Origin of the sequence: Enterococcus sp. 9E7_DIV0242 (assembly GCF_002140975.2) — a bacterium.
Taxonomy (GTDB): Bacteria; Bacillota; Bacilli; order Lactobacillales; family Enterococcaceae; genus Enterococcus_L; species Enterococcus_L clewellii.
Genome location: NZ_CP147247.1, coordinates 4,183,357 through 4,298,699 on the forward strand (window position 1 = coordinate 4,183,357; position 115,343 = coordinate 4,298,699).

The following is a 115,343-nucleotide window of genomic DNA, read 5'->3' on the forward strand; positions in this document are numbered from 1 at the left end:
GAAGAACATGCAGCTAAGGCGAAAATTCCGGAGGGTATCAAAATTATTCAAGAAAAGATAAATGATATGGATGCAGAATGGTTGATTCCTGAAAAATCAGCGATGGATCAGGTCATCGTCTATTTTCATGGTGGTGGACTGAATCAGGGGTCTATTATCACCCATAGAAAGCTTGCAGCTTATGTTGCCCTATATACCGGAAGCAGAGTGCTACTTCATGATTATCCACTCGCGCCGGAGCATCCGTATCCAGCAGCACTTAATGCTTCACGTGAGCTCTATTTGACCTTATTAAATAGGGGATTTGCAGCTCATAAAATAGTGTTTGGCAGCGATTCATCTGGCAGCACACTGTCATTAGCTGTGCTACTTCAATTAAGAGATCAGGGAATAGCTTTACCAAGAGCATCCTTTCATTTTTCACCGATGATCGATTTTAGTTTGTCGGGAGAATCGATTGAGTCAAGAAAAGACAGAGATCCACAATTGTTTAAGGAAGATTTGGAAATGACTGTTGATTTCTATTGTGAGCCATCCGTAAGGAAAGATCCCTATGTGTCACCTGTGTTTGGTGACTTCACCGGATTTCCTCCGATGTTTGTTCAAGTAGGGAGTGAGGAGATTCTATGGAGTGATGCCGAGCGCTTGGTAAATAGCGCATGGGTTGATGGTGTTCATGCAGAGCTAAGTGTTTGGGACGATCTTTGGCATGTTTTTCAATCAAAAGTAGACACTGTTCCAGAAGCAAAAGATGCGATAAAAGAAGTGGCTGATTTTCTTGAGAATGTAGAACCGAATTAATTGGTACAGTTCCTTTTCAAACAAAAAACTGCTCGCCTGAAGGGCGGCAGTTTTTTGTTTTACCATTATTGTGTCAATTCAAGAAGCTTGTTTTTCAAATCTTCTTCCATATGACCTAGCTCGATTTCAGCAGCACGACGTTTTTCTTTACCTTCTTGTTGGATACGCAGTGTTTCCTGAATCGTTTCAACCAAATCATTTTGTGTTTTCTGTAATGTTTCAATATCAACGATTCCGCGTTCGTTTTCTTTCGCTGTTTCAATCGCTGAGATTTTCAGCATTTCAGAATTTTTCTTCAACAGGTCGTTCGTTGTTTCAGAAACCTGACGCTGTGCAGTCACTGCATCCTTTTGTCTAAGAAGGGTTAACGCGATGACTACTTGGTTTTTCCATAACGGAATTGCTGTATTGATCGATGCTTGGATTTTTTCAGCCAATGCTTGATTCGTATTTTGAATCAGACGAATTTGTGGCGCTTGTTGAATAGCAATCTGACGAGCCAGACGTAAGTCATGGGTCCGTTTATCCAAACGATCTAAAAATTGTGTATAGTCATTGGCGATTTGAACATCCATTTGATCGCCCGTTTCTTCGGCTTTTTTCATTGCTTCGGGAATCGTTTTTGTATTTAACTCTTCGATCTTCAATTCGCCGGCAGCAATATAGATATTCAAGGCATCAAAATAATCTTTGTTCTTATTATAGAGTTGTTCCAACATTAGATTATCTTTTAAAAGACCGTCTTTTTCTCTATCTAACTTCACAGCAATTTTATCGATTTGCGCACCGATTTTTTGATATTTAGCAGTAATCTCAAAAATTGATTGTTTGACTTTACCAAACATTTTCTGGAAGATATTGCCTTCACCGGCACGTAATTCATCTGGATTTGCTTCATTCAGGCGATACATCAAATCTGTCAGAGAATCTCCAATAGGTCCGATATCCTGAGCCTGTACATGATTCAGCATTGACTGGGAGAATTCTCCTAGTTTTGTCTGTGCATTTGATCCATAAGAAATAACCGCCTGAGTATCTTGAAGATCGATTTTTGAAGCTAGTTCAGCGGCTTGGCGCTGACGATCCTCAGGTAATCTATCAATCAAACGTGGAGCCGTTTGCTGATCACGTAATGCAGAAATTTCACTTTGTTGTGTTGTTGTCAATGTATCGATAGGTGTAGAGAAGGGGTTGCTTAATAAATCATCCAACGCACTATCTACAGATACAGTTTCTTTTTTTTCAATATCCATCCATATAACCTCCTAAAATAGCAGCAATTTCATTTACTCACTACCACTATTATCTCTTTTCAAACTGTTTTTAGCAATTGAAATCTCAACATCCAGATCCTCTAAATCATCTGCAACAAATTGCTCATAATCTTTTTTGATCAATTTAGAGACTTGATCGATGATTTGAGCGCTTTCTTCCAACTTTTCATAGGCTTGTTTGCTCTTGATTTCATGACTGTCGATTTCCAAATATTTCTGTGTTAAATCCACTAAGTTCGGTAAATGTGTGTATAAAAAGTGATTTGCCGAGTGTAGCTTTGTAGGATTTTTAACTAGTTCCTTGAACATAGCTTTGGAAACACGAACTGTGTCGTTGCGCAAATCGATTGCTTTCAATTTTGTTGATTGGTTCACATTATCCTGAAGCTGAACAACTAATTTTTTTGTTGTGTTCATTGTATCACGGAAAAAGTTGATTTCCGTACTGCTCATACCTAATTGTTCATAATGTTCTTCTTTGGACTTGGTCATATTTGGCAAACTTTCTTCAGAAGCTTTTGTTTTTCTTCGACCAGTAAACAAAGTAATCAGAATCGCTATGATAAGAACGCCGACAATCAAATCAGTGTTGATAAATGTGTAACTGTCAATTATCGCTGCTAGAATTATATAAGCTACTATCTGGATAATTTTTCTTGTTTTCATGTGAATACCCTCCATTTTCTAATCAAAAGATTTCTCCCTTGCTACATAAATCATTTTAACACACTCCCGATTAGAAAAAATATCCGTCCTAGGGTTGATTTTGATATTTACAAAAAATATAAGAAACGTAGAAAAAAGTTTATTTTTACCGAGAGTATGGTATTTTTAAACAAGTGAAATTGGTAAATAGAGTAAAGATTTGGTTGAGAATTATAAGGATATTTAAATGATTTAGATTGAAAATCATTATAAAAATGCGAAAACTCAAAAAGTAAGGTATGATATTATTGGAAAGCATGGTGATGATAGTTGAAATATGAAGATTTTGAAGAAAAAACTCTTTCAAGAAAAGAGATATTTAAAGGGAAAATCATTGATGTTGTGGTAGATGATGTGCGTTTGCCAGATGGAGCTATCGCCAAGCGTGAATTGGTTTTTCATCCAGGGGCCGTAGCTATTATTCCAATTACCGAAGACAATAGATTGGTAATGGTCAAGCAATTTCGTAAGCCTTTAGAGAAAGTGACTCTTGAGATTCCAGCTGGAAAAATCGATCCGGGAGAACAGGATGTTCCAATCGAGACTGCACGTCGTGAGTTGGAGGAAGAGACTGGTTATCAAGCACAAACACTTGAGCCTGTGACGAGTATGTATGTATCGCCTGGTTTTGCCAATGAGCTGCTGCACGTGTTTTATGGAGAGAAGTTGACGAAGGTTGAAAATCCGCTCCCTCAGGATGAGGACGAAGTGCTGGAATTATATGAATTGACATTGGAAGAGGCAAAGCAGGAGATCAAGAACGGCCTTATCTGTGATGCGAAGACAGTCTTTGCTGTCCAATACTGGGAGCTTATGCAGCTCAAAAGAAAGCAAGAGGAGGTACAGAGATGAGCAAAGGTCCGTTAGTTACTCGGACAGAATTGCGTAAGCGTAAAGAAGCTGCTGATATGGAACGCGAGCAGCAGGAGATTGCAGCGCAGGAATACGATGAGAAAGAAAGAGAAATTTCTGATTTCTATAGAAAGAAACGAGAGAGTGGACAGGAATCATCAAAAACGCGATCAGGCGAGCAAAACAAAATTAGAGAGCGTAGCAGCAAGTTGACAAAAGCGATTATTATTGTGGCAATCCTTTTGATTATTGTTATGCTGATCGTATTTAATATATAGAAAAGAGGAACAGAAATGAAAATAGGAATTATTGGTGCCATGGACCAAGAAATCGAAGTGTTGAAAGAAACGATGACCGATAAAAAATCATGGGAGCGTGCAGGGGCAGTCTTTATCTCCGGCTCATTAGGAAACCATGAAGTGATCGTTGTTCGTTCCGGCATCGGTAAAGTGCTGTCCGCTGTAACTACGGTACTTTTGATTCATCAATATGGGGTCAACATGGTCATCAACACGGGTTCTGCTGGAGGTATTGGTACAGGATTGGCAGTTGGAGATATCGTGATTGCGGACAAGCTGGCCTATTTCGATGTAGATGTTACCGGTTTTGGGTATGAAAAGGGACAACTACCAGGAATGCCGCTTTATTATGAGTGTAGCACGTATTTGAAAGCAGAAATGAAGAAAGCTGTGGAGAAAATTGGGCTACCTGTTCAGCATGGATTGATTGTTACAGGAGATTCATTTATCGATGGGAAAGAAAAAACGGCAAGTATTTTGGCCGATTTTCCAGAGGCTCTGGCGTGTGAGATGGAGGGCGCTTCTATTGCACAAGCTGCAGCGCAATTCAATATTCCATTCCTTGTTGTTCGAGCTATCAGCGATACTGCTGACCATGCGGCTACTCAGTCATTTGACGAGTTTATTGAAGAGGCCGGAAAGAAATCTGCAGAAATGGTCATTCAATTTGTAAAACACTTAGTTTAAGTCAGAGTAAAATGAAGGCGACTGGTAGGCTGTGATTGCCTCGGTCGCTTTTACACTACTATTTTAGGAGGAGTATACATGAAAGCATTGATTTCTATCGACTACACGAACGATTTTGTTGCGACAAATGGAACACTGACAACTGGAGAGCCGGGGCAGAGGATCGAAAAGGAATTGGTTCGATTGACAAAAGCGTTTACTGATCAGAATGATTTTGTGGTCTATGCGATCGATCGACATGATGAAAATGATACATATCATCCGGAAAGCAAGCTGTTTCCACCGCATAATATTGCTGGAACGCTTGGAAGAGAATTGTATGGCTCTTTAGCTGAGCTATATGAGGAAACAAAAAATCAGGAAAATGTGTACTGGATCGATAAGCGCCATTATTCTGCATTTAGTGGTACAGATTTAGATATTCGCTTAAGAGAACGTGGCGTTACCGAGGTTCATTTGACAGGTGTCTGTACCGATATTTGCGTCTTGCATACAGCTGTTGATGCGTATAACTTAGGCTATAAAATCGTCATTCATCAGTCAGCGGTTGCCAGCTTTGATGCTGTTGGACATGAATGGGCGCTGCGTCACTTTGTGAATACGTTAGGTGCTGAGGTTACTGAATAGAACAAAAAAGCAGCTAAATTCTGGGGACAATTCAACTCCCTCAGAGATTTAGCTGCTTTAGTTATTTAAAAAAAGAAGATACCTGTGAATAAATCTTGTTAGATAATCTATTACAGGAAGACGAATGTTCTTCTATGTTATAGGCAAAAATAATAGCTTTTCAGTTGTTTAGCAAGATGTACTCAACGAAGCACTACATCTCAGTGGATGAATCTGGTTGTTTTTCTAAGCGAATATATCCTTGCTCATCCTCCGGCTCAGCGATGTTCTTGATAGTAAAGCCGAATTTCTCATAAAATGCTACGGCAGTTCTAGAGGAAGGGACTTCAATTCTTTTGGCTCCAGTATAAAAAGAGTCTTGCTCAAGGGTTCTCATGAGCTGTTGTCCAATCCCTTTTCGTTGATAGTCGGGAAGAACAAAAAAACATAGGATGATATATTCGGTCGAAGAACCATAGTAGGGACAAATCGTGGCTGTTCCGACAATCCTATCGCCGATTTCGGCGGTATACATATGCGCGTGTTTCGATTGTTCGATCAGTATATCGGGGGTATATTGGTCAGCAAGAGCGGTCATCTGTGGCAACGGATAGTCTATACTGTTGATTTCCAAGAAGTTTCGTCTTATTATTTTGGAGATAGCTAGGCTGTCACTTTCCTCAAAGGCTCGAATAGTACAAGCTGTTTTAGCCGTTTCTAAATAACGTTCTTTTCTTTTTCTAGGTAACTTTTTGAATTGATACTCCGCTTTTGTTGCTTCTGGTCTTGTTGAAAAAGCTTCCAGATGGATCATGAGAACCGGACGACGGGAAGCAGGTCGCGTGTATTTTGCGCCAGTACCAGAATTGTGTTCCTTGATCCTACGTGTCGGATCAGTCGTATACCCCCCATAAAAGCTGCCATCATGACAACGCAAAACATAAAAATAATGTTTACTCTCCATATAACATAGCCGCCATTTCTGCTTGATAGTTCCCATCTTTATCTTGAATGAAAAATGGAGGAAGCACGCGGAAGCCATCTTTCTTTCCGCGCAGAATCCCTTCGACTAGGACAATGTTTGCTTCTCTATCTGGTTTAGGGTAAACAAACTGAACGCGTTTTGGCGCAATATTAGCTAGCTGCATCTCAGTAATGATGTCTAGAAAGCGATCGGGACGATGAACCATAGCTAGCCGTCCATTTGTTTTAAGCAGCTTAGCAGATACAGTGATCACCTCTTTTAGCGAGGTATGAATCTCATGTCTAGCGGCTGCAAGATAGGGATTAGGGTTCTTTTTACTACTTGGCAGCTCCTTGAAATAGGGCGGGTTGCACAACAGTAGATCTACGGAGTCAGGTTTGATAACAGAAGCTGATTCCTTCAAGTCAAGGGGGATCATTTCCATTTGCTCTTCTAGCTTGTTTAATTGGATGCTTCTTTTTCCCATATCAGCTAGCCGTGGCTGAAGCTCGATTTGTTTGATTTGGGCAGTCGTTTTTCTGCTGACAAATAGTCCGACAGCACCATTGCCGGCACAAAGATCGACAATCAATCCTCTTTTAGGAATACTGGGGAAATTTGCGAGCAGTACAGCATCCATTGAAAATGAAAAAACTTCGCTACTTTGTATAATCTGAATATCGTCTGCATACAGCTGATCAATACGTTCGTCGCTATGAAGCACAATGAGTCCTCCTTTATGAGTAAAATGAGTGAGCTGGTTATCAATCGTTCAAAAGTCGAAGAATGATAGCCGACATAATTGTTTGTTGGTTTTGAAGAATTTCTTTCTAAGTATACTATCTGGTTTTCGTCTCTTTGAATCAAAGTATATTCATCATACAAGTTGTTTTCTAGTAGTGCAAGATGGAAATTGTTTTATGAAAACAAACAAAGAATATTTTCACAAAAAAATATCTATGGTATGATGATGAAAGACAAAAAATAAAAAAAGATTTGTGACTGTATAAATCCTGTAGAAGTTTTTCTTGTACGAGCTATTTTCTTGTGCTCAAAATTAGAAACAATGGAATAAAGAGATGCGCACTTCGGTAGTAGTATTTATACATATAGATCATGCGAAATAATTCAGAGTTACGATGACCGTAACCATGAGAAGAGGGAGAAAAGCGATGTTTTTTACATTTATGCGGGGTGTTGTCCGTGTGGTGCTATTCATTATTAATGGAAGGATGCGCCTTGTGGGCAAGGATCGATTGCCAACTGACCAAAATTATGTACTGGTCGCACCTCATAGAACTTGGTGGGAGCCGTTGCATCTAGCTGTAGCAGCCTCACCGAAGAAATTTAGCTTTATGGCAAAAAAAGAATTGTTCAAAAACCCAATATTGAGCTTCATTTTGAAACATGCCAATGCCTTTCCGGTAGATAGAGAAAAACCCGGGCCAAGTGCGATAAAGACACCTGTTAAAACGCTGAAAGATACTAAATTAAGCTTAGTTATGTTCCCAAGCGGCACAAGACATTCTTCTGATTTAAAAGGTGGCGTGGCCGTGATTGCCAAGTTGGCAAAGGTTCCAATTGTTCCTTCTGTTTATCAAGGGCCACTAACATTTAAAGATTTATTGAAGCGTAAAAAAGTAACAGTAGCCTTTGGTGAACCAATCGACATCAGCGATATCAAAAAGATGGATAAAGAGGGCATTGCCGAAGTGGAGCGAAGAATGAATGAAGCCTTTGCAGCATTGGATACAGAAGTGGATCCTACATTTGCTTATGAAGCAAAATGATTCGCTGAGAATGAGGTGAGTATATGACTGAAGCAGAGTTTTTACGGTTAAGCATAGCTACGGTTGTAAAAGCAACTCGTGAAGAGGGGTATTGGGTTGTTGAGAATCTTGACCAGTTTGGTGGAGGCTCGAATGTTCACGGTATCCGGCTACTTAATTCTGATCAGCCTAAGTACGGTAGAATAACGCCTACTAATTATCATATTTGGCAAATTGTCGGTAAATTAAACTAACTGATAGTATCAGCTCTATCAGCTGATAAACCTGATTTTTTTCTAATGTTATGAAAAGTGCAGCACCCTAATTTTGAGGGAAGCTGTACTTTTTTGCTGAATAGTCAGATTCTGCATCATTGTCTTTCTCCATTCCTTCGTAAATTTGTTATAATGGAAAGAAGGTCATTTTTTAGAAGAAAAGGTTTAACTAATCAAAGTGGTAAAGAAATGAATGGTTAGAAAAGGAGCTTACTCATTTCAATGCTCAAGTGTTAATGAAAAAGCTATGACTAGGGACAAGGAGTGAAACAATGCGTTTTTTACATACAGCTGACTGGCATATCGGGAAAAAGCTTCATGGCTACAGCTTATTAGAGGATCAATTGCACGTGTTCGATCAAATGATCCAACTGGCAAAGCAGGAAAAGGTAGACGGTATTATCATTGCCGGAGACCTATATGATCGTTCGGTGCCTTCTGTTGATGCAGTTGAGCGATTCAATCAAATGATCATCAAACTTAATCTTGAAGAAAAATTTCCTGTTTTTGCGATTTCCGGGAATCACGACAGCGCCATCCGTCTGGAAACCGGAGGACCATGGTTCAGGCAATCTGAGTTCCATCTACATACCCGATTAGAGCAGGCGTTCCACCCCGTTGAGTTTGGGGAGGTCCAGTTGTTCTTACTGCCCTATTTTGAACCAAGTGATGCGCGAATTTATTTTGATAATAAAGAAGAAATTCGAACGATCGAGCAAGCGATGACAGTCGTGATAGAAGAAATCAAGAAGCAATTCAAACCAGAAATGGCTCATGTTCTAGTCAGCCATTTTTTTGCGGCCGGGAGTGCGAAATCAGATTCAGAAACAAAGTTGACGGTTGGCGGACTGGATACGGTTCCTCTTGACCTTCTGGAAGACTTTGATTATGTTGCTCTTGGACACTTACATAATAAGGATGCGTTGATTTCCGACAGTATTCGTTACAGCGGTTCGCCGCTGAAGTTTTCTCTTTCAGAAAGAAAACAGGAAAAAGGTGTTTGGATTGTTGATGTTGAGGAGAAAAAAGTTGATTTGTCCTTCCATCCACTGCTTCCAAAAAGAGAAATAAAAGAGCTGCAGGGGACCTTTAAAGAATTGACTCAGCAGGAATTTTACGAGTCGCTGGATCGAAAGGATTTCATGTTTATTCAATTGACAGATCGTGCGGTAATTCCAAATATGATGTATCAACTGCGAAAAATTTATCCCAATATTTTAGGGGTGGAGCGTGTTTATGGACGAGAAAATGACCAAAAGATCCTAGCAAAAGAGATCAGTGTGAAGCAACTGTCTCCGTTGGAATTGAGCAAACAGTTTTTTGAAGAGATGACCGAAGAGGAGCTTACAAATCAACAGGAACAATGGTTGAACGAGTCTCTTGATGCCATTCAGCAAAAGGAAAGAGGGAAATAAGTTGAAGCCTTTGACATTGACATTGAAAAATTTTGGACCATATATCAACGAAACGGTCGATTTCACAAATTTTGAAGAGTCTTCACTATTCTTGATCAGTGGAAAAACCGGAGCCGGGAAAACCACAATATTTGATGGTATGAGCTATGCCCTCTTTGGAGAAAGCTCTGGGAAGCTTCGACAAGGAAAAGAACTGCGGTCAACATTCGCTGATCCTTCGGAGCCGACAGAAGTGCAATTACTTTTTTCACATGGAGAATTCCTCTATGAGATCACAAGAAAGCCGGAGCAAGAGCTGTTCAAGAAACGAGGAGATGGCACACGTACACAGCCAGCAAAAATATCATTGATCATTAAAAATCCGGAAGGCAAGGAAATGAAGGAGTACTCAAAACGGCGAGAGGTAGATAGCTTTATTCAAGAACTGCTGCATCTGGATGCAGAGCAGTTTTCTCAAATTGTTTTGTTGCCTCAAGGAGAGTTTCGAACATTTTTGATTGCAAATAGTGGTGAGAAGGAAAAAGTGTTGAGGCGACTATTTAGTACGCAAATGTATCAAGCTTTGGGAGAAGAGTTGAAGCAGCAGTCGAAAAAGAAGAATCAAGAAATCGAGCAAATTCGCCAAAAAATAGAGCTGAAAATGGAGCAAGTCTATTGGGAACAAGAGCCTCAGGATGAACTGACAGAAAAGAGGTTGCAGCTATTAGCTCAACAACAAATAGAATCAGAAGAAGGTCAAAAACAGCTAAAAGAACACATTGAACGGTTGAAAACGGAGCTAAAGGCTTTTGAGAAGAAGAAAGCAACAATCGAAGAACAGCATGTTTTGAGTAAGCAATACCACGCTCTACTTGAAGAGCATGAGACTTTGCTTCTCAAGCAAGATGAAATAAATAGAGCGAAACAGAAAGAACAAGAGCTCACATGGGTAAAGACACAAGAAAATTCACTTGAGTCAATTGGTGAAAACGAACAAGAACTACGTAAGCAGAGGGCTCGACTAAATACTGTCATGGTAGAAAAAGCGGCTGTTCATACAAAAGTGAAAGAATACCAGCAACAGGCAAACGCATTAGTTGACCGCAAAGAGGAAATGAATGAAAAATACGTTCAGCTGACTGAACTGAGAATGAAGCTACCTTTATACGAGGAAAAAGAGCAGCTTGAAAAAGACTTACAGTCAGAGGAACTAGGGCTTGCAAGTGAGCGGCTACGTGTGGAACAACAAAAAAATGATGCATTGATTGAACAACAACAGGTGTTGACACAAGCGCTTGCTGAGCTGCCAAAATTGGAGAAGCAACAGCTGATACTAGAGCAAAGACAAAAGGATTGGCAGAAAATTGCTGAAGATTGGCAAGAGCTTTTAGCGGAGCGTGCGCTTTTTTCTCGTTATCAGAAAGAATTAGCTGCTCTACAACAACAGCGTTTAGTGGTGGATGAAGAAAAGCTTAGCGTTGAGAAATTGCAGAAGCGTGCGCAGTCAGTTTGGGCTAAGCTGCAAATCAGTCGATTGAGCTTGCTACTTGAAGAGGGAGAACCATGTCCGGTTTGTGGCGCTTTAGAGCATCCCAAAAAGCTGGCGCATCAAGAGGTTTCGATTGATGCGATTCAAGAGGCGGAACAGCGCTTGAATGGGATGGATGCCCAACTCAAACTTGTAGAAGAAAAAGCAATCAGCATAGTGAAGGATATTGAAGCCTTGAAAGAGCAGAGCAGACATTTGAGTGACGGACTGGAAACGAAGCAAGCAAAGCTTTTGCAGGTGATTGAGGAGTCAGATCCGGAACAAGCTGTATCTTCTGATATTGTAGAGGAGCAATGGCTCGAAGAAGAAATTCGGCTGTTGCAAACTACCGTGAGAGAAAATGACGAGGCGCTGCAAAAGCTGAATGAGAGAAAGCTAGAGGAACAAAGCTTGAAGGAACAGCTTGAGCAGCAAGCACAACAGCTTTCTGAATGGAAGACCAAGTATGAAGCGCAAGCTGCAAAGCAACAGGCAAGCCAAGTAAAGCTGGAAACGATACAGCAGCAGCTGGATCAAGAAATTACTTATTCAGAAGCATTGGAAAAACTGCAACAGCTTGAATCGGAGCGGGTAGAATGGCAGCAAGAGAAAGAGGCAGTTGAAAATAATTTACTGGAATATAAAGAGCAGGAGCAGAAGCTGACACAAGAAACCCATTATCTCGAGCAAGAAATTCAGCGAATCGAGCAGTTTCTTGAGACAAGCAAAGAGAAGATTCGTCACTCATTGAAAGAACATAACCTTTCTTATAGATTAGACGAAATCGATAGCTTGTTAGAGCAGTTGACGGAGCTAGATAGTCTGCGGATAAAGATTGCGGCGTTTGAAGAACAGATTAAGGAAGTAACTTTTCGAACTCAAGCAACCAAGGAGAAAATGAGTACTACAGTCTTGCCGGATTTGACTGAGATCGAGCAACAGCTAGAAGTGAAGCAGCAGGAAATTTCTGAACAAGAAGACTCTTATTATCATAATAGAGAGAAGTATGCCGCAAATGCCGCTATTTTCAAGGAAATCACAGCTGCGATTCAGGCTGTAGACCAAAAATGGGAAGAGGTCGCTTCCTTGCAACAACTTGCTGAGACGATTAACGGAGACAACTTGAAAAAAACAAGTCTGGAAAGATATGTTCTGCAAACTTATTTACGGGAAGTCTTGAAAACTGCGAATGCACGAATGGCTTCATTGACAAATAGTCGGTACCAATTTGAGTTGAATAGTGAGAAAAACAGTTATAAAAATCAAACAGGATTGGAAATCAACATTTACGATGACAATGCAGGCGCTAGTCGTAGTGCTAGGACATTATCAGGTGGCGAAAGCTTTATCGCAGCGTTAGCATTGGCTCTTTCTTTAGCGGAAGTCATACAGGAACAGGCTGGCGGAGTGTTGATCGAAGCCTTGTTTATTGATGAAGGATTTGGTTCCTTAGATGAGGAAGCGTTGGAAATGGCGATCGAGGCACTAGAAACAATTGAAAATGAAGGAAGAATGATAGGAATTATCAGCCACGTTGCGGAGCTGAAAAGCAGAATTTCCCAACAGCTGCAGATCAAAACAAATGGTGCTGGACAAAGCAGTGTTTCCTATCAAGTGATGTAGGGGGTGAGCGCATGAGATGGAGCATACCGGATCGAATTATTACACGAGGTCGGGAATATCTAAATGAAGGCAGAGTACTTTCTGTTGTACAGGATTGGGAAAAGCAGATTTGGTATGGTGAGGTTTTAGGATCAGAGCTTTACTTAGTTGAGCTGGATGGTAGTCCCAAAGAACAGGATCGCTGTGAGTGCCCTTATTGGCATGAGCAGGGGTACTGTAAGCATACGGTGGCTGTAGAGCTTTACCTTCGAAGTAAAGGGATACCAAGAGTCATGAAGAATAAGCCAGATGCAGTGATTTCAACAAAAAAGACATCGAATGCGGAAATGTTTACAAAAGGATTTGCGAAACTACAGGGACCGCTTGAGCAAAAACAAGTGCCCTCGTTGATTGTTGAATATACAGTTGACACGATTGAAACAAATAGTTATTATCCGGAGCTTGCTCTTTTGGGGGTATCTCTTCGAGTGGGCATTCGTGAAGCGAAGAAAAAGACCTACATCATAAAAAATATTGGGGAGTTTTTTCAAAAAATTCAAAAAGAAGAGCTGCTTTCTTTAAACAAGCAGCAGACGGTGCGATTGACACAAGAAGCTTTTTCAGAAAAGGATAAAGAGATAATAGCGCAGCTGACGTTGATTTACCAAACGAGTCTATTGCTAGGGTCGAAAGGCCTTCAGGTGAACGGCAAGCTTGATAAACGATATATTCTTTTACCTGTGGAGCAGGCGCAACAGCTGATCGAAAAGATGCAAATCAATGGTTCTTTTCATTTAAATGCAGCAGACAGGAAAATCCGAAAGCCTGTATTTTCATCGACGGAATTACCACTGGCATTTTCTATTAATAAAGATGGAACGCAGTATCAGCTAACGATTAAAAATCTATTTCAACCATTTCTGAGTCATTACCATTGGGGGATCTCCGGTGATACGATTTATCTACTGACTAGGGAACAGGAAGAAATTTATAGTATATTAACACAGCTGTTGAAGCGAATGGAACGCCCGGAAGTAGTCTATGAACAGGAGCAGCTATCTGATTTATTCAGCTCGGTTATGCCTTTGCTGGAAAAATTAGGGAAGGTGTCTGTAGCAGAAAATGTCGAGCAAGCCTTGGTCATTGAGCCGTTACGCGTAAAGCTTATTTTTAGAAAAATCAAAAATATGCTAGATGTTCGTGTCGATTACTGTTATGGGACAACTGTTTTTTCTACAGATGCTAAGCATACATCCACACCAGATCAAGAAAGAGAAGTAATTAGAGATACTGGAAAAGAATCGGTTGTTACGAAGTTGCTAGAGAAATACTCTTATACAGAAAAAGAAACCGGTTATGGCAAGCTATTACCAAGTGGTGAGCGGTTGTATTACTTTTTTAAAGTAGAAATTCCGGCATTTCAAAAATTGGGCGAAGTGTTGATGGGCAAAAAGCTTCGGGAGTTATATTTAGATGCTAAAAGTCATCAACCGACGATCGAGGTCTCAGACTCTGATTCATGGTTGGATGTGCGTTTTGATATCGTTGGCGTGGATGAGCAGGAAATCGATGCCGTTTTGGCCAGCCTGCTAAGAAATGATTCGTTTTACACACTTGAATCAGGTGAGATACTTTCCTTTGATTCAGAGGAGTTCTATCAAACCAGTGAAATTCTTGAAAAGCTTCGTCAAAATATGAAAAATCATAGAGGAAAAATCCAGCTGCCAAAAAATCAAGGCTTAATTCTTGAACATATGCTAGAAGGAAATGCGCAAGCGATGTTTTCTGACTCATTTAATCAGCTTGTTAAAGATTTGACAGCACCAGAGGACTTCGAGGCACAGGTGCCAAAAAATCTTCATGCTGAACTAAGAAATTATCAGGTTGAAGGCTTCAAATGGTTAAAAATGCTTGGACATTACGGCTTTGGCGGAGTACTTGCTGATGAGATGGGTTTAGGGAAAACGATTCAAATGATTACCTACTTACTGTCAGAAAAGGAAGAAGGGAAGTTGAAGCATCCAGCTGTGGTTATTGCTCCAGCAAGTTTGATTTATAACTGGTCGGCAGAGCTTAAAAAATTTGCGCCTGATTTGAATGAGCTAGTTATCACAGGTCAAAAGGAAAATCGCCTGACCTTGTTGGAGAAGGCAGAAAAGCAGGATGTGTTGATCACTTCATATAATAGCTTCCGTCAAGATGTAGAAATCTATGAGCAATTGACACTTGATTATTTAGTTCTTGATGAGGCACAGATGGTTAAAAATAGTGGGACAAAGACAGCTCAGGCCTTACGTCAGCTGAATATTCCACAGCGATTTGCTTTGAGTGGGACCCCAATAGAAAATTCCTTGGACGAGCTGTGGTCTGTTTTCCAGTTGGTATTGCCAGGCTTGTTTCCCAAAAAATTGGCATTTAGAGAACTAAGTCCCGAAGAAGTAGCGAAAATGATTCGTCCGTTCATATTGAGACGAGATAAGAAAAATGTATTGGCTGACCTTCCGGATAAAATCGAGAATAATCTATACAGTACTTTGACCGAAGAGCAAAAGGCTGTGTATCTTGCTTATCTCAGAAAGATGCAGGAAGATATCAGTCAAATGGATGGGGAAGAGTTCAAGAAAAATCGTATCAGTATTTTAGCCGGATTGACACGCTTACGCCAAATTTGTTGTGATCCGCGTCTGTTCATGGATGATTACCATGGTAGCTCAGGCAAATTAGAGCAGGTAAAAATATTTTTGCAGACGGCGAAGGAAAATGGCAGAAGGGTACTCTTATTTTCTCAATTTACCAGTATGCTAAGCATTATAGAAGCTGAGTTGAATGAACAGGGACTTGAAACATTCTATTTGCGAGGTAGCACTAGCCCAATCGATCGAATCAACATGGTTAATGCTTTCAATGAAGGAGAAAAGGATGTCTTCTTGATTTCACTAAAAGCAGGTGGTACAGGACTCAACCTTGTAGGGGGCGACACAGTTGTTTTATACGATTTATGGTGGAATCCGGCTGTTGAGGAACAGGCTGCAGGACGCGCCCATCGAATGGGTCAAAAGAAAGTCGTTGAAGTCTATCGGATGATTGCCGAAGGAACCATTGAAGAAAAAATGGATCAGCTACAGCAGGAAAAACGAGAGCTATTCCAAAAAGTCATCCAAGGAAATGAGCAGCAACTCAACAAAATGACCGAAGATGATATCCGGTCAATTCTGAGTATGGGAGATGAGGGCTAGACATCAGCTTCATATTGCGACGAGGAAAAAAGATGAAAATAAAAGAAATTTATGCGCTACAAGAGATTATTGATGTAACTCAAGATTCAGTGAAATATGACCGTTGGTATAACGAGCTTTTGAATAAAACGGAAGACGAGTTAACTGAAAATGATGTCTATATGATGTTTACTCAGCGTGTGCTGGAAGAGTTAGCGGTCAAAAAGGCAATTGCATTTGTTGAAGCTGATCCCTTAGCTGGTACAATGTGGGACGGACAGAGTTTAGAACAATTGGCTGAGGCACCGCTAGAGAAATTGCTTTCTTATAAAATGGAGCTGAAAAAGTTGTCATTGCTTGTTGAAGCATCCATTGATTCCTCTCTGTGGGATTTTGATTTTGAGGAAAAAGAATTTATGGAACGATTCGAGAAGTTCAAAATTAGGATAGCTGATTTGTAATACCTCAACTAAAAAATGACAGTCTACTCAAAATATTGAGCAGGCTGCCATTTTTAATGATTGATATTTTTAAACAAGTTCTTTAATTGAGGCGAATAGTTCATCAAAGCAGGTGACTTCTTTCACATAGGTCAGCTCCGTATTTTTTGGCACAGCCCTTAGTCTATGATTAAACCATAAAGACTGCCAACCACCATTGTGAGCACCGACGACATCGTTCTCAAAACTGTCCCCAACATAAAGGGTTGTTTCAGGATTCATAGCGAACTGTCGAGCTGCTAGATCGAAAATTTCTTTATCAGGTTTTTGGAAGCCAGTACTTTGAGAGATAATAATATTATCAGATAGAACCCAAGATTCTAGGTTTAGTTGTTTTACTTTTTTGTACTGATGGTCAGTCGGACCATTTGTAATGATACCTAAAGGAACTTGTTTCTGGCTAAGATAATCCAATACTTTCGCAACCTCAGGATGCATAACGATTTTTCCTAGCTCATCTTCGTAGGCCTTCTGAAAAGAAGCACTTTCCTCTTCTGTTGTTGCTGGATAACCCAAATCTTTTAATGATTCATCCAGTCTGTAGAAGCGCATATACGCCAATGTCCATTCACCGGTAATCGTTTTTTCAAACGTCACATCACTATGGTAACGGAAACGAATATAAAGCTCGTGCATTTTTTCAACAGGGAAATCAGGATAAATTCTTTTCACTGCAGCTCTGAAAGGTGCTTGCTGATCATAGATGGTATCATCAACATCAAAAACAACTGTGTTAATCAAGAAAGACAACTCCTTTATAATTTTGAGAAAACAGGTCAGGTAACTGCCCAGTTTCTTCATTTTTGAGGTCCGATAGCTATTCCTCTAGAGGCTCCTAAATAAGAGGAATAGTACTCCTTTATAATTTTGAGGAACCAAGGCAAGTAATTGTTTTGTTTTTTCATTTTCTTGCATGTTTGTTCTTTTAGTAGGTTGCGCGCGCTTTCTGCTAAAGAGAATCTCTTCTGTATCAAGTGTTGCTGTGATAGTTTTCTGAAAAGATTCAAACAAGAACATTGTAGCTGATTTCACATGAAAAAAATAGTCGTTTTAGTCATTTTGATTCAGTAAATATTACTGTTTATATAAGGTTTTATTCAACTTCTTTTGCAACTTAAATTTTCTTCTCGTATAATAGGAGGAGTGTTTGGAAAGGAGGAAAAACATGTTAAAACGTTTTTTTAGTTATTATAGACCTTATAAAGGATTGTTCATACTGGATTTCAGCTGTGCGGTTTTGGCGGGGCTTTTGGAGCTGGCATTTCCAGTTGTGGTGAACAAGGTCCTAGATGATTTGATGCCTAAAGGGAATTTCCGCTTGATTGCAATGGCATGTTTAGGCCTGCTTCTTTTTTATATACTGAATACGATTTTACAGTATATTGTTGTATTTTTCGGCCATAAGTTAGGGGTAAATATCGAAACAGATATGCGCAGAGAATTGTATGAGCACCTACAGACTCAGCCATTTGAATATTATGACAATCAGAAAACCGGGAAATTGATGAGTCGATTGACTACAGATCTTTTTGAGATTTCTGAAGTTGCCCACCATGGGCCGGAGGATGTCTTCATCACCGTGATGACGTTAGTTGGAGCATTTATTTTGATGATGAGTTACCATGTGAAGCTTGCACTGGCGACAATTGCATTATTGCCATTTATTGCAATAGCTCTGATTGTTTTCAATAAAAAAATGACCAAGGTAAATACGAAGATATATGATAATTTGGCTGATTTCAATGCTGGAATCGAAGCGTCTGTCAGCGGCATTCGAGTGACACAATCTTTTGCAAATGAGCCATTTGAGCGTGGGCGTTTTGAAGGCTTGAATCAGACCTATAGACAATCTAAGATTTTGTTTTATAAAGTAATGGGGATCAGCTCAGCATACAACTATTTGATGATCCGTCTAATTAATTTGTTTACATTGATTTTTGGCGGCTATTATACAATTAAAGGAGAATTACAAGAGGGAGCATTTGTCGCATTTATTTTGCTGGCAAATATCTTTGTTCGTCCTATTGAAAAGGTCAATAACATGATTGAAAGTTATCCAAAAGGTTTTGCTGGATTTAAACGATTCACTGAGGAAATGGATAAAAAACCGACGATACAGGATCGACCAAATGCTATTGCGGTGAATCATCTGAATGGCGATATCCGTTATGAGGATGTGTCTTTTTCCTATGCGGATTCTACAAAAGTACTGAATCATATCAACCTTCAAATTAAAACCGGAGAAACAGTTGCTTTCGTTGGCCAAAGTGGTTCGGGGAAAACGACATTGTGTAATCTGCTTCCAAGATTTTATGAAGTCTCTGATGGTAGGATCACTGTTGACGGTATGGATATTCGGGAGATGACCCTTGCGTCCTTGAGAAGCCAGATTGGCATTGTTCAACAGGATGTTTTCTTATTTCCAGGTACCATTCGTGAAAATATTATTTACGGAAAGCTTGATGCAACTGAAGCTGAGGTCCAGCAGGCTGTGAAACTAGCTCATTTGGAGAAAGTGATTGATTTGCTTCCTGAGGGGCTAGAAACTGTGATTGGTGAACGTGGTGTGAAATTATCAGGTGGTCAAAAACAACGTGTGGCGATTGCACGGATGTTCTTGAAAAATCCTCCGATTCTTATTTTAGATGAAGCAACCTCTGCTTTGGATACCGAGACAGAGCAGGTTATCCAAGAATCCTTGAATTCACTGTCGAGTGGGCGAACAACATTGATCATTGCCCATCGACTCGCTACGATAAAACATGCAACACGAATTATTGTTGTTAGCGAGAATGGAATTTTAGAAGAAGGATCTCACGAAGAACTAATGTCTCAAGGTGGTCATTACCGTCGTTTGCATGATGCTCAGTTCAGAAATTAAAATAAAAAAGAAACAGTTTTAAAAGCTGTTTCTTTTTCATTTATATCAACAGTTATTTATTTCTTTTAGGTTTTCTTCCTAGACCGACAGCATTTTTCATACGTTGTAATGTCTTGTTTGCTACCAAACGGGCTTTTTCAGCACCGTGATCTAAAATGTCATCAAGCTCCTCTGAAACAAGCAACTCTTTATATCTGTTTTGAATCGGTTCAAGCAGCGCAACAACCGCTTCAGCTAAATCTGTTTTGAATTCTCCATACCCCTTGCCATTATAGGCTTCTGCGAGTTCGTCAATCGAACGATCAGTAGCAGCAGAAAAGATACTTAGCAAGTTAGAGATACCTGGTTTGTTTTCAGGATCATATTCAATCACTCCGGTAGAGTCAGTTACAGCTGATTTGATTTTTTTACGAATAACATTTGGCTCATCTAACATAGAAATGAACCCTTTAGGATTTGCATCTGATTTACTCATCTTGCTCGTTGGATTCTGTAAGCTCATAATTCGGCTGCCTTGTTCAGCAATCTTCACTTCCGGCATTGTTAGGATTTCCTGATTTGGCTGCGCATAACGCTTGTTAAAGCGCTCGACAAAATCTCTTGTTAGCTCTAAATGTTGCTTTTGGTCCTCACCAACAGGAACCAAATCTGCGTTGTATAAAATAATATCTCCAACCATTAATGGCGGATAAGTAAGTAGTCCGGCACTAACACCTGTCCGACCATTCTTTTGCGACTTATCCTTAAATTGTGTCATTCGCTCTAGCTCACCAATTGATGTATTACATTGAATGATCCAAGCTGCCTCAGCATGTGCAGAGACCTCTGACTGAATAAAAATCTTTGCTTTTTCCGGATCAAGTCCAACAGCTAAATAGAGAGCTGCTAAGCTACGTGTCTGTTGTCTCAATTTTTGTGGTTCTTGAGGAACCGTGATCGCATGCTCATCAACAATACAGAAATAGCAATTGTAGCTTTCCTGAAGATTCACAAACTGCTTCATTGCGCCAATATAATTACCGATCGTTGGCGTACCGCTCGGCTGAATACCTGAGAAAATCGTTTCCATAATTACCCACCTTATTCTATTAATTACACTTATAAAATAGTATACAATTAATAAAATGAAATGAACAGAATTTCTTCGTTTTAAGTGATATTTCTCACTTCATTCTCGAAAATCACAAACTAATACAGTTTTTACACCTGTATTAGTTCTGATAACTTTTAATAAAAAGTTTAATTTTGTTATAATGTTATTACTATAGGGTATTAATTCGGTCTGAATGGTAAAATAATTGATGTTGACATTACAAAAATTATTATTTTTCTTAAAAATACCCTAGTAATTCAATTGGAAGTTCGGTATACTATAGATGGATAGGAAAACAGATGCTATTCCTGTTCCAAATATATAAATAACTCATAAAGAGGAGTGATGCGCAATGTTGACACTGTATACTTCCCCAAGTTGTACGTCATGTCGAAAGGCTCGTGCGTGGTTACAAGAACATGAGATTCCATTTAAGGAAAGAAATATTTTTTCAGAACCATTGAACATTTCAGAATTGAAAGCAATTCTACGAATGACTGAAGATGGAACAGAGGAAATTATTTCAACTCGTTCTAAGGTTTTCCAAAAACTGAATATGGATCTTGATGAACTTCCTTTACAGGATCTGTTAGAACTGGTCAAGGAAAATCCAGGACTGTTACGTAGACCAATCATGATTGATGATAAGAGATTGCAGGTTGGCTTCAATGAAGATGAAATCCGTCGTTTTTTACCAAGAGATGTCCGTCAGCTTGAATTACGGCAGGCACAATTAATGGCTGGATTATAAACATACGCAACAGACTTTTTGTTACAGTAAGTCTGTGATGGATTTTAGATAATCTAACAAACAAAATTTAAAAATATGGACAGAGAAAATAATCACATGGTTGTCTTTCTCTGTCAAGTTTTTTTGAGAGCCCTATCGCATTTATGATGAATGTTGTCAGGTCTCTTTTTTATATAAATATGTCAGAGATAATTGGCTGTAAAGTCAGTTGTACAGCAACAAAGGTGAGTCTTTTATTCTAATTTGGGACATAATTTAGCAAATTCTAAATAAATAAACTTTTCTCTTTACTTTTGAGGCGATTGCTATACAATTAACCTAAGAAGTAGTTTCCTGACTTGAGCAAAAAGCGAGGTGGAACCAGATGGAAATGGAACATATTAATGAAAATACGATTCGAGTATTGATTGGCAATGAAGACTTGGCAGATCGAGGCATCACGTTTTTGGATTTGTTGGGAAATCACAAAGAAGTAGAAAACTTTTTCTATAGTATTTTAGAAGAAGTGGATATTGAAGATGAATTTCAGGGTAGTGAAGCTGTGACTTTTCAGGTCCTGCCGAAGAGCGATGGCTTAGAGTTGTTTATCAGCAAAAATGCTTCAGTTGAAGATGTACCTAGTATTGGGAGCTTCAGTGATTTAAGTTCTGATGAAGCAAGTGAGATGATCAGAAAGCAACTGGAAGCGAACTACACTGATGAGACGAAAGACTTGATCGACGACAGTATCAGAAGTTATGTTCTTGAGTTGGATAGTTTTGAGTCAATGGTTCAATTAGCCAATGAAATATATGTTAAGTCTATGCTGGCTAACCTATACAAATACAAAGACAAGTACTTTTTACAAGTAATGTTTTTCTTAGATGAGGTTTCTGTAACTGAAATTGAGAATGAGTGGTCCAGATTGCTTGAATTTGGGCAACAGTCGGCTGTAACGCCGGAAGTTCTGAACGAATACGGAAGTTGCATTATGGAACGAAATGCGATTGAATTAACAAGATACTACTTTCATTAAGATGAATAATAAGACGACTGAGTTTTCAGTCGTCTTATTTTTTTGTCAGCTTTTTTCAAGAATTTTCCAAGGTGTGATAGAGGACAAAGCTGAACATAGCATAAAAAACATATTTTTCATGAGATAAGGTCAAACATGCGTAACTTTATTATGAGGTGAATGACATGTTGATAGCACAAAATAGTGAGGGGAAGTTATTTTCTTTGGCTCAGGTCTCCAGAGAATCTAGTGGTGAATGGAGAAAGTTACGTCTTTTTTGTCCGATATGTGATCAACGTGTTCGGCTTAAAAGAGGTAGGATCAGAATTCCTCATTTTGCGCATGTATCAGATCAAAGTTGTTTATCTACCAATACAGGCGAATCAGAGGAGCATTTGACTTTAAAAAAATTATTGGTTGAATGGTGTTCGCAGCAGGGAATTGCTCACCAACTTGAAGCCTATATCCCAAAAATACAACAACGAGCAGATTTGTTGATTGGTCATTTAGCAATCGAGTTTCAATGTAGCACGCTGACTTTGACTGATATGGAAAAAAGAACAGCTTCGTATATAAAAAATGGGTATCAGCCATTTTGGATTTGCGGAGAGCATATTTGGAATACCGGAAAGAATTCAAAAGCAATCAGGAGATTTTGCAGCTATTCAGAAAAGCTTGGGTTTCATTTATGGACAGCAAATTGGCGTACAAAGAAACTCTATCTACGTTATCATATAGAATTAGCAGCAAACAAGATGCGCTATGGAACAAAGTGCTGGAGTTTCGGTGAGGAGAGATTGAGGGAAATCATGGATAAGGAGTTTGAGAAAAGGCTTTTTCATTTTCGAGAATATTTGCCTGAAGAGGAAATGTCAACGGCTTATCAGGAAATCTATAAAAAATTGAGAGGGAGAAAGCGTGATATAATGGCGGTTCAGTCCCTGTACTATCAAAATGGCTTACACTTGCTCAGCTTACATCCTTGGTTTTATTATCCAATTAATTGTGGATTCCTCTTGAATGGCTCTGATCTACTATTCAAGTATCAGTGTTGGGACTTGCTGAGGGGACGAAAAAAACAGGTGATCAAGAAAGAGGAACTATTAGCTTTTTCACGTGATTATTTAGTGAAGCAGAAGCTGGACCAATTATTTCCATTAATTGAGCTACCGATTTTAGCAAAATGGCAGACGCATTATTTGATAAAAGGGCTAGTATCTTGCGGTGTGCTAAAGAAAACATCAGAGGAAAACGGCTTTCAGATAATTATTGATCCTACTAATACAGTAAAGCCGCATTCAACACTTTTTCTGGATAAGAAATGGGGAACAGAAGTGATTATTACTGGTACACCAGTAAAAATATGATACTATAGACTATATGAATACGACGAAATAGGCAAGAGGGGAAAGACCTGCTAGGACTAACGCCGGTAGGGGAAGAGAAGTCAGTTGATATAAGAGAATGTATTGAATGTTCGTGCGAGTAGTCAGTCTTACTTTTATCCACGACATTCCATTGGAAGTCCTACCTTAGTGGAACTGGTAATTTCTCATGCTGGAAATGATTTATCGTGATTCATATATCCGATGAAAGAGACAAGCAAAGTGCTTATTTCTTTTACTTGTATTAACAGGTGAATAAGGATTTTTGTAGATAGTATGAATGGAGGAATGCAGGTATGAGTGAAGCAAAACAGTTACCAAAACGTGAAGAAATCGAGACAGAGCTGACCTGGGATTTAACGCCTATTTTTAAGGATGATCAAGCCTTTGAAAAAGCGTATGAAGAATTGTCAGAGGAAATAAAAACTGCGAAAAAACTAAAAGGAACCTTAGGGAATGGCAGTGCGGACTTCCTGAAAGGAATCGAGTATTTACTTGATGTTTTCCGTAAAATAGAAGTGATCTATGTCTATGCTCATTTGAAAAATGACCAAGATACAACAAATTCTAAATATCAAGCCTTGAATTCCAGAGCAGGTTCTCTTTATTCTCAAGTAGGTGAGGCTGTAGCGTGGTTTGAGCCGGAAGTACTCTCTTTGACAGATGAGGAGATTTGGGGTTATTTCAAAGAAAATTCTGATCTGGAAGTTTACAGACATTTTATTGAGAATATGTTAGATAGCCGGGCGCATGTATTAAGTGAGGAACAAGAAGCTCTTTTGGCTGGTGCCAGTGAAATCTTTGGTGCTTCCAGCAGCACATTCTCTGTCCTGAATAATGCAGATTTGAAGTTTCCGGTCATTGAAGATGAGAATGGAGAAAAAATTCAACTGAGCCATGGAGTCTATGGTCAGCTGATGGAAAGTACATCAAGAGAAGTGAGAGAAGCGGCTTTTAAAAAGCTTTACAGCGTTTATGAGCAATTTAACAATACATTTGCTTCTACGTTGTCTACTCATGTGAAAATGCACAATTATAAAGCAAAAGTTAGAAACTATAGCTCTGCAAGAGCGGCTGCTTTGGATGGGAATCATATTCCGGAAGCTGTGTATGAAACATTGGTCGATGTTGTTAACCGAAACTTACCGTTACTTCATCGCTATGTTAGTTTGAGAAAACGACTGTTGAAGCTAGATGAACTGCATATGTATGATATGTACACACCGATACTTGGAAATGCTCCTGTTAAGTTCAGCTATGAAGATGCACGAAAGAAAGCAATAGCAGCATTGGCGCCTTTGGGTGAAGAATACTTAGCTGTAGTGGAAGAAGCTTTTGGAAATCGTTGGATCGATGTTGTTGAAAATCAAGGAAAACGAAGCGGTGCATATTCATCTGGTGCGTATGATACATTCCCGTATATTCTGATGAACTGGCATGATAGCTTGGACCAGCTTTATACGCTTGTTCATGAAATGGGTCACAGTGTTCATAGCTATTTCACTAGAGGGAACCAGCCATATGTTTATGGGGATTATTCGATTTTCTTGGCGGAGATTGCATCAACGACCAATGAAAATATTTTAACAGAGTATCTTTTAGAAACTGAGAAGGATCCACATGTTCGGGCGTATGTGTTGAACCATTACTTGGATGGGTTCAAAGGAACGATCTTCCGACAAACACAATTTGCTGAGTTCGAGCATTTTATTCATACTAAGGATGCAGAAGGAATACCGCTGACCAGTGATTTTCTGAATGAAAATTATGCAGAGTTAAACGTGAAATATTATGGACCGGAAGTGACGGTAGATGAAGAAATCGCGTTGGAATGGTCAAGAATTCCTCATTTCTACTATAATTATTATGTTTATCAATATGCGACTGGTTTTTCAGCAGCCTCTGCTTTGGCAGATAAAATTCTGAAAAAAGAACCGGAGGCATTGGATAAATATCTAAGCTATCTGAAATCAGGAAGCAGTGATTATCCGATTGAAGTAATGAAAAAAGCTGGGGTGGATATGACACAGCCTAGCTATATTGAAGATGCAATGCAAGTTTTTGAAACACGTTTGAAAGAACTAGAAACATTGATCGAAAAGCTGGAAAAATAGAGAAGCAAAAAAACGGAAGCAGCAATAACGAGCTGTTTCCGTTTTTTTATAGTAAATGTAAATGTCCTTTAGGGACGGAGTGTTCGAAATCTTCAGCCAACTGAATCGGATCATGGAAATGAACGTAATTCTCTTCAGATGTTTCACAAAGACGCTTGATATGCTCGATTGTTAGGTATTCCTCAATCAGAACACCAAAATCTCTGTCACAGGCATAATTGTAAATAACTGCAGAAGGATGTTTTGAAACACCCATTTCTCGCGCGATTTGCTGATCGATTTGAAAAGAGTCTTTCACGAAACTTGAATGACGATCGGCTTGAAACATTTCCAAATCGCCGCCAGCTTCAACAATCAGCTTTTCGGCTAGAACAGTTGAATATGGGATGTTTTCCTCTGCTATCATCTGTTGAAGATTCAAAAGGATATGTCGGCCCTTTTTCTTACCTTGCAGTTGGGCGGCCTTAAAATCTAATGCAGCAGAATACATATTTTCGAACAGTTCATTTCTTCCTGTGATATCAGTAGATGTAATGGCGTGGACTTTAAGTAGGTTCTTAATCGTTTTCATATTTACCAGTGGAATTAAGCGTAATTGTATCTTCTTGCTTTCTGCTTGTGCAAATTTCAAAATCTCTCTCTCTATGTTCAAACAGATTTTCCCTAGCGGATTAACGAACAAATAGATTTCAATCATTCATACTTCCTCCAATTCGACTCTTTGACATAATGCACAACACGAACCAATTCATGTAATGTACCAAAAAAACAAAGAAAAAAGAAATACTTTGCTCATCTGCATTACAGAGTTGCTAAAAAGAAGACATCATTCTCTGGATTTTATTTGGCGCGTTAATTTCTTTGATAGCCAAAGTAATTAATAGCTGCTCAAACGCCTTTCTTCCAGATACAGCGTCAGTAACCTCTAACTCTAGTTCGTAATCATGATCATTGTTATACCAGCTTTCATCAAGAGCTAATAAACCTTGGGGAAGTTTTTTTTGTGCTCGCTTGGTTTTCAATTGACCGATTTTATGTAAGGGAGTAGTAATATTCAATTGTAATAATTTTTGAAATACCTCACTATTTTCAGGGAATACACCGGATTTTGTGATCTCTTGCACTTGTGTCAGAGAAATTGTATCTGTGATTTCCAATAAGCCAACCTTCTCAGGAAGCTTTAAGGTAATCTCCGCACTATCAGTAAAGGACCGAATCCGTAAACCAGCATTCATTTGCTTCAACTGTGAATCAAGTGTATCGAAATAGGTATTCACTTGAACAAAGAAGTCTTCTTCTTTCAGTTGAAAGTAATCAGTAATTCGGAAAAACGACTCTTCTGAAAGCATCGTTTTATACTCGATTTCCAAATTTTTGCTCAAGGGAGACTCACCTTCTTTATACTTAATTCTTACATAGATTACGTAGTTTCGTCAAGAAAAGTGACTGATATGTTTGATTTTTTTGATAATTCTTACAATAGAATAAAAAATCCATTTTTTCTTCGGTCTATGGTAAAATAGGCAGTGGGCCAAATTCAAGGAAATTGAGGGAGAAATATGGAGAAAGACTGGGAACTTTTTCTTGCGCCATATGAACAAGCTGTTGGAGAAATGAAAGTAAAATTACGGGGAATCCGTAAACAATTCAATGAGCATAACAAGCATACCCCTATCGAGTTTGTAACAGGACGTGTGAAACCGGTGACTAGCATTTTGACGAAAGCTGATTTAAGAAAAATTCCGCTGGATCGTCTGGAAGAAGAGATGCAGGATATAGCGGGGCTACGCATCATGTGTCAGTTTGTTGATGATATTTATCAGGTCGTTGAAATTATTAGAAACCGCAAGGATCTGGAAATTATTCAAGAGCGTGACTACATCACCAACAAGAAGGAGAGCGGCTATCGGTCGTATCATTTGGTGATTACTTACCCTGTTCAATTGATAACGGGAGAAAAAAAGATTTTAGCTGAGATACAGATTCGAACGTTGGCCATGAACTTCTGGGCAACGATCGAACATTCATTAAACTATAAATATCATGGCGATTTTCCGGAAGAGCTGAATGATCGACTTCAAAGAGCAGCGGAAGCAGCCTACCAGCTCGATGAGGAAATGTCGAATATCCGAGAAGAAATTCAGGAAGCGCAGCATCTTTTCTCACATGGAAGAGGAAAATCGGCGAAGAAGTATCATAAGAAGAAAGACGAAGGTCAAACGTAGATTGGAGACAAGGCATGAAGGTAGCAATCGTTCATAACAATGAGCAAAAATCTAGAAGAGTCACACAACAGCTGCTGGCTCTTTTGGAACAGAAACAGATCGAGGTATCAGAAACCGATCCTGAACTGATTATTTCTGTTGGCGGAGATGGAACGCTGCTTTCTGCCTTTCATCGATTCAATCATCGCTTGAATGATGTGAAATTTTTGGGTGTCCATACTGGACATTTAGGGTTCTACACAGATTGGCGAGACTATGAGCTGGAAGAATTAGTTTCCAGCTTTTTAATAGAGCAGGAGAAAAGTATCAGTTATCCTTTGTTGGATGTGACGATTAAATTCTGTGATGATGTGCCGGATAGACATTTTCTTGCATTGAACGAATCCACAATCAAGCGGTCAAACCGAACAATGGCAGCAGATGTCTATATAAAGGATGAATTGTTTGAACGATTTAGAGGGGATGGTTTGTCCGTTTCTACTCCAACAGGTTCAACTGCTTACAACAAGAGTGTGGGTGGTGCAGTGATTCATCCGAGTATTAATGCCTTTCAGCTTGCAGAGATTGCTTCATTGAACAATCGCGTTTTCCGAACATTAGGCTCGCCAATGGTGATTGCAGATTCAGAATGGGTGTCTATTGATTTGCGTGAGGGTAGTGATTATTTGATTACAGTGGATCAGCTGAATATCTATCAGGAAAATGTAGATTCGATTCATTATCGAATCGCAGATGAACGTATCCACTTTGCATCATACAAGCATATGCATTTCTGGCACAGAGTCAAAGATGCATTTATCAGTGAGGATTAGAAGAAATATGGAATTTCAATGGCTTTTTTCAAAGGAGCAGCCGCAACAGATCAAGTCCTTTTTGAAGGAGCAGGGTGTGTCAAAGGGGCTGTTGGCAAAGATAAAATTTCAAGGTGGCCAGATTACGGTCAATAACCAAGTTGAAAATGTGTTGTATAAATTAGCAACAGGAGATCAACTGAAGATCATGATTCCTGATGAAGGACAGCATGAGACGATGCGTCCATCAGATAGTCCGATAACTATATTGTTTGAGGACGAGCACTTTTTAGTTGTAAATAAGCCGACGGGTGTCGCATCGATTCCTTCGCAATACCATACAAGTGAAACGATGGCAAATATGGTCAAAGGCTATTACCAGCGAATGAATTACAAGGATCAGGTGATTCATATCGTTACTCGATTGGATCGCGACACTTCAGGAGCAATGCTGTTCGCCAAGCATGGCTTTGCACATGCGTTGCTTGATCAGCAGCTTCGGCAAAAACAGGTGGTAAAGATTTACCATGCACTTGTTGGGGGGATGGTCGACTCTCTTTTGGATCATGCTGAAATCATCGCACCGATTGGTCGTGATATGTCTTCGTTGCTGAAACGAATGGTTATAGAAACTGGGAAACATGCGGAAACCGAATATTGGCTTGAAAAGAAAAAGAATGATTGGGCATTTGTAAAAATTCGACTTCATACAGGTCGAACACATCAAATACGCGTGCATTTTGAAAGTATTGGCTGTTCACTTTTAGGGGATGAATTATACAATGGATCAATGGAGCAAGGAATAATGCGCCAGGCATTGCACTGCAGCTATTTGAGTTTCGTTCATCCATTTACAGGAGAAAAAATCAGTATCGATTCTGCCTTGGCGGAGGATATGCAGGCAATTATTGGCTAGGCACTTCAGACAGACCCAATGAAGGAGGGGAAAAGGATGAATGAAGGACAAGAAATCGAAGCGCAATTCGAGGAATTGCTGAATTTTTTGAAAACAGAGCAGATGAATGAATTTCGTGAAACCTTTTTAGCTCTTCATATATACGAGCAGGGACAATTCTACCAATCTCTTGAGGCTGAGGACCGTGAACGGGTCTATAATTATCTATCTCCAAAGGAATTGGCTGATATGTTTGATGTCATTGAAGAAGATAATGATGATATGAAGGTTTATATTGCAGAGATGCGTCCAAGCTATGCGGCTGAAATGCTCTCTGAGATGTACACGGATAATGCAGTGGATTTATTGAACATGCTGGATAAGGGGCAAATGGCCAAGTATCTAAGCTTGATGAGTGCAGAGGACGCCAGTGAGATAAAAGAGCTCCTCCACTATGAAGATGATACTGCCGGCTCTATCATGACAACCGAATATGTCTCTCTTGTTGCAAATCAGACAGTACGCTCAGCGATGTATGTATTAAAAAATCAGGCAGATGTTGCCGAAACGATCTACTATGTCTATGTTGTGGATCAGGATAATCGCCTGGTAGGAGTTATTTCGCTTCGTGATTTGATTATCAATGATGATGATACGATGATTAGTGAAATCTTGAGTGAACGGGTGATTTCTGTTCATGTGGGAGACGATCAGGAAGATGTCGCACAGACGATTCGTGATTACGACTTTCTGGCGTTGCCTGTTATTGATTATGATGATCATCTTCTGGGAATCGTTACCGTTGATGATATCATTGATGTCATCGATGATGAAGCAGCCAGTGACTACTCAGGATTAGCCGGGGTCGATGTGGAAGAGGTCAGCGAGAATCCATTCAAAGCAGCATCTAAGCGGCTACCATGGCTCATCACGCTATTGTTTTTAGGGATGTCTACTGCTACACTTATCAGTCACTATGAAACCTTAGTTAGTGAAGCCAGTATCTTGGCAGTCTTTATTTCCTTGATTACCGGAACAGCTGGGAATGCAGGAACACAGTCTTTGGCTGTTGCTGTTCGTCGTTTAGCTGTCAGTGATGAAAAGGACAATAATTTTAAGCGATTGATTGTCAGTGAAGTCCTTACAGGAGTTGTGACAGGTGCGATTACCGGATTAACGATATTCATTGTTGTTGGTATTTGGAAGCAAAATTTCCCACTTGGCTTTGTGATTGGGATGGCGATGCTTTGTGCCATTACAGTAGCGAATTTGGCAGGAAGCTTTATTCCAATGCTTATGGACAAGCTGGGCTTTGATCCAGCCGTGGCAAGCGGTCCGTTTATCACGACCTTGAGTGATTTAACAAGTGTCCTTATTTATTTTAATATTGCCAGTATTTTTATGAGCTATTTTACTTAATCAAAAAGAAGCCGTAAAGTCCAAATGTGTACATTTTGGACTTTACGGCTTCTTTTAGTTTTAGCTATTGATCAAAGGCAACGATTTTCGTTCCGTGGAGCTCTTCGACACCAAGTGCTTCTTTTATTTGTTCTCTATTTTGAGACGAGATTCCCCCTCCGGGAAGAATAATGATTCTTCCGGCTGCATAGCTGATCAATTCTTTCAGATGTGGAAGGTTCTCGTCAATTGCTGATCCGGCAGGTCCGCCATGTGTCAAAATGCGGTGTACATCATGCTCTACCAGCCAGTCGATTGCTTTGAATTGGTCTTCTTTAGTTAATGAGTCAAAAGCCATGTGAAAAGTGATTTGTAGGCCCTCTGATGTTTCGATAAGAAGTTCTAATGCTTCTTCATCTAGCCAGTTTTCTTGTGTCAAGCAACCAAAAACGACCCCATCAGTTCCAATTTTTTTTGCTTCAATCAAATCTGTATGCATGATTTTCAGTTCGATGTCATTATAGACAAAATTGCCTCCGCGAGGTCGAATCATTGTCATTACGGGAACAGAGTGTTCTCCAGCATAGTGTAAAGCTTCCTCAATTACACCTGTACTGGGGGTTGTTCCGCCAACCGCGAGATTATCACATAGCTCGATTCTACCGGCACCATTGCGAATAGCAGTAGGGATATCTGTATAATTTTCTGCACAAAATTCTTTGATCACGTCGATCACTCCTTAAATATCAGTAAGAATATCCTATTTATGAAACGTCCTTTTAGTAATGATAGGAGAAAAGCTTGTTTCTGTGCAAAGCTCAACTTGTTCGATTTCTCCATAGGCATTGTAACACATTTTCCAGTGTTGCCAAAGTAGCTTTCTCATTGTAAGATAGAGCAGAATGAAATTATTGGTATGAAAAGGAGCAGTGCATGCTTAAAAAAATTGATATAGCAAAAAAATTTTTATCTGAAAATGCATCGTCGTTTCGATGCCCTATTTGTCATAGTTCTTTTATACAAACTGACCATGCCTTGATTTGCACAGAAAAACATCGATTTGAGCTGTCGAAAAAAGGAACACTCTATTTTCTTAAGACGCATATACAGACAGAGTATGATCATCAAATGTTTGTGCATCGGCAAGCAATGATCAAAAGTGGCATGTATGAAAGTATGCTGAAAAAGCTTGTTCCTTATTTGAATGATAAAGAGCTTGTTCTTGATGTCGGCTGTGGGGAGGGAAGCTTTCTCAATGCATTATCAGAGGCGAGTACCGCAAAGAAAAAAATTGGTTTTGATATTTCAAAGGAAGGAATTTACCTTGCGACAAATCAACCAGCCAATGAAACCTTCTGGTGTGCAGCAGATTTGACGAATCTACCATTTGCAGATCGTTCAGTTGATTGTATTCTAAATATCTTTTCTCCTTCACATTATAAGGAGTTTGCTCGTGTATTGAAGCCAGGAGGACAGGTGGTAAAAATCATTCCGGAAGCGGGGTATTTGAAGGAACTTCGAGCCGCATTTTTTCCAAATGATCAGAAGAAGCAAACCTATTCGAATCAAAAGGTGATTGATAAGTTTTCTGAGTCCATGAAGGTCATCACTAATGAGCGAGTAGCGACTGTCTTTGAGATACCGGAAGCACGACGCCTTGATTTATTGGAAATGTCACCATTAGAATGGCAGGCTGATCCTAAAATCAAAGCAGAACTGCAAAGAAATCCTTTTGAAAAAATCACAGTTGACTTGCGCATGTTAGTAGGAGAGATTAGATAACGCTTACAAAAAATTAATTTGTGAAAAACTATTGCAAAGCTCTGCTATTGGTGTTATATTACATACAAGTTGTTTTTTCATTGGTTTTTATCAGGTTCCTGTTCTGATAAAAGTTAGTGAAAAGATCTTCACTAACGTAGCGACTCGCAGTGATTTAACACCGAGGCGGTACGTTTTTTTATTGCCTAATTCATCAAATAAAACAACCTTTTTTGTGTAGAAAGGAATCATAAAATGACAAATCATATCGTTCTTTTTGAACCGCAAATACCAGCCAATACTGGGAACATCGCTCGGACATGTGCTGCAACGAATTCACCCTTACATCTCATTGAGCCGTTAGGTTTTTCGACAGATGATAAGCACCTAAAAAGAGCTGGCCTGGATTACTGGCATGATGTGACTATCACGTATCATAAGGATTTGGCCGCTTTTCTGACTTTTATAGGGGATGAGCCCTTACATTTGATTACAAAGTTTGCGAATAAGGTATATAGTGATGAGAACCTTGCAGATGGTAGAAATCATTATTTCATGTTTGGTAAAGAAACGACAGGATTGCCAGAGGATTTCATGCGTGAAAATGAAGAAAAATGCTTAAGAATACCAATGAACGATGAACACGTGCGTTCGTTGAACCTGTCAAACACGGCTGCTTTAGTTGTTTATGAAGCCTTGCGGCAGCAAGCATTTCCAAATTTAGAATTGAAGCATCATTATGAGAATGATAAGTTGGATTAGTTCTTTCAGGTTAAATTCTAGTTCAAGTGATAGATAATAAAAAACCATACTAAGAATGAGTTAGCCATTCTTAGTATGGTTTTTGCTTGTTTTTAAGCGTTTAGTTCAATGCATTTTTCATTGTATCTATATAGTCAGACATGCTATCTCTATATGTTTTTAAGAAGCTGACGAGAGTATCTTTACCAACCAAAGTTTTCGTACCTAATTTTTCGTATTCTTTTTTCTGTTCCTCAAGTGAAGCTTCACTTTCCTTTTTCATGTCGGCAAATGCGGCTTCATCATACAATACAGTATCTTTAAAGACATTCTCATATTCAGTGAGATAGTTAGAAACGATTTTTTGATAGATGTCTAAATAATCTTTATACGTTTTGATTGCTTCAATTTCACCATCAGAGATATCTAATTTAGTGACACCACTTTCGGTTTTTGTTTCTTTTTCACTCGCCTTTGTTTCAGAGCTGGAACTCTTCGTTGTGCTTTCTTTAGAAGAGCTCTCTGCTTCTTTGCTGCCATCGAAATCATGGTCCGTATAACCAACGATGATCGTGTCGCCTTTTTCAGCATAATAACCAGCATCTTTTAGGTCAACATCGTCACTGCCAAAGTATTCTGCACCACAGCCGCTTTCTAACTGGTAGCAGTCGCCTTCATAAATTTTCTTTTTGTTGATCGTTGCAGCATCATCAAAGTTCTTCGTTACGAATTTTACTTTTAAACCAGCCTTTTCGAATTCTGCCTCAACCTGCTCCTGTGTTTTGAAATAAGGATCGGGAACTTTTACTTTTCCTTCAAGTACATCATCTGAGTCTTCTTTTTCGGAATCGTCAGAGGCTTCAACACCTTCTAATTTTTCAATTTTTTTACTCAATGAAGAGATATTTTTTTCCAGTTTATCGATTTTTCCTTCTAATTTAGATGTATCTGTACTGCCACAGCCAGTAAGAAAGAGACCGCATAATAAGATAACACCCAACCCAGTGATTTTTTTCATTTTATTTTCCTCCTAATATAAAAGATTAAGACAAGCCTTTGTATAAAATAGACTTTCTAATCATTTGGAACAATTTTGGCGTTCTTTTTAAAATCTTTTTTAATTGTCTCGTTACTAAAAACCTCTGAAGCGGCACTATCTTCTCCATATAGGTTGAAATACTCTTCTGTACCAATTTTTACGACGATATCTTTACTTTTGTCGGTAATGTAATATTCAAAAGCGCCTTCAGCTTTTCCGCCAACCTTGATTTTTGAGTGACTCTTTTTGTATAATTCTGCAAATGCTTCGTATCTATCAAGGACGCCTCCGCCATTTAGACTCTTTTCAGAGTTTTCATCGTCCTCTGCAACATAAATATATTTTTGAAGATCCCAATAAGAATCGATACTTTCGGTTCCCGTATTTTCTACTAGATAGGTAACAACAACAAGTCCTTCTGCTTCTGTAAATTCAGGTGCTTGCTCAACAAATGTAACATCAGTGATTGTCATGGTCAGAGAATCATCCTTAACCGCAACGTTCTTGACACCATTAGTATCATCTGATGTTTTTTCTTTTGATTTACTGTCTTTCGTTTCAGAGCTTTCCTTGGTTTTTGAGCTGTCTTTTGTTTCTTTGGTCTCTTTTTCTTTAGTAGACTTGTCTGTTTCTTCCTCAGAGGAACTTTCGGAGCTGTTCGCTGCAAGACCATTTTCACTTAGCTCATCGACTTTTTCGTGAAGTCCATCCACATTTTTGGTGATTTTATCCAGTTTTTCTTCTAATTTGGAAGTATCTGTACTACTGCAACCAGAGAGTACGATACCGCAAACGAGTACTAATCCTAAACAACCAATCTTTTTCATTTTCTAACCCCATTTCTTTATTCATACGTAATTGAACGCACTATAATTAAAGATTATCACAAGGCACTTGGTAATGTAAATGCCAGAAATTGTACGATAATAGAAAAAATATGAGAGAAATAAGAAAATTTTTCATTTATTTAAAACTAGCGAAGACATTGCGTGAGAGAAAATTGAAAGATTTTAAGTATATTTATTTTTTAAAGGTGCTTCACATGCCTTTCAAATTCCTTTTATTCGTAACTATTTTTCTCCTTCGATATAATGAAGGAAAGAATGTCAGAGGAGGAAACGAGAAATGAAGAATCAATTTGATGTGATCATTATTGGCAGTGGACCAGGAGGAATGGCAGCTGCCTATGATTTGAAAACCGCTGGAAAGAAAGTGGCTGTTGTTGAGTCAGATAAATGGGGTGGAACGTGCCCGAATCGAGGCTGTGATCCTAAGAAAATCCTCTATCATGCGATAGAAGTTCAGGAAAATATGGATCAGCTGATTGGACATGGCTATCAAGAAAAGCCGGCAATTCGTTGGGAGGATTTGATGGCTTTCAAGGAAAAATTTACTTCAGCTGTTCCCAAAGAACAACGAGATGGGCTGCGGGATTTTGAGATACAAACAATTGAAGGGCGTGCTGTTTTCAGCGATGCACATACAGTAATAGTAGAGGAAGAAAAATATACCGCAGATTCATTCATCCTCGCAACTGGTCAACGTTCAGCCATACTGGATATTCCAGGTAAGGAATACATGAAAACGAGTACTGAGTTTTTATCGATGCCTCATCTTCCAAAAAAGATGGTTTTTATTGGTGGTGGCTATATTACTTTTGAGCTGGCAAATATTGCTGCAAGCTGTGGAAGTGAGGTGCACATCATCCACCACAATGACCAGCCATTAAAGGGATTCGATTCTAAGCAAGTCGATGATGTGATTCAACATATGAAGGAGAATGGAATCATTTTCCATTTTAATGAATCGGTTATTGAAATTAGTGAGGAGGAAGAGCAGTATACTGCGAAGCTTCAATCTGGAGGAGAAATGGCTGTTGATAAGATCATCTGCGCAACAGGTAGAATCCCTAACGTAGAGGATATGGGATTGGATCAGCTCGGTGTTGCCTATGATAAGAAGGGCATCAAGGTCGATGAATATTTGCGAACAACAGTAGCAAATATCTATGGTTTAGGTGATTGTCTGGCAAAGAGCCAACCGAAGCTGACGCCCGTCTCAAGCTTTGAAGGTAGCTATCTGGGAAAATTATTAGGAAAAGGCACAACAGAAAAAATTGCCTATCCTGAAATTCCTACGATCCTTTTTGCTTCCCCTAAACTAGCTCAGGTTGGGAAAATAACTGTTGAGGAACATGAAAAGGATGCCTATGAAATAAAGGAAGTGGATATGTCAAGTTGGTTTACGTATAAGCAGCGAAACGAACCAGTAGCAAAAGCAACGATTATTAGTGACAAAGAAAGCGGGTTGCTGGTTGGGGCTTCGGTGTTAAGCAATGAGGCAGATCAATTGATCAATTTGATGACTGTGATGATCAATGAAAAAATTCCAGCTGAGCGTTTGGCAAATCAAATTATGCTGTATCCGACAGTTGCCAGTGATATCAGTTATCTGTATTAATATAGGAAAAATAAAGGAATAAAAAACGGCTGGGTGCCAAGTGCTGCCCAACCGTTTTTAAATAGTTGTTGTTAATCGTTTCTCTAGGTAATATTTTGTCGTACCTTTGAATGGTGAATCAGCTAGTTGACCAAATACAGTGTATCCATGCTTTTCATAGAAACCCTTCGCTTGGTAGTCTTGTGTGCTGATCGTGATGATTTCAGCCTGTTGTTCTTGAGCAAATTGTTCTGCCTGTATCAATAGCTTTGAGCCTAGACCATGTTTGCGGTAGTTCTTATCAATTGCAAGGAGCGAAACATGTGTGGTATTCATCCAGTTACTTGCAGTGATTCCACCGATGTATGTACCGTCTTCATAAGCAGCGAGCGAGAAATCTATTGGAATGTGTTGCGCGACGCCTGTAGCTTCGATTTGATGCGCATCCAATAGCGAAATTATCTCTTTTTCATTTGCTTCAACGGCTAGTTTTTCAAATTCAATCATTGTATCACCTCCACTTTCCAGTATAGCAAAGATGGCTGTGAATGAAAATATAGAATGCCCCTTTTACGAGTTTCCAAGGCATTAATGATTGGTTCTGCAAATTGGAGAATCACGAGAACCTGCATGGATATTTTTCATTGAAAATGATAAACTGGATAGTATTGAACATGGAAACAATGACAGTGGAGGATTACGGAAAAATGGACTTATACTTTACCAGACATGGCAAGACAGAATGGAACAAAGAGCTGCGCTTTCAAGGGATGACAGGTGATTCACCGCTGCTTCCATCAAGCTATGAAGAAATCAAAAAACTAGGGAACGAAATCAAGCATGTTCCTTTTAAAAAAATATATTCAAGTACTTCTTTACGTGCTCGAACAACTGCGCAAGGACTGAATGATGAATTGCTCCAGCCTGTTGAAATCGTTTATACGGATGATTTGAGAGAGCTGGGGTTGGGTCGATTAGAGGGGCAGCTGATTATGGAGATGCGTGAGCAGTATGAGGAACAGTTAGAGAATATGCGCTATAATCTCGCTCACTATGAGCCACAAGTGTTTGAGGGTGAAAGAATTGAATCAGCGATTGCCCGTATTTCAAGTGTTGTGAAGAAAGCTGTGACAGACGGGGAAGGTCCTTACTTGTTTGTCGGGCATGGTGCATCATTGACGGCTGCTATACAGCATCTATCAGGAAAACACTTGGCAGAGTTGAGAGAAATGGGTGGGCTTAATAATAATAGTCTGACGATTTTAAAAACAAGGGAACCGGAGAATCAATTGCCTTTTGAAATGATTTTGTGGAATGATGATTCTTTCTTGCGCTAATATTTCAAAGTAGGAGTAGGGGGTGACAGTTGAAATGATGGATGCATATGAGGAAGAAAAAAAGTATATTGCAGGTAAGTTGGAAGCAATCTTTTTTCAAAATCCCAGTAATTTTTATAAAGTACTTTTGGTTACGGTGACAGATACAAATACAGATTTTTTAGAGAAAGAAATTGTTGTTACTGGCAGCTTCGGTGATATTCAAGAGGAAGAGCCGTATCGTTTCTTTGGTGAGTTTATCGACCATCCTCGTTATGGGCGGCAATTCCAAGTAGACAGCTACAGACAAGAACGTCCGACCTCGGCCAATGGTGTCGTTGCATACCTCTCAAGTGATAAATTTCCGGGAATCGGGAAAAAAACAGCAGAGAAGATTGTGGAGGTTCTGGGGGAGGAAGCCATCGATCGAATTATTGAAGAGCCCCAGCTTCTTGAGCAAATTCCTCAATTGAATGCGAAAAAGCAAGCGCTGATTCTTGATACGATTCGCTTGAATCACGGAATGGAACAGGTAATTGTTGGTTTGAGCCGCTATGGTTTTGGCAGTCAGCTGGCATTTACTATTTATCAAACCTATAAAGAAGAAGCGCTATCTATTGTTCAGGAGAACCCATACCAGCTCGTCGAAGACATTGAGGGGATTGGTTTCAAGCGTGCAGATGGTCTGGCCGAGCAAATCGGGATACGGGCAGATGCAGATCAACGCGTTCGAGCGGCAATCGCTCATGAGATTTTTCAGCACTCTGCCCGTTCTGGAAATACGTACGTCGAAGCAGAAGTCTTGCTGAATGAAGTTGTTCAGCTTCTCGAAGCCAGCAGACCAGTGGAAATTTCTTTGGATCAGGTGGCGAATCAAATCATTCATTTAGTAGAAGAGGGGAAAATTCAGCAAGAGGAAACCAAGCTGTTTGAAAACAGTCTCTATTTTTCTGAATGGGGGATAGGTACTTCTATTCAACGGTTATTAGCGCGAAAAAAAGAAATATCTTACGACTCAGATGAGGTCAAAAAAAACATCCGGATGATTGAAAAGCAGCTGGGTATTGTTTATGGTGAGTCTCAGCAATCCGCTATTGAAGAAGCAATCAAGTCACCATTATTCATTTTAACTGGTGGGCCAGGGACCGGGAAGACGACTGTTATCAACGGAATTGTTAATCTATTTGCTGAGCTAAATGGGCTTTCATTGGATATCAAGGATTATACGCAGGAGATGTTTCCAATTCATTTGGCCGCTCCGACTGGGCGTGCCGCAAAGCGGATGAATGAAACGACGGGATTGAATGCCAGTACGATTCATCGCTTATTGGGCTTGACTGGGAGAGAAAAAAATCCGAGCATGAGTGCCAAAGAGCTTGAAGGCGGACTATTGATTGTGGACGAGATGTCAATGGTCGATACGTGGTTAGCGAATACCTTATTTAAGGCGATCCCAACGAATATGCAGGTCATTCTTGTTGGAGATAAAGATCAGTTGCCTTCTGTCGGACCGGGACAAGTGCTGCATGATTTGTTGGAAATCGAAGAAATTCCAAGTGTTGAGCTGACAGAAATCTATCGTCAGGGAGACGGATCAAGCATTATTCCGTTAGCGCATGAAATTAGACAAGGCCATCTACCTTCTGATTTTACTAAAAATCAGAAGGATCGTTCGTTTTTTCCTAGTGATATGTACCATATCGAGACCTATGTCCGTCAGATAGTGACAAAAGCGAAGCTCAAAGGGTTTACGGCACAGGATATCCAACTGTTGGCACCGATGTACCGAGGCGCTGCAGGCATCGATGCACTGAATAAGATGATGCAGGAAATTTTTAATCCGAATGATGGAACCAAAAAGGAAGTGGCTTGGAACGATACAGTTTATCGTATTGGGGATAAGGTCCTTCAACTGGTAAATACTCCTGAGTTGAATGTATTTAATGGTGATATGGGTGAAATCGTTGGAATCATTACAGCGAAAGAATCGGAAGATAAGGTAGATGAGCTGGTCCTTCAATTTGATAATAACGAGGTTAGCTATAAAAGAAACGAGTGGAACAAAATAACTCTATCGTATTGCTGCTCAATCCATAAGTCTCAGGGGAGCGAATTCAAGATGGTCATTTTACCGATGGTCAGACAGTATCATCGGATGCTGCAGAGAAATCTGCTCTATACTGCTGTGACTAGAAGCAAGGAGTTACTCATCCTTTTGGGCGAGGTCAATGCGTTTCAAGAATGTGTGAGTAGAGAATCCGCGAGTCGGAGAACTGTGCTGAAAGAGCGAATTGTTGAAGCTGGAAACATGTCTCTAACAATCCGAACACAGCTAGAAGCCTATGAAGAAGGACTGACGAATGATTCGCCATTTTCTGATGCTGATTTAGGCAGCGACAGTTTCACTGAAGCAAAGCCAAAAGTGACTGAGAAGACAATAGTCGAAGAGGAATCAGCAGAATACAATTCTGAGTCAGAACGAAAAATACAACAAGAAAAGCCGGCTGTGCAGGAAATCTCTTTGTTTGATGAAGGGCGTACTGTGACAGAAAAAATAGAGGCTGAGATGGACTGGTTGCTCACTGAGCAGAAGGTTCGTGAGCAATCGATCGATCCGATGATCGGCATGGAAAATGTTACGCCGATGGATTTCATGAGTTGAATTTCATTGGAAGAATGTGATTTTGAGGTTATTGATAGTTAAAGAAAAAGACCATTGGGCAAATAAAACATTGCCAATGGTCTTTTGTAAAAATCAATTATCCGTAAACCAAAATAGTCCTTCATGGATCGTAAAAGTGATATCCAGATTTTGTTCTCCTAAAATTTCTCCATCTGCATGGACGTACTCCGGAATTGTAGAAACAATTCGCAGTTTACTCGTCTGGTAGTGGTGGAAGTTTTTTGATTCCATATGTTTCTTTCGAGAAAGTAAATAAATCAACCAGAAAATTTTGAAGATATTGATTCGTTCGACTAAAACCAGATCGAATATTGGCTTTCTTGGATCAGCTGTAGGAGCGATAGCAACACCGCCGCCAAAGTAGGGATGGTTCGTTACTGTACAAAGAAAGGCACGACTGACCTCCATGCTTTTTCCATTGATATCCACTAGGATAGGAAATCCTTTTTGAGTAAATAAGACTTTTAGGATCGAAAAAAGATAGGAAAGAGAGCCCATGTTAAATTTATTCAATGTTTGCTTAGTCTTCGATGTATTGGCTGCCTGAACGATTGCAGCATCTAATCCGATGCCTACATTGTTTACGGCAAATCCCTTTTCATTTTGGACAGCATCCTCATATCGAATGACTTGAATTATTTGAGGCTCTTCGGCTCTCAGGATTTGTGATAATCCTTTTTCAAGCTGGCGCTCAATACCTGTTCCACGAGCAAAGTCATTGCCAGATCCGCAAGGCAGGTAACCCACAGGAATTGTTGGGTCGATTTCATATAATGCATTAACTGCACTGTGCAATGTACCATCACCACCCATGATGACTAGCAGAGGAAAAAGGTCATGTTCCTGTGCTTCTTGCCATGGAACTAAAGTTTCTACGGCAAGCTGTTGGACGATCAAGCGTTCATGTCCAGCATATTCTGTATAAAAAATGGTATGCTTAACTGAGAGCAATGCCAATTGCTTCTCTAATTTATCAGCAACTTTTTTGCCGTTCCCACTTCCGGCTTCTTTGTTGATGATGAGATATAGATGCTTCTCCATAACTACCTCCTGTACAAATGTTTATTATAACAGACTGCGAGGAGATTGTAAGTAAAAGGTGCTTGCTGTAAGGCTTTAGGATATAAAGGAGGAAAAAATGAGATCAATTGAATTTCATAAGTTTACATCAAAGGATTTTGAGGCGTATTATCGCTTAGTATCAGATGAGCGCGTTATGGCTCAAATCACGGAACGAGCGATTCCAAAATCAGAAGCAGAAGAGAACTACCAGAAGCTGCTTTTAAGAAATCAAGAAACAAGGTTTGGCTCATTCAAGGTATTGGTTAGTCAGACAGATACCTTTATTGGTTATGCACACTTGACTCCGAAAGAAGATGAGGCGGAAATCGGTTATATGTTTTTGCCGGAGTATTGGAATCAAGGGTATGGAAAAGCAACGATGCAAAAGCTGTTGGAGCTAGGTGATAGCTCAGAGTTTTCTCTACTTACAGCTATTATTGACCCTGAGAATGTCGCTTCTAGACGGTTGTTGACATCCAATGGATTTGAAACAGATTTTTTAGGTTTGATGGATGGCTTACAGACGGAAATATTGAAAAAAAGAATAAAGTAGCTGGGAGATGCGGAGATGTTCACTATAGAAAAATATCGAGAAACAGATTGGGATCAGCTACTGGAGCTGATGCTACGTGAAGGGGATGAATGGAGCGATTACACATCTGATGAGACTAGCGAGGCCTATTTTGAAGCAATCAATGCCTCAGAAACATTTGTGGCGTTTGCTGAGGATCAGCTGATTGGTTTTTGCCGCTGTCGTGTAGACGGTATATTCGGTGTCTATATCTATGATCTGTTGGTTGACAAGGCGTTTCGAGGGAAAAAGGCTGCCCAGATGCTGATGGAGCAGGTGTGTATGGCTTTTTCAGATCAAACTATTTATGTCATGTCTGATGTAGATGGTTTTTATGAAAGCAAAGGCTATCGAAAGGAAGGCAGTATTTTCGAAGTGAAAAGTACAAAATAGAATAAAAAGCCCAAAGAAGACATTTTTTGGGGGAAATGGTAGGCTTCTGAGGATGGGCTTACCATTTTTTGTTGCTATTTTATATTATTTGTATTAGTATTGATGATACAAATAATATAAAAGAAGGTGTTTGTAATGGATGAACTTATTCAATATTTGCCATACCTTTTACCTTATCTACTTGTTTCATTCAGCTTGTCGATTATTGCATTGATCCATGTGTTGAAGCATAGGAGTTTTCGGTTCGGCAATGTATGGTTTTGGGCTCTGGCTGTCTTATTGCTCCAGATTATTGGTCCAATTGGTTACTTTTTAGTTGGAAGAGGGGAAGAAGCATGAATATTTTAGAAGTCAAAAATATACGTAAGAGCTTCGGAAAAGACGAAATACTCAAGTCTGTCAGTATTCAGGTTCCGGAACATTCAATTTATGGGTTTGTTGGTGAAAATGGTGCTGGAAAAACAACAACGATGAATATTGTTCTAGGATTATTGGAGGCGACAGCAGGCGAAGTGATCGTAGATGGTAAAAAAGTAGTTTACAATAATCAAGTGACGAATAAAGAGATTGGTTACCTACCAGATGTTCCTTCCTTCTATGCTTATTATTCTGCCAGAGAATACTTGTATTTGGTTGGTCAGCTCACTGGTATTGAAAAAACAGAATTGAAGCAACGGGTAGATGAGTTGTTAGAGCTAGTCAACTTGAAAAGCGGCAAGAGAAGGATCGGCAAGTTTTCAAGGGGAATGAAGCAACGGCTTGGCTTAGCTCAAGCGCTGTTGAACCGCCCTAAATTGATTATTTGTGATGAACCAACTTCTGCCTTAGATCCTGTAGGCAGAAAAGAAGTGTTAGAGCTAATGCAATCTTTGAAGCATGAAACAACGATTCTATTTTCCAGCCATATCTTAGAGGATGTAGAGAAAATCAGCGATCAAGTTGCAATTCTTCATGAAGGAGAAATTCAATGTGCAGGTAGCATGGAGGAGATAAAGCACTTGTATCCGATGGATGGGTTTAGGATCTGTTTTGAAAAAGCAACAGAAAAGGCGGCATTCTTGCATACTTTCAGTAAGGATTGGTCGATTAAGGAAGACAATGGACAGCTCACACTTCATACCACAGATGGACAGCAAACTGGCTTACTATTGATGGCATTTTTGAATGAGCAACAGATTGTTCCAAAGATATTTACTCGATTAGAACCAACCTTGGAATCGATTTTTATGGAGGTGACAGGTGCATGAGACATCTTGTTTTATTAAAAAAAGAAGCAGTTGAAGCGTTTCGAACCTATCGCTTATTCATTATACTTACCGTTTTTGTCCTTTTTGGACTAGCCAGCTCAGTTACAGCGAAACTACTTCCAGAAATCATTCAAGCTTTAGGCGGCACCGATGGAATTGAAATTCGTTTGCCTGATCCAAGTGTTTACGATAGTTGGCTGCAATTTTTTAGCAATCATAGTCAGATGACCTTGATCATTTTTCTGATTACTTTTGGGAATGCATTAGGGAAGGAAGTGACCGGTGGCACGCTTGTCCTGTTAGTAACCAAAGGGATCAATCGAAATTCGGCGATGTTTGCGAAGGTCATTTATCAAGCGCTTCTATGGGTGGGCGGCTTACTTCTTTCCTTTGCTATCACGTATCTATACAATCTCTGGCTGTTTCCTGGGGAGACTCAAAATTTTTCTGGTTTGATTTTTCAATTGCTTCAACTAGGTGTGTTCGGTATCCTGTTTCTCTCAATTGCCAACTTGGGACAGGTGTTACTTCCGAAAGCACAAGGCGGTTTATTACTCAGCTTTGTTTTATTGATTCTTTTATTTATAGTCAATATTTTCCCGTCTCTAGCTAAAACCAATCCATTACAGCTGATCGAAGTCAGTACAGAGGGGTTAAAAAATGGCGGTTTGTTTAATGGTGATCAGTTGCCGCTGTTTCTATCATTGGGATTGAGTGTCATCTTTTTGATAATTGCCGCTTTCCGATTCAAACGTGTTTCTATTTATTAGATCAGTTGGTAAAAATAACTATAGAGAATCATATTTTTTCAGAAGATCATTGGTGACTATCAATGGTCTTTTTTTGTTATAAAGACTGTTATAGAGGGATGCTTGAGATTCGAGCTTGCGTATTTCTGCTTCTGCAAGTATGATTAGCTTGATAATTGGATGTTATTTATTTAAGTTTGAGATGAGAGGGGATCATAGGAATGTCACTAGGAAAACAATTGAAAAATCGAAGAGAACAGTTGGGCTTGACGCAGCAGGAGGTAGCCGATCAGATCCATGTTTCCAGACAAACTATTTCAAATTGGGAGGTAGGAAGGAACTATCCGGATATTCCAACGATTATTCAGTTGAGTGATTACTATGAAATCTCTTTAGATGAACTACTTAAAGGAGATGAACATCTGATGAAAAAAATGAATGAAGATGCGGAATTGCTACGAAGAATAAAGAAACGAAAGGTTTTAGATGGGCTACTGATTGGAATCATCGGGCTGCTTTTTTTACTGGGGGTGATTGATAAAATCAATTTTACGGCAAATTGGTTACCAGTTATCTTGATTGCCGTTTTATACATTTTGACCGTCGTTCGATATTTCATCATCATTCCAAAGGATGCATTGAATAGCGGGTGGCATTCTCCAATAGTTGTCCCTAAGACACTTGGAGTTGGTTGGGCATTTAATCCAAGAAATCCAATCGGGCTGTTTTTGTACGTAGTGATTTTCATTGCTTTTCTGTGGTTGATGGTTACCAGCTGGTCAGATAGAGAGTTATTTACTGGAAATTAATTGTATAGAAGAAAGGTTATTAAAAGCTACCTATTACCTCTATTGGTCTAAATCAACATAAATAAACGGAACGACTCGAAGAGCAACCGCTTCGAGTCGTTCTGCGTATTTATTTTTCTTCTTTTGGACGTGCTTCAATCCAAGCGCGATAATACTCTGTGTATTCTGTGTTCTCATTTGCTGCGCTCATCAAGTATTGTCCGATGATTTTACCGGGAATCAGATTTTTATCAACAATCTCTTTTTTTATTGTTTCGATAGATGCGTGTTCTTCTTGATCGATGACCAATAAAAACTCATAATATAGAACGGCATTGGTATCTTTTTGCCAAAGCAGAGGCTCCTCTTCGTTGCTAGTTTCAGCAGCATAGCCATAGTCGATGCGTTGTCCAGCTTCATTTAAGAGGATGCCAAGTTTTGAAGAGTCCTCCAAGAGTTGATTACTGAGATGAGGATCATCGATATCTACCTTGATGATTTGGGAAATGACAGGTTCCGCTTTAGTTGGCTTCATTTTCTGCATACTCATCAAATGAATGAGTTGTTGTTTTCGTTGCTGCAGATGTACCTGTTTTTGCTGCAAGGCTTGAATTTCTTCAGCAAGCATGGTCTCTGTTTTTTCCAACAGCTGAAATCGTTCATCAATTGTTTTACTTTCAAGGTCCTTGATTTGCTTTATTGGTGCACCCAATTTTCTGTAGAAATCAATGTCATTGATCAGAATGATGTCTTCCAGTGAGAATAAACGGTACCCATTTTCAGGATGTCGTATAGCATGGATCAGTCCTTGGTCGTCCCAATAACGAATCATTGAACTGGGAAGATGCAACAATCCAGCCACTTGATTGACAGTATAAAGTGTTTGTTCTTCCATAATTTTTCTACTCCCTCTTGACCTTCAAGTGACTTGAAGGCTTATACTTTCAATTGAATAGAGAGGTGCGACCTACTCTATTATTTAGATGACGTACGTTTGCTGACAATAGAATAGCATGAACGCACCTGAAAGGAGAGTAGACAATGAAAAATATTCAGGACTACATTCAGCAAAGACTGCAGCAATCAACGAACAAAGAAACGGTAACGGATGTTTTATTAGGTTATCAATCGTCTGTCATCATTCATTTTATCACATGGAAAGAGCTTTTGAGCAATCCGGCTGCGAACATTGAAAAAGTCAAAAGGATAATGTCAAAGCATAAGGTAAAATTGATCATAAATGGGAATCTTAATGACAGACTGATTCAACTGTTTATGGGCGTTGCGGTCAAGCTGAAAAAGGTTTTTTCAATTGTTGTTTTGGATGGTTTTCGATCATTGAAAAGAGAGATGAAAAATAGTGGTCATATTGCGATCCTTTTGATAGATCCAGATGGAGAGCTTCATGATTGAGCTTATCGAAAAACAGGAGCTGTGTCAGAGTGAGGAGCGACTTTTAGTAGAGAAAAAAATAGTAAAGACTCTGGAATGGTTAGTCATTCGAAAGGATTTCTGGCATCTGTCTCAGGCGGAAATATTACTGCACGCTAAAGTTAGCAAACAAGATTTTTTAGGATGGTATAGGAATAAATATGACTTTTTAGATGGAATCAATCAAAGCTATCTGGCTACATTATTGAAAGATATTCCCAATGTTCTTGTGCGAAAGGACTATACTTGTTTCTTTCAGAGTATATCAAAGCTGATAAACATGGAATCAGCAACCGTACTTTCGTTACTTTTTTCAATCAATCGGGGGAAGCCGTTACCAAGCTTTTATACACTGGAAAAGAGAATAACCGATGTGTTTGTCAAAAGGACAGAACATTCACCGCTACTGACTGCCAGCTCAGCTACAAAAACAGTAGGGTATCTTTTGAGCGAAAGCTTAGCTACTGCAGCTGTAACAAAGGATTTTAGCGGCATTCGTTTATTAGTAGAGGCATTGAACGCATTGGTCTAAAATCGGTTGTTTATGCTTAATCAGTAGACTCAGTATCATCAGCCAAACATTCAGCATGAAAATCAATTTTTCTGATGGATTAAAAACAAAAGAAGATAAAATGGAATTTTCTTTAAGAAAGTATTTGACAATCTAAAAGAAGTTCTATAAAATACTAATCAACACTTAATAAAACATCTGTTGACGAGAAGAGTAAGCTTGGTTTATCTTTTTAGAGAGTCTCTGGTTGGTGAAAAGAGATAAGATAGAAAGGCTGAAGATGGTCTCTGAGGAAAAGTTGTTGATAGGTAAGCAACTTCGGGCGGCACCCGTTATCCATGCAGCAAGTTAAAACATGACTTGAGTAGAGAGAAGCAAGTGATTTGCTTCAAAAAAAGGTGGTACCGCGACTATTTCGCCCTTTTACTGATGAATCAGTAGAAGGGCTTTTTGTTTGTCTGAATAGGACAAGCGACGAAAATAAATCAAAGAATAACGCGTAGAGATGGAAAGTACATACGAAAAGCATCAGACAGAGAGCCTGTGAAAGCTGAGAACAGGCGGTGAAGGACGTATGGAAAATGGCCATTGAGCAGCGCTCCGAGTGGAGAAATCCATAAGGCGGCGACGGGGGCACCCGTTATCGTGCTAGAGTATAAACAGCGATTTAGCTGTCGTACTTGATAAGTGTATTTATGTGAATAAATACTGAAGTGAGGTGGTAACACGCAGAAGGCGTCCTCAAGTGTACAAATTTTTGTGCATTTGAGGATGCCTTTTTCTATTGAAAAAGCGCAACAAACAGTCAACAGTGAGCGGTGTATACGAACAGCTCTTGAATAAATCGTGGGGTGAAGAAATATGATCGAGTTAAAACAAGTAAATGTGACGTTTCAGGAAAAGCAAAAAAAGATAGAGGCAGTGAAGGATGTTTCTCTGACTGTCGAGAAAGGTGACGTATTCGGAATCGTTGGCTACTCTGGTGCGGGGAAAAGTACGTTGGTTCGTGTGATCAACTTGCTCCAACGGCCAAGTGGTGGTGAGGTCATTATCAATGGTCGAAATCTGCTAAGTTTTTCAGCAAAGCAATTGCGAGAGCAACGTAAAAAAATTGGCATGATCTTTCAACACTTCAATCTGATGAATGAACGAACAGTCTTTGACAATGTAGATTTTTCCCTGAAATATTCTGGGTTAAAAAAAGAAGAACGAAAGGGGAAAATCGAGAAGTTGCTGCAGCTGGTTGGGTTAGAGGAAAAACAGGAAGCCTATCCTAGCCAGCTGTCCGGTGGGCAGAAGCAGCGGGTAGCAATTGCCAGAGCCTTGGCAAATGATCCGGAAATATTGCTGTGTGATGAAGCGACCAGCGCGCTTGATCCAAAGACGACCAACCAAATCTTGGATCTGTTGAAAAAACTGAATCGAGAGTTGGGTCTGACGATTGTTTTGATTACTCATGAAATGCAGGTAGTCAAAGCAGTTTGTAACCGAGTTGCTGTGATGGAAGATGGAAAAGTCATTGAAGAAAACAATATTGTTGCAGTATTCAGCGATCCACAAAAAGAATTGACCAAAGACTTTATTCGGACGGCCGCTCATATCGATCAAGCGTTGGAAACGATTCTTGAACATCCGACACTAACGAATTTAACCGAGCATGAGGAGCTAGTGGAATTATCCTATGTGGGAGAGCAAACGAGTGAACCGTTGATTGCACAGCTATTCAGCAATTATCAAGTCGTAACAAACATCTTGTATGGGAATGTAGAAATTGTACAGCAAGTGCCTATCGGCCGTTTAATCGTCGTTCTTTCAGGAGAAGAAACACAACGGGAAAAAGCTAGAGCTTACCTCCTAGAACAACAAGTAAAGGTCACTATATTAAAACACGTACAAGAAAATCAAGTAGAACGAGCATTTCGGGTGATTTAAAAACAGGAAGAATAATCCGAAGTACCAAATTATAGAAAATAATAAAGGAGTAGTACACATATGCAAAAATTTTTAGAAACAACCTTTCCTAACGTTCTTCAGTTGAAACAAGAATTTATCGACAGTACATTGGAAACACTCTATATGGTTTTCTGGACAGCGTTGGGCGCAGGAATTTTAGGTATCCTCTTAGGCGTTATTCTAGTGACAACAGCACCTAAAGGAATATTTGCCAATCAAGCACTGTACAGCGTTTTAGAAAAGATCATCAATGTCTGCCGGTCTATTCCATTTATTATAATGCTAGCATTGATTCAACCAATCACACGTTTTCTAGCAGGAACAACGATTGGTACAACTGCTGCATTAGTACCACTAATCGTTGGGGTAACACCATTTTTTGCCAGACAGATAGAAAATGCTTTGTTGGAGGTCGATCAGGGCATCATTGAAGCGGCAGAAGCGATGGGAACGAGTCCTTTGGGGATTGTTTTCAGGGTTTATCTAGTTGAAGGTTTACCTAGTATTATCAGAGTTTCTGCAGTAACAGTAATCAATCTTATTGGTTTGACAGCTATGGCGGGAGCAATTGGGGCTGGCGGCCTCGGAAACTTGGCAATCACAAGAGGCTATAATCGATTTCAGACAGATGTTACGATTGCAGCCACAGCAATTATTTTAATTCTGGTTTTTCTAAGCCAATTTATCAGTAATCAATTAATCAAGCGAACATCTCATTAATTTAAAGAAAAGAGGAAAATAATATGAAAAAGACAGTGAAAATTTTAGCAGCAGTTGCATTAGCAGGATTGGTATTGGCGGGCTGTTCATCTGGAAGTGCAAAAAGTAATAAAACAGAAACAGTCAAATTAGGTGTTGTCGGAGCGAATAATGAGGTCTGGGAATCGGTAAAAGATCGCCTGAAGGATGAGGATATCAATTTAGAAATCATCGAATTCTCTGATTATACGCAACCAAATGCAGCCTTAGCTGAAAAGGAAATCGATTTAAACTCCTTCCAGCATCAGATATTTTTAGATAACTACAATACTGAGCATAAAACTGATCTCGTCTCCATTGGGAATACGGTCAGCGCACCATTAGGAATTTATTCAGACAAAATCAAAGATGTCAAAGAGCTTGAGGATGGAGCTGAAATCGCTATACCAAATGATACAACAAATGGAGGACGGGCATTGTTATTACTCCAAAGTGCTGGACTGATCAAGGTAGACCCTGAGAAACAGCAAATACCAACAGTCAACGATATCACAGAAAACAAACAGAACTTAAAAATCACTGAATTGGATGCAGCTCAAACTGCGCGAGCATTACAAGATGTAGCTGCTTCAGTCATCAATAGTGGAATGGCTGTAGATGCCGGCTTTGTTCCAACTGAGGATGCCATTTACTTGGAGCCAGTCGATGAAAAATCCAAGCCTTATGTTAACATCATTGTTGCAAGAAAAGAAGATGAAGAAAATGAGCTTTATCAAAAAGTCGTTGATGCTTATCAACAGGAGGAAACAAAGAAGGTTATCGAAGAGACATCAAAAGGATCAAGTGTTCCAGCATGGGAAACATTTGGACGTAACTAATCACAAATCAGGAGGAATCAGACAATGAGTATAGCTGTAGAAAAAAGTATCAGAGAAGATGTGTTAGCAGGAAAAGAAGAGGTCATTGCGTTACGCAGACATTTTCATCAATATCCGGAAGCAAGCCTGAAAGAATATGAAACAATCAAGAAAATAAAAGAAGAGCTGACTAAATTGGCTATCCCTTATGTAGCAGTTGGTGAAACAGGTGTGCTGGGCACAATCGAAGGAAATAAACCGGGAAAAACAATTTTGCTTCGTGCGGATATTGATGCATTGGAGCTAGAAGATCGAACAGGTAAAGAATATCAATCTAAAAATCCGGGCTTGAATCATGCCTGCGGACATGATGGGCATGCGGCCGCATTGTTAGGTGCTGCCAAAATTTTGAAGAGTCGTCAAGCGGATTTTTCGGGAAAAATTCTGTTGGCATTTCAACCTGCGGAAGAAATCGGTGCAGGGGCCTGTCAATTTGTGGATGGGGGATTTGTAGAAAATGTCGATCGAGTATTTGGGATTCATTTAGATTCTAGTGTAGAGGTTGGCAAGCTTGTCGCAACGCCGGGACCTACAAATGCGTCATGTGATATTTTCAAGATTGAAGTGGAAGGGTTCAGTAGCCATGTAGCTCAGCCAGATGTGGGACGAGATGCTGCATTAGCAGCAGCAAGTATTGTTGTGGAGTTACAAAAAATTGTGGCGCGTGAGGTTTCTCCGTTGGATACAGTAGTAGTCGGAATCGGTGTGATCAAAGCCGGGACGCGATACAATATTGTTGCAAGCCATGCAGAAATCGAAGGAACGGTGCGAACGTTTAGCCATGAAACACGGGCCTTTGTTTTGAAGCGTGTGGAGGAAATAGCCAATCAAATTGCTGAGGCTCATCGTACAAAGATTTCTAATTTCTCTGTTTATGATGCAGCAGGTCCATTGATTAATGAAGAAGAATCGACAGAGCTCGCGCAACTTGTGGCGGCTGATATCGTTGGAGCAGAAAATGTGATCAAGGCTCATCCGAAAAGTCTTGGAGCAGATGATTTTGCTGATTTCCTGAGTAAAGCACCGGGCGTTTATGGTCGTGTGGGTACGCGTAATTTAAAAAATGAAGACACACAGTTTGGCCATCATCATGAGCAATTTGATATTGATGAGGATGGGTTAGCGTATGCAACAGAGTACCATGTGCAATACGCGCTGCGCTATCTTTCGGAATAGAAAATGAAAAATCAGCCGCTACCCCTTGTTGCTTGGGTAGCGACTGATTTTTTATTCTTTGATGACCAGCACATTACATGGCGCATTTTGGACAACGTAATTGGTTGTGGTACCAATGGCATTTTCTGTAAGACGACCTTTTCCGGTAGCACCAATAACGATCAAATCAACATTTTCTTCCGTTGGGACAGAGGAAGAAATGTATTCTTTGGGATTTCCGATTTCAACGATTGGCTTGACTGCTGTCAGTCCTTGATCAATTGCATAATCGACATGATCCTCCATTTCTTTTCTGACCAGTTCTTTTTCTTCTGCTAGAACCTTTGAAAAGGCGAAAGAGCTATGACTGATGGCATTTTCATCAATAATTGATAGGATATACAGCTCGGCGTCATTTTTTACAGCAAGTGCAACGGCATGTCTCAAAGCTAGCTCGGCATTTTTCGATCCATCAACGGCGACTAAAATTTTTTCATACATATTCATGGTGAGATTCATCTCCTTCTGATCCATTCAAAATTTTCACAAATCAAACGACTGTAAGAAAGCTATTGCTTGAGAACATCAAACGCAAATGTAACCCTTTTCTTCTTTTGTACAAATCAAGTATAGCATGAAAAAAACAGAATGAGGAAATGAAACCTATCAGCCAGTACGAAAAAAAGGTTGATAGATGGGACTTTTTTTGATAATAAAAAAACTTAAAGTAATAGGTAATTTTAGCGGAACCGATAGAAGGATCGGTCTGGGACATAATTAAATTCCCAGATTTTTAGTACTTTTGAAACCGAATAAATGGTGTTCCAGTCTCTTTGTGTTTCGAGAATTTCAATGAAGTAAGAATCGTAAACACAAAAGCAACTTCTCTACGTGTTGCTCTGCATACAGTTTCACTAAAAAAATTGAAAGTGGAACTAGCATTCATAGGACCTAAGCTGTGCCGAGTAATCGCAGGCTACATCTTGAAAATAGACCGAATAATCCCAAAATAGCTCTTCCTATTTTTGAGATTATTCGGTCTATTTCTCGGGAAATGAACACTATTTTCAAAGCTTAGGTGTTATTTTTTAGTATATCCTTGTGCTTCGAAATCTGCTACGGTTTGCTCGAAGCTAATATTAGTTGAGTCAGAGCCTACAATAAGAGAACTGATTGCCGCATTATCTGCTTTTTTCAAGTCTAAAGACATTTCGATACGGAGCGCGTCTTCTGTAAAGGTTGTTTTTAGGGAAGTTCCTTCACCGCCATCGTATTCACCATACTGTGAAGTGATTTGTTCGTTTATTTGTTCTTTCATTTCATCTGTAAGCTCATCTTCAACACCAAAATAAGAGAGTGGATATTCCATTGTTTGATCTACTTTTGTTAGCTTATCTCCTACATGTGTGAATGTGGCTTCATGGTTCATTTCATCTTGATTCATTACATATGTTGCTGTTTCTGACTTACTGTTTGAGCTGCTGCAAGCTGCTAATCCAAAAGTAATAATCAGTGTAACAACCCCCAATAATAGTCCATTCTTTTTCATTTTTTTCTCCTTTGAATTTTTTCTCAAATTGACTATCCAGCTGAACATCTGTAAAATAATCAATTTGGAGGCACTTATGAATAATTTATTATCAAGTAATACAAAAGAAACCATTCAGGCTACGTTGTTGAAGCTTTTAGTTGATCGGCCAATAGAGCAGATTACTGTGACACAAATTGCTGCGCAAACATTTATCAGCCGTGTTCATTTTTATAATTGCTTTACTGATAAATATGATGTTTTAGAAACAATCAAGCAACAGTTTTTGTTGTCATTTAAACTAATTCTTGCTGAGAATACAGATTATTTGAAAAATTATAAATCATATTCAGATGCCAAGACACGTGAGTTGTTGTATCTGAATGCGTTGAAAAATATCAACTATATAAAGAAGCACCATATACATATCCAACTCTTGATAAAAAATGACCCAGTGTTTTTAGAAGAGTTTTATACTAGCTACTATGAACATTTCTTAACAGCTGTTCCTCAAGAGCTGACAGCTGAAGAGCATTTGATAGTGATCCATTATATGACACGGGGGATTTTTCATGCCGTGTTTGAAGTTTGGCTGGCTGATCAGTGTCAAGAAACTCCTGAAAAAGTAGCAGCTGACGTTATTGATTTGCTTATGGTATCCTTCAAAAATATTTGTGAAAAGACAACAAATAATCGGCGTTGAATTGGTCTCATGCATTACCTTCATTAGCATATCATACTGCTATTACCAATACAGTTTACAAATGATGTGAGAGTGTAAAGAGTTCCTGCTTTCTGCTTGATTCTGCATAATTTTCAAGAAGATTTTTCAGTCGTAAATATAGCGGAAATAGTAATACAAGTAGTGTAACCAGAGGAAAAAGGTTGGGACAGAAGCGGTTAGCTTCAAGCACCAAAAGTAGGTACTTTTCATCATCTGTTCTGCTCAAAAGAGCAATCACTGTGATTCTAAGCAATAAGGCGGAATTTACGAAAATGACAAGAGAAACACGGGATGTTCCATTCCGATGTTGATTGATTCCTACTTGGTGCCTCATCACAAATTTTTGTTGACCAAGTAGGTGTTGTTCATCATCTATTTTGCGTACAAACTAGTGATTCTCAACAATTTTGGCTTATTGTCGAAGAGCCTTGAAACACAGTGGTTTACCACTGATGCATTCTCGCTTGTGGCTCGTCGCAGTTTAGGGCCTACGAGTATTGAGCGGACATCGACGCAGTTCGCTGCTAGTAGTTGCTTCTGACCCACCATTTATTCGGATTTAGGCATGCTAAAAGTCCGAGAAATTATTTATGTCCTGGACTCTTTTTCTATTTGATGCAGATAAGGTATCCGAAAAATATCTCCAATAAGAACTGTGTCTATTTTTACTGGTATCTAATCATGCTACAATAATTGTATAAATTTTGTGTTGGTCCCTATACAAAGTATGAAGAAGAAGTGGAGGACGTGTATGATAAAACAAAACAGTCTTCATTCAATTAGTGCTGAAAGAGATGTTATTGATGGAAACGACAAATTTGCGTATGTATTACCAAATGAATCATTGAGGCAATGGATTTCCAACTTTACACTATCCTTTCCAGATAAAGAAAGTATTTCTGATAATTATACGATCCTGCCGCATGGAAGTGTGACTCTGGTTTATTACTATAATGACAGTGGTCTGCATAGCATGCTTTTCGGTGCAACTACGCAATCAAGAATTGTTGGTGAGCTGGCGAATAAGTGTGAGGTTATTTTCATTATTGAATTTCAACCGGCCGGCTTTTTCCCATTTAGCGGTGTGAAGCAAAAGGATTTACTAAATGAGATTCATTCGTTATCCGAGATGAATCCTCTCGTTGATTCAAAAATAAAAGAATTATTTTTAAAAGAAGAGTCAGCAGAGGCTCTATTTTTGAAGGTTGAAAAACTGTTATCTGAAAGTATTCAGACCAACTATCCGTCTGCATTGACTTCTGCCATCCATCTGATTATCCAAAAATCAGGCATGATTTCTTCAAAAGAAATTTCTACGGCTGTTTCATATAGCGACCGACATCTGAATCGATTTTTCAATGAGCATTTAGGCATCAGCATGAAAGCCTTTGCCCGCATTGTTAGGGTCAATCATGCCTTACGTCTGCTGAATGATCCTCAAAAATCACTGTCAGCAATTCTAAACGAGCTCGAGTATTACGACAGTTCTCATTTCATCAAGGATTTCAAAATAGTTTGTGGGATTACCCCGCAGGACTATCGAAAAAAGATGTCCGATTTTTACAGTGAAGTTGCTAAATTTCCGTTCTATACTTAGCTATAGAAGAAAGGAAGATGAACGATGAAATTTGGCGGTATACTACTTATTGTTGAGGATATGGAGAAGGCAAAAGACTTTTATCAAAATCTTTTGCAGCAGAAAATCACGATGGATATGGGCGAGCATGTGTCCTTTGAAAATGGACTTACTCTACAAGCGAATTATGAAAAAATTGTTGGTAAATCATTGAAAAGTTTGCAGGGAGCACACAACTTTCAGCTATATTTTGAAGTGGAAGATATTAGTGAGTGGGAAAAGAGAATGAGAGAAACGGACAGCGTTGTTTTCTTGCATGTGCTCAGAGAGTATCCATGGGGACAGCGTTCAATGAGAATTTATGATTTGGACAAAAATATTATCGAAATAGCAGAAACAATGGATTCTGTCATAAAAAACTACCTGGCACAAGGCATAGCTGTTGAAGAGATAGCGAAACGGACCATGTATCCAAAGGAGTATATTGAAAGCATTATATGAGAAGAGGACCGAAATTTTAAGAGATCGAGGTAGATAAAAATATCTTAAGAAGGCAGGAGAGCTATTCAATAGAAAGGATCGGGAATGAGTCTTTCATTTCGTTTCTTCGAAAATAGAAAGAGTGGAACACTTGTTACGTTTAAGAGATGAGACATGGAAATGTCACGTCTCTTTTTTATGTAGAATTTGAGGATGGCCACTATTGTTCCAACACAGAGGAGATGTTTGACAAAGAATGCGTGCGATGATAGTATTAATGCCGTTGCAAAGGTGGAATAATCAATGTATTTTCTTCTCCAATTTCAAGGAAATACCTTTAGTTCCTCCTCATTCAGCAGCCTGGGTTCATCAACCATCCCCAGTAAAAAAACTTGGAGAAAGAAGGAGATAGAATGCAAACATCTGCAACACCGAACAAAAAACTGAGAACATTGACACTTAATGCAATGATTATGGCTCTTTATTTGGCACTGACACTTTTTGTTGCTCCAGTGGCTTCCGGACCGATCCAATTCAGAATTTCGGAAAGCTTAAATCATTTAGTCGTTTTTAATCGTAAATTGATGTGGGGCGTACTAGGCGGTGTGATTTTTTATAACCTGGTCTTTGGCTATGGTGTAATCGATGCTCTTTATGGAGGCGCTCAGACTCTGGTCTCTTTAGGACTGACGGCGCTGCTCTATAATAAGGTGAAAAATGAAAAACTACGATTGGTATTGAACACCCTGTTCTTTACTGTATCGATGGTATTTATCGCTGTCATGTTGGTAAATACAGGTGGGACGACAGAAGGCTTCTGGCCAACGTATTTCTTTTTGGCTTTTAGTGAGTTTATTATCATGGCTTTATCTGCACCCTTGATGTATTTCTTGAACAAAGCAGTCCATTTTGAATCACGTATTTAATGAAAATCAAGCGCCGACAATGTGAGCAATTTAGCAGCATTGTTGGCGTTTTTGTATCTATTCTGAGTGGATTTCAGCGTGAACAAGTATAAGGAACCGATTTGATTTTCTTTTTCTGTGTTGTAATGTTTACAAATCAGGTAGGAAGGATTAGAATTAATGTTTGTGGAGAATATCAATTGATGAAGAAAACTGCCAGCCAAGATCTTTTTTGCTGTCAGAAAAATATACAGGATAGTTGAAGGGAAGGATATGGGAATGTACGAGTTTAAAATTGGCGTTTCGCCTGCAGAGCATGATGCCTTTGTGGAAAAACACCCGCTTTGTAATTTACTACAATCGTCTTCATGGGCGAAAGTCAAAGATAATTGGGGATCAGAAATCGTAGGTGTCTATCAAGAAGGGAAGCTGGTAGCTTCCAGTCTGGTTCTTATTCGACCATTGCCGGCAGGTTTTGCCTTCCTATACACGCCTCGTGGTCCAATCATGGATTATACGGATAAAGAGTTGGTTGATTTCTTTATGGAGCAACTGAAAAAGTTTGGGAAGAAAAAGCGTGCGGTTTTTGTAAAAATGGACCCAACCGTTATCTATAAGGACATTCTGATCGATCGTGAAGAAAGAAAGAATCCTGAAGCTCAAATGATTATAGACAATATCACGTCCTCTGGTGCTAAATACCAAGGCTTGACGATGGAAATGTCGGCGACGATCCAGCCTCGTTTTCAGGCGAATATCTATAAGGAAGACTTTAGCGAAGAACAGCTGTCGAAAAGCACGAAGAAGATGCTGAAACAAGCTCAGAAAAAGGGTGTTGTGGTACGTCAGGGCGGCAAGGAATTAGTTCCGGCATTTGCTGAAATGATCAAGCTGACAACTGAACGACAACAGATATTGCTTAGGAGTGCTGACTATTTTGAGAAACTGATGGATATTTATCCGGAACAGTCATTTATTATGTTGGCAGAAGTTGACTTAAAAGCCCGTTATGAAGAAACAAAGACTAGACATGAAAAGAACAAACAGGATATGGCGAATTTGAAAGAGAATCAAGTGAAGAAACGTCATAATTTGGAAGAGCTGGAATTTTCATTGACTAGAGAACTTGCAGAGTTAGAAGAAAGCATGAAAAAATCAGGAGACAAGGCAATCGTAGCTGGGGCCTTGGCGGTTACGTTTGGTACCACCAGTGAAATTCTTTATGCCGGAATGGATGAGCACTACAAGCGTTACATGCCAGCCTACCTTACCTGGTTTGAAGCTATCAATGAATGCTTTGAACGAGGCTGCGAGTCCTGTAATATGGGCGGCTTGGAAGGTAGTCTAAATGATGGATTGATTAAGTTCAAATCCAATTTCAATCCAACGATCAATGAGTTTATCGGTGAATTTGATTTGCCGGCTAACATGCTGCTGTTTAAACTAAGTGAGTTTGCATATAAGTTGAAAAAAGGAAAGTAATACGAGGTTGTGACAGAAGTGGTCAGATTCAAGCAATAAGGTGGAAATTCCGAAAATTGTTCCATAAATTTTTGCGGATTTCCACCTTATTGTCGAAGAATCTACTTCGGGAACACCGTTTTATCCGGTTTTAAGAGGCTAAGACATACTAATGTCACAGCCCCTTTTTTATTTTTGTTCGTACTCCTAATGTTCGTTCTGTTTTATAGCTTCTGGGTTGCGTTCGTCTTTGTTAATCGCAACAAGACAGCTGTAACTGCCGCAGTTGCAAAGCCTGCAACGATCGCTTCCACCAATCCACTAGTGAACACAACGCCTAGAATAACAGAGAAGACTGTTTCAAGTCCGATACCCGTTGCTTGGGCGTAAGCATCTTTGAAAAGCAGAAAAATCCCACCCATAACTAAGATTGTGTTTGTTGCTGCACCACTGAATCCGGCAATAAAAAGCCCGATAGATTTGACGCCGGCATTCTTTTCTGCTCGTTTACGAAACAGCTTATAGACAAAATAAGGAATGACACCGATTAGAATTCTTGGAATAACAGCGATCAAAATGGCTTTCCAGCTTCCTTGATCCGTTCCAATCACTGGAATGAACGGAGAGAAAAGGAACGAAGTAGGAGAAATGATCACTGTTGCTCGGATCATACTGATGATACCGAAAACGCCTCCTAGAAATCCTCCTAGCTTAGGACCAAGAATAATTGATGCAATGATAACAGGAATATGCATAGTCGTTGCATTGATTGGCCCAATCGGGATAAATCCTAAGAATGGTACGGAAGCCAGTAAAATAAGAATAGCTAAAAACATAGCTGTTAAAGTGAATTTTTTTGTGTTAGTCATTGATGAACTCCTTATGATATAGACTCGATGAAACAACTGGCTTTTTAAAAGGCTTTGTATAAGGAACGTGTTAATAGAACCTATAGAGATAAAATTTTGTTAGCTTCGTTAACGATTTGCTCTACATCAGCTAAAGCGCCTCGGCCAAAATCGCCACATGCTAACAAGGCTTCTCTAGGCTCAATTTCCTGATAGCCAACGCCTTTTAATGTATTCAGATTTTTTTGCATGATCGGATTTTGATACATGTATGTGTTCATGGCAGGAGCAATCAGCTTAGGAACCTCTTCTTTCAAGGCCATCGCCACAGTTGAAAGCATATCGTCAGCGATCCCATTTGCCAGCTTTCCGATGATATTTGCTGAAGCAGGTGCAACAAGAAAAAGATCAGCTCTTTTGGCCAGCTCAATATGATTGATTTGCTCAGGATAGAGCTCTTCCATAACTTCTGTATGCACGGGTTTCTTTGATAAGGATTGTAACGTAAGCGGCGTGATGAATTTCGTACTGTTGACTGTCATGATGACTTCGACTGCATAACCTAGCTTAACGAAACGACTGGTGATATCCGCTGATTTATATGCGGAGATGCTTCCGGAAACACCAAGTAAAATAGTTTTCATTCGTGATTTTCTCCTTTCGCTTCGACGTTTCTTACAATGAGTTGCGCGATGTCGTTCTTTGTTTCTGCTGATTCTGTTTGACCGTCTGCATGAATAAGGATGCCATGATGTGTTTCACCATGAATGGTCTCAAGATCATTAGCTAGAACAAAGTCACATTGATTTTTTTCCAATGTGGCACGACCGACCTTGATCAATTCTTCTTCAGAAACGCCTACGAGTAGTTTGAATCCAATCAAAACAGCTGTTGGCTGTTTTTCCCGAATCATAGAGATTATTTTAGGATTTTTCTTCAAGAAAAGCAAGAGGCGTTCTGTATTGGATGAAATTTTCTTCTCTTTTTGCAGTTGTCGGCCTAATTGATCAATTTCTGCTTTGATTGTTTTTTCTATACCTGCCGTGCTAAAATCCTGCTGCTGTGCTAGCGAAGCAGCTAATCCTTGAATCAGTGTTTCTTCTGTGATACTGGTTTCGCTGGAAAAATCGCTGACAGCCATACTGTGGACAATACCATCAAAGACTTGAGTGGCTAACAGCTGTGTCATTTTCGCCAGTAATTCTTCAGTAGTCTCAATTCCTTCTATGATTAATTGTTCTGTTGCTATCGGTCTGACTGCATAAGGTGTAGTCAGATAAGTGACATGATGTCCCTGAACTAGAAAAGTTTCGGCAATTGCCTTTCCTAAACGTCCGGTAGAGTGATTGGTAATTGAACGAACATTATCAATTTTTTCTGATGTTCCACCTGCTGTGATGAGGATATTCATAGTTCCAACTCCCTATTTAAAACTTGATGATCGTTCGACCAATGTGTTGACCTTGTTGTAGTGAGTCAAAGACTGCTGGCGCTTGATTCAGAGTGATTTCATGAATGAGCGCATGATCTGTGATGTTCAAATCGGTTGCCAGACGTGCCCAGATTAATTGACGCTTCTCCATTGGTACATTGACAGAATCAACACCGAGCAGAGCAACATTGCGTAGAATAAATGGTAGGACAGTTGTGTTTAGCCCAAGCCCGCCAGCATTCCCACATGCAGCAATAGCTCCACTATAATTAATCAAAGGTAAAACAGCTGCCAAAGTATCACCACCAACGGTATCAACTGCAAAATCAAACAGCTGTTTTCCTAGTGGGCGTATTTTCTCCGGCATAAACTCCTCATGTAAAAGAACATCTGAAGCACCTAACTGTTTCAACTCACTGATTGTCTCTCTTTTTCTGGTCAATGCAGTAATATTCTTATAGCCTAATCCTTTTAGCATAGCAATGCTTAATGATGCGACACCGCCAGATGCACCGGTCACGAGAATTCGAGCTTCTTTATTTTCTGAAAGACCTTGTTTTTCCAGGGCATCAATACATAACGCCGCAGTAAATCCAGCAGTTCCAATGATCATAGCTGATTTTTCTGTTAAGGATTCAGGAAGTGCAACTACCCATTCAGCTGGTACACGAACATATTCTGAAAATCCACCAGTATGAGTGACTCCTAGACCATAACCAGTGACTAATACTTTATCATTTATTGCGAAGCGAGGATCATCAGAAGAAACAACCGTTCCACTTACATCGATCCCGGGAATCATGGGGTAGCTTCTGATCACCCCACCATTTTTCATAACAGCCAGAGAATCTTTGAAGTTGATTGAAGAGTACTCTGTCTTGATTAGGACAGTCCCTTCTGATAGGTCGTCCAGCGAAATTTGTTGAATATCGTACGTGATTTCCCCATTATTTTCTTGAATAAGAAGTGCAGAAAACTTTTCCATAATGAACCTCCAAGTTATTATTGATTTATTGGTACTATCATATCACATTCTTGTTGGATTCTTCCTCATTTCTTCCTTATAGACCCTCTAAAAAAAAATCAGCGGTTTATTACAAAAAATGGTTGCTATTTCTTCAAAAGTCCGTATACTGGAAAAAGGTAAAATTAAACTCCTTGTTTAGTATTAGTAAACTTAGCGAGAGTTTAATGAATTTGAAGCAAGATGAGGTGACTGAATGGAGATTGGTGAGAAGCTAAAGAATCTTCGGATTCAAAAAAATCTGACACAGGAAGAGCTTGGTGAGCGGACGGACCTGACAAAAGGGTATATCTCCCAGCTTGAACGTGATTTAAGCTCCCCATCTATGGAGACCTTTTTCAATATCCTTGAGGTTCTAGGAATTACACCAGAGGACTTCTTTAGTGAAGATAGCGTAGAACAAAAAATTGTTTATGGCGAGCAAGACTGTACCTATTATCTTGATGAGGACAACGGGTACCAATTGAAATGGTTGATTCCGGAGTCGAATGAAAAGGAAATGGAGCCTGTTCTATTAACGTTTGATAAGGATGGCGAGTATAAGAATTTTGAACCGTCGCTTTCAGAAACCTTCGTTTTTGTTTTAGAAGGAACTGTCTCATTGGTTCTTGGAGAAGCCAGCCATACAGCAAAAAAAGGTGAGGCAATATATTACGAGGCAACAGAGCCTCATCAATTGAAAAACAAGTCAAAAGGGAAAAGCCGAGTGCTGATCGTGGCGACTGAATCTTATCTTTGATCAGGAGGAATGAAGAAGTGGGAAAAACGATTATTTCATTTGAAGATGTAGTAAAACAGTATGATGATGATGAGATGGTATTGAAAAACGTCAGCTTTGAGATAGAAGAAGGGAAATTCTATACATTACTTGGACCTTCCGGATGTGGAAAAACAACGATTTTACGAATTTTGGCGGGTTTTACAGATGTCAGCAAGGGAGACGTTTACTTTGACGGCGGTCGCATCAATGATGTGCCGGCCAATAAACGCCCGGTAAATACCGTATTTCAGGATTACGCGTTGTTTCCGCATATGAATGTCTTTGATAATGTGGCTTTCGGACTGAAAATCAAAAAAATGGCGAAAGCTGAAATCGAAAAAAAGGTCATGGATGCGTTGCGAATGGTTCAATTGCCTGGCTATGAAAAAAGAGAAATCAGCGAAATGTCCGGTGGTCAAAGACAACGAGTGGCGATTGCTCGAGCGATTGTTAATGAGCCAAAGGTATTATTACTGGATGAGCCGCTTTCGGCGCTGGATTTGAAACTGCGAACAGCTATGCAATATGAGCTGAGAGAGTTGCAGCAACGTTTGGGGATTACGTTTATTTTCGTGACGCATGATCAGGAAGAGGCCTTGGCGATGAGTGATGAGATTTTTGTTATGAATAAAGGCGAGATCGTTCAAAGCGGGACACCAGTAGATATTTATGATGAGCCGATCAACCATTTTGTCGCGGATTTTGTTGGAGAAAGTAATATCGTTGATGGACGAATGATCGAGGATAACTTGGTTGAATTCGTCGGTAAGCGATTTGAATGTGTGGATGGCGGGATGCGTCCGAATGAAGCGGTAGAGGTCGTTTTGCGTCCGGAGGATCTGACGATTTCAACGGTGGAAAAAGGCAAGCTGATCGTGACCGTAGATACCCAGCTTTTCCGTGGTGTTCATTATGAAATCGTCTGTCATGATGAACACCAAAATGAGTGGGTTGTACATTCCACAAGAAAAGCAGTTGAAGGCTCACAGGTCGGGCTGTTTTTTGAACCGGAGGATATCCACGTGATGCGTTTCAACGAGTCGGAAGAAGACTTTGATGCGCGTCTTGAAAGCTATGAAGAGTAGGAGGTAGGACATGAAAACAGTTCGTCGTATTTATTCCGTTCCTTATGCCCTGTGGTTGATGCTCTTTGTTATCGCACCGGTCTTGATGATTATTTATCAATCCTTTTTTGATATGAATGGGCAATTTACATTAGCAAATTATCAAACGTATTTTACTTCAGGCACGTATCTTGCCATGACCTTTAACTCTGTCTGGTATGCCTTTTTAATTACGTTGGTGACGTTGCTGATCAGCTATCCGACAGCGTATTTCCTGACAAAATTGCAGCATAAGCAGCTCTGGCTAATGCTGGTCATCTTGCCAACATGGGTAAATTTACTATTGAAGGCCTATGCCTTTATTGGGATTTTCAGTATGCACGGAACCATCAATCAGTTTTTGACTTTTATGGGTATCGGTTCACAGCAAATCCTGTTTACAGATTTTAGCTTTCTCTTTGTGGCAGCGTATATCGAATTGCCATTTATGATCATGCCGATTTTTAATGCGTTGGAGGAAATGAATCCATCCTTGATCAGTGCTAGTCGAGATTTGGGGGCAAACAGTGCTGAAACGTTTCGTCGTGTGATTTTTCCTTTGTCATTGAATGGCGTGAAAAGTGGGGTACAGGCAGTGTTTATCCCGTCTCTGTCTCTCTTTATGCTGACTCGTTTGATTGGTGGAAATCGAGTGATTACTTTAGGTACAGCGATCGAACAGCATTTTCTAGTAACGCAGAATTGGGGCATGGGTTCCACGATCGGTGTGGTATTGATCGTCGCTATGGTTGCTGTTATGATTCTGACAGGTGAAAAGAAAAAAGGAGGGAAGATCAAATGATCAGAAAAAAATTCAAATGGTCAAATGTTTATCTTATCCTTGTTTTTCTTCTGCTCTATGCACCGATTTTCTATTTGATCCTATTTTCTTTTAATGACGGAGAAACAATGAATTCATTTACCGGCTTTACATTAGCTAACTATTCTGCCGTATTCGAGGATACAAGGTTGTTGATCATCGTGTTGAATACATTCTTGCTGGCGTTTTTGTCAGCCTTGATTGCAACGATTATTGGAACCTTTGGGGCGATGGCGATTTATTACACAAAAGGTCGGCGAGGTCGAACGGCACTGTTGAGCTTCAACAATATTTTGTTGGTATCGCCAGATGTTATTATTGGTGCAAGCTTTTTGATTTTCTTTACAGCAGTCGGATTCATTAGCCTTGGTTTTACCAGTGTTCTCTTGTCTCATATTGCTTTCAGTATACCAATTGTCGTTCTGATGGTTCTGCCTAAATTGCAGGAAATGAACGATTCGATGGTTGATGCGGCAAGAGACTTGGGTGCAAATAATTTCCAAGTATTGAAAAATATCGTATTGCCGTATCTTTCTCCAGGAATCATTGCCGGGTATTTCATGGCGTTTACTTACTCTCTGGATGATTTTGCTGTGACATTTTTCGTGACAGGTAATGGGTTTACTACTCTTTCTGTTGAAATTTATTCTCGAGCAAGACAGGGGATCAGCTTGGAAATCAATGCGTTAAGCGCCTTGGTTTTTCTGTTCTCCATGATTCTTGTGATTGGCTATTACTTTATCAGTAAAGACAATACGTCGAAACGCATGAAGAAGCTGCGTCGCGAACAAAGAGAGGTGGCAAAACTTTCATGAGAAAGCTAAACTCTTTATTTTTAGGGATTATTTTGATTATTGTGGTCCTGTTTCTTGGCGTTGGCCAGCTAGAACGTGCCAGTGGAATGGCTGGAGCAGATACGCTGACTATTTATAACTGGGGTGATTACATTGACCCTCAGCTGATCAAAGAGTTCGAAAAGGAAACCGGCTATAAGGTGAACTATGAAACCTTTGACTCCAATGAAGCAATGTTCACTAAAATTCAACAGGGCGGAACAGCCTATGACATTACGATTCCATCTGAATATATGATTCAAAAGATGATTAGTGAAAATATGCTTTTACCAATTGATCATAAGAAGTTGACTGGCTTGGAAAATATTGATGAACGCTTCTTGAATCTTGACTTTGATCCCAACAATACTTATTCGATTCCTTATTTCTGGGGAACACTGGGGATTATTTACAATGATAAGTTTGTTGATGGAGAAAAGATTCAAGAGTGGGATGATTTGTGGCGGCCGGAGCTGAAGGATAATCTCATGCTGATCGACGGTGCTCGAGAAGTTATTGGCTTGTCGTTGAACAGTCTGGGATATTCTTTGAATAGCAAGAATGCCGAGGAACTGGCTGAGGCTTCTGACAAATTGAACAAGCTAACTGGGAATGTCAAAGCCATCGTTGCAGACGAAATCAAGATGTACATGATCAATGAAGAAAGTGCTGTGGCAGTTTCCTTTTCAGGTGAAGCAGCTGAAATGTTAGATGGCAATGAGCATCTACACTATGTGATCCCATCTCAAGGATCGAATCTATGGTTTGATAATATCGTGATTCCTAAGACGGCAAAAAATATTGATGGTGCGTATGCCTTCATCAATTTCATGCTACGTCCGGAAATCGCAGCCCAAAATGCCGAATATATTGGTTATTCAACACCAAACCGAAAAGCAGAGGCTTTACTTCCAAAGGAAATTTCAGAGGATGAGCAGTTTTACCCAAATGATGAAACCATCTCTCGCTTGGAGGTTTATGAGGATCTAGGGCATAAGTATCTGGAAATCTATAATGACCTGTTTTTAGAGTTTAAGATGTATCGGAAATAGTAGTGAAACTCAGCTAAAATGGCGTTAAATCAACCAAAAAATAGAGAAATGAGCCACCATTTTAGCTATCAGTTTTCCAATTTTCTACCAAAAGCGACGATTTTGTCGCTTTTTTTGTGTTTTCTACCAGAGATTTCTACCAGAGAAGAAACGGCTGTAATTACTGATAATACTGCGTTACATGGCTGTTAAGAATTTTGGTGAGAGATATGAGTTTTGAAAACCATTTTGATAATAACTGAAATTTGTAGATCAAAAACAAAAGAAAAAAGAAGCTTCAATTTTAGAAAAATCAAAGTTGAAAAATTGATTAGGAAATTCTACAATCAAGCGTTATTGTTCACTAAAAAGGGTCTTACTTTGGATAAAAACAATCTAGGCAGAGATGAAATTTGGTTTACAGATAAAGATAAATATAGAATTTCTGAACTATAATCATTGTGCTCAGATGTGGATGATGACAATAAAAAATAAGAAATGCTGATAGTTACAATGAAGATTGTATTTCAGAAAGATACAAAACGATTCTTTCTTTGAAAAGAAGGAAGGATCGGGTGGAAAAATTGGATTTGATTATAGGAAAATTAAGATAGAGAAGTTGATTAAGAATTTTAAGTAACTGAAAGATTGTTCACTTTAAGAAAAATCGATAAATAATGTTTTTTCTTTAAAAATAGTGTATACTAAATTTGTTGAATTAAAGAAGGGAGATTGAGTATGTCAGAGTTGAAGTTAGATAAAGAGATTAGTAAAATCATTGTTGACGGTACGCTTAAAGGCTATTTACAATATTTAGAAGAAAGAAAAGAGAAGAAGGATACCATGAATGTAAGTGGTGCCTATGCTTGGACCAAAGGAAACCATATAGATGATCAGGTTTCTAAATTGGGTGAAGAAAAAGGAGTTTCTTTTAATATTGATAAAGCAGGCTATACCTGGGAATATCTACAATTCAGTGTTAGTGAAAATTCTGAAGAATACATGGTTATTGTAAAAAACTCTAGAAGAGTGAAAAAAACATTTGAAGACCAGAAGAAAAAAGCGAATGATGATAATTATTTAGTAGAGTTAGCAGAGTATAACACACACTTATTTGATGGGAAACAAAGAAACTACAAAGAACAGCCAGAGCAGATTCAACTTGAATTAAGCGATCCTCATGAAGTTAAGGCAGTTATAGATGGAACTTCTTTGAAAGTTAACCAGAAATACTCTCGCTTCTATATTGTTACTTATGAAATTGATGATGAAACGAAAATCATTACTTCAATTAGACTTACCATGCCAAATCGTGCAACAATGAATTTAGAATTGATTGAAGATTTAAGCTATCTAATTGAAGCAAGTGAATTTGAAATTACAGCTGATGATGTTGAGCCAATACTAAGTGAAAATGCTTCTGATCAAACAATCTTTTCTGGCGACTCAGATTCATTCGGATATGCTATACCAGAAGAGGAAAAAGAAGCTAATAGCTAAATTTTTAAATAAGTCAGGATGTGATTTAAAATGTTTTTCGGAGAGAAATTACAAAGTCTCAGGGAATTAAATGGTCTCTCCAGAAAGGAATTTGCTGATAAAATTGGGGTTACGGAACAGGCGGTTTGGCAATACGAGAACCAATATACTGTGCCAAAGTTTGAAGTAGTTAACGAGGTTAAGAAAATGTTTTCTGTAAGATCTCAATTTTTCTATACCCAACCATTTGTAAAGCAAGTTTCTAAAATAGAAAGTATTGCCTATAGAGCTGAAGATAGGGATTCAAGAAAGAAAGCGAAAATGGAGACAGCATTTGTCGATTTTTCAAGTTATTTCTTAGATAAATTTGAAGAAAAACTAATTCCACCACTTAACACAATTTCTGCATTAAGAGAAGAAGTAATAAAGTTATCTAACGCGAATAGTGATTTTGACAATGATTCTGTCACTCTAGAGCAGATTGCTGAGCATGCTAGACAGAAATTGCATATACATGAAAATAAAGAACTTCTGTATAAGCTTGAAATGTCGGGTGTTTATATTCTAGAGAAGAATATGGGAGCATCTATTGATGCTTATAGCACATGGACAGAAAATGGGAAACCGTTTATTGTTTTGGGAAATAAGAAGAAATCTGCCGTACGTAGAAATTTTGATCTAGCACACGAGTTGGGTCATTTATTATTGCATTACAAGATTGACATGGATTCTTTATCTAAAGATGAACATAAAAAGATAGAAAAGGAAGCTAACGATTTTGCTTCATTTTTCTTGTTACCAAAAGAACAGTTTTTAGAAGATTTTTCAATGATTTCCAAAAAATCAAATCCAAAATCGTATTTAGATTTGAAATCAAAATACATGGTGTCTATAGGAGCTTTAGAATACAGGGCTTACAAATTAGGGTTACTCACATTTGAAGAAAATCGGTATTTCTATGCTTCCTTAAATAGGTATGGATATAGAAAAGAAGAACCTTTAGATGAAGATATTGCGATTGTTCGTCCAGGTAAGATAAGAGCTCTTCTAGATATGGTCTTTAAGAATAAAATGTATGTATTATCAGATATATTAGATGAGTACAAAATTGATCGTGATTTTTTAGAATCATTGTTTTGTTTAGAAAGAGATTTTCTTAGCAAATACGATAATGATATTGAAAGAGAATACTACTCAAATGACAAAATTGTATCTCTATTCCCAAATCTAGGCTAAATCTGAAAGTAAGACCTATAGTATGAAAAATTACTTAGGTCTTTTTTTATTAAGGAGCAAATTACTTGATAAGTACATGAATCACTTATTTCTGAAATGTTGCTTAAAAAGGCGTTTTTTTATAGCCATTTTCTATCATACGAATAGTAGATGAATCATTATTATCGTTGTACCACGTTATGAACTTGTAATAATCGAATATCCATCGTACGTAAAAATTACTTTTAAGAAATTTATTTATTAAGCGATTCCTTTATCCATATTTGTATATGCTGTTTACAAGCTTAATATAATCTATTACTATATAAGTATATACTAATATTTGTGGGAGTGGTGAGAATGCCTAAATATAAAGAAATTGCCATTGCTTTAAAGAAAAAAATTGTTGATGGAGAATATAGTGAAGGAGAGGTATTGCCAGATCAAGAAACCCTCGCAAAAATCTATACGACTAGTCGAGTAACGATTAGAAAAGCGATACAACTGTTGATTGATGAAGGGTTACTCTATACAAGACGGGGGTCCGGTACTTATGTCAGAACGAATATCAAAAAGAATGATAAGAATGTGACACAAATCAATAGTGTTTTTGGTACATCTGTTCAAGAAGGGGCAGAAGTGACAAGTAAAATCATCCGTTTTGATGTTCGTTTTCCTACGGTTGATGAGTGTGAGTCATTGAAAATAAAAAAAAATGACCCTGTTTATGACATCAAGCGTGTTAGATATGTACATGATGAAGCAAGAAGTATTGAAACATCGATCATGCCGTTGAAGTATATCCAGGATTTGGATGAAAATATTTTAAAAGGGTCTATTTATAATTATATAAGAGAGAAATTGGGCTATGTAATCAGCGCTGCCCAACGTGTGATTATTGCTTCCAAAGCAAATGAGTTAGATAGTGAAGAATTTAATGTTGCTATTGGTGCGCCTATATTAGAAACGAACCAAGTTGTTTTTTTTGATGATGGAACTCCTTTTGACTTTTCTAAAACAAGATACCCATTCATATCTGGAAAAGTATTTACGGATATCACTTAGGCTGCTTTTGATAAGTCTATTGCCGAATTTTACTGATTTACTGGAAGAGGTCTATCGAAATAAAACAATAGAAAGTACTACTAACTAAAACAGTAAATAATTTGTCTGCCTCTATGCATTTAACCACGACTGGTGGTAAAGAATAACAAGACTTTTACTTGGAATCATCAAGTAAGTCTTTTTTTTATCCATTTAATTAGTATATACTTATTTAAATAAGTGTTTACAAAAGTAGGATTAGATGATATTATGCTTTTAAAGCGAGCGCGCAGCTATAAAAATTGGGGGGCACAAGCAATGAATGAGGAAAAAAAGCAAAAAAGAGAAGCGTTGATGGGAAAGTTCGTTTTGATGGCTCAGAAAATCGGTCAACAAATTTATTTAAGAACATTACGTGATTCGTTTGCTACGATTATGCCGTTATTCATTTTAGCAGGGATAGCTATTTTAATTAATTCAGTGGTATTAGATTCTACAGGTTGGTTCAAAAATCTCATTAGTGCAGAGACGATGTCGACTTGGCAAAATTGGGGGAATATCATAACGAACGCCACGTTAAATATTACCGGCATTATTCTTGTCATAGCAATCGGCTATTTTTTAGCAAAAAATAGAGAATACGATAATCCAATTGGTGTTGTGATTGCAGTTGTTCCAGCCTTTTTGACTCTGCTTCCAATGATGATTGAAACCACACCAATTGATGCAGAGAACGCGGTGAAAATCAATGGTGTGATCAGCTATGGAAATATTGGTTCAAAAGGAGTCTTTGCCGCAATCATTACCGGATTACTGGCAACAGAATTGTACATTCGTCTGACTCGATCAGAGAAGCTAAAAATTAATTTAGGTGACAGTGTTCCTCCAGCAGTAGGAAAATCATTCAACACGATGGTTCCTTTAATCATTGTGGTTTCACTATTTGCTTTTGCTTCATTTTTGATCCAATTAACTGGAAATGATTTTATGTCGATTATCGAACGGTTTATCCAAGAACCCTTACGTGGTGTAGGAACGTCATATTTTGGCTATTTATTATTAGTTTGTTTTGGAAATTTGCTATTTTCTTTTGGTATTCATCAATCTGTGGTTACAGGACCGATCCTTGATCCGCTATTGATGGTAAACATGAATGAAAACATGGATGCTGCAGCAGCGGGGCAACAGGCTCCGCACATTATCAATTCAGCATTCCATCAAGTATATGGGGCGTTGATGGGTGGAACTGGTTCGACCATTGCGCTAGTTTTAGCAATCCTGATTTTCAGCCGTTATCGTGCGTATAGAGATTTGTCTAAGTTGGCTTTAGGTCCGAATCTTTTCAATATCAATGAACCCGTCATTTTTGGTTTACCAATTGTGTTCAACTTACCGATGATCATCCCGTTTGTTCTATCACCTATCGTAGGGACTAGCATTGGCTACTTGGCAACCACCGCAGGATTCGTAAATCGATGTGTTGTAACGATCCCTTGGACGACTCCGCCATTTTTAAGTGGTTTTCTAGCAACAGCTGGTGATTGGCGGGCAATGATTGTGCAGGCAATTATCATTGTGGCACTAATATTCTTTTATCTGCCATTCTTGAAAATCAGTGAAAGAGTTGCACGTGCAAGTGCTGAAAATGCAACATATTAGACAAACAAAAAGCTAGAAGGAACATAGAAAAAGATGAAGGATGATTGGAATGAGAACATGGTAAAGAAAAAATTTTTTTGGGGCGATTCTTCATCAAGCATGCAAACGGAAGGCGCGTGGAATGAAGATGGAAAAGGGCCTTCTGTTTACGATATTCGTGAAGCAACAGAAACGACATCGGATTGGAAGCACGGAATCGACCGATACAACAGATATGAAGAGGATCTTGATTTAATACAGGAAATGGGGATGAACTTCTATCGCTTTCAAACCTCCTGGTCACGTATTAATCCAATGGGGGATGGAGAATTTAATGAAGCCGGACTGTTGTTTTACGATCGATACATTGATGCTATGCTAGCGAGAGATATAGAGCCGATGCTATGCCTTTATCACTTCGATATGCCTCTCAACTTAGCTCAAAACTACGAGGGATTCATGAGTAAACATGTAGTAGATGCGTTTGTGGAATATGGGAAAAAAGTTGTAGACCGCTACAAAAGCAAAGTGAAATATTGGGTTACATTCAATGAACAAAATCTCTATTCAACACCTCTGGCATTTTTGTATGGAGGAACCCTGAAAACAGAAGATACGGCAGAAAACATCCATCAAATTGCTCATAATATCATGGTAGCCCATGCGAAGATCGCGAATTATATCCATGAAACGACAGATGGAGAAATTGGAGGGATGTTGGCTTATTCCAATATGTATCCTGCCACTAATGATCCTAAAGATATCTTGGTGGCAAGGGAATGGGATGAATTCATCAATCAGAATCTTCTTGATGCTTTTTGTGGACGGGGCTATTCCAAACAAGTTCGAACATTTGAGAATCAACATTTCCAGTTAGAAATATCAGAGGAAGAAATTGCAGAGATCGAGAAAGTAACAAGTGATTATCTTGCATTTAGTTATTATTGCACAGGATCACTAAGCCATAAAAATATTCCACCACATGTGGCTCCAAACTATTACTTGGCTTTTGGTGAGGTTGAAAATCCGTTTGTTTCACAAAATCAATGGAAGCTCGGGATCGATCCTTTGGGGTTTAGAGATATCATCAATAGAATGTATCAAAAATACCATGTTCCTATTTTCCCTGTAGAAAATGGAATTGGTACAAAAGAAGAGTGGGATGGGAAGAATTCAATCAAGGATGAGTATCGAATTTATTATCACGACCAACATATCAAAGCGATGAAGGATGCCATGGCTATCGATGGTTGTGAAGTCCTAGGATATCTTGGCTGGGGCTTGATCGATTTGCCAAGCTCGATGGGGGATATGGAAAAAAGGTACGGTATGGTTTATGTTAATCGCGGAAATCATGAGTTGCGCGATATGAAGCGTGTACCGAAAAAGAGCTTTTATTGGTTCAGAGACTTTCTTAAAAAAGAATGCAGTGAAAAAAGTAATTGAAGAAATGTGCAAATTATTGTGTATCTTTTTTTGAGGATTATTGCTGCATAGTTCATGTGTAAGAGGTTGGGACAGAAGTGTTCAGCTTCAAGCACCAAAAGTAGGTACTTTTCATCATCTGTTCTGCTCAAAAGAGCAATCACAGTGATTCTAAGCAATAAGGGGGAATTCACGAAAATGACAAGAAACACGGAATGTATCATTCCGATGTTGATTGATTCCTACTTGGTGCATCACAAATTTTTGTTGAATTTCCCCTTATTGTCGAAGGAGTTGCTTCTGTCCCACCGTTTATCTGGTTTTAGGTGTATAGAGGTGTGTGGGATTGAGTTATGACCCACACTCTTTTTTTGCGTCCGTTCAATGCGAATGAATACTAAAAGAAAAATTGACGTATGATAGATCGCTGCGATTATAGTTTAAAAAATCAACTACTTAGCGAAACAAAGTAGTTGATTTTTCTAATACTTAGTATTATTATGTAGTGGTACTAAATAATACTAAGTAGATAGGAGCGAAATCAGATGAGCTATGCAATCAAGGTCAATCACTTGAAAAAGTCATTTGTGACTGTTGATGTAATTAGAGATGTTAGTTTTACTGTACCTTACGGGAAGGTTTTCGCCTTGTTGGGAACCAATGGAGCTGGAAAGACGACGATTGTTAGGATGCTGACAACACTATTGAAAGCAGATAGCGGTCAAATCGAAATTGATGGTTATAATAATGAAACAGAAAGTAAACAGATACGCAAGAGCATTAGTTTAACAGGGCAAACTGCTTCTGTCGATGAAGTATTGACAGGAAGGGAAAATTTGACTCTAATTAGGAAATTGCGGCATCAAAATGAAACGCAAAAAATTCAAGAGTTGATAGAACGATTTGGTTTGGTCGATGCAGCAGATCGCTCAGTTCAGACTTATTCCGGTGGGATGAAACGGAAGCTTGACTTAGCTATGAGTTTACTAGGCGATCCGAAAGTTCTTTTTCTAGATGAACCAACTACTGGCTTAGATCCTCAAGCGAGGGCAACCATGTGGCAGGTTATTCAAGAGATTAAGGCAACGGGTGTGACTATCTTTTTGACAACTCAATATCTGGAGGAAGCGGATCAGTTAGCTGATCAAGTGGCGATTTTGAATCAGGGAAAAATTGCCGTGCAGGGAAGTCTTTCAGAGGTAAAGACACATCTACCTCAAGGTCAACTTGAATTGACATTTTTGCATAAAGAAGACATGCAACGTGCAAGAGCTTTGGTTGGTGGGGAAATGGATGAAGCAGGATTAAAGCTGACAGTTGTTACCGATAATCAAGTAGCAGAAACGACTAAGCTGTTAAACAAGTTACAAGAGGAAAAAATTCATATCAATCAGTTTGAACAGAAACAGCCAACGTTGAATGATGTATTTTTTGATGTCATTGAAAGAGAAAGGATGGGAGTCAAATGACAATTTTACAAGATTCATGGCTTTTGACAGGTCGGATGATGAAGCATATGACGCGAAGTATTGATACAATCATTTCAGTCGTTATCATGCCAATCATGGTTATGCTGGCTTTTGTCTATATTTTTGGTGGAGCGATGTCGATTCCTCAAGAATCATATAAAGGTTTTATTTTGCCGGCGATTTTGTTGTTTACAATTGCCAGTGGTGTGGGGTATACGGCTTTTCGCTTAAATGATGACGTGAAAAACGGTGTCTTTGATCGATTTAATTCAATGCCGATTTCTAGATTAGCTGTATTGAACGGTCATGTGTTTACGAGTGTATTCTTCAATTTTATTTCGACACTTGTTGTTTTGCTTGTAGGCATTTTAATTGGCTTTCGCCCTCAAGCAGACTTACTGGATTGGCTGGCCATAGTAGGCCTGATTCTACTGACAAATTATGCGTTGTCTTGGATTGCAGTATTTTTCGGTTTGATAGCTAAAAGTAATGAGTCTGCTAGTGTTTTCTCTTATTTGCTACTAGGTTTATTGTTTATCAGCTCTGGTTTTGTGCCAACAGGAACACTTCCGAAAGCCCTACAAGGCTTTGCGGACCATCAACCGATGACATCGATTATTAACAGCTTACGCATGCTTTTAACAGATGGAAAATTTTCTCAGGAGCTTCTGACAGCAGTGATTTGGTTGATTGGTGTTACCTTGATTTTCCAGTTCTTAGCTATTCGTTTTTATTACAAAAAAATGCTCAAATGATTGATTTGTAAAGAGAATATTGAGAGAATTGATAAAAATGATGAAGAAAGGTGATTGGTTAAGGTGGAAGGAATTACGGAGATGCTCAAAGGTGTTTTAGAGGGCATGATATTAGAAATCATCGAACAAGAGGAAACCTATGGATACGAAATCACAAAAAACTTACAAAGCTATGGCTTTGACGATATCGCAGAAGGAACAGTTTATACAATCTTGCTTAGACTGGAAAAGAAGGGCTTCGTTGATGTGACTAAGAAGAAATCAAGTGTGGGTCCTTTGAGAAAATTTTATACATTGAACGAGACTGGCAGAGCTGAGCTGGCTCTTTTTTGGAAACGTTGGGCATTTATTTCACAGCAGATTGAAAAGTTAAAGGAGACAAAACGAGATGAATCTTAATTTCATGGATTATTTTAAACAAGTCAAAGTAGATAAAAAGAAATACCGAGAAAAAATGGAGGAGATGAAGCAGCTGCCAAAGGATTATCAAGTTGTCTACGATGAAATCCAAAAATTTGTGTGGCAATTCTCGGCAGGAGACGGGATGGACATGCTGAATGCTCTTTATAATCTGATTGAATTCTTTGAAGAAGGTGCAGCAAACCAAGTTCCTGCTTTGGAGCTAGTTGGAAATGATGTTGGGGAGTTTGCAGAAACCATGCTACGGGAAGTGCAGGCCAAAACACAGATGAATGAATTAAAAAGAAAAGTCAATGAACGAGTAAAAAAACGTCTAGCTGAATAGAAAATTGAAACAGTAATTGCCTAGATAAAATTTCTGGGTAATTGCTGTTTTGTTTTTTCATGGTTATTGTCGAAACAAGTTCATGATTTTCCTTGTAGGTATATTTACAATTTTGACATTAGAAAAATTACAGTCTCCCTTCCAAAAATGCACTATTTTATCTTATGTGAATAATGCAAGTGTTATTGATCTTAGCTCTTGTATTTAGACAGGCTAGTCTTTGTTAATCTACGAAAGAGATAGCTAAATAAATTACACAACTTAAAAACTTTGAATGTGTAATCAAATTCTAATTTTCAATTTTGATCTATTGTTGTCATTATTTTGATTAATAGTTTTTCTATTAAAAAATACAATAAACCCGCTCAAACTCAAGATTGTTTTCTAAAAAAAAGAAGTGTTTTTTTCAATAAAAAAAACAAGTATAGCAAGAAATGAAAGCGCTTTTATGGTAAAATGAAGTATGGAGCTTATATATTTTTTATTTTTTTGCATTTATTTTATACTTAGGTGGAAAGAAAATGAAAATTTGATTATAAAAGCTCTGGGAATGGTCCTGAAACTGGGGTAGTTCTAAAAAAATTCAGCAGAGGAGGTTGGAAATGGACGAAACAAGTCAGTCAGGAAATGCGCTGGAAGAAGATCAGCTTCAACGGTTTCTTTCAGGGGAAAATTTCTATAGCCATCACTATTTTGGGTTTCACAACGAGACAAAAAATGGAGTGAAGGGCTATGTTTTTCGAGTCTGGGCTCCAAATGCTGAGCAAGTCTGGCTCGTTGGTGATTTTAATGGGTGGACGGATTCTTTACCTATGAACAAACGGGAATCATATGGAGTCTGGGAACTGTTTACTGAACTGCCGTCGGAAGGGGATTTCTATAAATTTAAGGTGCGACAAGCAGGAGGAAGGGAAATCTACAAAATCGATCCGTTTGCCGTACATTTTGAAAAGCGTCCCAACGATGCAGCTGTGGTCCACACGATTCCGGAGAAAAAATGGAAGGATGGTTTATGGCTGGGAAGAAAGAAACGATCAGATTATTTTAAACGACCCATGAATATTTACGAAGTTCATGCTAGCTCATGGAAACAGGAAGAAGATGGTTCTCCGTACAGCTTTAGTCGACTGACAGAAGAACTGATTCCTTATGTTAAAGAGATGGGGTATACCCATATTGAATTCATGCCATTGATGGAGCATCCGCTAGGCATGTCTTGGGGTTATCAGTTGATTGGCTATTTTGCTTTAAGCTCTTATTATGGAACGCCAGAGGAATTTCAGGACTTCGTGGAGGAATGCCATCTGAATAATATCGGCGTCCTCGTGGATTGGGTACCCGGACATTTTTGTATCAACGATGACACACTGCCCTACTATGATGGGACACCGCAATTTGAATATGAAGATTCAGATCGTGCGAAAAACATTCGCTGGGGTTCACTGAATTTCGATTTAGGAAAGCCTCAGGTGCAGAGCTTTCTAATTTCAAGTGCATTGTTTTGGCTGGAAATGTATCATTTGGATGGAATCAGAGTGGATGCTGTTTCAAATATGTTGTACAGAAACTATGATGAAGGTCCTTGGACGCCAAATCACGAAGGCGGCGTAAGAAATTTAGAAGGGTATTATTTCCTGCAGAAAATGAACGCAGTGATCAAGCTGGCCTATCCTGAAGCGCTGATGATTGCGGAAGAAAGCTCTTCTGAAACACAGATTACCGGACCGATTGAAACCGGAGCATTGGGCTTTGACTACAAATGGAATATGGGCTGGATGAATGACACTTTGCGTTTCTACGAAATGGACCCGGTGAGTAGAAAAGACCATTTCAATTTGCTGACCTTTTCCTTCATGTACATGATGGACGAGAACTTTATCTTGCCGTTGTCTCACGATGAGGTCGTTCATGGGAAGAAGAGCTTGATGCACAAGATGTGGGGGGATCGTTACAAACAGTTTTCCCAGCTTAGAAATCTTTATGTGTACATGATGACACATCCCGGGAAAAAATTGTTGTTCATGGGTAGTGAATGGGGACAATTTCTGGAATGGAAGTATGATGAAGGGCTAGAATGGCGCGATCTTAAGGATGAGATGAATGCCAACATGCAACGATTTACCAAACAGTTGAATCAATTTTACAAAGAGAACCGGGCATTATGGGAACTGGATCATAGCTACGATACTGTCGAAATAATCGATGCTGATAACAGTCAGGAAACGGTTTTGAGCTATATCCGCAAAGGAAAAGCTAAAAAGGATTTTTTGATTATTATATTGAATATGACTCCGGTCGAGCGGCAGGATTTTATGGTTGGTGTTCCTTACGAAGGAAGCTATGAAGAGGTTCTAAATACTGAAATGGACGTGTTTGGTGGTACTTGGACGAAACCTAATGCTCCTTGTGAGACCCTCAATGAGCCCTTTAAACAGTTTAAGTATCAGATTCGAACGATCGTTCCCGCGTTGGGTGCGATTATCTTAAAACCAAAGGATATCAATACACGGAAAAAGGGAGATAGTTGAGTGATTCAGGAGAGAGTGAACCGTTTGTCTATGTCGTAAATTTTTATGATGCATAGAATTTTTGAGGATGAAAGGAGGCAAGGGGATTTGGGACATGGCTGAAAAATGCACATTTAATGACAGGTTTCAGATAAGCCCAATCACCTATAAAAAAGATGAATAATGAAATGTTAGCAATGATCTTAGCCGGAGGGCAAGGAACGAGATTAGGGAAATTAACCAAAAACATCGCCAAGCCTGCTGTACCATTTGGGGGCAGATATCGCATTATTGACTTTACCTTAAGTAATTGTGTCAATTCAGGAATTACTGATGTTGCTGTAGTAACTCAGTATCAACCTTTGGCATTAAACAGCCATATTGGGAATGGTGCTAGCTGGGGATTAGACGGCATCAATTCCGGATTGACGATTTTACAGCCGTACTCAAGCTCGGACGGAGAGAAGTGGTTTCAAGGGACGGCCCATGCGATTTATCAAAATATTGCCTATATCAGCCAAATGAATCCTCAATATGTACTGGTGCTCTCGGGAGACCACATTTATAAAATGAACTATGAGACGATGCTGGAAGAACATAAGAAAAATAATGCGTCTCTTACTGTTGCGGTAATTGAAGTGCCTATTAAAGAAGCTTCCCGTTTTGGGATCATGAATACTGATGAAAATGACCGCATTATTGAATTTGAGGAAAAACCAGAGGAACCAAAGAACAATTTGGCTTCAATGGGTATTTACATTTTTAACTGGGCTCGTTTAAAAGAATTACTGGATAATAGCTATTCTAAAGACAGCCAGATGTTAGACTTTGGGAAAAATGTTATTCCTGCCTATTTGGATGCCGGCGACAATGTTTACGCCTATCGTTTCAGCGGCTACTGGAAAGATGTGGGAACCATCGATTCATTGTGGGAAGCGAATATGGAATTTATTGATCCGGAAAACGAGTTGAATATTCGTGATCGAACCTGGAAAATGTTCTCTAAAAATACTAGTTCGCCACCGCACTTTTTGACAGAGACAGCTTCAGTGAAAAATTCTTTGATCGTCGATGGTTGCTATGTTGCCGGAGAAATCAAAGATAGCATTCTTTCGACAGATGTTCAGGTGAAAGAAGGGACAACAATAGAGAAAAGTGTTGTTATGCCAGGTGCAAAAATAGGTCAGAATGTGACCATTAAAAATGCAATTATCGGCGAAGATGCTGTGATCGGTGACAATGCAGTAGTTTATGAGGAAGATGAAATCGTAGTAGTAGGATATTCTGAAGTAATTGGGGTGAAAAGCGATGAAGACTAACAGAATGTGTGCAATTATTGGAAACGTGGAAAGATTTGATGATTTAATGCCGCTGATTGAAAAACGTCCATTGGCCATGCTGCCGTTTGACTGTAAATATCGACTGATCGATTTCCAGTTATCCAGTGTAGTGAATGCGAATATTGGCAGCCTGTTCATGATTTTTAATGATGGGGAAACGCAATCAGTATTTGATCATATCGGTGGAGGAAAAGAATGGAACTTGGATTCGCTGAAAAATCGCTTCTTCACTTATTTTTATCAGGATTTCATTAAAAGAAAGAATGAAGGGAAACCTTATTTCAGCCCGATGATCGACTATCTTCAAAAATCTGAATCTGAGTATACTGTGATTATGAGCAGTCGGATGCTATGCAATTTGGATCTTCGAGCGATATTAAAAATCCATCAAGCGCAGCAAAATACGATGACCCTTGTTTATAAACGAGTGAATAAGGAAAGTGTATGCTCAGAAGATACATTATTGGATTTGGATGAAAATGGGCAAGTCAGCGGGTGTCATACCCTGCAGGACTACACCTCTGAAACTGGAAAAGAGAATCTTAGTATGGATGCCTTTATCGTTCAGACCGAATGGTTGATTCAGTCATTGGAGGAAGCTCAGACACAAGATGTTTCACCAAATTTAGTAGATTTTCTGAAAAGCCAGCTTGGGGCAGTGAAAAGCTCTATCTACGAATATACCGGCTATCTTAAGAATATTCATAGTCTCGAATCTTATTACAAAGCCAATATGGACATGCTTGAACCAGCTAAATTCAACTCCTTGATGTACACAAATCAAAAAATTTATACCAAATTAAAAAATGAAGTGCCAACCTATTACTCAGAGGACTCAATGGTTAACAGCAGTCAGTTTGCAACGGGCTGTGTGATTCAGGGGACGGTGGAACATTCATTAGTTTCTCGTCGAAGCAGAATCGATAAAGGGGCTTCAGTGAAGCATTCCATTATTAATGCAAGTGCTAAAATCGCATCTGATGCACAAGTTGAGTATGCTATACTGGATAAAAATGTCATTGTTGATCCTGGTGTGCAAATTAAAGGAACACCGGAAAAACCAGTGGTGATTCGAAAAGGAGAACATGTTACCGCAAACGTGTCTGAAGGAGAGGTTTGAATGGAATGAAAGTCTTATTTACTGCAGCTGAATGTGCACCATTTTTCAAAACTGGCGGCTTGGGCGATGTTGCCGGAGCTTTGCCAAAAGAACTGAAGGATAGAGGCGCTGATATTTGTATAGTTCTGCCTTATTACAAACAGATGCCGTTGAAATATCAGGAGCTTTGTGAAGATGTCTTGTACTTTTATGTGGATGTCGGTTGGCGCCACCAGTATTGCGGAGTAAAAAAACTAAAACTGGACGGTCTGACCTATTACTTTATCGACAATCAGTATTATTTTGATCGGGATGGCTTGTATGGCTATTATGATGATGGCGAACGATTTGCCTATTTTCAGCTTGCTGTGATCGAGATGCTGGAAAAAATTGATTTTATTCCGGACATCATCCATGTAAATGATTATCATACTGCGATGATCCCGTTTCTACTCAGAGAAAAATATCATTGGATTCAAGCCTATCAAGCGATTGAAACAGTTTTGACCATTCATAATATTGAATTTCAGGGTATTTTTGGTGAAGAAGTCTTACCTGATCTTTTTGGAATGGGAAAAGAACGGTATTATGATGGTACTGTTCGCTTTGATGATAATGTCAATTTTCTTAAAACAGGCATTTTATATGCTGGACGGGTCAATACAGTCAGTCCTTCCTATGCGGAAGAAATTCAGACACCCGAATTTGGTTCAGGGCTCGACGGGGTATTGCGAATGGCTAAAGATAAGTTAAGTGGTATTCTGAACGGCATAAATTATGAAATCAATGATCCGGAGACAGATCCCTTGATTCCAGCCAATTTTTCAAAGGAAGATTTATCAGGAAAAGCAATAAATAAAGCAGCTCTTCAAAGAAAAATGGGCTTACCGGTCCGAGAGGTTCCATTAATGGCCATTGTCAGTCGTTTGACACATCAAAAAGGTTTTCAACTGATGATGGATGAGATGGAATACCTTATGCAGGAAGATGTGCAGCTCGTTGTTTTAGGAACTGGGGAAGCTGGGTTTGAACAAGGCTTCAAAGACTTTACCCATCGCTTTCCGGAAAAATGCTCGGTCAGTATTTCTTTCGATATTAAGTTAGCGCAGTTGTTTTATGCTGGGGCCGATTTGTTTTTAATGCCTTCTGCGTTTGAGCCTTGCGGACTATCACAGATGATTTCCATGCGCTATGGCACATTGCCTCTCGTACATGAAATAGGAGGCTTGAAAGATAGTGTTATTCCTTATAATCCAATAACAAAAGAGGGAACCGGTTTTGGTTTTTCTGAGTTTCGCTCTATTTATCTAATGGAGACGATCCGAATGGCATCTGGTGTTTATAGAGAGGAACCGGAAGTTTGGCAGCAGTTGATTCAACAAGCTATGGCAAAAGATTTTAGCTGGGATTCCCCGGCACGAGAATATATAGGTCTTTACCAATTACTAACAAAGCCTTAAGAAATCATTCATTTTTCGTACTTGTTTCAAAAACGAGGTATAGTTAAAAGGGATATTTTCATAATCAGCTTTGGTAATAAATGATAAGAGCGTGTGAGATAGCAACTCTCACTCCTCTCAACAAGTATAAAGGATGGGACAGAAGTAACTCTTTCAGAAATAGGTTAGAATATCTTGAAAATATAAGAAATTCCAAATAGATGCTGTTCAACAACTCTTTATTGCGTGCATAGTGTCTCTTGGCAATTTTCAGATGCTCTTTCTTATTGTCATAAATCACTGCGATTGCCTGGTCAAAGCAGCTGATACATGATGCCTAATTGGCTCTCAGAGTGAAGTACTTCTGTCCCAACCTCTTGTTTTACAAATAATTAAGGGAGTCAGTGAACGATGAAGATTACAAAGGAACAGTTTAAAAAGGATTTTAAGCGACGTGTGCGAGAAAAATTTGCCAATGAGGTGGAGGAATCTTCAAGCGATGAACTATTCGCCTCACTGGGATCCGTGATTCAAGCATACTATTCGAATGCTTGGAAGGACACTCGTAAGGATACTCGTGCCTCGCAATGTAAGCAGGCCTATTATTTTTCGATCGAATTTTTACCTGGTAAAATGCTGAAAAGCAATTTACTGAATATGGGGTTGCTGGATACTGTTCGTGACAGCTTAAAGGAAATGAATATCGATCTGGAAGAGCTTTGCAACGTAGAGAAGGATATGGCGTTGGGAAACGGTGGACTTGGTCGTCTGGCTTCCTGTTTCATGGACTCTATTGCTTCTTGCGGATTACCGGGAAACGGGAATGGGATTCGCTACGATTATGGTCTATTTAAGCAGAAATTTGTTGATGGCAATCAAGTAGAACTGCCAGACGAATGGCTTCGTGAAGGGAATGTCTGGGAAGTCCGTAAAGCCAGCAAGGCTGTTAATGTGAATTACGGCGGACATGTCTACCTAAAAGAAAATGAACGTGGGCAACTGAAGCCAGTCTATGAAAACCAGCAGGTTCTGAGAGCTGTTCCATATGATACCGGAATGCTGGGCTACCATAATAATATGGTGAATACCTTGCGACTCTGGTCAGCTGAGATTCCTGAATTTGAAGAGAACAGATATCAGAGTATTGAAGAACGTCGAGATTTTCGTGATTTGACCTCAGTACTTTATCCGGATGATTCCAATTATGAAGGACGTTTGATGCGTTTGGTTCAGGAATACTTTTTTGTTTCAGCAGGAATTCAAAGCATCATTCTATCACAGAAAAAAACAGGTGTTGCCATGCTTGATTTGGCGAATTATGTGGCTATCCATATCAATGATACCCATCCAGCGCTGTGTGTTGCAGAAATGATGCGTATTCTGGTTGATGAAGAAGACTTAAGTTGGGAAAAAGCCTGGAATGTTACTGTTAAAACAATGAGCTATACCAACCATACGATCATGGCAGAAGCTCTGGAGAAATGGCCGGTATCTATGTTGCAGGAAGTTATCCCGAGACTGTATCAGATTATTGAAGAAATCGATCGTCGCTTTGTAGAGGAAATGTCCTTATTGGTTGATTCCGAGCTCGTTGAACGGACAAGAATCATTAAAGACGGCCAAGTACATATGGCACATTTGGCAATTATTGGCAGCCACAGTACAAATGGCGTAGCGAAGCTTCATTCGGATTTGTTGAAAGGTGTTGTCCTTCATGATTTCTATCTGCTTTATCCGGAACGGTTTAACAACAAGACGAATGGTATTGCTCAAAGACGTTGGCTGCAACTAGCGAATGAACCTTTGGCCAATCTCCTGGATCAGACGATTGGCACATCATGGCGGAAAGAAGCCAATGATCTGCATTTATTGATGAACTATAAGGATGATTCAAAAGTATTGCAACAGATAGCAGATACTAAATATACGAATAAAGTACGATTGGCAGAGTATATTCTCAAAACAACGGGAATTGACGTTTCACCGGATGCGATATTTGATGTTCAGATTAAACGACTTCATGCGTATAAGCGGCAGCTGTTAAACCTGCTGCATATTCTAAAACTGTATTTTGAATTGAAGGATAATCCGGAAGCTGACATTTATCCGCGTGTCTTCATTTTTGGTGCAAAAGCCGCACCAAGCTATACGTATGCAAAGCACATTATTAAATGTATCAATGAAGTAGCTAACATGATCAACGCTGATGAAGCGATACAAGGAAAGTTAAAAATAGTCTTTTTGGAAAACTACAATGTTTCCTTGGCAGAACTGATTATTCCGGCAGCAGATGTCAGTGAACAGATATCACTAGCTTCTAAAGAAGCATCTGGAACTAGCAATATGAAATTAATGCTAGATGGGGCAGTGACGATTGCAACACTTGACGGAGCTAATATTGAGATTCGAGATATTGTTGGAGATGACAATATAGCCATTTTTGGTTTGACTGAAGAAGAAGTGTATCGTTATTATGAAACACAAAACTATTCAGCGCTAAAAATTTATGAGAACGATCCGGTTATTCAGCGCATACTGAATGCTTTTATTGATGGAACGATCCCAAATATAAAAGTAGAGGGTCAGGAAATTTTTGATTCTCTGATTCGATACAACGATGAATACTTCGTTTTACGTGATTTTCAGTCCTATGTGGATGCACAAAAGTCGATTGAAACTCTTTATCGAGATAAACCACGCTGGCAGAAAGTCAGTTTGATCAATACAGCGCACGCCGGGCATTTTTCTTCGGATTATACTGTGCAGCGTTACGCAGAGGATATCTGGCAGATTGAACCGATAAGAAAAGTGGGAAACGATTCTGAACAATAGGGGAGACAGTAATGACGGCAATTTATTTTAATTCCTGGCTGGAAGAGTATAAACAGCCTTTCGGAGCAATTGAAAAAGGCGACACAGTAACGTTTTCAATTGCTGTTCAGGAATCAGTAGTTGAACAGGTTTTGTTGGTGATGCGCAAAGAGGATGGAGAACAGGGTGTTGAAAAAATCAATATGTCTCCGCAAGAGGAGCTTCGATATACTTGCGCCTATTCTTTAGAACAGAGAGCAGGACTTTACTTCTACTATTTTGAGATCTTAAAAAAGGAAGCAGGGCAAGAGGCAGAAATCCTGTACTTCGGATCGAATCAAGGAAAAGGTGGAGCAGGTGTTCTCACTCCAGCTTTAGGCGATCTGCATCCTTACCAACTGACTTGCTATGAAAAGACAGATCCTGCACCTGACTGGTATCGAAAGGGAATCGTGTATCAAATTTTTCCAGACCGATTTTATAATGGCAATCCTCATAAAGAAATTTCTCAGCCTAAAAAGAATACGTTTATTTATGGTACTTGGGAAGATGAGCCAATGTATATTAAAGACGAGCAAGGAGAGATTATTCGCTGGGATTTTTATGGCGGTAATTTGCAGGGAATCATAGAAAAAATTCCTTATTTGAAAGAGCTGGGTGTTACTGTACTCTATTTAAATCCTATTTTTGAGGCTGCAAGCAATCATCGGTATGATACTGGTGATTATCTGGCAATCGACGGAATGTTGGGGGATGAGAAAATTTTTCAACAGCTACTTGACTGTCTTCATGAGAATGATATGCAGCTTATTCTGGATGGAGTGTTCAGTCATGTGGGAAGAAACAGCCGCTACTTTAATTATGATGGACGCTATGGTGAATACGAAGGTGCTTACCGCAAGCCAGAAAGCCGCTATCGACAATGGTTCAAATTCTCTGACTATCCACAGGAATATAAGTCTTGGTGGGGTGTGAAGGATCTACCGGAAGCAGATAAGGAGAATCATGATTTTCAACAGTTTATTTATGGTGAAAAGGATAGTGTCATTGAGAAGTGGACAGCTATGGGCGTGGACGGTTGGCGTTTAGACGTGGCGGATGAATTGCCGGACTTCTTTATAGATGGGATTCGACAAACGCTAGATCAACACCCCAAAAAAGTATTGATTGGTGAAGTTTGGGAGGATGCTTCTAACAAGATATCTTACGGACAGCGACGCCAGTATGTCTTCGGTGGTGGTCTTCATGGTGTGATGAACTACCCGTTTCGTGAGAACATTCTTGGTCTCCTTCAAGAAAAGCAATCAGCAAAAGATACAGCAGAAAAGCTGACTGTCCTACAGGAAAATTATCCCGCAGACATTTTTGCCAATAATTTGAATAATATTGGGACCCATGATAGCGAAAGAATTGCGACTTTATTGGAAAATAACTTTTCCAAGCTATCTTTGGCAGTAGGGTTAATGTTCGCCTTGCCAGGCGTCCCTACGATTTATTATGGAGATGAGGCAGGTCTGACTGGAGGGAAAGATCCTGAAAATCGTAAGTTTTTCCCATGGCATTCCATTGATTCTGATACCTATACCTGCTATCAGGAATGGACAATGAAACGTAAAGAAACAGAAGCCTTGGTTCAGGGGGAGCTCTATTCGTTTTATTCAAATGGTCTCTTGGGTTTATTGCGATACAGCAAGCCTGCTCAGCTTGCTCTTTATCTTGTTAATCCACAGAATCAGGACGCTTCTATCAAAGAGCTGAACTTTACCAGAAAACCGCCAATTTCAACAGATATTTTAGAAGAGTTGTTGTCGGGAGTAGTAGTCCTTGCGTGGGACGACTATTTTGTAACGAAGGATTTTGGATGAAAAATTAGTAATAACTGTTAACGAAGCATAGAAAGCATACGACTCATTTTGAATGAGTTGCTTTCTATGCTTTTTGCATACTTTTATAGTTGATTTTAAAAACTATTTTTAGGAGAATAGTTCAACGGAACTTTTAATATATATCTATGTCTATAGAGGAGCAGTTTTAGGAAGAGGATCGAGACAGAAATGATGAGCTACTCAAAGCTACTTGTACAGCTACGGTTCTCGCTACGCTCCGATCCTCGAAGTAGGGAGAGATTTACTTGGTTTTAAAAGGGTAGGAAAGTCTAATAGCCTAGCTTTGCTTACAGTCATGTTTTTATAACTACCACATTAATGTGGCAATTAGATATTATTTACGGGGAACAAACCATCCGTTAAGATAATAAATAAGGAAGCGCTTCCGGAGGTGAGAAGATGGCACTAAATAAAAGAGAGCAAGCTTTGTTGCAACTATTATTGGACCAGACGGATTTTCTGCCAGCTGCATTTTTTAAGAATAAATTGTATGTTTCAGCTAAAACAGTTTATACAGATCTCGCACGTTTAGAAGAAAAATTAACAGACACTGGGTTGCATATTTCACGTTTGCCTAGAAAGGGAGTCCGAGTTGAAGGAACAGAAGCAGCAAGAAAGAAGGCAACAGCTTTATTGATTGAGAAGACAAAAAAGATTGATAAATTTTCACCGGAGTATCGTAAAATTTTTATTTTTGCCAACTATCTTTTTTCAGAAAAGCCTATGCACTATCAAGAATTTGCTGACTATTTTTATGTCAGTTATCAATCCATAAAGAAGGATGTCGATGAGATTCTTGAGTATTGCCGAAAAGAAAACGTTCAGGGCCGAATGACTGATAGAGGGGTAGTGCTTGATACTACAGAATCTGTCCGACAGAGAGTATTTAAATCCATGCTGGATTTCTTTATTGAATCATCTAGTATTGACACGAAAGCAATTCAATCTGTTTTTGATGAGAATAATGTCCGATTAGTCACATGCTTTGTTTCTGACTTAAGTGTTGCTCTAGATCATCAGCTTAACAGTTATTTTGTAGATTCATTGAAGATATCTTTAGAGATACTTCTTGGTAGAGTACAGAAAGGAGCCCATATTGAACCACAAAAGGAACTTGTTTTCGATGAGTTGAAACGTATGCAGCTTTATATGCAAGGCGTCGCTTTTTCAGAAATGGTTGCTAAAGAGCAAAGGTTTCAGTTAACTGATGAGGATATTCACTATGTTTGTTCCTTACTGTTGGCTCATGGCATCGAGCCCTATTTAAAAATGACAGCTAATAGCCAGAAAATGATCACAGTGACTAAAAAAATGATAGTAAATATGTCGGATTTACTGAGTATTGATTTAACAGATGATGAGTTGTTGATGCAGGCCTTATTATCTCATGTTGTTCCAATGATTCATCGACTGAAAAATCATATTGCTATCAAAAACCCTTTGAGGGAAAGTATCAAGAAACAGTATTCGACAATGTTCACACTGACAAAATTTGTTATTGGAGACTTGGAAAAGAAATATGATGTGGCGCTAACAGAAGATGAAGTGACCTTTTTAACGATTCATTTCCAGCTGGCGTTTGAAAAAATTCGAGTAACGAAACATATTCTGATTGTGTGTAATTCAGGAATGGCAACGTCGGAGCTGATTTTTAATCGTATTAAGCAGAATATCGCAGCGGATGTCATTTTAGAAATTACCAGCTTTGATAAATTGAGCCATATCTCACTTGAGACTGTAGATTTGATTATTTCAACAATACAGTTAGAAGAGACAACAACGGAAGTCATGTATGTATCTGCCTTACCGACACCGGAAGAAATAGGGAAGATTTCTGCTTATGTTTCAAACTTAAGTGAGCATAAAAAAAGCTTTCATTCAAAAGAATACAAAAACACTCATTTGTTGAGCAAGTATTTAGATAGAGATTTTCTCTATGTAAAGCAAGAGTTCAAAACGAAAGAAGCTATTTTAACTTATTTAGCAGATGATTATCAGGAAAAAGGACTGGTTACAGGAGATTTTAAAAAGACATTATTCATACGTGAAGAGCTGGGGAGTACCGGGTTGAAAACCGGTGTGGCAATTCCTCACGCCGAGCCGGAAACAGTCAATCAGACAAAACTGTCCTTTATGGCTTTAGCTTCACCAATCAAATGGGGCTCAAGTCAGATTCAACTGGTTGTTTTATTGGCAATTGCTGAAGAGGATATGGCAGAAGCCAAAGAATTGATCGCATCCATTTATGATCTGTTCAACTCACCGAAAGAAATTAAATGGGTAGTAGACAGTCAGAGTAAAGAGGAGTTGTATCAGCGACTTCTAAGAGGAGGAAATGGGCATGTTTTTTAACCATCAAATTGCTTTGTTAAAAAAGAATGTGTCTTCTAAGGAAGTTGCATTTGAATTATTGGCAAATGAATTAATGGAGAAGCAATGCGTTAATCAGGATTTTTTAGCGAATGTTATTAAACGGGAACTTGTTTTTCCAACTGGGTTGGAAATCAACGGAATTGGCGTGGCAATTCCCCATACAGATAGTGAGTATGTAAAGGAGTCGCAAGTGGCATTTATGTCGCTCACAACGCCGATACAATTTAAATCTATGGGGTCAAAGGATAAAGAAGTCAATGTATCTATATTGTTTATGCTGGCACTTAAGGAACCGCATGAACAGCTTGAGATGCTGCAGCGTTTAATTGAAATGTTTCAGCAGGAAGGTGTCTTACAAGCATTGATGACTGCTGAAACGATGGAAGCATATCAGAAAATTATCCGAACGAACGGATTAAGCTAGGAGGAAGAGAGATGTTAAACGCATTACAGTGGTTTGTAGATTTAGGATCGATTGTTGTATTACCCATTTTAATATTTATCTTTGGTCTGATTTTAGGGACTAAACCGGGTAAAGCTTTTACCTCTGCATTAACAGTGGGCGTTGGATTTGTCGGACTGAATTTGGTTATTGATTTGTTGAGTAATAGCCTTGGACCTGCTGCGCAGGAAATGGTCGAGCGTTTTGGACTGAATCTGACAACAATTGATGTCGGGTGGCCGGCAGCTGCTGCGATCTCCTATGGAACAATTTTGGGAAGTCTAGCCATTCCAATCGGGGTGTTACTAAATATTGTTTTGATTATTTTAGGACTGACAAAGACATTGAATGTTGATATCTGGAATATTTGGCATGCAGCATTTATCTCTTCTTTGATTTATGCACTTACAGGAAACTTTGCAATGGGAATTGCTGCAACCGTTATTTATCTGATGATGATTCTACTGATGGGAGATATACTAGGGCCGATCATCAATAAATTTTACGGGTTTCCTAATATTACATTTCCACACGGAACTGCAGCGCCAGGCTTTGTTTTTGCGATTCCAATGAATTGGCTTTTTGATCGTATTCCGGGACTGAAAGATTGGAAGGCTGATCCCGAAACCATTCAAAAGAAATTTGGAGTGTTTGGTGATTCTACAGTAATGGGCTTTATGATTGGTCTGGTCATCGGAGTTCTGGCGGGCTATGATGTAGCCGGAGTGGGTCAGCTTGCAGTTAAAACAGGTGCGGTAATGGTTATCATGCCTAAAATGGTTGCACTTTTGATGGAAGGTCTGACACCTATTTCGGAAGCTGCCAATGAATTTGTAAAACGTCGTTTCCCAGGGCGAGAGCTTTATATTGGGATGGATGCAGCCTTGTCTGTGGGGCATCCGGCAGTTCTTTCTTCATCGCTGTTGCTTGTTCCTATTACCATTTTACTATCAGTTATTTTACCCGGAAATACAACTTTACCCTTCGGGGATTTAGCAACGATTCCATTTCTGGTTTGTTTGATGGCAGCAGTTTTCGGAGGAAATATTATTCGAACTGTAATTGCCGGTTCTGTATATATGGTCGGAATTCTATATATCACCTCATGGGTAGCACCATTAGTGACAACGGCCGCCAAAGCAGCAAATTTTGATTTGCAAGGGAATTCCATGATTACAGCGTTAGCAGAAGGCGGACTCTGGACAACCTGGCTATATATTGGGTTAACGAAGGTCTTGAGTTGGGGTGGTTTGGCAATTATCGGAACGATCGTAGTTGCCGGCCTAATTTATGTAAATAAAATAGCACCAAAAAAACATACAGCTGAGTAAGACATGATCAAATTGAAATCAAAAAGTAAAACCTTGAAGTCAAGCATAAGAGTTGAAAAGAGTCGTCTAGACACTAAAGTACAGGAGACTGAAAGATTTTTTAGCTTGATGTCATTTATCCAGAGAGGAGAACAGATAATGAAAAAATTATTGATTATGTGCGGAACGGGTATAGCAACTTCGACAGTGGTTACAAACAAAGTAAAGGAGTGGCTTGGTAGTAAAGGCTTATCGGATCAGGTAAGGCTATACCAATCCAAAGTGGCAGATGAAATGAATCGCATTGATGATTACGATATTGTAGTCAGTACAACAGTTGTGCCGGACTCAATAAAGGATAAAGTAATCATGGGACTGCCTCTATTGACTGGCATTGGAACAGAGGAAATGTATGCTGAAATTGAAAAGAAAATCAGAGAGTAGGGGATAGGATTATGCTGGTAACGACGAAAGAAATGTTTCAATTTGCAGAAGCGAACAATTTTGCGATTCCCGCAGCTAACTTTTTTGATTTGGATAGCGCTCGAGTATATGTAACGACAGCTGAAAAACTAAAAAAACCATTGATTTTAGCCTTTGCTCAATCTCATATACCACTATTGCGTCTTGATGAGGCTGCATTAATTGGGAAATATTTAGCAGAGAAAAGCAAGGTTCCGGTAGCTCTTCATTTGGATCATGGTCAGGATGAAGAAGTGATCAAAGAAGCGATCAAGCTTGGCTTTACTTCAGTAATGATTGATGCTTCAGAAGATTCCTTTGAGGACAATGTCCGACGTTCCAAGGCCATCGCTACATACGCTCATGCGTATGGTGTGACAGTAGAAGCTGAAATCGGTCATGTTGGTTCAGGAAATAGTTTAGAATCTACAGGCATAAGTGATTCTATCTATACAGATGTTCAGGAAGCCGTAAAATTTGCACAGCAGACACAGGTCGATTCATTGGCCGTTTCGATTGGAACGGCTCATGGCCATTATACAGGGGTGCCCAAAATAGACTTTTCTGTATTGAAAAGCATTTATGAAGCTATTGATATTCCGCTGGTATTGCACGGTGGTTCCTCTTCCGGAGACGCAAATTTGGAGGCCTGTGCTCAGGGAGGGATTCGTAAAATAAACATTTTTACAGATTTTGTTACTGCTGCAATGAACAGTATTGAAAAGAAACAGCCAAAAGATTATTTCGCTTTAAAAGAAGCCGCGAATCAAGGGATAGCTGAAACATTAACTCACTACTTTGATGTATTTCATACAAAAACGTATTAGGGAGGAATTTTCAAAATGAAGCGAAAACTTAGAAGCCCATTCTTTGTTGTAAATCCTAAAGCTTATTTATACGGGAAAGAAGCACTTGAACTGGCAAAAGTAGCAGATGAAGTTTCCGAGCGAACCGGTATTGATGTGCTATTTACAGTACAACATATAGATGCCGCAGCTGTTCGAGAGTCAACAAAGCATTTGTTTATTACCGTACAGCATTTGGATGGAATAGAAGTTGGCAGAGGAATGGGGTACATTTTGCCTGAAGCCTTAGCCGAAGCGGCCGTGGACGCAACCTTTTTAAATCATGCAGAACATCAAATGGAGCTAGGTGAACTGGTTCAAGCAATTCGACGAGCAAACGAGGTAGGGATTTTAACGATCGCCTGTGCAGATTCGATCGAAGAAGCTAAAGCGATTGCGACACTGGGGCCGGATGTGATGGTTTGTGAACCGACTGCTTTGATCGGTACTGGAGAAGCGAGTGATGATACGTATAAAGAAGCAACGAATAAGGCCGTACGTGCTATTGATTCGACAATCCTGTTGCTGCAGGCTGCGGGGATATCCACAGTGAAGGATGTTGAAAATGCATTACTGTCAGGAGCAGACGGAACAGGTGGAACGAGCGGAATTGTCTGTGCTGAAGATCCGGCAGGAATTATGGTAGAGATGATTGAGAAAGTGGCTGAGTTTAAAGGAAAGCAGGGAGAAGAATGAAATTTGTTAAGGAACAGCTGACGTTAAGCTCTAACGGTAATCGGGTGAGCTATCACAATATTACAGACAAAGTAAAACAAGTTGTTGCCGACAGTGGGATTTCAAACGGTCTTTGTGTGATTCAATCTCCTCATACGACTTGTTCGGTAATTTTTGAAGAGTATGTGCATGATACTGATTTTAATGGAGATGAATTTTTACAAGTAGATTTAAATCGTATTTTGGATCGAATCATTCCAAGAGAGCTTTCTGAAAACACAGATTATCGTTATCCAGGACCAAAACATCTTGATTTTTTAATGGGGTTGGACGATCCAAACTATCCAGCTGATCCCGGTACTATTCTTAACGGTGACGCACATATCCGAGCATCCTTCTTTGGTGCAAGTGAGACGTTTATTTTAAACGCTGGAAAGCTTGAAATTGGCTCTGTTGGCTATATCTATTTTATTGATTTTGACCAAAACCGAATCCGAAACCGTACCTGCCATCTTTTAGTAATCGGTGAGTAAGGACCGAAGAGAATGGAGTGAAAAACAATAGTCAACTTATCCTTTCAAATTTTAAAGCTACTTTATAAGTCTTTTGTAACTGTCTTAGCTTGATTGGTAAGGAAACAACCTTGCTTAAATAATGAGGAGGTTTTAGGTGTATAGAGGAGTGTGGATCGAGTTGTGTCCCACACTCCTTGAAACACAGTGGGTTACCACTGATGTATCCGCGTTTGTGGCTCGTCGCAGTTTAGGGCTTACGAGTGTTGAGCGGACATTGACGCAGCTCGCTGTTAGTAGCTACTTCTGGAATACCGGTTATCTGCTTTTAAAGTGCTGAGGCAAATTTAAGTCACAGCTTTTTTTGCGTTACAATACAGAAATCTCAGCAAATCGAGTAGTATCTCTGTTTCAGTTTTTTGATAAGTTTAGAGTTAGTCGAATCGAAACCATCGCTGAGTAAAAGATGGGGAGAAGAGACGCTTAAGAGATTAAGGCCTGCTGAATGGTACTGCTCTTTGTTAATTGTGAACAATTTTAAACTAGTAATAGACAATGGATTGTTAAATCTGTTAACATATATTAGTAAACACTAAACAAAGGGTGGCGCTGGAAATGGCAAGTATTCGTGATATAGCAAAAATGGCAGGTGTATCTGCAGCAAGTGTATCAAGGATTTTGAATAATGATGAGACATTTAGTATCAATGAGAACACGAGAAAGCGTGTGATCGATATTGCCAATAAAATGAACTATTCCAAGTCTAAAAATAAACATGGCAGTCGAAGCTCAGGGGATGAATTGACAATTGCACTGATTGTGCGTCATAGTGCAGAATCTGAATTAGATGATCCCTATTTTCGCTTTATCAGAAGAGGGATTGAAAAAGAAGCAGAAAAATGGCGGTTGCGTGTTTTAAGAGTTTTTCGAATGAGAGATAAAGAAAAAGATTGGGAGCAACTGGGAAAATATGGAGCAGTTGTAATGGTAGGTGAAATGACCGATGATGCGGTAGAAAAGGCCTACAGCTATAATCAGAAATTGATTTTAGTTGACAATTATACGAAGCAGCCAAAATATGATTGTATCCAAACAGATTTTGCTGAAAAAACACATGAGATTTTAGATACGTTGTTTCGTTATGGGCATCGTCGATTTGCCTTTATCGGGGGATTGGCGAGTAAAGTGACATCGGATGGCGAAGCGGTTCATTATAAAGAAGAAATACGAGCTGAAAACTTTCGTGAGTGGATAAAGATAAACAATTTAGAGCATTCTGCTGAGGTCTATCAAGGCGATTGGTCAACGGAATCCGGTGTGGTGTTAGGAAAAAAAATGCTTGAAGCCAAAGAACTGCCAACAGCTGTAGTTGTCGCTAGTGATCCGATGGCTGTCGGGGTCTACCGCGCTATCAATGATGCAGGCCTGAAAATTCCTGATGATTTATCAATTGTTAGTTTTGATGATATTGATATCGCTCAGTACATGACACCGGCCCTATCCACTGTCAGTATGAACGCAGAAGAGATGGGCTGTTTGGCTGTACGGTTAGCGAAAGAACGGATTTTAGAAGATCGGGTGATGCCGATTCGCGTGATTTGTTCCACAGAGTTGAAGCTTAGAGAATCAGTAAGGGATATCACGTAATAAAATAGATAAGCAGAAAAGGCCATTTAATGGGGTTCTTTTCTGCTTTTTTAGTCTTTAAAAATTTTTTTTGAAAAAAATGAGAATAATAGTTGTGTAAACATTAACTAAACATTTATACTGTTTTTAGTAAACGTTTGCAAAAAATACGAATTGAAGGAGAACAAAAATGAAATTTGTTGATAAGCTCGCAGAAAAAATGGTGCCCTTTGCAACCATCGTTGCAAATAATCGGTATCTGTTAAGTTTACGTGACGGTTTTATGATGGCATTTCCAGCAACTATGTTTGCATCCATTATGATTATTATTCAGAATTTGCCTACGACATTTGGTTTTGCTGAAGCTTTACCTGAAGGAATAAACACGTTCTTGAATGACTTTTTTGGCCCTGTAGGAAATGCAACGATGAGCATTTCTGCTGTTTTTATTGTTTTTGGTATTGGTTATCAGCTGGCAGGTCACTATAAACAGCCGCAAATATTTGCTGGTGCAATTTCACTTTCCTCATTTATTATGCTGTTACCATTCGGACAGGATGACGCTGCCGGATCATTTATCCCATTGTCTAAGCTTGGCGCAGAAGGAATGTTCGTGGGGATCCTCTCTGCAATCGTTGCTACAGAGATCTATTGTCGAATCAGTAAAACAGGTTTCACAATCAAAATGCCTGACTCTGTTCCGCCGATGATTGCTGAATCTTTTGTAGCAATTATTCCAGGAGCCGCGCCCTTGTTCCTATTTAATGTGATTCGTTATCTGTTCACCTTTACCCAATGGGGCAATGCAGTGGATTTCGTTTATGAAATTCTACAGCAACCATTAATGGGATTAGGGGGCACCTTGCCGGCTGTCTTGATTGCTGTATTCTTTACACAGCTGTTTTGGTGGTTTGGGATTCATGGCACACTGGTTGTCAATGCGGTAATCGATCCAATCATGAGTGCTTTGGCGATTGAAAATTATGAGGCCTATAAAGCAGGAGCAGAAGAGCTTCCCCATATTATCAACACAACATTTATGGGTGTTTTTGTAACACAAGGAATGCAGTTGGGTGTCTCAATTGCGATGGCATTTTTTATTGCAAAATCTATTCGGATGAAGCAAACAATGAAGACCATCATTGCACCGGCGATTTTCAATGTTTCTGAGCCGATGACATTTGGGTTACCGATTGTATTAAATCCAATTGCTTTTATTCCATGGATAGTAGGGCCTCTGGTTTGTACGACGATTTCCTATTTTGCTATTGCAATCGGACTGGTTCCCCGTCCAATCGGAGCAACCGTGGTTTGGACAACACCGGTCATTCTTTCCGGCTGGCTTGGAACCGGCTCGATCGCTGGCGCGATTCTGCAAGTAGTAACAGTTATTATCATGACTTTAATTTGGATTCCATTTTTACTGGCAATGGACAATGAATATTTAAAAGAAGAACAAGCAGAGCTTGCATCTGAGTAATTCACTATGAGCAATTCTGTGAGGAGGAGTGGGAACGATGAGAGTAGATACGCTAAGTTATAGCTTTTTTATGAAACCAAATATAGCGGCTGTTTATCAAGCTGTATTGAATGAACAATTGAGTTATTTCAAAAGACAAAATTCGGCTGTTTCTTGTTTAAAAGAAGGAACGACTGTCCATTGTCAATTACGAACCAAAACGCAAAAAATCGGTGTGAGCAGTACCATGACTGTAACAAAAATTGAGACCAACCACTATTTTCAAATGCAAACCTCCTCCTCAACAGGAGGAATCACTCAAACGTATCAATTTGATGAAAAAGACGGGCGAGTATTAGTTACTTACTCTGAGAGAAATACCTTTGAAAAGACCCGTCATCAGTATGGGTTTATGGTTGTCGGATTCTTCTATAAATATTTCTTTAATCGAGGCGTTCGCCAACGTATGAAATACTTGGAAAATCTGGCGGAAATGTCTAATTAAAATAATCGTACCTATCACACATAGAGCGTTAGTAAGGAGTTAACAATGATTGAAATTGTTTCAGAAAAATACTTTCATTTAATGAATGAACATAGCAGTTATCTGTTTTATATAATGGAGAACCAGCAATTAGGCCATTTATACTATGGCAAGCCTTTAGGAAAATTGACAGAAGCAGATTTGAGCTATCTTGTTGAACGGACTAATAAGTCTGCCGGAACAGTGAAATACTCCAGTGAAAACGGCTTGTTTACCTTAGCTGATAGACAGCAGGAATACCCAGTCTATGGGTCCAGTGATTTTAAAACAGGAGCAATCGATATTTTCATAGATGAAACACCTCTGTATTTGGATTTCAAAGTAAAAGGCTATGACATAATCAATGAGAAAAAACGTTCTTTGGACCGACCAAGAACCTATGGTACATCTGAAAAGGTGGAAACACTCTCCATTTTATTGGAGGATGAGCCACATCAAATCGCCCTAACGCTGAACTATTCAATCTTTGAAGATTCTGCTGCTATTGTGCAAAGTCAACGCCTTGAAAATTTGGGAAAGACACCTGTGAAGATTCAAAAAATGTTAAGTGGGATTTTAGAGCTTCCTACGGCTGACTATGAATTTATCCATCTATCTGGCGCTTGGCTGAAAGAACGTCACGTGAAGCGTCGATCTCTTGAGCAAGGAACTGTTTCGGTGGGGTCCTTAAAAGGTGCATCTGGTCATCAGCATAACCCGTTTATTGCACTACAGGCAAAAAATGGTTCTGTAACTACTGGTGAAGTCTATGGTCTTAATTTTCTGTATTCAGGAAATTTTACTGGACAGGTAGAGGTTGATGAATGGGACAAGACACGTATGATGCTTGGGATCAACCCTGAGTATTTTTCGTGGGAATTAAAAGAAAAGGAAGTATTTGAAACGCCGGAAGCTGTTTTATTGTATAGCTCAAACGGATTGGATGAGCTTTCTAGAAGATACGCTGAATTTATCGAAACGCATATCATTGATAAAAAGTGGCAGAAAAAAGAGCGCCCGATTGTTTTCAATAACTGGGAAGCAACTTACTTTGATTTTACGCATGAAAAGCTGCTTGGGTTAGCCGAGACAGGAAAGCAGCTAGGAATGGAATGCTTTGTCTTGGATGATGGCTGGTTTGGCAAGAGAAATGCTGACAGAGGGTCACTGGGTGATTGGTGGTACGATGAAGAAAAATTTCCTAACGGTATTGGCGCATTTGCCAAAGATATCCATCAGCTGGATTTACAGTTGGGTATCTGGTTTGAGCCGGAAATGGTTTCACCAGATAGCGGCATTTATAGAGAGCATCCCGACTGGGTCGTTCGTCATCGAGGAGAACGAGTTTCTGTTGGTCGGGGACAATATGTTTTAGATTTTGCCAATCCCAAAGTTGTAGATCATGTTTATCAGCAGATGAGAAAAATCATTGTTGAAACGAAGTTGGAATATATCAAATGGGATATGAATCGCAATATAACAGAAGCTTACTCTGAGTATCTAAGACAACAAAACATTTCCCAAACGGAATTTTTCCATCGCTATATTTTAGGCGTGTATTCGTTGTATGAGAAAATCTTGACGGACTTCCCTGATCTCTTGATTGAGGGCTGTGCAGGTGGCGGAGGTCGGTATGATTTAGGGATTTTGTTCTATAGTCCGCAAATCTGGCCAAGTGATGACAGCGACGCAGTGGAACGTCTAGCTATTCAGACAGGCACGTTGCTGGCTTATCCATTATCAAGCTTTAGCAATCACGTTTCAGCTAGTCCAAATCATCAGGTCGATCGTGTGACAAGCTTAACGATGCGGCAAAATGTGGCGATATTTGGCCCATTGGGGTATGAATTGGACATTTCTGCATTGACTACTCAAGAAAGGAAAACGATAAAAGAAAAGATTTCCTTTTATAAAAAACATCGTCAGTTGCTTACGCAAGGTTCTTTTTACCAATTGATCGAAGCAGGCAGTAATGAAGTAGCATGGGGTGTGGTCGATGAAGCAAAAGAAGAAGCAATTATTGGTTTTTATAGAATTTTAGCTAAACCCAATAATCCTGCATTGGAATACTTCAAAATCCCTTTTCTTTCTGAAGACAAAACATACCGAATCAATGAAAGAGAGCAAGCAAATGGCCGAATATTGAAACAGCTTGGACTCAGAAAGCCTTATCAGTTCAATGGTGCGAATCATGAACAGGCGCAAGTCACTGGTGACTTTCAATCCTATATCTATCATCTTCAAGCAGTCGAAGAATAAAAGGGAGAATAACTATGACAAAATTGGATAAAGAACAGCGGTTTTTACACGGTGGTGATTATAATCCAGATCAATGGCTCGCTGATCCGGATGTTCTTCAAGAGGATATTGAGCTAATGGAGGAAGCTAAGATAAACACAGTCACTGTTGGCGTATTTTCATGGTATGCATTGGAGCCAAGCGAAGGCGAGTTTGTGTTCGATTGGTTGGATGATGTCTTTGAAAAAGTAGATAAAATGGGTGGCAAGATTATTTTAGCAACACCAAGCGGAGGTAGACCACAATGGTTAAGTGAAAAATATCCGGAGGTCAATCGCACGGATGCTTATGGTCAAAAGCATCATCATGGCTTTCGTCACAATCATTGCTACTCTTCACCAATTTATAGAGAAAAAGTTCAGCGGATCAATCGAAAGCTGGCAGAACGCTATGGGAAGCATCCTGCATTATTGATGTGGCATATTTCCAATGAATATTCTGGTGAATGCTGGTGCGACTATTGCCAAGAAAATTGGCAAAAATGGGTGAAGAATAAATATCAGCATTTGGACAAAGTAAACGAAGCTTGGTGGATGAATTTCTGGGGCAGTCGTTACAGTGATTGGTCCCAAGTAACACCGCCCAGCCCTTTAGGAGAAACGAAGGTTCATGGGATGGACCTGGATTGGAAACGATTCGTAACAGATCGAACGATCGATTTTTATCAAGCAGAAATTGAGCCATTGCGAGAGCTGACACCTGATATTCCAGTGACGACCAATTTTATGGCAGAAGGACATGATAACCATGATTTTATTCCTTTAGAAGGCTTGGATTATGGTAAATTTGCAAAATATGTAGATATCGTCAGCTGGGATAGCTATCCTGATTGGCATAATAATTATGAGTCACTGGCGGAAACGGCGATGAAATCTGCCTATGTTCACGATCAATATTGGTCTTTAAAGCATAAGCCGTTTTTAGTTATGGAATCAACGCCTAGTGAAGTCAACTGGCATCAGTTTAATAAATCGAAACGGCCAGGTGTTCATATGCTGACCTCATTTCAGCAATTGGCACATGGATCAGATAGTACATTGTATTTTCAATGGCGCAAGTCTCGCGGCAATTCAGAAAAATTTCATGGTGCAGTAATTGGCCATGATCAGTCAGCAGAAAATCGAGTATTTAAAGAGGTGGCAGAATATGGAGCACGTCTGGAAAACCTCACAGAAATCAAAGGGAGTGGGAAAGATGTTCGGGTAGCAATCCTTTTTGATTGGGAGAGCAATTGGGCGTTAAAACGAGGCGGAGGATTTGGGCGTCCAACGCGAAAGTATCCTCAGACACTTCAAGAACATTATGCCGTTTTTTGGGAAAAAGATATTGCTGTAGATATTGTTCCCTCTAGTCATTCACTGGAAAATTATGATCTGGTGATCGCTCCTATGCTCTATTTGATGACCGAAGAAACCATGGCGAAACTGGAAGAATATGTAAAAGCTGGCGGGTGCTTGATTTCCAGCTACTTTACAGGAATGGTGAACGAAAACGACCTATTGTATTTGGGAGGATTGCCAGAGCCGTTACAAAAAATCTTTGGCTTAGATGTAAAAGAACTAGATACTTTATATCCGGAAGAAACGAATTCCTTTGTATACAACGAGGAACAGTTTTCAATTCATGATTATTCAGCAGTTGTTTCGGTTGAACGAGGAGAAGTACTCGCCTCTTATCAGGAGGAATTTTATTCAGGCTCTCCGGTAGTTGTGAGAAATACGCTTGAACAAGGGGAAGCCTATTTCCTTGCGGCAAGAACGGAACGTGACTTTTTACGGGTCTTTTATTCTGAGCTGATTGAAAAATTGGAATTGGCTAATACACTTATTGATAATCATGATCCGGAGGTATCCGTTCAAAAAAGAAGAACGAAGGACACCGAATACTACTTCATAATGAATTTTTCTGATAAAGAAAAGAGTGTTGGCATAAAAAGTGCTGTGAAGGATATGGAAAGCAACGAAATGCTTGAAGGGCTACTTGCGCTAAAGGGGTATGAGGTTCGGATTGTTGCAAAGAATGTTCAGATATAGCTAATCAGACAGAATTTCAGAGAGTTGGTCAAGCTTTTTTAGTCAAATAGCTTTCTATAAATTAGATATAAAGTAGAAAAAGGTTTAGAAGATCGATGTCATCATTTATCTGTCTTCTGAACCTGTTTGACTACAATAGTAACTCTCGCCGGTTGCTGCCAATCCTGTTGTTGCTAGATAAAGTCGGATTATTTACTAAGTGAATAACCAAATCTGCCATGTTTTTTCGAGGAGCATCATGTTCATAGGAAGCTCTTTTTTGAGGTCATTTTGAATGAAAAGGCTATTATTCGTTTGCCTATAGAAAAGTGGCTGCACCATGCATAATTCACTTAGAGTAACTTTTTATTTTAATTATGTCACGGGCATCTTCAGTTAGTTTTGTCGATCGTTGAAATTCCACTTGACTTTCATGAAAATCTCTAGTAGTTTATATATAATATTGAAAATCAATGAGGGAACGAGTAATTTTCTTGTTTGTGTTAAAAGAGAGAGAGGCCTTGGCTGAAAGCAGCTCCGCAAAAGAAAGCGAAAGACATTCCTGAGATGAGTGGAAGAAAAGCCATTCCGTTACGAGCGTTAATCGTTGAGATGAAAGAGTAATCTTTCAAATTAGGTGGTACCGCGTATGAATGATTCATTCGCCCTTGTAGATGATACAAGGGCGAATTTTTTTGTTTATCAGAAACAGTAGAGAATATTTACGGCTTCTGATTAAATAACGATCAGTGACCAAGAATTTGGTAAAGAATACAAAGCTCGTCAGCTATTGTCACCATCGATTAGAGGATTCAGTGAGAAAGAAATGGAGGAAGATCAAATGAATTATGAAAAACCAAAAGGCACTTATGATCTACTGCCAGGCACTACAGAAAAATGGCAATTTATTGAAGAAACAGCACGTCTAATTTTCAGAGACTACCAATACCAAGAAATGCGGACACCGATTTTTGAGCATTATGAAGTGATTGCGCGAAGTGTTGGTGATACGACGGATATCGTTTCTAAAGAGATGTACGATTTTTATGATAAAAAAAATAGACATGTGACCTTGCGTCCGGAAGGAACTGCACCGGTCGTTCGGGCTTTTGTTGAGAACAAGCTGTTTGGCCCTGAATATGCAAAGCCATATAAAACATATTACGTGGGACCAATGTTCCGTTATGAACAACCACAAGCAGGACGGCAACGTCAATTCCACCAAATCGGTGTTGAAGCATTTGGTAGTGATAATCCTGCAGTGGATGTGGAAAGCATGGCAATGGCAATGGATTTCTTTAAGCAATTGGGCATCAGTGAAATCAAGCTGGTTATCAATTCTCTAGGAGATAAGGAAAGTCGTGCTGCATACCGTCAAGCGTTGATTGATTACCTTGAGCCAAAAGCTGAAGAGCTTAGTGAGGATTCAAAACGTCGCTTACACGAGAACCCATTACGTGTATTAGACAGCAAGGATAGAAAGGACAAAGCAATCGTTGCCGATGCACCGTCTATTCTAGATTACTTGAATGAACCATCCAAAGCACATTTTGATGCTGTCATGCAAATGCTCGATGAATTGGAAATCCCTTATGTTATCGATCAAAACATGGTTCGTGGACTGGATTACTATACACACACGATTTTTGAAATCATGAGTGAGGCGAAAAAGATGGGCTCCCAGTCAACTATTTGCGCCGGTGGACGTTACGATGGGCTGGTTGAAGAACTAGGCGGACCAGAAACACCTGGTTTTGGTTTTGCGATGGGGATCGAGCGGATTCTGCTTACATTGGAAGCAGAAGAAATCATCATCCCTGAAATCAACGAGATTGATGCCTATGTCGTAGGGATAGGAGCAGATACGAATCTTGCCTCATTGAAATTAGTACAGGCAATCAGAAATTTTGGCTTCTCTGCGGATCGTGATTTCATGAATCGGAAACCAAAGGCACAGTTTAAAACGGCTGCGAAGCTAAATGCGAAGCTAGTGTTAACGATCGGTGAAAGTGAATTGCTTGAGGGAATCGTTAATGTGAAAAATATGGCTAGTCGCGAAGAAAAAGCGTTTAAGCTGACAGATATTTATGAACGCTTCAGCGAAGTATATGATGAGATGACAACAATCATGTTTGACTAATGATTCAGTAGGTACTAGGTACGATGAAAAAACCAAAGCAAAGTAACAGAAGCTAGAGTAAACAGAGGAAATCTGTTTAGAAAAAAGCAGAAACTAAAAAATGAATGGTGTCAAAGAAGAAAGGGTGGCTATTTTATGGCAGAACGTACAATATATTGTGGCGAAGTAACAAAAGAGTTTGTAGGCAAGGAGGTTGTTCTTAAAGGGTGGGTGCAAAAGCGTCGTGACCTTGGGGGCGTAATCTTTATTGACTTGAGAGATAGAGAAGGAATTGTTCAGGTGGTATTTAACCCAGAACGCTCGAAAGAAGCGTGGGAAATTGCGGATACATGCCGTAGCGAATATGTGATTGAGATTGTTGGTGAAGTAGTATTGCGGGATGCAGAAGCAATCAATCCTAAGATGCCTACTGGTGAATTTGAAGTGATGGCTTCTGATATCACTATTCTGAATAAGGCAAAAACACCACCGTTTATCATTGAAGATGACAACAACGTGAGTGATGACATTCGTATGAAATATCGTTATTTGGATCTACGTCGTCCGGCGATGACAGAGAATTTCAAGCTGCGTCATCAAGTGACAAAATCGATTCGTCATTACCTTGACGATCAAGCGTTTATGGATGTAGAGACACCGTACCTTGGGAAATCTTCTCCAGAAGGTGCTAGAGATTATTTGGTGCCGTCTCGTGTGCATGCAGGGCATTTTTATGCATTACCTCAATCGCCACAAATCTTTAAACAACTATTAATGGGTGCTGGTTTTGACCGATATTATCAAATTGTTCGCTGTTTCCGTGATGAAGACCTTCGTGGTGATCGTCAGCCTGAATTTACACAGGTGGATATTGAAACGACATTCCTAACTGCAGAAGAAATCCAGACAATGACAGAAGAAATGCTGGCGAAGGTGATGAAAGAAGCGAAAGGTATTGATTTGCCGTTACCATTCCCACGCATCAGCTATGATGAAGCAATGGCCCGCTACGGAAGCGATAAACCTGATACTCGTTTTGATATGGAATTGATCGATATTGCTACGGTTGTGAAAGACGTAGAATTTAAAGTATTCCAAATGGCTCTGCAAAGCGGCGGACAGGTAAAAGCACTGAATGCAAAAGGTGCTGCTGCTAAATATTCACGTAAAGATATGGATAATTTGGGTCAGTATGTCAGCCAATTTGGTGCGAAAGGCTTGGCTTGGCTGAAAGTGGAAGAAGATGGCTTGAAAGGCCCAATCGCTAAATTCTTGACGGATGTAACCGATGAGCTGATCAAAGTGACGAATGCTGAAGTTGGCGATTTACTCATGTTTGGTGCGGATACAGCAGCAATTGTTGCTGCTTCTCTAGGAGCGATCCGTTCACGTATGGGGAAAGAGCTTGGTTTGATTGACGAATCGAAATTCAATTTCTTATGGGTGGTAGACTGGCCGCTATTTGAATATGATGAAGAATCCAATCGTTATGTTTCTGCCCATCATCCATTCACATTACCAAGAGAAGACCACATCGAACTATTAGCGACAGCACCGGAAAAAGTCTATGCGCAAGCCTACGATGTTGTGCTGAACGGATACGAGTTAGGTGGCGGTTCGTTACGTATTTACCAACGTGACTTACAGGAAAAAATGTTTGAGACACTAGGATTGGATGCAGAGCTAGTGCAGGATCAATTCGGTTATCTGTTGGATGCGTTGTCGTATGGCTTCCCTCCACATGGTGGAATTGCTTTGGGCTTGGATCGTCTGGTCATGTTACTTGCCGGGGAAGAAAATATTCGTGAGGTCATCGCTTTCCCTAAAAACGGAAAAGCGGCTGATCCAATGAATAACGCACCAAGTACAGTTTCTCCGTTGCAGTTGTTTGAATTGAATCTTGATGTTACAGCAATAGAAGAATAAACAATTTTCCATATAATAAAACAGCGACTCGCTTCTTATCCCGAAAAGGATAAGAAGCAAGTCGCTGTTTGTGTTTATAAAATAGCATTTCGGAGTTCGTTCATCAGAAATTCGATGGACTGATCAATCTGCAGCTCTTTTCGATGGACCATAATTACCTTGTTTTTTAATGGAAAGTTTCTGATTGCTTTAACGACCATCGAAGCTGGTATTTCCTTTACAAAGGATTCGACAGTTAAAACGATGCCTAATTGAGCTTTGCCATACTCTAGACAAGCATAATGATTGCTTAGCTCACAAATAATGTTTGGAACAATGTGACGCCTCTTCATTTCTTCATCGATCCTCGTACGTAAATACATTTCCTTTTCAAGCAAGATCAATGGTTGGTTTTCAAGATCCTCCAAGACGATTTCGTCTTTGTCAGCAAGTTCATGTGAACAGGGAATCGCTGCGACAAATTGTTCTTCGAAGAGAAGTTCAGTGGTTAGTTCTCCAATTTCTTCTGTTTGATAAACAATACCGATATCGATTTGGTGATCGAGCACTTTTTTTATAGTTCGATGAGTGGAGAATTCGCTGACATGGAGAGAAACATCTGGAAACATATCAGTGAAGGTTTTGAATACTTCTAATAGCAGGTGGCTGCCGGAAACGCCTAAATGAATCGATTCTCTTTCAAGTCCTTGAAAATAACGCATTTCTTCTCTTGTTAAAACCAATTCATCATAGATTTTGGTCGCTCGTTGAAGAAAAACAAGACCTGCTTTAGTCAAGAAGATGCGTCGCCCTCTTTTTTGAAAGAGGATGACACCGAGTCTCTGCTCAAGCGCTTTGATTTGCTGGCTCAATGAGGGTTGAGAGATTCCAAGACGCTCAGCGGCTTTACTGTAATGTAGCTCTTCACTCAGAATGATAAATGATTCGATTTGTTTTGTATTCATCACAATCTCCATATCCATAAGATTTTCCTATAGGAATGATATGTTTTTCCTTATTGTTAGTCAACGCTTTTCTGACTATTATAACACTTGTGAAATACTTAACATAGGAGGAGAACAAATGACTATCAAAGTGAATCGATGGGCAATGCTTGCAGCACATGTCTGTATCAATTTTATTTTAGGTGGTGTCTATGCATTCAGCTTTTTCAAAAATCCACTGATGGATGCTTACCACTGGGACCCGGCATTATTAGCCTTGGCTTTTTCAATTAACATGGGGATTATTCCAATTCCAATGATTCTTGGCGGAAAAATGATCGACAACGGAAAAGGAAAATGGGCAATTGTTATCGGGTGTTTATTATTTTCATTAGGGTTCATTTTATCTGGATTTGTAACAACTTTACCAATGCTCTTATTAACGTATGGATTAATCACTGGTTTTGGCTCTGGACTGGCATTTACAGGTAATCTGAATAATATTTTGAAATTCTTCCCGGATAAACGTGGCTTAGCAAGTGGAATCGTGCTGTCCGGTGTTGGTGTGGGAACATTATTGTGTACACAGTTGGCTGAATTTTTCTTGAATAAAACAAATGATATCAGTCAATCATTGCTTTATCTTGGGATCGTGTACTTAGTTGTTGTCTTTGTCGTTCAATTCTTTATTCAAAGCGCTCCGGCAAAGGATAGTGGACAAATTCCAGACTCACCAATGGACAAGGATTACAAAGAAATGCTGAAAGACAATCGCTTCTGGGTATTATTCCTGATTCTTTCATTGGGTGTATTTGCAGGAATGGTTATCAGCTCAAGCTCTGCTCAGATAGGAATGGGGCAATATGGTTTAACAAGCGGCGCTCTAATTGTAAGCTTGGTGTCGATTTTCAATTCTGCGGGTCGCCTATTTTGGGGTGGAGTCTCAGATAAGCTTGGTAGTTATCGTGCATTGACTTTGGTTTATGTTGTATTAGGAATTTGCATGGTATTCCTGTTGATTTTCTCAGGGAATACAGCGGTTTTTTATGTGTCAGCTTTAGGAATTGGTTTTGCCTATGCTGGTGTATTAACAATTTTCCCAGGATTAACAAGTCAAAACTTCGGAATGAAGAATCAAGGGATGAACTATGGCTTCATGTATTTTGGTTTTGCAGTAGGAGCGATTGTAGCACCGTATGTTACAGCGGCTATAGCAAAAAGTACAGGTTCATATAACGCATCATTCATCTTATCCATTGTATTGTTATTAGCTGGAATCGTATTGATTCGTATGATGGAAGTTGGTTTTGCGAAAGCCATGAAAAAAGAAACAGAAGCATAGAAGGAGAGAAGAAGGAATGAAAATCGCAATTGCAGGTGCAGGTGCAATGGGGAGCCGTTTTGGCTTTATGTTGACAGAAGCCGGCCATTCAGTTACATTTATCGATCCGTGGAACGAGCATGTAGAGAAAATCAATCAAGAAGGCTTGCTGGTAGAAACTGACGCTGGCTCAAGGAAGTACAAGATATCAGCAGTACTACCTGATCAAGTAGGTAGTAGCTATGAACTGATCATTCTATTTACAAAAGCGATGCAGCTGGAAGGGATGCTTAAACAAATTCAAAGTATACTATCAGAAGATACTGCATTGTTGGTTTTATCCAATGGGTTGGGCAACATTGAAACGATCGAGGAGTATGCCGGACAATCTGCTATCTATGCTGGTGTGACATTGTGGTCTTGTGAGCTGGAGGGACCAGGTCATATCCGTGCAACAGGATCTGGCAACATCGAGTTTCAACCAATCAAAGAAAAAGATGCCGCAGTAACTACTGAAATTCTAAATGTATTGAATCAAGCAAAATTAAATGCAGAAATCAGTCAGAATGTATTACTATCTATCTGGAAAAAGGCTGCATTCAACAGTGTGTTGAATACGTACTGTGCGTTACTTGACTGTAATGTTGGTCAATTTGGCAGTAGCAATCAAGCAATGGCATTAAGCAAGGCGGTTGTTTACGAGTTTGTTCAAATTGCTGAAGCAAAAGGCATTGCACTAACTGCTGAAATGGTTCTTGCTACTGTTGAGAAAGTATTTGATCCGGATCAAAGTGGGGATCATTTCCCTTCAATGCATCAAGATATTGCTAAACGCAGAAAGACGGAGATTGATTATTTAAATGGTGCCGTAGTGAAGATGGGCGAAGCCTTGAATATCCCAGTACCAGTGAATCATCTTTTGACTGCATTAATGCATGAAAAGGAAGATATTCTGAAGATAAAATAGAATCAGAGAGCATTTCTGCAGCTGTTAGCGCGTGTAACTAACAGCTGCAGTTTTTAGTATTCACTCATAGGTAAAATAAAGTTCTGCTGAAAAAGGTATTAATTATATAGTAGGAAAAGCCGGTTTCTACTTTAAATTATATGACTTATGCTTACACTCTGGAAAAAGTAAATAAAGTAGTGTAGTATACAATAGCATATAAAGAAATGCTTGAAGAGGTAGGTTACAGACCATATGAAAAAGGCAATTGAAAGTATCCCTGTCAACGACTATACAACAAAACTATCTGTTTCTATTGTTTATGCCATTTTGGCATCCATTGCGATGAACTTTTTTTATCAGCCTGGAAATATTTATTCTAGTGGGATCACAGGACTGGCTCAAATTTTAACAACACTTTCGACGAGAACTTTAGGCTTCAATGTTCCGGTTTCTGTCACATTGTTTGCGTTGAATGTGCCGCTGTTCTTTCTTGCTTGGAAGAAAATTGGAAAGAAGTTTACGATTTTTACTTTTATTACAGTTGCATTGACTTCTGTGTTTATGCAGATCGTCCCAGAAACTACCCTGTCAGATGACCCGATTATCTGTGCGATTTTTGGTGGTGGTGTCATGGGTGCTGGGATTGGCTTTGCATTGAAAAATGGACTGTCATCTGGTGGCCTGGATATTTTCAGCATTACGATCCGCAAAAAAACAGGACGGTCCATTGGCTCGATTTCTATCTATTTTAATGCACTGATTGTATTTGTTGCCGGGTATCTATTTGGTTGGCAGTACATGTTTTATAGTGCGTTATCGATCTTTGTCAGTGGTAAGGTAACCGATGCAGTCTACACGAAACAAAAGAAAATGCAGGTCATGATCATTACAAAAAATCCAGAGGTTGTGATCGATGCCATCCAAGAAAAGATGCGTCGTGGTATCACGATTATTCATGAAGCTGAGGGTGCTTATAACCATGACAAGCAGACAGTGTTAATAACAATCGTTACGCGCTTTGAATTGCCATCGCTTGAAGCTGCGATGAAGAAGGCTGATCCATCGGCTTTTGTCAGTATTTCAGATAACGTAAAAATTCTCGGTCGTTTTTACGAAGAAGAGCTATGAAGAAGAAAAACACCGACTTTCAAGAAAAAGGAAGCCGGTTTTTTTATACAAATTTTGAAAGAAAATTGTGTTTACAAATACAAAGGAATCCAGTGAGGAAAAAGTGACACCTCCTCTTTTGGTCCCTAGAAAAAAACTGAACGCTTTTCCTTGAAAAGAAGCATGAAAACTGCTAGAATATCCTTGTGAGGTTAAAAAAGTCTTTTAACTGAAAATCACAGTGAGAAAGGCTTCATTATTTTTTTACCATTCATAGGTCGTTTTTAGTCATACTTGGACGTTTTATGACCAACGGAGGAGTCAATCATGCTGGAAGAATTGAAAATGATCGAAGCAGTTGCTCCGGATATGCTTGATGTGATGCAGGAAAGATATCATATTTTACGGAATATCTATTGGATGCAGCCAATCGGAAGAAGAAGTCTCTCAGAAAGCATGGGACTGACAGAACGTGTCTTACGTACTGAGACCGATATGCTCAAGCAGCTTCAGTTGATCAAAACATCAAAAAGCGGTATGACATTAACCGAAAAAGGTCTTGAAGTGTATCAAGGACTTGAGAAAATGATGAATTTACTTTTCGGCATTCAGAAGATTGAAATTGAGATTGCACAACTATTTGGGATTCAACGTTGCATCGTTGTTTCAGGAAATAGTGACAATCAGAGAAAGATTCTGGATGAGTTTGGTGAGGTATTGACCCATTCGTTAGATATGCTTCTACCGGAGGATAACAATATCATTGCTGTGATGGGCGGAACTACAATGGCTCAGGCAGCAGAACACATGGGAACTCTTGAATCAGAAAGACGACATAATCTTTTCGTACCGGCAAGAGGCGGTATCGGTGAGGCTTTAACTGTTCAAGCAAACTCGGTAAGTGCTGTGATGGCACATAATACCGGAGGACAGCATAGAGCATTATATATCCCGGAACAGCTGAGTAAAGAAACCTATGACTCCTTATTACAGGAGCCGTCCATTCAGGAGGTTTTAGAGCTGATCAGCCATTCGAACGCAGTTGTTCATAGTATTGGACGAGCATTGCATATGGCAGCCAGAAGAAAGATGTCGGATGAAGAGTTGATTATGCTGAAGCAGAAGAATGCAGTAGCAGAGTCATTTGGTTATTTCTTCAATGAGCAAGGTGAAGTAGTATATAAAGTACCGCGAATCGGTTTGCAATTGAAGGATTTACAGAACATCCCATACGTGATAGCATTAGCTGGAGGAAAGACAAAGGCTAAAGCAATACGCGCATACATGAAAAATGCACCTGAACAAACGTGGCTCATCACTGATGAAGCTGCCGCAAATGAGATTTTAAAAGGGGCAACCCTTTAAAATAAAAATTTTTGATTTTCATAAGGAGGAAATCTTTAATGACAGTTAAAGTAGGTATTAATGGATTTGGACGTATCGGACGCTTAGCATTCCGTCGTATCCAAGATGTAGCAGGAATCGAAGTAGTGGCAATCAATGACTTGACAGACTCAAAAATGTTGGCTCATTTGCTGAAATATGATACAACTCAAGGACGTTTCAACGGAACAGTTGAAGTTCACGAAGGATCTTTCAACGTAAACGGCAAAGAAGTTAAAGTTCTTGCTAACCGTAACCCTGAAGAATTACCATGGGGCGACTTAGGTGTAGATATCGTTCTTGAATGTACAGGTTTCTTTACTTCAAAAGAAAAAGCTGAATTACACTTAAAAGCTGGCGCTAAACGCGTTGTTATCTCTGCTCCTGGTGGTAACGATGTACCAACAGTTGTTTACAACACAAACCATGATATTTTAACTGGTAAAGAAACAGTTATCTCTGGTGCTTCTTGTACAACGAACTGTTTAGCTCCTATGGCTAAAGCTTTACAAGACAACTTTGGTGTTGTTGAAGGTCTTATGACTACAATCCACGCTTATACAGGTGACCAAATGACTCTTGACGGACCACACCCTGGTGGAGACTTCCGCCGTGCGCGTGCTGCTGCTGAAAACATCGTTCCTAACACAACTGGTGCTGCTAAAGCAATCGGTTTGGTTATCCCAGAATTGAACGGTAAATTAGACGGAGCTGCTCAACGTGTTCCTGTAGCAACTGGTTCATTAACTGAATTAGTTTCTATTCTTGACAAAAAAGTAACTGTTGAAGAAGTAAACGCAGTTATGGAAAAAGCAGCAAACGAATCTTATGGTTACAACACTGACCAAATCGTTTCTTCTGATATCGTGGGTATGACTTTCGGATCATTATTCGATGCTACTCAAACAAAAGTTATGACAGTTGGCGATCAACAATTGGTTAAAACAGTTGCTTGGTACGATAACGAAATGTCTTACACTGCACAATTAGTTCGTACTTTAGAGTACTTCGCTAACCTATAATTTCTACATCAAGTTAGAAATTGATAAAATAGCGTAATAATAAGCGGGGAAGCAACGCGCTTCTCCGCTTATCTTTTTATGAAATACCCACAAAGTGGTAGAATAGACAGCGACAGAGGAATTCTCTATGAGAGTTTTCTGCCGCGATCAATTATATAAATCGTGTTAAATTATTCCTTACTTGGGGAACAACCTTAGTTTTAATACAAGCATAGGGATAGTAATTGCAGTTTATTGATTTAACAGAATTTATATAATATACAGGAGGGAAATTTACGAATGGCTAAAAAGACAATCAAGGATGTAGATTTAAAAGACAAAAAAGTATTAGTTCGTGTGGATTTCAATGTACCGTTGAAAGATGGCGTCATTACGAATGACAACCGTATCGTTGCGGCTTTACCAACAATCAAGTATGTGATCGAAAACGGCGGAAAGGCAATCCTTTTCTCTCATTTAGGTCGTGTAAAAACAGAAGAAGACAAAGCGGGCAAATCATTAAAACCAGTTGCTGAACGTTTAGGCGAGCTACTTGGCAAACCTGTAACATTTGTACCTGAAACTCGTGGTGCGGAATTAGAAGCTGCTGTTAATAATATGAAAGACGGCGACGTTTTAGTATTTGAAAACACTCGTTTTGAAGATATTGATGGGAAGAAAGAAAGCGGAAATGATGCTGAGCTTGGTAAATACTGGGCTTCATTAGGCGATGTATTCGTGAACGATGCTTTCGGTACAGCTCACCGTGCGCATGCTTCTAACGTAGGGATTGCGTCTACTGGTATTACAACAGTAGCTGGTTTCCTTATGGATAAAGAAATCCAATTTATCGGTGAAGCTGTTGAAGCACCAAAACGCCCATTTGTAGCGATTCTTGGTGGAGCAAAAGTTTCTGATAAAATCGGTGTTATTGAAAATCTGATTGCTAAAGCTGATAAAATTTTAATCGGTGGCGGAATGACTTATACATTCTACAAAGCAAAAGGAATCGAAATCGGAAATTCTCTAGTTGAAGAAGATAAAGTAGCTTTGGCAAAAGAATTGATCGAAAAAGCTGGCGACAAATTAGTATTACCTGTCGACTCTGTATGTGCAAAAGAATTCAGCAACGATGTTGAAACAGTTGTAACTGACGGAGAAGCTGTTCCAGAAGGATACATGGGCTTAGATATCGGACCTAAATCAATTGAGCTGTTCACAAAAGAATTAGCAGGCGCTAAAACTGTTGTATGGAATGGACCAATGGGTGTATTTGAAATGAGCAACTTCGCTAAAGGAACAATCGGTGTATGTGAAGCAATCGCTAATCTTGAAGATGCAACGACAATCATTGGTGGTGGCGATTCAGCAGCTGCAGCAATCCAATTAGGCTTTGCCGACAAATTCACGCACATCTCAACAGGTGGCGGCGCAAGCTTAGAATTACTTGAAGGTAAAACATTACCAGGACTAGCAGCGATTAACGATAAATAATAAAAGCTTAGCGATTCGGTAAGCTCCAAGCAAATTAGGAAATTTATATAAAGGTGCCCTTTGCCTTTACTATAAATTTATCTATTTGTCGAAGAGATTGAATCGAGAAGCTAGATAATAGTAAAAGTGGAATGAGCTCGATCAGCTTTCAAGCAAATTAGGAAAATATTCAAGAATTCAAAAAAATTCTTAGAAAATTTTGTCTATTTGTCGAAGGAAGCTAGCTCATACAGCTAGATAATAATAAAAGCTTAACGATTCGGTAATCTTGAAAATCGAGGTATGGAATCATCAGAGCCTCTTTGTAACAACACAAAAGAAAAGGACGTGTTCTAATGCGTAAACCAATTATTGCCGGTAACTGGAAAATGAACAAAACTGCTAAAGAAGCGAAAGAATTTGCTGAAGCAGTAAAAACAAAAATTCCTGCTAATGATAAAGTGGATTCAGTGATTGGTTCTCCAGCACTCTTCTTACAAGAGCTAGTTGAAGCAGCTAAAGGAACTGAATTGAAAATTTCAGCTCAAAACTGCTACTGGGAAAATAGTGGTGCATTCACTGGAGAAACTTCTCCGGCAGCACTTTCTGACTTAGGTTTGGACTATGTAATCATTGGTCACTCTGAACGTCGTGAGTATTTCCATGAAACAGATGCGGATATCAACAAAAAAGCAAAAGCAATTTTTGCTAACGGTATGATCCCAATCTTCTGTTGTGGTGAATCTTTAGAAACATACGAAGCTGGTAAAACAG

General features: G+C 39.3%; 105 protein-coding genes, 1 pseudogene and 2 other annotated features (2 of these 108 only partly in view). Of the genes and pseudogenes, 84 read left to right on the forward strand and 22 right to left on the reverse strand.

Annotated elements, in window-relative coordinates:
• On the forward strand, positions 1–801 hold the 3' portion of the coding sequence (locus A5888_RS19530) for an alpha/beta hydrolase (RefSeq protein WP_086349120.1). The gene continues 102 nt to the left of window position 1, outside the view; the window shows 801 of its 903 coding nt (coding positions 103–903); its start codon lies beyond the left edge, outside the window; its stop codon occupies positions 799–801.
• 65 nt (positions 802–866) lie between these two features.
• On the opposite strand, the gene A5888_RS19535 is transcribed toward A5888_RS19530, so the two are convergent.
• Together A5888_RS19535 and A5888_RS19540 are read right to left on the reverse strand one after the other, a co-directional pair.
• A complete protein-coding gene (locus tag A5888_RS19535) occupies positions 867–2,054 on the reverse strand; it encodes a toxic anion resistance protein (RefSeq protein ID WP_086349121.1) in 1,188 nt (395 codons plus the stop codon).
• A 33-nt stretch (positions 2,055–2,087) separates the two neighbouring features.
• A complete protein-coding gene (locus A5888_RS19540; RefSeq protein ID WP_086349122.1) occupies positions 2,088–2,741 on the reverse strand; it encodes a 5-bromo-4-chloroindolyl phosphate hydrolysis family protein in 654 nt (217 codons plus the stop codon).
• A gap of 309 nt (positions 2,742–3,050) precedes the next feature.
• Between A5888_RS19540 and A5888_RS19545 the strand changes: the two genes are divergently transcribed.
• From A5888_RS19545 to A5888_RS19560, 4 genes are all read left to right on the forward strand, one after another.
• Entirely contained in the window at positions 3,051–3,632 is a 582-nt protein-coding gene (locus A5888_RS19545; protein WP_086349123.1) for an NUDIX hydrolase, read from the forward strand.
• Positions 3,629–3,910 (forward strand): cell wall synthase accessory phosphoprotein MacP, encoded by a 282-nt coding sequence (gene macP / locus A5888_RS19550; RefSeq protein WP_086349124.1) that lies wholly within the window; start codon positions 3,629–3,631, stop codon positions 3,908–3,910. The genes A5888_RS19545 and macP overlap by 4 nt, the downstream gene beginning before the upstream one ends.
• Before the next feature lie 15 nt (positions 3,911–3,925).
• Positions 3,926–4,618 carry a 5'-methylthioadenosine/adenosylhomocysteine nucleosidase gene (locus A5888_RS19555; RefSeq protein WP_086349125.1) on the forward strand — a complete coding sequence of 231 codons (693 nt, stop codon included), beginning with the start codon at positions 3,926–3,928 and terminating at the stop codon, positions 4,616–4,618.
• Positions 4,619–4,696: 78 nt separating this feature from the next.
• A complete protein-coding gene (locus A5888_RS19560; RefSeq protein ID WP_086349126.1) occupies positions 4,697–5,245 on the forward strand; it encodes a cysteine hydrolase family protein in 549 nt (182 codons plus the stop codon).
• Between the two features lie 193 nt (positions 5,246–5,438).
• Here the strand turns inward: A5888_RS19560 and A5888_RS19565 are convergent, their stop codons facing one another.
• The 3 genes and pseudogenes from A5888_RS19565 to A5888_RS19575 all read right to left on the reverse strand — a co-directional run bounded on the left by A5888_RS19565 (position 5,439) and on the right by A5888_RS19575 (position 6,912).
• Positions 5,439–5,822 (reverse strand): GNAT family N-acetyltransferase, encoded by a 384-nt coding sequence (locus A5888_RS19565; protein WP_283160591.1) that lies wholly within the window; start codon positions 5,820–5,822, stop codon positions 5,439–5,441.
• 114 nt (positions 5,823–5,936) lie between these two features.
• Positions 5,937–6,188: pseudogene (locus A5888_RS19570) on the reverse strand (GIY-YIG nuclease family protein); the annotation flags it as partial.
• The gene (locus A5888_RS19575; protein ID WP_086349128.1) at positions 6,178–6,912 is read right to left on the reverse strand and encodes a tRNA1(Val) (adenine(37)-N6)-methyltransferase; all 735 of its coding nucleotides are present in this window, start codon (positions 6,910–6,912) and stop codon (positions 6,178–6,180) included. The pseudogene A5888_RS19570 and the gene A5888_RS19575, both read right to left, overlap by 11 nt.
• 448 nt (positions 6,913–7,360) lie before the next feature.
• Between A5888_RS19575 and A5888_RS19580 the strand changes: the two genes are divergently transcribed.
• The 6 genes from A5888_RS19580 (at position 7,361) to A5888_RS19605 (ending at position 16,432) form a co-directional block, all read left to right on the forward strand.
• Positions 7,361–7,978, forward strand: a complete 618-nt coding sequence (locus A5888_RS19580) for a lysophospholipid acyltransferase family protein (RefSeq protein ID WP_086349129.1) — start codon at positions 7,361–7,363, stop codon at positions 7,976–7,978.
• A 23-nt stretch (positions 7,979–8,001) separates the two neighbouring features.
• Positions 8,002–8,211, forward strand: a complete 210-nt coding sequence (locus A5888_RS19585) for a hypothetical protein (protein WP_086349130.1) — start codon at positions 8,002–8,004, stop codon at positions 8,209–8,211.
• A 293-nt stretch (positions 8,212–8,504) separates the two neighbouring features.
• Entirely contained in the window at positions 8,505–9,647 is a 1,143-nt protein-coding gene (locus A5888_RS19590) for an exonuclease SbcCD subunit D (protein WP_086349131.1), read from the forward strand.
• A 1-nt stretch (position 9,648) separates the two neighbouring features.
• Entirely contained in the window at positions 9,649–12,777 is a 3,129-nt protein-coding gene (locus A5888_RS19595; protein ID WP_170924769.1) for an AAA family ATPase, read from the forward strand.
• An 11-nt stretch (positions 12,778–12,788) separates the two neighbouring features.
• Complete coding sequence (locus A5888_RS19600) at positions 12,789–15,992, forward strand: DEAD/DEAH box helicase (protein WP_086349133.1); 3,204 nt, start codon at positions 12,789–12,791, stop codon at positions 15,990–15,992.
• Positions 15,993–16,024: 32 nt separating this feature from the next.
• Positions 16,025–16,432, forward strand: a complete 408-nt coding sequence (locus A5888_RS19605; RefSeq protein ID WP_086349134.1) for a contact-dependent growth inhibition system immunity protein — start codon at positions 16,025–16,027, stop codon at positions 16,430–16,432.
• Positions 16,433–16,501: 69 nt separating this feature from the next.
• Here the strand turns inward: A5888_RS19605 and A5888_RS19610 are convergent, their stop codons facing one another.
• Positions 16,502–17,209: an HAD family hydrolase gene (locus A5888_RS19610; RefSeq protein WP_086349411.1), complete on the reverse strand. Its 708-nt coding sequence runs from the start codon at positions 17,207–17,209 to the stop codon at positions 16,502–16,504.
• Between the two features lie 427 nt (positions 17,210–17,636).
• On the opposite strand from A5888_RS19610, the gene A5888_RS19615 reads away from it, so the two are divergent.
• Positions 17,637–19,352: an ABC transporter ATP-binding protein gene (locus tag A5888_RS19615; RefSeq protein ID WP_086349135.1), complete on the forward strand. Its 1,716-nt coding sequence runs from the start codon at positions 17,637–17,639 to the stop codon at positions 19,350–19,352.
• Positions 19,353–19,404: 52 nt separating this feature from the next.
• Here the strand turns inward: A5888_RS19615 and trpS are convergent, their stop codons facing one another.
• Positions 19,405–20,421 carry a tryptophan--tRNA ligase gene (gene trpS, locus A5888_RS19620; RefSeq protein WP_086349136.1) on the reverse strand — a complete coding sequence of 339 codons (1,017 nt, stop codon included), beginning with the start codon at positions 20,419–20,421 and terminating at the stop codon, positions 19,405–19,407.
• Positions 20,422–20,797: 376 nt separating this feature from the next.
• Between trpS and spxA the strand changes: the two genes are divergently transcribed.
• The 4 genes from spxA (at position 20,798) to pepF (ending at position 25,689) form a co-directional block, all read left to right on the forward strand.
• Positions 20,798–21,196 (forward strand): transcriptional regulator SpxA, encoded by a 399-nt coding sequence (gene spxA, locus A5888_RS19625; RefSeq protein ID WP_086349137.1) that lies wholly within the window; start codon positions 20,798–20,800, stop codon positions 21,194–21,196.
• 364 nt (positions 21,197–21,560) lie between these two features.
• Entirely contained in the window at positions 21,561–22,211 is a 651-nt protein-coding gene (locus A5888_RS19630) for an adaptor protein MecA (RefSeq protein WP_086349140.1), read from the forward strand.
• A gap of 164 nt (positions 22,212–22,375) precedes the next feature.
• Positions 22,376–23,557, forward strand: coding sequence for a competence protein CoiA (locus A5888_RS19635; RefSeq protein WP_086349141.1), 1,182 nt, complete (start codon positions 22,376–22,378; stop codon positions 23,555–23,557).
• A 314-nt stretch (positions 23,558–23,871) separates the two neighbouring features.
• Positions 23,872–25,689, forward strand: coding sequence for an oligoendopeptidase F (gene pepF / locus A5888_RS19640; RefSeq protein WP_086349142.1), 1,818 nt, complete (start codon positions 23,872–23,874; stop codon positions 25,687–25,689).
• 46 nt (positions 25,690–25,735) lie between these two features.
• Here the strand turns inward: pepF and A5888_RS19645 are convergent, their stop codons facing one another.
• Both A5888_RS19645 and A5888_RS19650 read right to left on the reverse strand, forming a co-directional pair.
• Positions 25,736–26,386: a DsbA family protein gene (locus A5888_RS19645; RefSeq protein ID WP_086349143.1), complete on the reverse strand. Its 651-nt coding sequence runs from the start codon at positions 26,384–26,386 to the stop codon at positions 25,736–25,738.
• A gap of 115 nt (positions 26,387–26,501) precedes the next feature.
• On the reverse strand, positions 26,502–27,071 hold the full coding sequence (locus A5888_RS19650; RefSeq protein WP_086349144.1) for a CYTH domain-containing protein: 570 nt from the start codon (positions 27,069–27,071) through the stop codon (positions 26,502–26,504).
• A 177-nt stretch (positions 27,072–27,248) separates the two neighbouring features.
• On the opposite strand from A5888_RS19650, the gene A5888_RS19655 reads away from it, so the two are divergent.
• The 4 genes from A5888_RS19655 to mgtE are packed head-to-tail and all read left to right on the forward strand — an operon-like array spanning position 27,249 to position 31,019.
• Positions 27,249–27,914 carry a GTP pyrophosphokinase gene (locus A5888_RS19655; protein WP_086349145.1) on the forward strand — a complete coding sequence of 222 codons (666 nt, stop codon included), beginning with the start codon at positions 27,249–27,251 and terminating at the stop codon, positions 27,912–27,914.
• Between the two features lie 14 nt (positions 27,915–27,928).
• Positions 27,929–28,726: an NAD kinase gene (locus A5888_RS19660; RefSeq protein ID WP_086349146.1), complete on the forward strand. Its 798-nt coding sequence runs from the start codon at positions 27,929–27,931 to the stop codon at positions 28,724–28,726.
• A 7-nt stretch (positions 28,727–28,733) separates the two neighbouring features.
• Positions 28,734–29,621, forward strand: coding sequence for an RluA family pseudouridine synthase (locus tag A5888_RS19665; protein WP_086349147.1), 888 nt, complete (start codon positions 28,734–28,736; stop codon positions 29,619–29,621).
• A gap of 36 nt (positions 29,622–29,657) precedes the next feature.
• Positions 29,658–31,019, forward strand: a complete 1,362-nt coding sequence (gene mgtE / locus A5888_RS19670; protein WP_086349148.1) for a magnesium transporter — start codon at positions 29,658–29,660, stop codon at positions 31,017–31,019.
• Between the two features lie 64 nt (positions 31,020–31,083).
• Here mgtE and A5888_RS19675 read toward each other — a convergent pair whose 3' ends face one another.
• Positions 31,084–31,725, reverse strand: a complete 642-nt coding sequence (locus A5888_RS19675; RefSeq protein ID WP_086349149.1) for a copper homeostasis protein CutC — start codon at positions 31,723–31,725, stop codon at positions 31,084–31,086.
• 206 nt (positions 31,726–31,931) lie between these two features.
• On the opposite strand from A5888_RS19675, the gene A5888_RS19680 reads away from it, so the two are divergent.
• Positions 31,932–32,780 (forward strand): methyltransferase domain-containing protein, encoded by an 849-nt coding sequence (locus tag A5888_RS19680; protein WP_086349150.1) that lies wholly within the window; start codon positions 31,932–31,934, stop codon positions 32,778–32,780.
• Between the two features lie 234 nt (positions 32,781–33,014).
• Positions 33,015–33,521, forward strand: a complete 507-nt coding sequence (gene trmL / locus A5888_RS19685; RefSeq protein ID WP_086349151.1) for a tRNA (uridine(34)/cytosine(34)/5-carboxymethylaminomethyluridine(34)-2'-O)-methyltransferase TrmL — start codon at positions 33,015–33,017, stop codon at positions 33,519–33,521.
• A gap of 100 nt (positions 33,522–33,621) precedes the next feature.
• Here the strand turns inward: trmL and A5888_RS19690 are convergent, their stop codons facing one another.
• Positions 33,622–34,518, reverse strand: a complete 897-nt coding sequence (locus A5888_RS19690; RefSeq protein ID WP_086349152.1) for a hypothetical protein — start codon at positions 34,516–34,518, stop codon at positions 33,622–33,624.
• A gap of 56 nt (positions 34,519–34,574) precedes the next feature.
• Positions 34,575–35,366, reverse strand: a complete 792-nt coding sequence (locus A5888_RS19695) for a hypothetical protein (RefSeq protein ID WP_086349153.1) — start codon at positions 35,364–35,366, stop codon at positions 34,575–34,577.
• A gap of 298 nt (positions 35,367–35,664) precedes the next feature.
• Between A5888_RS19695 and A5888_RS19700 the strand changes: the two genes are divergently transcribed.
• Positions 35,665–36,999, forward strand: a complete 1,335-nt coding sequence (locus tag A5888_RS19700; protein ID WP_086349155.1) for a dihydrolipoyl dehydrogenase family protein — start codon at positions 35,665–35,667, stop codon at positions 36,997–36,999.
• A gap of 57 nt (positions 37,000–37,056) precedes the next feature.
• On the opposite strand, the gene A5888_RS19705 is transcribed toward A5888_RS19700, so the two are convergent.
• On the reverse strand, positions 37,057–37,485 hold the full coding sequence (locus A5888_RS19705; RefSeq protein ID WP_086349156.1) for a GNAT family N-acetyltransferase: 429 nt from the start codon (positions 37,483–37,485) through the stop codon (positions 37,057–37,059).
• A 200-nt stretch (positions 37,486–37,685) separates the two neighbouring features.
• Here A5888_RS19705 and A5888_RS19710 point away from each other — a divergent pair, with 200 nt between their 5' ends.
• Positions 37,686–38,315, forward strand: a complete 630-nt coding sequence (locus A5888_RS19710; protein ID WP_086349412.1) for a histidine phosphatase family protein — start codon at positions 37,686–37,688, stop codon at positions 38,313–38,315.
• Between the two features lie 34 nt (positions 38,316–38,349).
• Positions 38,350–40,956 carry an ATP-dependent RecD-like DNA helicase gene (locus tag A5888_RS19715; RefSeq protein WP_086349413.1) on the forward strand — a complete coding sequence of 869 codons (2,607 nt, stop codon included), beginning with the start codon at positions 38,350–38,352 and terminating at the stop codon, positions 40,954–40,956.
• Between the two features lie 93 nt (positions 40,957–41,049).
• On the opposite strand, the gene A5888_RS19720 is transcribed toward A5888_RS19715, so the two are convergent.
• A complete protein-coding gene (locus A5888_RS19720; protein WP_086349157.1) occupies positions 41,050–42,018 on the reverse strand; it encodes a diacylglycerol/lipid kinase family protein in 969 nt (322 codons plus the stop codon).
• Between the two features lie 97 nt (positions 42,019–42,115).
• On the opposite strand from A5888_RS19720, the gene A5888_RS19725 reads away from it, so the two are divergent.
• From A5888_RS19725 to A5888_RS19750, 6 genes are all read left to right on the forward strand, one after another.
• Positions 42,116–42,592 carry a GNAT family N-acetyltransferase gene (locus tag A5888_RS19725; protein WP_086349158.1) on the forward strand — a complete coding sequence of 159 codons (477 nt, stop codon included), beginning with the start codon at positions 42,116–42,118 and terminating at the stop codon, positions 42,590–42,592.
• 15 nt (positions 42,593–42,607) lie between these two features.
• Entirely contained in the window at positions 42,608–43,003 is a 396-nt protein-coding gene (locus tag A5888_RS19730; RefSeq protein ID WP_086349159.1) for a GNAT family N-acetyltransferase, read from the forward strand.
• A gap of 135 nt (positions 43,004–43,138) precedes the next feature.
• Positions 43,139–43,342: a PLD nuclease N-terminal domain-containing protein gene (locus tag A5888_RS19735; RefSeq protein WP_086349160.1), complete on the forward strand. Its 204-nt coding sequence runs from the start codon at positions 43,139–43,141 to the stop codon at positions 43,340–43,342.
• Positions 43,339–44,250: an ABC transporter ATP-binding protein gene (locus A5888_RS19740; RefSeq protein WP_086349161.1), complete on the forward strand. Its 912-nt coding sequence runs from the start codon at positions 43,339–43,341 to the stop codon at positions 44,248–44,250. The genes A5888_RS19735 and A5888_RS19740 overlap by 4 nt, the downstream gene beginning before the upstream one ends.
• Entirely contained in the window at positions 44,247–45,020 is a 774-nt protein-coding gene (locus A5888_RS19745) for a hypothetical protein (RefSeq protein WP_086349162.1), read from the forward strand. Before A5888_RS19740 ends, A5888_RS19745 begins: the two co-directional genes overlap by 4 nt.
• Positions 45,021–45,220: 200 nt before the next feature.
• Positions 45,221–45,808 (forward strand): helix-turn-helix domain-containing protein, encoded by a 588-nt coding sequence (locus A5888_RS19750; protein WP_086349163.1) that lies wholly within the window; start codon positions 45,221–45,223, stop codon positions 45,806–45,808.
• Positions 45,809–45,917: 109 nt separating this feature from the next.
• Here the strand turns inward: A5888_RS19750 and A5888_RS19755 are convergent, their stop codons facing one another.
• Positions 45,918–46,682 carry a MerR family transcriptional regulator gene (locus A5888_RS19755; protein ID WP_086349164.1) on the reverse strand — a complete coding sequence of 255 codons (765 nt, stop codon included), beginning with the start codon at positions 46,680–46,682 and terminating at the stop codon, positions 45,918–45,920.
• A 146-nt stretch (positions 46,683–46,828) separates the two neighbouring features.
• Here A5888_RS19755 and A5888_RS19760 point away from each other — a divergent pair, with 146 nt between their 5' ends.
• The 6 genes from A5888_RS19760 (at position 46,829) to A5888_RS19785 (ending at position 52,474) form a co-directional block, all read left to right on the forward strand.
• Positions 46,829–47,200, forward strand: a complete 372-nt coding sequence (locus tag A5888_RS19760) for a hypothetical protein (protein ID WP_086349165.1) — start codon at positions 46,829–46,831, stop codon at positions 47,198–47,200.
• Entirely contained in the window at positions 47,193–47,750 is a 558-nt protein-coding gene (locus tag A5888_RS19765) for a hypothetical protein (protein ID WP_086349166.1), read from the forward strand. The genes A5888_RS19760 and A5888_RS19765 overlap by 8 nt, the downstream gene beginning before the upstream one ends.
• Before the next feature lie 171 nt (positions 47,751–47,921).
• Positions 47,922–48,155, forward strand: a binding site (T-box leader).
• A gap of 65 nt (positions 48,156–48,220) precedes the next feature.
• Positions 48,221–48,475, forward strand: a binding site (T-box leader).
• 115 nt (positions 48,476–48,590) lie between these two features.
• Positions 48,591–49,661 carry a methionine ABC transporter ATP-binding protein gene (locus A5888_RS19770; protein ID WP_086349167.1) on the forward strand — a complete coding sequence of 357 codons (1,071 nt, stop codon included), beginning with the start codon at positions 48,591–48,593 and terminating at the stop codon, positions 49,659–49,661.
• 60 nt (positions 49,662–49,721) lie between these two features.
• Positions 49,722–50,402 (forward strand): methionine ABC transporter permease, encoded by a 681-nt coding sequence (locus A5888_RS19775; protein WP_086349168.1) that lies wholly within the window; start codon positions 49,722–49,724, stop codon positions 50,400–50,402.
• Positions 50,403–50,425: 23 nt separating this feature from the next.
• Positions 50,426–51,259 carry a MetQ/NlpA family ABC transporter substrate-binding protein gene (locus A5888_RS19780; RefSeq protein WP_086349169.1) on the forward strand — a complete coding sequence of 278 codons (834 nt, stop codon included), beginning with the start codon at positions 50,426–50,428 and terminating at the stop codon, positions 51,257–51,259.
• Positions 51,260–51,283: 24 nt separating this feature from the next.
• Entirely contained in the window at positions 51,284–52,474 is a 1,191-nt protein-coding gene (locus tag A5888_RS19785; RefSeq protein ID WP_086349170.1) for an amidohydrolase, read from the forward strand.
• A gap of 51 nt (positions 52,475–52,525) precedes the next feature.
• Here the strand turns inward: A5888_RS19785 and A5888_RS19790 are convergent, their stop codons facing one another.
• Both A5888_RS19790 and A5888_RS19795 read right to left on the reverse strand, forming a co-directional pair.
• Positions 52,526–52,960 carry a universal stress protein gene (locus A5888_RS19790; RefSeq protein ID WP_249274472.1) on the reverse strand — a complete coding sequence of 145 codons (435 nt, stop codon included), beginning with the start codon at positions 52,958–52,960 and terminating at the stop codon, positions 52,526–52,528.
• Positions 52,961–53,534: 574 nt separating this feature from the next.
• Positions 53,535–54,002 (reverse strand): DUF1307 domain-containing protein, encoded by a 468-nt coding sequence (locus A5888_RS19795; protein ID WP_086349171.1) that lies wholly within the window; start codon positions 54,000–54,002, stop codon positions 53,535–53,537.
• 76 nt (positions 54,003–54,078) lie between these two features.
• On the opposite strand from A5888_RS19795, the gene A5888_RS19800 reads away from it, so the two are divergent.
• From A5888_RS19800 to A5888_RS19820, 5 genes are all read left to right on the forward strand, one after another.
• A complete protein-coding gene (locus A5888_RS19800) occupies positions 54,079–54,684 on the forward strand; it encodes a TetR/AcrR family transcriptional regulator (RefSeq protein WP_339101791.1) in 606 nt (201 codons plus the stop codon).
• 772 nt (positions 54,685–55,456) lie between these two features.
• Positions 55,457–56,302, forward strand: coding sequence for a helix-turn-helix domain-containing protein (locus A5888_RS19805; protein WP_086349173.1), 846 nt, complete (start codon positions 55,457–55,459; stop codon positions 56,300–56,302).
• A 24-nt stretch (positions 56,303–56,326) separates the two neighbouring features.
• Complete coding sequence (locus A5888_RS19810; protein WP_086349174.1) at positions 56,327–56,782, forward strand: VOC family protein; 456 nt, start codon at positions 56,327–56,329, stop codon at positions 56,780–56,782.
• A 392-nt stretch (positions 56,783–57,174) separates the two neighbouring features.
• Entirely contained in the window at positions 57,175–57,687 is a 513-nt protein-coding gene (locus A5888_RS19815) for a QueT transporter family protein (RefSeq protein ID WP_086349175.1), read from the forward strand.
• 258 nt (positions 57,688–57,945) lie between these two features.
• Complete coding sequence (locus A5888_RS19820) at positions 57,946–59,148, forward strand: aminoacyltransferase (RefSeq protein WP_086349415.1); 1,203 nt, start codon at positions 57,946–57,948, stop codon at positions 59,146–59,148.
• 203 nt (positions 59,149–59,351) lie between these two features.
• On the opposite strand, the gene A5888_RS19825 is transcribed toward A5888_RS19820, so the two are convergent.
• The 4 genes from A5888_RS19825 to A5888_RS19840 all read right to left on the reverse strand — a co-directional run bounded on the left by A5888_RS19825 (position 59,352) and on the right by A5888_RS19840 (position 62,392).
• Positions 59,352–59,996, reverse strand: coding sequence for an ECF transporter S component (locus A5888_RS19825; protein WP_086349176.1), 645 nt, complete (start codon positions 59,994–59,996; stop codon positions 59,352–59,354).
• Between the two features lie 80 nt (positions 59,997–60,076).
• Positions 60,077–60,619, reverse strand: a complete 543-nt coding sequence (coaC, locus tag A5888_RS19830) for a phosphopantothenoylcysteine decarboxylase (protein ID WP_086349177.1) — start codon at positions 60,617–60,619, stop codon at positions 60,077–60,079.
• Entirely contained in the window at positions 60,616–61,386 is a 771-nt protein-coding gene (gene coaB / locus A5888_RS19835; protein ID WP_086349178.1) for a phosphopantothenate--cysteine ligase, read from the reverse strand. The genes coaC and coaB overlap by 4 nt, the downstream gene beginning before the upstream one ends.
• Positions 61,387–61,402: 16 nt before the next feature.
• Entirely contained in the window at positions 61,403–62,392 is a 990-nt protein-coding gene (locus tag A5888_RS19840) for an oxidoreductase (protein ID WP_086349179.1), read from the reverse strand.
• A 235-nt stretch (positions 62,393–62,627) separates the two neighbouring features.
• On the opposite strand from A5888_RS19840, the gene A5888_RS19845 reads away from it, so the two are divergent.
• The 35 genes from A5888_RS19845 to aspS all read left to right on the forward strand — a co-directional run bounded on the left by A5888_RS19845 (position 62,628) and on the right by aspS (position 106,412).
• Positions 62,628–63,170 (forward strand): helix-turn-helix domain-containing protein, encoded by a 543-nt coding sequence (locus tag A5888_RS19845; protein WP_086349180.1) that lies wholly within the window; start codon positions 62,628–62,630, stop codon positions 63,168–63,170.
• 17 nt (positions 63,171–63,187) lie between these two features.
• Positions 63,188–64,276 (forward strand): ABC transporter ATP-binding protein, encoded by a 1,089-nt coding sequence (locus A5888_RS19850; protein WP_086349181.1) that lies wholly within the window; start codon positions 63,188–63,190, stop codon positions 64,274–64,276.
• Between the two features lie 10 nt (positions 64,277–64,286).
• Positions 64,287–65,096 carry an ABC transporter permease gene (locus A5888_RS19855; protein WP_086349182.1) on the forward strand — a complete coding sequence of 270 codons (810 nt, stop codon included), beginning with the start codon at positions 64,287–64,289 and terminating at the stop codon, positions 65,094–65,096.
• A complete protein-coding gene (locus A5888_RS19860; RefSeq protein ID WP_086349183.1) occupies positions 65,093–65,929 on the forward strand; it encodes an ABC transporter permease in 837 nt (278 codons plus the stop codon). The genes A5888_RS19855 and A5888_RS19860 overlap by 4 nt, the downstream gene beginning before the upstream one ends.
• Entirely contained in the window at positions 65,926–66,999 is a 1,074-nt protein-coding gene (locus A5888_RS19865; RefSeq protein ID WP_086349184.1) for an ABC transporter substrate-binding protein, read from the forward strand. Before A5888_RS19860 ends, A5888_RS19865 begins: the two co-directional genes overlap by 4 nt.
• 717 nt (positions 67,000–67,716) lie before the next feature.
• The gene (locus tag A5888_RS19870; RefSeq protein ID WP_086349185.1) at positions 67,717–68,478 is read left to right on the forward strand and encodes a hypothetical protein; all 762 of its coding nucleotides are present in this window, start codon (positions 67,717–67,719) and stop codon (positions 68,476–68,478) included.
• A 30-nt stretch (positions 68,479–68,508) separates the two neighbouring features.
• Positions 68,509–69,693: an XRE family transcriptional regulator gene (locus tag A5888_RS19875; RefSeq protein WP_339101792.1), complete on the forward strand. Its 1,185-nt coding sequence runs from the start codon at positions 68,509–68,511 to the stop codon at positions 69,691–69,693.
• A 339-nt stretch (positions 69,694–70,032) separates the two neighbouring features.
• On the forward strand, positions 70,033–70,737 hold the full coding sequence (locus tag A5888_RS19880) for a GntR family transcriptional regulator (protein WP_339101793.1): 705 nt from the start codon (positions 70,033–70,035) through the stop codon (positions 70,735–70,737).
• Positions 70,738–71,034: 297 nt separating this feature from the next.
• Positions 71,035–72,375, forward strand: a complete 1,341-nt coding sequence (locus A5888_RS19885) for a PTS sugar transporter subunit IIC (protein ID WP_086349416.1) — start codon at positions 71,035–71,037, stop codon at positions 72,373–72,375.
• 33 nt (positions 72,376–72,408) lie between these two features.
• Entirely contained in the window at positions 72,409–73,800 is a 1,392-nt protein-coding gene (locus tag A5888_RS19890; protein WP_339101794.1) for a glycoside hydrolase family 1 protein, read from the forward strand.
• Positions 73,801–74,324: 524 nt separating this feature from the next.
• Positions 74,325–75,248, forward strand: a complete 924-nt coding sequence (locus A5888_RS19895) for an ABC transporter ATP-binding protein (protein WP_086349186.1) — start codon at positions 74,325–74,327, stop codon at positions 75,246–75,248.
• Positions 75,245–76,003 carry an ABC transporter permease gene (locus tag A5888_RS19900; RefSeq protein WP_086349187.1) on the forward strand — a complete coding sequence of 253 codons (759 nt, stop codon included), beginning with the start codon at positions 75,245–75,247 and terminating at the stop codon, positions 76,001–76,003. Before A5888_RS19895 ends, A5888_RS19900 begins: the two co-directional genes overlap by 4 nt.
• Positions 76,004–76,066: 63 nt before the next feature.
• Positions 76,067–76,402, forward strand: a complete 336-nt coding sequence (locus A5888_RS19905; protein WP_086349188.1) for a PadR family transcriptional regulator — start codon at positions 76,067–76,069, stop codon at positions 76,400–76,402.
• A complete protein-coding gene (locus A5888_RS19910; protein WP_086349189.1) occupies positions 76,392–76,748 on the forward strand; it encodes a DUF1048 domain-containing protein in 357 nt (118 codons plus the stop codon). Before A5888_RS19905 ends, A5888_RS19910 begins: the two co-directional genes overlap by 11 nt.
• 602 nt (positions 76,749–77,350) lie before the next feature.
• Positions 77,351–79,276 (forward strand): 1,4-alpha-glucan branching protein GlgB, encoded by a 1,926-nt coding sequence (gene glgB / locus A5888_RS19915; protein WP_086349190.1) that lies wholly within the window; start codon positions 77,351–77,353, stop codon positions 79,274–79,276.
• 155 nt (positions 79,277–79,431) lie between these two features.
• Entirely contained in the window at positions 79,432–80,574 is a 1,143-nt protein-coding gene (locus A5888_RS19920; protein ID WP_086349191.1) for a glucose-1-phosphate adenylyltransferase, read from the forward strand.
• Entirely contained in the window at positions 80,564–81,715 is a 1,152-nt protein-coding gene (gene glgD / locus A5888_RS19925; RefSeq protein ID WP_086349192.1) for a glucose-1-phosphate adenylyltransferase subunit GlgD, read from the forward strand. Before A5888_RS19920 ends, glgD begins: the two co-directional genes overlap by 11 nt.
• Positions 81,716–81,720: 5 nt before the next feature.
• Positions 81,721–83,154, forward strand: a complete 1,434-nt coding sequence (gene glgA, locus A5888_RS19930) for a glycogen synthase GlgA (protein WP_086349193.1) — start codon at positions 81,721–81,723, stop codon at positions 83,152–83,154.
• A 396-nt stretch (positions 83,155–83,550) separates the two neighbouring features.
• A complete protein-coding gene (locus A5888_RS19935; RefSeq protein ID WP_170924791.1) occupies positions 83,551–85,965 on the forward strand; it encodes a glycogen/starch/alpha-glucan phosphorylase in 2,415 nt (804 codons plus the stop codon).
• Between the two features lie 11 nt (positions 85,966–85,976).
• The gene (locus A5888_RS19940; protein WP_086349195.1) at positions 85,977–87,809 is read left to right on the forward strand and encodes a glycoside hydrolase family 13 protein; all 1,833 of its coding nucleotides are present in this window, start codon (positions 85,977–85,979) and stop codon (positions 87,807–87,809) included.
• 420 nt (positions 87,810–88,229) lie between these two features.
• A complete protein-coding gene (locus A5888_RS19945) occupies positions 88,230–90,182 on the forward strand; it encodes a BglG family transcription antiterminator (RefSeq protein ID WP_086349196.1) in 1,953 nt (650 codons plus the stop codon).
• Entirely contained in the window at positions 90,172–90,627 is a 456-nt protein-coding gene (locus A5888_RS19950) for a PTS sugar transporter subunit IIA (protein WP_086349197.1), read from the forward strand. The genes A5888_RS19945 and A5888_RS19950 overlap by 11 nt, the downstream gene beginning before the upstream one ends.
• Before the next feature lie 11 nt (positions 90,628–90,638).
• Complete coding sequence (locus A5888_RS19955) at positions 90,639–91,976, forward strand: PTS galactitol transporter subunit IIC (protein WP_086349198.1); 1,338 nt, start codon at positions 90,639–90,641, stop codon at positions 91,974–91,976.
• 138 nt (positions 91,977–92,114) lie between these two features.
• Complete coding sequence (locus A5888_RS19960) at positions 92,115–92,399, forward strand: PTS sugar transporter subunit IIB (RefSeq protein ID WP_086349199.1); 285 nt, start codon at positions 92,115–92,117, stop codon at positions 92,397–92,399.
• Between the two features lie 11 nt (positions 92,400–92,410).
• Complete coding sequence (locus tag A5888_RS19965) at positions 92,411–93,244, forward strand: class II fructose-bisphosphate aldolase (protein ID WP_086349200.1); 834 nt, start codon at positions 92,411–92,413, stop codon at positions 93,242–93,244.
• Between the two features lie 15 nt (positions 93,245–93,259).
• Positions 93,260–93,958: a triose-phosphate isomerase gene (locus tag A5888_RS19970; protein ID WP_086349201.1), complete on the forward strand. Its 699-nt coding sequence runs from the start codon at positions 93,260–93,262 to the stop codon at positions 93,956–93,958.
• Positions 93,955–94,470, forward strand: a complete 516-nt coding sequence (locus A5888_RS19975; protein ID WP_086349202.1) for a YjbQ family protein — start codon at positions 93,955–93,957, stop codon at positions 94,468–94,470. The genes A5888_RS19970 and A5888_RS19975 overlap by 4 nt, the downstream gene beginning before the upstream one ends.
• Before the next feature lie 136 nt (positions 94,471–94,606).
• Positions 94,607–94,789: a hypothetical protein gene (locus A5888_RS19980; RefSeq protein ID WP_086349203.1), complete on the forward strand. Its 183-nt coding sequence runs from the start codon at positions 94,607–94,609 to the stop codon at positions 94,787–94,789.
• Between the two features lie 275 nt (positions 94,790–95,064).
• Positions 95,065–96,096, forward strand: coding sequence for a LacI family DNA-binding transcriptional regulator (locus tag A5888_RS19985; RefSeq protein ID WP_086349204.1), 1,032 nt, complete (start codon positions 95,065–95,067; stop codon positions 96,094–96,096).
• Between the two features lie 169 nt (positions 96,097–96,265).
• Entirely contained in the window at positions 96,266–97,555 is a 1,290-nt protein-coding gene (locus A5888_RS19990) for a PTS sugar transporter subunit IIC (protein WP_086349205.1), read from the forward strand.
• 37 nt (positions 97,556–97,592) lie between these two features.
• On the forward strand, positions 97,593–98,039 hold the full coding sequence (locus A5888_RS19995) for a DUF3284 domain-containing protein (protein ID WP_086349206.1): 447 nt from the start codon (positions 97,593–97,595) through the stop codon (positions 98,037–98,039).
• Between the two features lie 45 nt (positions 98,040–98,084).
• The gene (locus tag A5888_RS20000; protein WP_086349207.1) at positions 98,085–100,316 is read left to right on the forward strand and encodes an alpha-galactosidase; all 2,232 of its coding nucleotides are present in this window, start codon (positions 98,085–98,087) and stop codon (positions 100,314–100,316) included.
• A gap of 14 nt (positions 100,317–100,330) precedes the next feature.
• Positions 100,331–102,388, forward strand: a complete 2,058-nt coding sequence (locus tag A5888_RS20005; RefSeq protein ID WP_086349208.1) for a beta-galactosidase — start codon at positions 100,331–100,333, stop codon at positions 102,386–102,388.
• Positions 102,389–103,208: 820 nt separating this feature from the next.
• Positions 103,209–104,507: a histidine--tRNA ligase gene (hisS, locus tag A5888_RS20010; RefSeq protein WP_086351174.1), complete on the forward strand. Its 1,299-nt coding sequence runs from the start codon at positions 103,209–103,211 to the stop codon at positions 104,505–104,507.
• Positions 104,508–104,642: 135 nt separating this feature from the next.
• Positions 104,643–106,412 carry an aspartate--tRNA ligase gene (gene aspS / locus A5888_RS20015; protein ID WP_086351173.1) on the forward strand — a complete coding sequence of 590 codons (1,770 nt, stop codon included), beginning with the start codon at positions 104,643–104,645 and terminating at the stop codon, positions 106,410–106,412.
• Between the two features lie 74 nt (positions 106,413–106,486).
• Here the strand turns inward: aspS and A5888_RS20020 are convergent, their stop codons facing one another.
• Positions 106,487–107,356 (reverse strand): LysR family transcriptional regulator, encoded by an 870-nt coding sequence (locus A5888_RS20020; protein WP_170924771.1) that lies wholly within the window; start codon positions 107,354–107,356, stop codon positions 106,487–106,489.
• Positions 107,357–107,474: 118 nt separating this feature from the next.
• Between A5888_RS20020 and A5888_RS20025 the strand changes: the two genes are divergently transcribed.
• The 7 genes from A5888_RS20025 to tpiA all read left to right on the forward strand — a co-directional run.
• Positions 107,475–108,677, forward strand: a complete 1,203-nt coding sequence (locus A5888_RS20025; RefSeq protein WP_086349210.1) for an L-lactate MFS transporter — start codon at positions 107,475–107,477, stop codon at positions 108,675–108,677.
• Between the two features lie 16 nt (positions 108,678–108,693).
• Positions 108,694–109,623, forward strand: coding sequence for an oxidoreductase (locus A5888_RS20030; protein WP_086349211.1), 930 nt, complete (start codon positions 108,694–108,696; stop codon positions 109,621–109,623).
• A gap of 234 nt (positions 109,624–109,857) precedes the next feature.
• Positions 109,858–110,733, forward strand: coding sequence for a YitT family protein (locus A5888_RS20035; protein ID WP_086349212.1), 876 nt, complete (start codon positions 109,858–109,860; stop codon positions 110,731–110,733).
• A gap of 306 nt (positions 110,734–111,039) precedes the next feature.
• Positions 111,040–112,077: a sugar-binding transcriptional regulator gene (locus tag A5888_RS20040; RefSeq protein WP_086349213.1), complete on the forward strand. Its 1,038-nt coding sequence runs from the start codon at positions 111,040–111,042 to the stop codon at positions 112,075–112,077.
• 38 nt (positions 112,078–112,115) lie between these two features.
• Complete coding sequence (gap, locus tag A5888_RS20045; protein ID WP_086349214.1) at positions 112,116–113,117, forward strand: type I glyceraldehyde-3-phosphate dehydrogenase; 1,002 nt, start codon at positions 112,116–112,118, stop codon at positions 113,115–113,117.
• Positions 113,118–113,396: 279 nt separating this feature from the next.
• A complete protein-coding gene (locus A5888_RS20050) occupies positions 113,397–114,590 on the forward strand; it encodes a phosphoglycerate kinase (RefSeq protein ID WP_086349215.1) in 1,194 nt (397 codons plus the stop codon).
• A gap of 335 nt (positions 114,591–114,925) precedes the next feature.
• Positions 114,926–115,343 carry the 5' portion of a triose-phosphate isomerase gene (gene tpiA, locus A5888_RS20055; RefSeq protein ID WP_086349216.1) on the forward strand. 338 nt of this gene lie beyond the right edge of the window, so 418 of the gene's 756 nt are visible here — the first part of the coding sequence; the start codon lies at positions 114,926–114,928; the stop codon falls past the right edge of the window.

Excerpts from the sequence above, each read along its gene's own strand:
- A5888_RS19970 (WP_086349201.1), top strand. The coding sequence starts at position 93,260 with ATGAAGCGAAAACTTAGAAGCCCATTCTTTGTTGTAAATCCTAAAGCT.
- A5888_RS19655 (WP_086349145.1), top strand. The coding sequence starts at position 27,249 with ATGGAGAAAGACTGGGAACTTTTTCTTGCGCCATATGAACAAGCTGTT.
- glgD (WP_086349192.1), top strand. The coding sequence starts at position 80,564 with ATGAAGACTAACAGAATGTGTGCAATTATTGGAAACGTGGAAAGATTT.
- A5888_RS19745 (WP_086349162.1), top strand. The coding sequence starts at position 44,247 with ATGAGACATCTTGTTTTATTAAAAAAAGAAGCAGTTGAAGCGTTTCGA.
- A5888_RS19875 (WP_339101792.1), top strand. The coding sequence starts at position 68,509 with ATGTTTTTCGGAGAGAAATTACAAAGTCTCAGGGAATTAAATGGTCTC.
- A5888_RS19600 (WP_086349133.1), top strand. The coding sequence starts at position 12,789 with ATGAGATGGAGCATACCGGATCGAATTATTACACGAGGTCGGGAATAT.
- A5888_RS19555 (WP_086349125.1), top strand. The coding sequence starts at position 3,926 with ATGAAAATAGGAATTATTGGTGCCATGGACCAAGAAATCGAAGTGTTG.
- A5888_RS19695 (WP_086349153.1), bottom strand. The coding sequence starts at position 35,366 with ATGAAAAAGATTGGTTGTTTAGGATTAGTACTCGTTTGCGGTATCGTA.
- A5888_RS19945 (WP_086349196.1), top strand. The coding sequence starts at position 88,230 with ATGGCACTAAATAAAAGAGAGCAAGCTTTGTTGCAACTATTATTGGAC.
- macP (WP_086349124.1), top strand. The coding sequence starts at position 3,629 with ATGAGCAAAGGTCCGTTAGTTACTCGGACAGAATTGCGTAAGCGTAAA.
- A5888_RS19975 (WP_086349202.1), top strand. The coding sequence starts at position 93,955 with ATGAAATTTGTTAAGGAACAGCTGACGTTAAGCTCTAACGGTAATCGG.
- trmL (WP_086349151.1), top strand. The coding sequence starts at position 33,015 with ATGACAAATCATATCGTTCTTTTTGAACCGCAAATACCAGCCAATACT.
- A5888_RS19840 (WP_086349179.1), bottom strand. The coding sequence starts at position 62,392 with ATGGAAAAGTTTTCTGCACTTCTTATTCAAGAAAATAATGGGGAAATC.
- A5888_RS19910 (WP_086349189.1), top strand. The coding sequence starts at position 76,392 with ATGAATCTTAATTTCATGGATTATTTTAAACAAGTCAAAGTAGATAAA.
- A5888_RS20005 (WP_086349208.1), top strand. The coding sequence starts at position 100,331 with ATGACAAAATTGGATAAAGAACAGCGGTTTTTACACGGTGGTGATTAT.
- A5888_RS20040 (WP_086349213.1), top strand. The coding sequence starts at position 111,040 with ATGCTGGAAGAATTGAAAATGATCGAAGCAGTTGCTCCGGATATGCTT.
- A5888_RS19690 (WP_086349152.1), bottom strand. The coding sequence starts at position 34,518 with ATGAAAAAAATCACTGGGTTGGGTGTTATCTTATTATGCGGTCTCTTT.
- A5888_RS19865 (WP_086349184.1), top strand. The coding sequence starts at position 65,926 with ATGAGAAAGCTAAACTCTTTATTTTTAGGGATTATTTTGATTATTGTG.
- A5888_RS19775 (WP_086349168.1), top strand. The coding sequence starts at position 49,722 with ATGCAAAAATTTTTAGAAACAACCTTTCCTAACGTTCTTCAGTTGAAA.
- hisS (WP_086351174.1), top strand. The coding sequence starts at position 103,209 with ATGAATTATGAAAAACCAAAAGGCACTTATGATCTACTGCCAGGCACT.
- A5888_RS19795 (WP_086349171.1), bottom strand. The coding sequence starts at position 54,002 with ATGAAAAAGAATGGACTATTATTGGGGGTTGTTACACTGATTATTACT.
- A5888_RS19535 (WP_086349121.1), bottom strand. The coding sequence starts at position 2,054 with ATGGATATTGAAAAAAAAGAAACTGTATCTGTAGATAGTGCGTTGGAT.
- A5888_RS20050 (WP_086349215.1), top strand. The coding sequence starts at position 113,397 with ATGGCTAAAAAGACAATCAAGGATGTAGATTTAAAAGACAAAAAAGTA.
- A5888_RS19605 (WP_086349134.1), top strand. The coding sequence starts at position 16,025 with ATGAAAATAAAAGAAATTTATGCGCTACAAGAGATTATTGATGTAACT.
- A5888_RS19785 (WP_086349170.1), top strand. The coding sequence starts at position 51,284 with ATGAGTATAGCTGTAGAAAAAAGTATCAGAGAAGATGTGTTAGCAGGA.
- A5888_RS19880 (WP_339101793.1), top strand. The coding sequence starts at position 70,033 with ATGCCTAAATATAAAGAAATTGCCATTGCTTTAAAGAAAAAAATTGTT.
- A5888_RS19900 (WP_086349187.1), top strand. The coding sequence starts at position 75,245 with ATGACAATTTTACAAGATTCATGGCTTTTGACAGGTCGGATGATGAAG.
- A5888_RS19735 (WP_086349160.1), top strand. The coding sequence starts at position 43,139 with ATGGATGAACTTATTCAATATTTGCCATACCTTTTACCTTATCTACTT.
- A5888_RS19740 (WP_086349161.1), top strand. The coding sequence starts at position 43,339 with ATGAATATTTTAGAAGTCAAAAATATACGTAAGAGCTTCGGAAAAGAC.
- coaC (WP_086349177.1), bottom strand. The coding sequence starts at position 60,619 with ATGAAAACTATTTTACTTGGTGTTTCCGGAAGCATCTCCGCATATAAA.
- A5888_RS19665 (WP_086349147.1), top strand. The coding sequence starts at position 28,734 with ATGGAATTTCAATGGCTTTTTTCAAAGGAGCAGCCGCAACAGATCAAG.
- A5888_RS19705 (WP_086349156.1), bottom strand. The coding sequence starts at position 37,485 with ATGATTGAATTTGAAAAACTAGCCGTTGAAGCAAATGAAAAAGAGATA.
- A5888_RS19890 (WP_339101794.1), top strand. The coding sequence starts at position 72,409 with ATGAAGGATGATTGGAATGAGAACATGGTAAAGAAAAAATTTTTTTGG.
- mgtE (WP_086349148.1), top strand. The coding sequence starts at position 29,658 with ATGAATGAAGGACAAGAAATCGAAGCGCAATTCGAGGAATTGCTGAAT.
- A5888_RS19990 (WP_086349205.1), top strand. The coding sequence starts at position 96,266 with ATGAAATTTGTTGATAAGCTCGCAGAAAAAATGGTGCCCTTTGCAACC.
- A5888_RS20000 (WP_086349207.1), top strand. The coding sequence starts at position 98,085 with ATGATTGAAATTGTTTCAGAAAAATACTTTCATTTAATGAATGAACAT.
- A5888_RS19590 (WP_086349131.1), top strand. The coding sequence starts at position 8,505 with ATGCGTTTTTTACATACAGCTGACTGGCATATCGGGAAAAAGCTTCAT.
- glgB (WP_086349190.1), top strand. The coding sequence starts at position 77,351 with ATGGACGAAACAAGTCAGTCAGGAAATGCGCTGGAAGAAGATCAGCTT.
- gap (WP_086349214.1), top strand. The coding sequence starts at position 112,116 with ATGACAGTTAAAGTAGGTATTAATGGATTTGGACGTATCGGACGCTTA.
- spxA (WP_086349137.1), top strand. The coding sequence starts at position 20,798 with ATGTTGACACTGTATACTTCCCCAAGTTGTACGTCATGTCGAAAGGCT.
- A5888_RS19770 (WP_086349167.1), top strand. The coding sequence starts at position 48,591 with ATGATCGAGTTAAAACAAGTAAATGTGACGTTTCAGGAAAAGCAAAAA.
- A5888_RS19580 (WP_086349129.1), top strand. The coding sequence starts at position 7,361 with ATGTTTTTTACATTTATGCGGGGTGTTGTCCGTGTGGTGCTATTCATT.
- A5888_RS19725 (WP_086349158.1), top strand. The coding sequence starts at position 42,116 with ATGAGATCAATTGAATTTCATAAGTTTACATCAAAGGATTTTGAGGCG.
- A5888_RS19955 (WP_086349198.1), top strand. The coding sequence starts at position 90,639 with ATGTTAAACGCATTACAGTGGTTTGTAGATTTAGGATCGATTGTTGTA.
- A5888_RS19845 (WP_086349180.1), top strand. The coding sequence starts at position 62,628 with ATGGAGATTGGTGAGAAGCTAAAGAATCTTCGGATTCAAAAAAATCTG.
- A5888_RS19585 (WP_086349130.1), top strand. The coding sequence starts at position 8,002 with ATGACTGAAGCAGAGTTTTTACGGTTAAGCATAGCTACGGTTGTAAAA.
- A5888_RS20030 (WP_086349211.1), top strand. The coding sequence starts at position 108,694 with ATGAAAATCGCAATTGCAGGTGCAGGTGCAATGGGGAGCCGTTTTGGC.
- A5888_RS19820 (WP_086349415.1), top strand. The coding sequence starts at position 57,946 with ATGTACGAGTTTAAAATTGGCGTTTCGCCTGCAGAGCATGATGCCTTT.
- A5888_RS19805 (WP_086349173.1), top strand. The coding sequence starts at position 55,457 with ATGATAAAACAAAACAGTCTTCATTCAATTAGTGCTGAAAGAGATGTT.
- trpS (WP_086349136.1), bottom strand. The coding sequence starts at position 20,421 with ATGGAAACGATTTTCTCAGGTATTCAGCCGAGCGGTACGCCAACGATC.
- A5888_RS19720 (WP_086349157.1), bottom strand. The coding sequence starts at position 42,018 with ATGGAGAAGCATCTATATCTCATCATCAACAAAGAAGCCGGAAGTGGG.
- A5888_RS19870 (WP_086349185.1), top strand. The coding sequence starts at position 67,717 with ATGTCAGAGTTGAAGTTAGATAAAGAGATTAGTAAAATCATTGTTGAC.
- A5888_RS19635 (WP_086349141.1), top strand. The coding sequence starts at position 22,376 with ATGTTGATAGCACAAAATAGTGAGGGGAAGTTATTTTCTTTGGCTCAG.
- A5888_RS19855 (WP_086349182.1), top strand. The coding sequence starts at position 64,287 with ATGAAAACAGTTCGTCGTATTTATTCCGTTCCTTATGCCCTGTGGTTG.
- glgA (WP_086349193.1), top strand. The coding sequence starts at position 81,721 with ATGAAAGTCTTATTTACTGCAGCTGAATGTGCACCATTTTTCAAAACT.
- A5888_RS19630 (WP_086349140.1), top strand. The coding sequence starts at position 21,561 with ATGGAAATGGAACATATTAATGAAAATACGATTCGAGTATTGATTGGC.
- A5888_RS19790 (WP_249274472.1), bottom strand. The coding sequence starts at position 52,960 with ATGAATATGTATGAAAAAATTTTAGTCGCCGTTGATGGATCGAAAAAT.
- A5888_RS19895 (WP_086349186.1), top strand. The coding sequence starts at position 74,325 with ATGAGCTATGCAATCAAGGTCAATCACTTGAAAAAGTCATTTGTGACT.
- A5888_RS19780 (WP_086349169.1), top strand. The coding sequence starts at position 50,426 with ATGAAAAAGACAGTGAAAATTTTAGCAGCAGTTGCATTAGCAGGATTG.
- A5888_RS19615 (WP_086349135.1), top strand. The coding sequence starts at position 17,637 with ATGTTAAAACGTTTTTTTAGTTATTATAGACCTTATAAAGGATTGTTC.
- A5888_RS19760 (WP_086349165.1), top strand. The coding sequence starts at position 46,829 with ATGAAAAATATTCAGGACTACATTCAGCAAAGACTGCAGCAATCAACG.
- A5888_RS19560 (WP_086349126.1), top strand. The coding sequence starts at position 4,697 with ATGAAAGCATTGATTTCTATCGACTACACGAACGATTTTGTTGCGACA.
- A5888_RS20020 (WP_170924771.1), bottom strand. The coding sequence starts at position 107,356 with ATGAATACAAAACAAATCGAATCATTTATCATTCTGAGTGAAGAGCTA.
- A5888_RS20035 (WP_086349212.1), top strand. The coding sequence starts at position 109,858 with ATGAAAAAGGCAATTGAAAGTATCCCTGTCAACGACTATACAACAAAA.
- A5888_RS19965 (WP_086349200.1), top strand. The coding sequence starts at position 92,411 with ATGCTGGTAACGACGAAAGAAATGTTTCAATTTGCAGAAGCGAACAAT.
- A5888_RS19730 (WP_086349159.1), top strand. The coding sequence starts at position 42,608 with ATGTTCACTATAGAAAAATATCGAGAAACAGATTGGGATCAGCTACTG.
- A5888_RS19920 (WP_086349191.1), top strand. The coding sequence starts at position 79,432 with ATGAATAATGAAATGTTAGCAATGATCTTAGCCGGAGGGCAAGGAACG.
- A5888_RS19565 (WP_283160591.1), bottom strand. The coding sequence starts at position 5,822 with ATGACCGCTCTTGCTGACCAATATACCCCCGATATACTGATCGAACAA.
- A5888_RS19645 (WP_086349143.1), bottom strand. The coding sequence starts at position 26,386 with ATGATTGAAATCTATTTGTTCGTTAATCCGCTAGGGAAAATCTGTTTG.
- A5888_RS19755 (WP_086349164.1), bottom strand. The coding sequence starts at position 46,682 with ATGGAAGAACAAACACTTTATACTGTCAATCAAGTGGCTGGATTGTTG.
- A5888_RS19765 (WP_086349166.1), top strand. The coding sequence starts at position 47,193 with ATGATTGAGCTTATCGAAAAACAGGAGCTGTGTCAGAGTGAGGAGCGA.
- A5888_RS19800 (WP_339101791.1), top strand. The coding sequence starts at position 54,079 with ATGAATAATTTATTATCAAGTAATACAAAAGAAACCATTCAGGCTACG.
- coaB (WP_086349178.1), bottom strand. The coding sequence starts at position 61,386 with ATGAATATCCTCATCACAGCAGGTGGAACATCAGAAAAAATTGATAAT.
- pepF (WP_086349142.1), top strand. The coding sequence starts at position 23,872 with ATGAGTGAAGCAAAACAGTTACCAAAACGTGAAGAAATCGAGACAGAG.
- A5888_RS19715 (WP_086349413.1), top strand. The coding sequence starts at position 38,350 with ATGATGGATGCATATGAGGAAGAAAAAAAGTATATTGCAGGTAAGTTG.
- A5888_RS19810 (WP_086349174.1), top strand. The coding sequence starts at position 56,327 with ATGAAATTTGGCGGTATACTACTTATTGTTGAGGATATGGAGAAGGCA.
- A5888_RS19815 (WP_086349175.1), top strand. The coding sequence starts at position 57,175 with ATGCAAACATCTGCAACACCGAACAAAAAACTGAGAACATTGACACTT.
- A5888_RS20025 (WP_086349210.1), top strand. The coding sequence starts at position 107,475 with ATGACTATCAAAGTGAATCGATGGGCAATGCTTGCAGCACATGTCTGT.
- A5888_RS19750 (WP_086349163.1), top strand. The coding sequence starts at position 45,221 with ATGTCACTAGGAAAACAATTGAAAAATCGAAGAGAACAGTTGGGCTTG.
- A5888_RS19960 (WP_086349199.1), top strand. The coding sequence starts at position 92,115 with ATGAAAAAATTATTGATTATGTGCGGAACGGGTATAGCAACTTCGACA.
- A5888_RS19885 (WP_086349416.1), top strand. The coding sequence starts at position 71,035 with ATGAATGAGGAAAAAAAGCAAAAAAGAGAAGCGTTGATGGGAAAGTTC.
- aspS (WP_086351173.1), top strand. The coding sequence starts at position 104,643 with ATGGCAGAACGTACAATATATTGTGGCGAAGTAACAAAAGAGTTTGTA.
- A5888_RS19950 (WP_086349197.1), top strand. The coding sequence starts at position 90,172 with ATGTTTTTTAACCATCAAATTGCTTTGTTAAAAAAGAATGTGTCTTCT.
- A5888_RS19710 (WP_086349412.1), top strand. The coding sequence starts at position 37,686 with ATGGACTTATACTTTACCAGACATGGCAAGACAGAATGGAACAAAGAG.
- A5888_RS19995 (WP_086349206.1), top strand. The coding sequence starts at position 97,593 with ATGAGAGTAGATACGCTAAGTTATAGCTTTTTTATGAAACCAAATATA.
- A5888_RS19940 (WP_086349195.1), top strand. The coding sequence starts at position 85,977 with ATGACGGCAATTTATTTTAATTCCTGGCTGGAAGAGTATAAACAGCCT.
- A5888_RS19540 (WP_086349122.1), bottom strand. The coding sequence starts at position 2,741 with ATGAAAACAAGAAAAATTATCCAGATAGTAGCTTATATAATTCTAGCA.
- A5888_RS19860 (WP_086349183.1), top strand. The coding sequence starts at position 65,093 with ATGATCAGAAAAAAATTCAAATGGTCAAATGTTTATCTTATCCTTGTT.
- A5888_RS19680 (WP_086349150.1), top strand. The coding sequence starts at position 31,932 with ATGCTTAAAAAAATTGATATAGCAAAAAAATTTTTATCTGAAAATGCA.
- A5888_RS19660 (WP_086349146.1), top strand. The coding sequence starts at position 27,929 with ATGAAGGTAGCAATCGTTCATAACAATGAGCAAAAATCTAGAAGAGTC.
- A5888_RS19700 (WP_086349155.1), top strand. The coding sequence starts at position 35,665 with ATGAAGAATCAATTTGATGTGATCATTATTGGCAGTGGACCAGGAGGA.
- A5888_RS19985 (WP_086349204.1), top strand. The coding sequence starts at position 95,065 with ATGGCAAGTATTCGTGATATAGCAAAAATGGCAGGTGTATCTGCAGCA.
- A5888_RS19825 (WP_086349176.1), bottom strand. The coding sequence starts at position 59,996 with ATGACTAACACAAAAAAATTCACTTTAACAGCTATGTTTTTAGCTATT.